This is a genomic window from Micromonospora sp. NPDC050495, from assembly GCF_040655175.1.
In the GTDB taxonomy this organism is placed as follows: Bacteria; Actinomycetota; Actinomycetes; order Mycobacteriales; family Micromonosporaceae; genus Micromonospora.
This window is the reverse complement of sequence record NZ_JBFAJK010000002.1, coordinates 57,672-172,592: the sequence shown is the minus strand read 5'-3', so window position 1 is coordinate 172,592 and position 114,921 is coordinate 57,672. Positions and strand designations below refer to the sequence as shown.

101 protein-coding genes and 2 pseudogenes (2 of these 103 running past the window's edge) are annotated in these 114,921 nt (G+C 71.7%); 52 read left to right on the top strand and 51 right to left on the bottom strand.

The genetic code is table 11. From position 1 onward, the window contains the following. The 4 genes from AB0I11_RS04035 to AB0I11_RS04020 form a co-directional block, all read left to right on the top strand. Positions 1-496: the 3' portion of a hypothetical protein gene (locus AB0I11_RS04035; protein WP_357313506.1), read on the top strand. The gene continues 116 nt to the left of window position 1, outside the view; only the last 496 of its 612 coding nucleotides appear in the window; its start codon lies beyond the left edge, outside the window; its stop codon occupies positions 494-496. Between the two features lie 298 nt (positions 497-794). Further along, positions 795-4,163, top strand: a complete 3,369-nt coding sequence (locus AB0I11_RS04030; protein WP_357312575.1) for a GH92 family glycosyl hydrolase — start codon at positions 795-797, stop codon at positions 4,161-4,163. A gap of 76 nt (positions 4,164-4,239) precedes the next feature. Next, the gene (locus tag AB0I11_RS04025; protein WP_357312570.1) at positions 4,240-5,532 is read left to right on the top strand and encodes a fructose-bisphosphatase class II; all 1,293 of its coding nucleotides are present in this window, start codon (positions 4,240-4,242) and stop codon (positions 5,530-5,532) included. 63 nt (positions 5,533-5,595) lie between these two features. Then, positions 5,596-6,990, top strand: a complete 1,395-nt coding sequence (locus tag AB0I11_RS04020; protein ID WP_357312566.1) for a hypothetical protein — start codon at positions 5,596-5,598, stop codon at positions 6,988-6,990. Here AB0I11_RS04020 and AB0I11_RS04015 read toward each other — a convergent pair. Then, positions 6,970-8,022 (bottom strand): BadF/BadG/BcrA/BcrD ATPase family protein, encoded by a 1,053-nt coding sequence (locus AB0I11_RS04015; RefSeq protein ID WP_357312563.1) that lies wholly within the window; start codon positions 8,020-8,022, stop codon positions 6,970-6,972. The genes AB0I11_RS04020 and AB0I11_RS04015 overlap by 21 nt on opposite strands. Positions 8,023-8,157: 135 nt before the next feature. Between AB0I11_RS04015 and AB0I11_RS04010 the strand changes: the two genes are divergently transcribed. Then, on the top strand, positions 8,158-8,709 hold the full coding sequence (locus tag AB0I11_RS04010; RefSeq protein WP_357312558.1) for an NUDIX hydrolase: 552 nt from the start codon (positions 8,158-8,160) through the stop codon (positions 8,707-8,709). 86 nt (positions 8,710-8,795) lie between these two features. Next, positions 8,796-9,644: an LLM class flavin-dependent oxidoreductase gene (locus AB0I11_RS04005; RefSeq protein WP_357312554.1), complete on the top strand. Its 849-nt coding sequence runs from the start codon at positions 8,796-8,798 to the stop codon at positions 9,642-9,644. A gap of 12 nt (positions 9,645-9,656) precedes the next feature. Here the strand turns inward: AB0I11_RS04005 and AB0I11_RS04000 are convergent, their stop codons facing one another. The 6 genes from AB0I11_RS04000 to AB0I11_RS03975 all read right to left on the bottom strand — a co-directional run bounded on the left by AB0I11_RS04000 (position 9,657) and on the right by AB0I11_RS03975 (position 16,385). Further along, entirely contained in the window at positions 9,657-10,775 is a 1,119-nt protein-coding gene (locus tag AB0I11_RS04000) for a DegT/DnrJ/EryC1/StrS family aminotransferase (protein WP_357312551.1), read from the bottom strand. After that, entirely contained in the window at positions 10,772-11,716 is a 945-nt protein-coding gene (locus tag AB0I11_RS03995) for a GDP-mannose 4,6-dehydratase (RefSeq protein ID WP_357312547.1), read from the bottom strand. Before AB0I11_RS03995 ends, AB0I11_RS04000 begins: the two co-directional genes overlap by 4 nt. 137 nt (positions 11,717-11,853) lie before the next feature. Continuing rightward, complete coding sequence (locus AB0I11_RS03990) at positions 11,854-13,191, bottom strand: multicopper oxidase domain-containing protein (protein WP_357312542.1); 1,338 nt, start codon at positions 13,189-13,191, stop codon at positions 11,854-11,856. A 4-nt stretch (positions 13,192-13,195) separates the two neighbouring features. Beyond that, the gene (locus AB0I11_RS03985; protein ID WP_357312537.1) at positions 13,196-14,548 is read right to left on the bottom strand and encodes a hypothetical protein; all 1,353 of its coding nucleotides are present in this window, start codon (positions 14,546-14,548) and stop codon (positions 13,196-13,198) included. Next, positions 14,545-15,654, bottom strand: coding sequence for a hypothetical protein (locus AB0I11_RS03980; RefSeq protein ID WP_357312534.1), 1,110 nt, complete (start codon positions 15,652-15,654; stop codon positions 14,545-14,547). Before AB0I11_RS03980 ends, AB0I11_RS03985 begins: the two co-directional genes overlap by 4 nt. After that, the gene (locus tag AB0I11_RS03975; protein ID WP_357313478.1) at positions 15,651-16,385 is read right to left on the bottom strand and encodes a MarR family transcriptional regulator; all 735 of its coding nucleotides are present in this window, start codon (positions 16,383-16,385) and stop codon (positions 15,651-15,653) included. Before AB0I11_RS03975 ends, AB0I11_RS03980 begins: the two co-directional genes overlap by 4 nt. Positions 16,386-16,443: 58 nt before the next feature. Here AB0I11_RS03975 and AB0I11_RS03970 point away from each other — a divergent pair, with 58 nt between their 5' ends. The 4 genes from AB0I11_RS03970 (at position 16,444) to cysK (ending at position 19,566) form a co-directional block, all read left to right on the top strand. Next, entirely contained in the window at positions 16,444-17,244 is an 801-nt protein-coding gene (locus tag AB0I11_RS03970; protein WP_357312531.1) for a DUF2249 domain-containing protein, read from the top strand. 147 nt (positions 17,245-17,391) lie between these two features. After that, entirely contained in the window at positions 17,392-17,844 is a 453-nt protein-coding gene (locus AB0I11_RS03965; protein ID WP_357312527.1) for a hemerythrin domain-containing protein, read from the top strand. Positions 17,845-18,159: 315 nt separating this feature from the next. Beyond that, on the top strand, positions 18,160-18,621 hold the full coding sequence (gene epsC / locus AB0I11_RS03960) for a serine O-acetyltransferase EpsC (RefSeq protein ID WP_357313473.1): 462 nt from the start codon (positions 18,160-18,162) through the stop codon (positions 18,619-18,621). A 15-nt stretch (positions 18,622-18,636) separates the two neighbouring features. Continuing rightward, on the top strand, positions 18,637-19,566 hold the full coding sequence (gene cysK, locus AB0I11_RS03955; protein WP_357312520.1) for a cysteine synthase A: 930 nt from the start codon (positions 18,637-18,639) through the stop codon (positions 19,564-19,566). A gap of 62 nt (positions 19,567-19,628) precedes the next feature. On the opposite strand, the gene AB0I11_RS03950 is transcribed toward cysK, so the two are convergent. Continuing rightward, the gene (locus tag AB0I11_RS03950) at positions 19,629-20,090 is read right to left on the bottom strand and encodes a hypothetical protein (RefSeq protein WP_357312516.1); all 462 of its coding nucleotides are present in this window, start codon (positions 20,088-20,090) and stop codon (positions 19,629-19,631) included. A 280-nt stretch (positions 20,091-20,370) separates the two neighbouring features. Here AB0I11_RS03950 and AB0I11_RS03945 point away from each other — a divergent pair, with 280 nt between their 5' ends. Continuing rightward, positions 20,371-21,735 carry a UDP-glucose/GDP-mannose dehydrogenase family protein gene (locus AB0I11_RS03945; protein ID WP_357312512.1) on the top strand — a complete coding sequence of 455 codons (1,365 nt, stop codon included), beginning with the start codon at positions 20,371-20,373 and terminating at the stop codon, positions 21,733-21,735. Here the strand turns inward: AB0I11_RS03945 and AB0I11_RS03940 are convergent. From AB0I11_RS03940 to narH, 5 genes are all read right to left on the bottom strand, one after another. Further along, complete coding sequence (locus AB0I11_RS03940) at positions 21,714-22,865, bottom strand: TIGR04053 family radical SAM/SPASM domain-containing protein (protein WP_357313469.1); 1,152 nt, start codon at positions 22,863-22,865, stop codon at positions 21,714-21,716. The genes AB0I11_RS03945 and AB0I11_RS03940 overlap by 22 nt on opposite strands. Positions 22,866-22,989: 124 nt before the next feature. Continuing rightward, positions 22,990-23,319 carry a carboxymuconolactone decarboxylase family protein gene (locus AB0I11_RS03935; protein ID WP_357312509.1) on the bottom strand — a complete coding sequence of 110 codons (330 nt, stop codon included), beginning with the start codon at positions 23,317-23,319 and terminating at the stop codon, positions 22,990-22,992. 75 nt (positions 23,320-23,394) lie between these two features. Next, positions 23,395-24,132 carry a respiratory nitrate reductase subunit gamma gene (gene narI, locus AB0I11_RS03930; RefSeq protein WP_357312506.1) on the bottom strand — a complete coding sequence of 246 codons (738 nt, stop codon included), beginning with the start codon at positions 24,130-24,132 and terminating at the stop codon, positions 23,395-23,397. After that, positions 24,129-24,794, bottom strand: a complete 666-nt coding sequence (narJ, locus tag AB0I11_RS03925) for a nitrate reductase molybdenum cofactor assembly chaperone (RefSeq protein WP_357312501.1) — start codon at positions 24,792-24,794, stop codon at positions 24,129-24,131. Before narJ ends, narI begins: the two co-directional genes overlap by 4 nt. Further along, on the bottom strand, positions 24,791-26,410 hold the full coding sequence (gene narH, locus AB0I11_RS03920; RefSeq protein WP_357312495.1) for a nitrate reductase subunit beta: 1,620 nt from the start codon (positions 26,408-26,410) through the stop codon (positions 24,791-24,793). The genes narJ and narH overlap by 4 nt, the downstream gene beginning before the upstream one ends. 101 nt (positions 26,411-26,511) lie before the next feature. On the opposite strand from narH, the gene AB0I11_RS03915 reads away from it, so the two are divergent. Beyond that, on the top strand, positions 26,512-26,673 hold the full coding sequence (locus AB0I11_RS03915) for a helix-turn-helix domain-containing protein (RefSeq protein WP_357312491.1): 162 nt from the start codon (positions 26,512-26,514) through the stop codon (positions 26,671-26,673). A gap of 6 nt (positions 26,674-26,679) precedes the next feature. After that, positions 26,680-27,621: an RNA-guided endonuclease TnpB family protein gene (locus AB0I11_RS03910; protein WP_357312488.1), complete on the top strand. Its 942-nt coding sequence runs from the start codon at positions 26,680-26,682 to the stop codon at positions 27,619-27,621. A 119-nt stretch (positions 27,622-27,740) separates the two neighbouring features. Here AB0I11_RS03910 and AB0I11_RS03905 read toward each other — a convergent pair whose 3' ends face one another. Next, a complete protein-coding gene (locus AB0I11_RS03905; protein WP_357313466.1) occupies positions 27,741-31,376 on the bottom strand; it encodes a nitrate reductase subunit alpha in 3,636 nt (1,211 codons plus the stop codon). A gap of 389 nt (positions 31,377-31,765) precedes the next feature. On the opposite strand from AB0I11_RS03905, the gene AB0I11_RS03900 reads away from it, so the two are divergent. The 5 genes and pseudogenes from AB0I11_RS03900 to AB0I11_RS03880 all read left to right on the top strand — a co-directional run. Continuing rightward, positions 31,766-32,062, top strand: coding sequence for a FeoA family protein (locus AB0I11_RS03900; protein WP_357312485.1), 297 nt, complete (start codon positions 31,766-31,768; stop codon positions 32,060-32,062). Next, positions 32,059-34,008 (top strand): ferrous iron transporter B, encoded by a 1,950-nt coding sequence (locus AB0I11_RS03895; RefSeq protein ID WP_357312478.1) that lies wholly within the window; start codon positions 32,059-32,061, stop codon positions 34,006-34,008. Before AB0I11_RS03900 ends, AB0I11_RS03895 begins: the two co-directional genes overlap by 4 nt. Before the next feature lie 61 nt (positions 34,009-34,069). Next, the gene (locus AB0I11_RS03890) at positions 34,070-34,660 is read left to right on the top strand and encodes a NifU family protein (RefSeq protein ID WP_357312473.1); all 591 of its coding nucleotides are present in this window, start codon (positions 34,070-34,072) and stop codon (positions 34,658-34,660) included. Between the two features lie 149 nt (positions 34,661-34,809). Beyond that, a complete protein-coding gene (locus tag AB0I11_RS03885) occupies positions 34,810-36,039 on the top strand; it encodes an MFS transporter (RefSeq protein WP_357312468.1) in 1,230 nt (409 codons plus the stop codon). Between the two features lie 203 nt (positions 36,040-36,242). Continuing rightward, positions 36,243-36,946: pseudogene (locus AB0I11_RS03880) on the top strand (DegT/DnrJ/EryC1/StrS family aminotransferase); the annotation flags it as partial. Here AB0I11_RS03880 and AB0I11_RS03875 read toward each other — a convergent pair. Together AB0I11_RS03875 and AB0I11_RS03870 are read right to left on the bottom strand one after the other, a co-directional pair. Further along, positions 36,910-37,458 carry a hypothetical protein gene (locus tag AB0I11_RS03875; protein WP_357312465.1) on the bottom strand — a complete coding sequence of 183 codons (549 nt, stop codon included), beginning with the start codon at positions 37,456-37,458 and terminating at the stop codon, positions 36,910-36,912. The pseudogene AB0I11_RS03880 and the gene AB0I11_RS03875 sit on opposite strands and share 37 nt — an antisense overlap. Next, complete coding sequence (locus tag AB0I11_RS03870) at positions 37,452-38,414, bottom strand: hypothetical protein (RefSeq protein WP_357312462.1); 963 nt, start codon at positions 38,412-38,414, stop codon at positions 37,452-37,454. Before AB0I11_RS03870 ends, AB0I11_RS03875 begins: the two co-directional genes overlap by 7 nt. Positions 38,415-38,817: 403 nt before the next feature. Here AB0I11_RS03870 and rfbB point away from each other — a divergent pair. Next, a pseudogene (gene rfbB, locus AB0I11_RS03865) lies at positions 38,818-39,814 on the top strand (dTDP-glucose 4,6-dehydratase). Positions 39,815-39,935: 121 nt separating this feature from the next. On the opposite strand, the gene AB0I11_RS03860 reads toward rfbB, so the two are convergent. Together AB0I11_RS03860 and AB0I11_RS03855 are read right to left on the bottom strand one after the other, a co-directional pair. Then, positions 39,936-40,574, bottom strand: coding sequence for a hypothetical protein (locus tag AB0I11_RS03860; protein WP_357312459.1), 639 nt, complete (start codon positions 40,572-40,574; stop codon positions 39,936-39,938). Between the two features lie 18 nt (positions 40,575-40,592). Next, positions 40,593-41,318 (bottom strand): hypothetical protein, encoded by a 726-nt coding sequence (locus AB0I11_RS03855; RefSeq protein WP_357312455.1) that lies wholly within the window; start codon positions 41,316-41,318, stop codon positions 40,593-40,595. Positions 41,319-41,403: 85 nt separating this feature from the next. On the opposite strand from AB0I11_RS03855, the gene AB0I11_RS03850 reads away from it, so the two are divergent. Next, on the top strand, positions 41,404-44,286 hold the full coding sequence (locus AB0I11_RS03850) for a BTAD domain-containing putative transcriptional regulator (RefSeq protein WP_357312451.1): 2,883 nt from the start codon (positions 41,404-41,406) through the stop codon (positions 44,284-44,286). A 44-nt stretch (positions 44,287-44,330) separates the two neighbouring features. Here AB0I11_RS03850 and AB0I11_RS03845 read toward each other — a convergent pair whose 3' ends face one another. Together AB0I11_RS03845 and fdxA are read right to left on the bottom strand one after the other, a co-directional pair. Continuing rightward, the gene (locus tag AB0I11_RS03845) at positions 44,331-45,059 is read right to left on the bottom strand and encodes a DsbA family protein (protein ID WP_357312446.1); all 729 of its coding nucleotides are present in this window, start codon (positions 45,057-45,059) and stop codon (positions 44,331-44,333) included. A gap of 34 nt (positions 45,060-45,093) precedes the next feature. After that, the gene (fdxA, locus tag AB0I11_RS03840) at positions 45,094-45,456 is read right to left on the bottom strand and encodes a ferredoxin (protein WP_357312440.1); all 363 of its coding nucleotides are present in this window, start codon (positions 45,454-45,456) and stop codon (positions 45,094-45,096) included. A 362-nt stretch (positions 45,457-45,818) separates the two neighbouring features. Here fdxA and AB0I11_RS03835 point away from each other — a divergent pair, with 362 nt between their 5' ends. The 4 genes from AB0I11_RS03835 (at position 45,819) to AB0I11_RS03820 (ending at position 49,107) form a co-directional block, all read left to right on the top strand. Continuing rightward, the gene (locus tag AB0I11_RS03835) at positions 45,819-46,883 is read left to right on the top strand and encodes a nitroreductase family protein (RefSeq protein ID WP_357312437.1); all 1,065 of its coding nucleotides are present in this window, start codon (positions 45,819-45,821) and stop codon (positions 46,881-46,883) included. A gap of 4 nt (positions 46,884-46,887) precedes the next feature. Beyond that, entirely contained in the window at positions 46,888-48,021 is a 1,134-nt protein-coding gene (locus AB0I11_RS03830) for an ATP-binding cassette domain-containing protein (protein ID WP_357312432.1), read from the top strand. Positions 48,022-48,218: 197 nt separating this feature from the next. Next, positions 48,219-48,692, top strand: coding sequence for a universal stress protein (locus tag AB0I11_RS03825; protein ID WP_357312426.1), 474 nt, complete (start codon positions 48,219-48,221; stop codon positions 48,690-48,692). A 22-nt stretch (positions 48,693-48,714) separates the two neighbouring features. Further along, the gene (locus AB0I11_RS03820) at positions 48,715-49,107 is read left to right on the top strand and encodes a PLD nuclease N-terminal domain-containing protein (protein WP_357312420.1); all 393 of its coding nucleotides are present in this window, start codon (positions 48,715-48,717) and stop codon (positions 49,105-49,107) included. Positions 49,108-49,269: 162 nt separating this feature from the next. Here the strand turns inward: AB0I11_RS03820 and gap are convergent, their stop codons facing one another. From gap to AB0I11_RS03805, 3 genes are all read right to left on the bottom strand, one after another. Beyond that, positions 49,270-50,283, bottom strand: coding sequence for a type I glyceraldehyde-3-phosphate dehydrogenase (gap, locus tag AB0I11_RS03815; RefSeq protein WP_357312417.1), 1,014 nt, complete (start codon positions 50,281-50,283; stop codon positions 49,270-49,272). Between the two features lie 373 nt (positions 50,284-50,656). Continuing rightward, complete coding sequence (locus tag AB0I11_RS03810) at positions 50,657-51,328, bottom strand: SRPBCC family protein (RefSeq protein ID WP_357312413.1); 672 nt, start codon at positions 51,326-51,328, stop codon at positions 50,657-50,659. Positions 51,329-51,428: 100 nt separating this feature from the next. Continuing rightward, the gene (locus AB0I11_RS03805) at positions 51,429-52,043 is read right to left on the bottom strand and encodes a TetR family transcriptional regulator (protein ID WP_357312411.1); all 615 of its coding nucleotides are present in this window, start codon (positions 52,041-52,043) and stop codon (positions 51,429-51,431) included. A 112-nt stretch (positions 52,044-52,155) separates the two neighbouring features. Between AB0I11_RS03805 and AB0I11_RS03800 the strand changes: the two genes are divergently transcribed. Together AB0I11_RS03800 and AB0I11_RS03795 are read left to right on the top strand one after the other, a co-directional pair. Beyond that, a complete protein-coding gene (locus AB0I11_RS03800; RefSeq protein ID WP_357312408.1) occupies positions 52,156-53,043 on the top strand; it encodes an NAD(P)H-binding protein in 888 nt (295 codons plus the stop codon). A gap of 297 nt (positions 53,044-53,340) precedes the next feature. Next, a complete protein-coding gene (locus AB0I11_RS03795; RefSeq protein ID WP_357312403.1) occupies positions 53,341-55,953 on the top strand; it encodes a phospholipase D-like domain-containing protein in 2,613 nt (870 codons plus the stop codon). A 70-nt stretch (positions 55,954-56,023) separates the two neighbouring features. Here the strand turns inward: AB0I11_RS03795 and AB0I11_RS03790 are convergent, their stop codons facing one another. Next, positions 56,024-57,169, bottom strand: coding sequence for a phospholipase D-like domain-containing protein (locus AB0I11_RS03790; RefSeq protein WP_357312399.1), 1,146 nt, complete (start codon positions 57,167-57,169; stop codon positions 56,024-56,026). A gap of 130 nt (positions 57,170-57,299) precedes the next feature. Continuing rightward, positions 57,300-60,395, bottom strand: a complete 3,096-nt coding sequence (locus AB0I11_RS03785; RefSeq protein WP_357312395.1) for a BTAD domain-containing putative transcriptional regulator — start codon at positions 60,393-60,395, stop codon at positions 57,300-57,302. Between the two features lie 235 nt (positions 60,396-60,630). Here AB0I11_RS03785 and AB0I11_RS03780 point away from each other — a divergent pair, with 235 nt between their 5' ends. The 3 genes from AB0I11_RS03780 (at position 60,631) to AB0I11_RS03770 (ending at position 64,273) form a co-directional block, all read left to right on the top strand. After that, entirely contained in the window at positions 60,631-62,007 is a 1,377-nt protein-coding gene (locus tag AB0I11_RS03780; protein ID WP_357312390.1) for a DNRLRE domain-containing protein, read from the top strand. Between the two features lie 378 nt (positions 62,008-62,385). Next, entirely contained in the window at positions 62,386-63,507 is a 1,122-nt protein-coding gene (locus AB0I11_RS03775; RefSeq protein ID WP_357312384.1) for a histidine kinase, read from the top strand. Between the two features lie 85 nt (positions 63,508-63,592). Then, positions 63,593-64,273, top strand: coding sequence for a response regulator transcription factor (locus AB0I11_RS03770; RefSeq protein ID WP_357312379.1), 681 nt, complete (start codon positions 63,593-63,595; stop codon positions 64,271-64,273). A gap of 56 nt (positions 64,274-64,329) precedes the next feature. On the opposite strand, the gene AB0I11_RS03765 is transcribed toward AB0I11_RS03770, so the two are convergent. Beyond that, positions 64,330-70,398, bottom strand: coding sequence for an RHS repeat-associated core domain-containing protein (locus AB0I11_RS03765; RefSeq protein ID WP_357312373.1), 6,069 nt, complete (start codon positions 70,396-70,398; stop codon positions 64,330-64,332). Between the two features lie 451 nt (positions 70,399-70,849). Between AB0I11_RS03765 and AB0I11_RS03760 the strand changes: the two genes are divergently transcribed. Further along, a complete protein-coding gene (locus AB0I11_RS03760; protein WP_357312368.1) occupies positions 70,850-74,491 on the top strand; it encodes an RICIN domain-containing protein in 3,642 nt (1,213 codons plus the stop codon). Between the two features lie 331 nt (positions 74,492-74,822). Here AB0I11_RS03760 and AB0I11_RS03755 read toward each other — a convergent pair whose 3' ends face one another. Beyond that, entirely contained in the window at positions 74,823-75,269 is a 447-nt protein-coding gene (locus AB0I11_RS03755; protein ID WP_357312363.1) for a DUF1772 domain-containing protein, read from the bottom strand. A gap of 90 nt (positions 75,270-75,359) precedes the next feature. Between AB0I11_RS03755 and AB0I11_RS03750 the strand changes: the two genes are divergently transcribed. Further along, complete coding sequence (locus AB0I11_RS03750) at positions 75,360-75,938, top strand: TetR/AcrR family transcriptional regulator (RefSeq protein ID WP_357312360.1); 579 nt, start codon at positions 75,360-75,362, stop codon at positions 75,936-75,938. A gap of 22 nt (positions 75,939-75,960) precedes the next feature. Here AB0I11_RS03750 and AB0I11_RS03745 read toward each other — a convergent pair whose 3' ends face one another. Further along, positions 75,961-76,722 (bottom strand): DUF4396 domain-containing protein, encoded by a 762-nt coding sequence (locus AB0I11_RS03745; RefSeq protein ID WP_357312357.1) that lies wholly within the window; start codon positions 76,720-76,722, stop codon positions 75,961-75,963. A 282-nt stretch (positions 76,723-77,004) separates the two neighbouring features. Here AB0I11_RS03745 and AB0I11_RS03740 point away from each other — a divergent pair, with 282 nt between their 5' ends. Further along, positions 77,005-77,550, top strand: a complete 546-nt coding sequence (locus AB0I11_RS03740; protein WP_357312354.1) for an HAD domain-containing protein — start codon at positions 77,005-77,007, stop codon at positions 77,548-77,550. Between the two features lie 10 nt (positions 77,551-77,560). Here the strand turns inward: AB0I11_RS03740 and AB0I11_RS03735 are convergent, their stop codons facing one another. Further along, a complete protein-coding gene (locus AB0I11_RS03735; RefSeq protein WP_357312346.1) occupies positions 77,561-78,640 on the bottom strand; it encodes a GlxA family transcriptional regulator in 1,080 nt (359 codons plus the stop codon). 220 nt (positions 78,641-78,860) lie between these two features. Between AB0I11_RS03735 and AB0I11_RS03730 the strand changes: the two genes are divergently transcribed. Both AB0I11_RS03730 and AB0I11_RS03725 read left to right on the top strand, forming a co-directional pair. Beyond that, a complete protein-coding gene (locus tag AB0I11_RS03730) occupies positions 78,861-79,499 on the top strand; it encodes an HD domain-containing protein (RefSeq protein WP_357312341.1) in 639 nt (212 codons plus the stop codon). Positions 79,500-79,550: 51 nt separating this feature from the next. After that, entirely contained in the window at positions 79,551-80,489 is a 939-nt protein-coding gene (locus tag AB0I11_RS03725) for an NADP-dependent oxidoreductase (protein WP_357312338.1), read from the top strand. A 101-nt stretch (positions 80,490-80,590) separates the two neighbouring features. Here the strand turns inward: AB0I11_RS03725 and AB0I11_RS03720 are convergent, their stop codons facing one another. Beyond that, positions 80,591-80,824, bottom strand: a complete 234-nt coding sequence (locus AB0I11_RS03720) for a hypothetical protein (RefSeq protein WP_357312333.1) — start codon at positions 80,822-80,824, stop codon at positions 80,591-80,593. A gap of 24 nt (positions 80,825-80,848) precedes the next feature. Here AB0I11_RS03720 and AB0I11_RS03715 point away from each other — a divergent pair, with 24 nt between their 5' ends. From AB0I11_RS03715 to AB0I11_RS03690, 6 genes are all read left to right on the top strand, one after another. Continuing rightward, on the top strand, positions 80,849-81,871 hold the full coding sequence (locus AB0I11_RS03715; protein WP_357312331.1) for a beta-propeller fold lactonase family protein: 1,023 nt from the start codon (positions 80,849-80,851) through the stop codon (positions 81,869-81,871). Between the two features lie 581 nt (positions 81,872-82,452). Next, positions 82,453-83,766: a glycine betaine/L-proline ABC transporter ATP-binding protein gene (locus AB0I11_RS03710; RefSeq protein ID WP_357312327.1), complete on the top strand. Its 1,314-nt coding sequence runs from the start codon at positions 82,453-82,455 to the stop codon at positions 83,764-83,766. After that, positions 83,763-84,656: an ABC transporter permease subunit gene (locus AB0I11_RS03705; protein WP_357312324.1), complete on the top strand. Its 894-nt coding sequence runs from the start codon at positions 83,763-83,765 to the stop codon at positions 84,654-84,656. Before AB0I11_RS03710 ends, AB0I11_RS03705 begins: the two co-directional genes overlap by 4 nt. 77 nt (positions 84,657-84,733) lie before the next feature. Then, entirely contained in the window at positions 84,734-85,618 is an 885-nt protein-coding gene (locus AB0I11_RS03700; protein ID WP_357312320.1) for a glycine betaine ABC transporter substrate-binding protein, read from the top strand. 150 nt (positions 85,619-85,768) lie between these two features. After that, positions 85,769-86,323, top strand: a complete 555-nt coding sequence (locus tag AB0I11_RS03695) for a hypothetical protein (RefSeq protein WP_357312315.1) — start codon at positions 85,769-85,771, stop codon at positions 86,321-86,323. Between the two features lie 136 nt (positions 86,324-86,459). Beyond that, positions 86,460-87,014, top strand: a complete 555-nt coding sequence (locus AB0I11_RS03690) for a DUF3592 domain-containing protein (RefSeq protein ID WP_357313463.1) — start codon at positions 86,460-86,462, stop codon at positions 87,012-87,014. A gap of 219 nt (positions 87,015-87,233) precedes the next feature. Here the strand turns inward: AB0I11_RS03690 and AB0I11_RS03685 are convergent, their stop codons facing one another. The 7 genes from AB0I11_RS03685 to AB0I11_RS03655 all read right to left on the bottom strand — a co-directional run bounded on the left by AB0I11_RS03685 (position 87,234) and on the right by AB0I11_RS03655 (position 92,478). Next, entirely contained in the window at positions 87,234-88,499 is a 1,266-nt protein-coding gene (locus AB0I11_RS03685) for an MFS transporter (protein ID WP_357312312.1), read from the bottom strand. Then, positions 88,499-89,914, bottom strand: coding sequence for an FAD-dependent oxidoreductase (locus AB0I11_RS03680; protein ID WP_357312309.1), 1,416 nt, complete (start codon positions 89,912-89,914; stop codon positions 88,499-88,501). The genes AB0I11_RS03685 and AB0I11_RS03680 overlap by 1 nt, the downstream gene beginning before the upstream one ends. A 75-nt stretch (positions 89,915-89,989) precedes the next feature. Continuing rightward, the gene (locus tag AB0I11_RS03675) at positions 89,990-90,487 is read right to left on the bottom strand and encodes an N-acetyltransferase family protein (protein WP_357312304.1); all 498 of its coding nucleotides are present in this window, start codon (positions 90,485-90,487) and stop codon (positions 89,990-89,992) included. Next, positions 90,487-90,816, bottom strand: a complete 330-nt coding sequence (locus tag AB0I11_RS03670; protein ID WP_357313460.1) for a metalloregulator ArsR/SmtB family transcription factor — start codon at positions 90,814-90,816, stop codon at positions 90,487-90,489. The genes AB0I11_RS03675 and AB0I11_RS03670 overlap by 1 nt, the downstream gene beginning before the upstream one ends. Positions 90,817-90,824: 8 nt before the next feature. Then, positions 90,825-92,042, bottom strand: coding sequence for a M28 family peptidase (locus tag AB0I11_RS03665; protein WP_357312300.1), 1,218 nt, complete (start codon positions 92,040-92,042; stop codon positions 90,825-90,827). A gap of 23 nt (positions 92,043-92,065) precedes the next feature. Beyond that, the gene (locus AB0I11_RS03660; protein ID WP_357312296.1) at positions 92,066-92,314 is read right to left on the bottom strand and encodes a hypothetical protein; all 249 of its coding nucleotides are present in this window, start codon (positions 92,312-92,314) and stop codon (positions 92,066-92,068) included. A gap of 14 nt (positions 92,315-92,328) precedes the next feature. Next, the gene (locus AB0I11_RS03655; protein WP_357312292.1) at positions 92,329-92,478 is read right to left on the bottom strand and encodes a hypothetical protein; all 150 of its coding nucleotides are present in this window, start codon (positions 92,476-92,478) and stop codon (positions 92,329-92,331) included. Between the two features lie 88 nt (positions 92,479-92,566). Between AB0I11_RS03655 and AB0I11_RS03650 the strand changes: the two genes are divergently transcribed. Continuing rightward, positions 92,567-92,950: a metalloregulator ArsR/SmtB family transcription factor gene (locus AB0I11_RS03650; protein ID WP_357312288.1), complete on the top strand. Its 384-nt coding sequence runs from the start codon at positions 92,567-92,569 to the stop codon at positions 92,948-92,950. Positions 92,951-92,963: 13 nt separating this feature from the next. On the opposite strand, the gene AB0I11_RS03645 is transcribed toward AB0I11_RS03650, so the two are convergent. Next, a complete protein-coding gene (locus tag AB0I11_RS03645; protein WP_357312282.1) occupies positions 92,964-94,109 on the bottom strand; it encodes an NAD(P)/FAD-dependent oxidoreductase in 1,146 nt (381 codons plus the stop codon). Positions 94,110-94,171: 62 nt separating this feature from the next. Here AB0I11_RS03645 and AB0I11_RS03640 point away from each other — a divergent pair, with 62 nt between their 5' ends. The 4 genes from AB0I11_RS03640 (at position 94,172) to AB0I11_RS03625 (ending at position 96,625) form a co-directional block, all read left to right on the top strand. Continuing rightward, the gene (locus tag AB0I11_RS03640; RefSeq protein WP_357312278.1) at positions 94,172-94,504 is read left to right on the top strand and encodes a metalloregulator ArsR/SmtB family transcription factor; all 333 of its coding nucleotides are present in this window, start codon (positions 94,172-94,174) and stop codon (positions 94,502-94,504) included. A gap of 150 nt (positions 94,505-94,654) precedes the next feature. Next, complete coding sequence (locus tag AB0I11_RS03635) at positions 94,655-95,341, top strand: helix-turn-helix domain-containing protein (RefSeq protein WP_357312271.1); 687 nt, start codon at positions 94,655-94,657, stop codon at positions 95,339-95,341. 100 nt (positions 95,342-95,441) lie between these two features. Continuing rightward, a complete protein-coding gene (locus AB0I11_RS03630) occupies positions 95,442-96,221 on the top strand; it encodes an MIP/aquaporin family protein (RefSeq protein WP_357312265.1) in 780 nt (259 codons plus the stop codon). After that, on the top strand, positions 96,218-96,625 hold the full coding sequence (locus tag AB0I11_RS03625) for an arsenate reductase ArsC (RefSeq protein WP_357312259.1): 408 nt from the start codon (positions 96,218-96,220) through the stop codon (positions 96,623-96,625). Before AB0I11_RS03630 ends, AB0I11_RS03625 begins: the two co-directional genes overlap by 4 nt. A 106-nt stretch (positions 96,626-96,731) precedes the next feature. On the opposite strand, the gene AB0I11_RS03620 is transcribed toward AB0I11_RS03625, so the two are convergent. Continuing rightward, positions 96,732-97,769: an ArsO family NAD(P)H-dependent flavin-containing monooxygenase gene (locus AB0I11_RS03620; protein WP_357312254.1), complete on the bottom strand. Its 1,038-nt coding sequence runs from the start codon at positions 97,767-97,769 to the stop codon at positions 96,732-96,734. A gap of 11 nt (positions 97,770-97,780) precedes the next feature. Here AB0I11_RS03620 and AB0I11_RS03615 point away from each other — a divergent pair, with 11 nt between their 5' ends. The 4 genes from AB0I11_RS03615 (at position 97,781) to AB0I11_RS03600 (ending at position 99,736) form a co-directional block, all read left to right on the top strand. Next, a complete protein-coding gene (locus AB0I11_RS03615; protein ID WP_357312246.1) occupies positions 97,781-97,906 on the top strand; it encodes a hypothetical protein in 126 nt (41 codons plus the stop codon). Positions 97,907-97,950: 44 nt separating this feature from the next. Next, the gene (locus tag AB0I11_RS03610) at positions 97,951-98,682 is read left to right on the top strand and encodes a sulfite exporter TauE/SafE family protein (RefSeq protein WP_357312243.1); all 732 of its coding nucleotides are present in this window, start codon (positions 97,951-97,953) and stop codon (positions 98,680-98,682) included. Positions 98,683-98,933: 251 nt separating this feature from the next. Continuing rightward, on the top strand, positions 98,934-99,290 hold the full coding sequence (locus AB0I11_RS03605; protein WP_357312239.1) for a hypothetical protein: 357 nt from the start codon (positions 98,934-98,936) through the stop codon (positions 99,288-99,290). Next, positions 99,287-99,736, top strand: coding sequence for a MerR family transcriptional regulator (locus tag AB0I11_RS03600; RefSeq protein ID WP_357312234.1), 450 nt, complete (start codon positions 99,287-99,289; stop codon positions 99,734-99,736). Before AB0I11_RS03605 ends, AB0I11_RS03600 begins: the two co-directional genes overlap by 4 nt. A gap of 303 nt (positions 99,737-100,039) precedes the next feature. On the opposite strand, the gene AB0I11_RS03595 is transcribed toward AB0I11_RS03600, so the two are convergent. From AB0I11_RS03595 to AB0I11_RS03580, 4 genes are all read right to left on the bottom strand, one after another. Beyond that, the gene (locus tag AB0I11_RS03595; protein ID WP_357312230.1) at positions 100,040-101,275 is read right to left on the bottom strand and encodes a mandelate racemase/muconate lactonizing enzyme family protein; all 1,236 of its coding nucleotides are present in this window, start codon (positions 101,273-101,275) and stop codon (positions 100,040-100,042) included. 1 nt (position 101,276) lies between these two features. After that, positions 101,277-102,104, bottom strand: coding sequence for a carbohydrate ABC transporter permease (locus tag AB0I11_RS03590; RefSeq protein WP_357312225.1), 828 nt, complete (start codon positions 102,102-102,104; stop codon positions 101,277-101,279). Continuing rightward, positions 102,104-102,907, bottom strand: a complete 804-nt coding sequence (locus AB0I11_RS03585; protein WP_357312221.1) for a sugar ABC transporter permease — start codon at positions 102,905-102,907, stop codon at positions 102,104-102,106. Before AB0I11_RS03585 ends, AB0I11_RS03590 begins: the two co-directional genes overlap by 1 nt. 178 nt (positions 102,908-103,085) lie before the next feature. Beyond that, positions 103,086-104,354, bottom strand: coding sequence for an extracellular solute-binding protein (locus tag AB0I11_RS03580; RefSeq protein ID WP_357312218.1), 1,269 nt, complete (start codon positions 104,352-104,354; stop codon positions 103,086-103,088). Between the two features lie 145 nt (positions 104,355-104,499). On the opposite strand from AB0I11_RS03580, the gene AB0I11_RS03575 reads away from it, so the two are divergent. After that, a complete protein-coding gene (locus AB0I11_RS03575) occupies positions 104,500-105,273 on the top strand; it encodes a FadR/GntR family transcriptional regulator (protein WP_357312212.1) in 774 nt (257 codons plus the stop codon). 8 nt (positions 105,274-105,281) lie between these two features. Here the strand turns inward: AB0I11_RS03575 and AB0I11_RS03570 are convergent, their stop codons facing one another. The 8 genes from AB0I11_RS03570 to AB0I11_RS03535 all read right to left on the bottom strand — a co-directional run bounded on the left by AB0I11_RS03570 (position 105,282) and on the right by AB0I11_RS03535 (position 113,367). Beyond that, positions 105,282-106,037, bottom strand: a complete 756-nt coding sequence (locus tag AB0I11_RS03570) for an SDR family oxidoreductase (protein ID WP_357312209.1) — start codon at positions 106,035-106,037, stop codon at positions 105,282-105,284. After that, positions 106,037-106,888 (bottom strand): fumarylacetoacetate hydrolase family protein, encoded by an 852-nt coding sequence (locus AB0I11_RS03565; protein WP_357312204.1) that lies wholly within the window; start codon positions 106,886-106,888, stop codon positions 106,037-106,039. Before AB0I11_RS03565 ends, AB0I11_RS03570 begins: the two co-directional genes overlap by 1 nt. A gap of 20 nt (positions 106,889-106,908) precedes the next feature. After that, positions 106,909-107,319, bottom strand: coding sequence for an L-rhamnose mutarotase (locus AB0I11_RS03560; RefSeq protein ID WP_357312199.1), 411 nt, complete (start codon positions 107,317-107,319; stop codon positions 106,909-106,911). Between the two features lie 84 nt (positions 107,320-107,403). After that, complete coding sequence (locus AB0I11_RS03555) at positions 107,404-108,261, bottom strand: amidohydrolase family protein (RefSeq protein WP_357312194.1); 858 nt, start codon at positions 108,259-108,261, stop codon at positions 107,404-107,406. A gap of 50 nt (positions 108,262-108,311) precedes the next feature. Beyond that, positions 108,312-109,358 (bottom strand): ABC transporter permease, encoded by a 1,047-nt coding sequence (locus AB0I11_RS03550; RefSeq protein ID WP_357312188.1) that lies wholly within the window; start codon positions 109,356-109,358, stop codon positions 108,312-108,314. Beyond that, complete coding sequence (locus AB0I11_RS03545) at positions 109,351-110,919, bottom strand: sugar ABC transporter ATP-binding protein (protein ID WP_357312184.1); 1,569 nt, start codon at positions 110,917-110,919, stop codon at positions 109,351-109,353. Before AB0I11_RS03545 ends, AB0I11_RS03550 begins: the two co-directional genes overlap by 8 nt. A 27-nt stretch (positions 110,920-110,946) precedes the next feature. Then, positions 110,947-112,011, bottom strand: coding sequence for a sugar ABC transporter substrate-binding protein (locus tag AB0I11_RS03540; RefSeq protein WP_357312178.1), 1,065 nt, complete (start codon positions 112,009-112,011; stop codon positions 110,947-110,949). A 36-nt stretch (positions 112,012-112,047) separates the two neighbouring features. After that, positions 112,048-113,367, bottom strand: coding sequence for an enolase C-terminal domain-like protein (locus AB0I11_RS03535; RefSeq protein ID WP_357312175.1), 1,320 nt, complete (start codon positions 113,365-113,367; stop codon positions 112,048-112,050). 281 nt (positions 113,368-113,648) lie between these two features. On the opposite strand from AB0I11_RS03535, the gene AB0I11_RS03530 reads away from it, so the two are divergent. Then, positions 113,649-114,335, top strand: coding sequence for a FadR/GntR family transcriptional regulator (locus AB0I11_RS03530; protein WP_357312170.1), 687 nt, complete (start codon positions 113,649-113,651; stop codon positions 114,333-114,335). Between the two features lie 49 nt (positions 114,336-114,384). Continuing rightward, positions 114,385-114,921: the 5' portion of an alcohol dehydrogenase catalytic domain-containing protein gene (locus AB0I11_RS03525; RefSeq protein WP_357312167.1), read on the top strand. 492 nt of this gene lie beyond the right edge of the window; 537 of the gene's 1,029 nt are visible here — the first part of the coding sequence; the start codon lies at positions 114,385-114,387; the stop codon falls past the right edge of the window.

Sequence of the window (114,921 nt, the reverse complement as noted above, 5' to 3'; positions counted from 1 at the left end):
GCAGCAGTCCAGCACCGGCGGGTACCCGACCGGGCAGCCGGTTTCCGCGTTGTACCGCGCGGTCGCGCCCGGCGACTCGGACCTGAGCTCGCAGACCGACAACGCGTGTCACCACACCACGCCGCCGTGCGGCGCACCGGTGGCGCTGTGGCTGGTGCACGTCAAGGTCCTCCCGGCCCCGAGCGGCACCGGGCAGACCGTCACCGTCACGCAGATCGACAACGCGCGCACCGTCGCCCTGCGCATCGGCGACACCCTCAAGGTGAGCCTGCCGAGCATGTACCGGCCACCCACCGTCGCACCGAGCGGCCCCCTGGTCCGCAGCGACCTCACCGGCGGCTACCCGACCGGCCAACCTCTGCTCGTCCGCTACGTCGCCGTCGCGGCCGGCCAGGCCGACGTGTCGACGATCAGCGACGGGGACTGCCTTCACCTGCCGACACCGTGCCCGTCGCCGCAGGTGAAGTGGGTCGTCCACGTGACGGTCACGGCCTGACCCCGCTCGTCGCACCGGGCCCGGCCGAGGGTAGCCAACCTGTCACCGGGCGAGGGCTGCGTGGTGCGGAGGTGGCGCGACCGTGCGCGGCGCCGCGTCCGCTCGCTACCTGAAAATGCCACGGCCGTTTCTGATACGAGATTTTCGATAAAAGCCCACTGCCACTCGGGGCCAAGATTCCGCATTGATGTTGATTCGTATTCATCGGCGGCAACGGGTCAGCGGGGCACGAATCTTGCGGGTACGGTCTCGTCATTCGCCGCTCCGTGGCGGCCGTGGCGGGGGAAAGGCGCGCGCTATGAGATGGCTGAGAACAGGCTTGCTCGCCGCGACACTGGTCGCTGCCACCGCCGTCATCTATTCGCCTTCCGAGCGGGCCCACGCCGCGGTTTCGCTGGTCTCCGATCCGGCGGCGCTGGTCAATCCCCTGATCGGCACGCGATCATCGGCGGGGAAGGACGCCGGCAACACCTCGCCCGGACCGAGCCTGCCGTTCGGCATGCTGCAATGGGCGCCGGACACCGCGCCACGGGCGCCCGGCGGAGGCTACGACCACGCCGCGACCGCCACCTCCGGTTTCAGCGTCAACCGGATGAGCGGGGCGGGTTGTTTCGCCTACAGCAATCTGCCCTTTCTGCCCGTCACCGGCGCACTTCCCACCGACAAGGACAACGCCACGGTCGGCTTCTCGCACACCGGTGAGTCGGCGTCGGCGGGCTATTACTCGGTGAACCTGGCGAACAATGTCCGCACCGAGCTGACCACGTCGGTCCGCTCGGCGCTCGGCCGGTTCACCTTCCCGGCCGGCCCGGCCGCCTCCTTGCTGGTCAAGGCCAGCGCGGGGGCCGCCGCGTCGAGCGCCAGCGTGACGGTCGCCAGCTCGACGGAGATCACCGGATCGGTGGCCGACGGCAGGTTCTGCACGAAGGACAACCACTACACGGTGTACTTCGCGGTGAGTTTCGACCGGGCGTTCACCAGCAGCCAGAAGTGGGCGCCGAGGCCGTTCGTCACCGGTGACGGTGGAATCGCGCTGACGTTCCCGACCGGCTCCGTCGTCCAGGCGAAGGTGGGCATCTCCTACGTCAGCGTGGCGAACGCACGAGCGAACCGTGACACCCTCAGCGGTTGGGATTTCGCCGCGTGCCAGACGGCGGCGCGGAGCGCCTGGAACCAACTGCTGGGCCGGGTGCGGATCGGCGGCGGCACCACCGACGAGCAGAAGACCTTCTACACCGCGTTGTACCACTCGCTGCTGCACCCGAACGTGTTCAGCGACGCGAACCGGCAGTACCGGGGCTTCGACGGGCAGGTCCGCACGCTGCCGACCGGCCAGGACGACCAGTACGCCAACTTCTCCGGCTGGGACGTGTACCGGTCCCAGGTGCAACTCGTCGCGTTGCTGGCGCCGAAGCGGGCCAGCGATCTGGTGCGGTCGATGTTGAACGACTACGACCAGAGCGGGCGGCTGCCGAAGTGGTCCGTGGCCAACGACGAGTCGTACATGATGGTCGGTGACCCGGCCGTGCCGGCCATCGCCTCCATGTACGCCTTCGGGGCGCGCGACTTCGACACCGCCAAGGCGCTCGCCGCGATGATCGCGCAGTCCGAGCGGCCCGGCAACGCCCGGCCCGGCACCGTCTACCTGGACGACCCCGGCTACCTGCCGGACGACGGAGGGTACGGCTGCTGCAACCACAACGCCACCACCGCGACGTCCCTGGAGTACCACAGCGCCGACTTCGCCCTCGCGGCCTTCGCCAAGCAGGTGGGTGACACCGCGACGCACGCCCGGTTCGCGTCCCGGGCGCAGGGCTGGCGGTCCCTGCTGAGCCCCGCCAGCGGCTTCGTCCAGCCCCGCCGCCAGTCGGGCGAGTGGCGGCCCGGCTTCGACCCCACGGACATCTCCTACGACGACTGGGCCGAGGGCAACTCCTGGCGGTACACGCTCATGGTGCCGTTCAACGTGCGGGGCCTGTCCGCCGCCAAGGGCGGCAGCGCGGCGCTGAACCAGTACCTGGACACCCACTTCGTCACGCTGAACGACACCCTCGGCTCCGGGGCCTGGATGGGCAACGAGCCAAGCTTCGGCGCGCCCTGGTTGTACGCCTACACCGGTCAGCCCCACAAGACCCAGCAGGTGGTCCGGCGAGTCCAGACTCAGCTGTTCCGCAACTCCCCCGACGGCCTGCCCGGCAACGACGACCTCGGCTCGATGTCGTCGTGGTACGTGTGGGCGGCCCTCGGCATGTACCCGGCCGTGCCCGGCACCGCCGATCTCGTCCTGGGCAGCCCGCTGTTTCCGCAGGCCGTGCTGACGCTGCCCGGGGGTGCGACGTTGACGGTCAACGCACCCGCCGCGCAGGCATCGGCCCCGTTCGTCCAGTCGATGCAGTACAACGGGGCCACCTGGAACAGGGCCTACCTGCCGACGACGGCACTGACCGCCGGGGGCACCCTCGACGTCGCCCTCGGCACCACCGCGAACCCGACCTGGGCGGCGGACGCCGCCGCCGCGCCGCCCTCCTACGACACCAATGCGGTGGCCGCGGCGGACAACGCCGGCAGCAGCGCCGACGGCGCCCCGGGCGGAAGCAACTACGACCAGTGGACGTCGAGCTACTCCGCCGAGGCGCTCGCCGCCGCGGGCGTCGTACCGGGAAGCCGGCTGGTCCGGGACGGCGTCAGCTACACCTGGCCGAACGTCAAACCCGGCCAGCCGGACAACGTCATCGCCCAGGGCCAACGGCTCACGCTGCACAGCCCGCCCGGGGCCACCACGATCGGGGTGCTCGGCAGCGCCGAGGGGCACGTCGACGGCGCCGCCGGCACCGCGACGATCCACTTCGCGGACGGCACGAACCAACAGGTGCTCCTCGGTTTCAGCGACTGGACCCTCGCCGCGGGCCAGGGAAGCGTCCGACCCGGCACCACCGTCGCGGCCACCATGCCGTACCGCAACCAGGCCCTGGCCGGCGGCAAGGAGCCCATCACCACCTACCTCTACGCGGCGTCGTTCGCCGTCAACCCGGCGAAGACCGTCGTCGGGATGACGCTGCCGGCCACGGCTCCGGGGCGGCTGCACGTGTTCGACGTCGGCTTCGGCGGCCACCGGAACAACGCGGGCATCAGCGACGACGCGTACCCGGGCGGCGCCGACGTCGACGGCGCGACCTACAGCTACTCCCGTCAGGCCCTCGCCGCCGCCGGGCTGAGTGCCGGCGCCACCGTCACCCGCAACGGGGTGACCTACGTCTGGCCCAACCTCGCCGCCGGAAAACGCGACAACTACCGCGCGGACGGTCAGCGGCTGGCCGTGACACCGGTGGCCGGAGCCACGAAGATCGGCTTTCTCGGCGCCGCCACCGGCTGGCCCGACGGTACGGCCGGCCAGGCGACCATCACCTACACCGACGGGACCTCGCAACAGGTCACCCTCGGCTTCAGTGACTGGACCCTCGGCGGTGGCACCCGCACCGTCGGCCACGGCAACACCGTGGCGGCCCAGACCTCCTACCGCAACAGCGCCCGCTACGGCCGGCAGACCCTCACCACGTACGTCTTCGCCAGCACCTTTCCGCTCAGCGCGGGCAAGACGGTGGCCGCGGTGACGTTGCCCAGCAACACCCTGGGACAGCAGCACGTCTTCGCGGTCGGCACCGGCTGAGCCGGTGTCGGGCCTCGCCCGGCGGACGTCGGATCACACGCCTGCTCCACCCGGTTCGTCCTGACAGCGCCGGGCGATGATCCGGTCGGTCTATCGCCAGACTGTTCTGGCCGTGTCACCGTGGGTCAACGACAGGACAGCGACGGCTTTCCCTTTCTCCGAGTCGATTGCCACGCCGCGCGCGAAGGCCGTTTCGCATCCGGACGACGAGAGGACGCCGATGGTCGAAGCCAACCAGGACCTGCATGAGGTGATCCGGCCGCTGGATGAGCGGATCGTCGAGGTGCGGGCGAGGGTGCTGCACGAGTCGGCGGAGGGCGGGTCCCCGGCTCCGGTAACCGAACGGTCCGCGCTGATCGCGGCGATGTCCGCGGCGGCGCTGGCGGCGGCCAATGCCGACACGGCCCAGGTTCCCGTCGCGCTCGGCAAGACCAGGGTCGACGGGGCGGCCACGGCGGCCGCCGAGGCCGTCTTCCGGCGATCCGCACTGCAGATCCGGGTGACCGCCGGCGAAGGGGAGCGCGACGGCAGCCCCGGTGCCAGCAGCGGGCAGACCCTGGGCCGGCAGGCGGGTGGCGACGGCGTCCTCGACGGCGTCTTCGACTACGTCGACGGCACCACGCTGGCGGTGCTGGGCGAGCCAGGTGCGCTCGCGTTGGGTGGCCTGGGCAGTGGCCTGCGGCCGGTGCCCGACCTCTCCGCGTACGCCGTACTCGCGCCGCACCTGATCCTGCCCGAGCTGGACGTGCTGACCACGCCGGAGGCGCACGCGCTGCCGATCCTCCGGCGGATCGCGGACGCGGCCGGGAAGCCCCTGGACACGTTGACCGTCTTCACCCACTCGATCGCCGAGAAGCCGCTGCACCGCACGCTCGTGGACCTCATGCGGCCCGCCGTGGGTCGGGTGATCGTGCCGTCGCTGGTGACGATCGAGCCGCCGTACCTCCTCAGCCTCGCCGGTCTCGCCGAACCGCGAATCGACGCCATGATCGGCAGCATCGGACTGTCCGAGTTGGCCTTCGCCGCCCTCCTGCTCGATCTCGTCGCACCCGAGCACGGTTTCGTCTTCCGGGTCGCTTCGGTGGCAGGGCCGCGACGACACCCGGCGTCGGTGACGCTCGACCCCCTCTTCGCCTTCACCACCGAGGAGGAGCAGCAGTTCGCGGCCTACGGGTGGGGTACGGACCGGCAGTACACCAGCGCCGACCTCGTGCCGGCGGGTAGCGCCCGGCTGGCGGCGATCTTCGCCGTGACGGACGAGCCGATGCTGGGACTCACCGGAGCGAGCCAGGCGAGCGGCGGCCGTACCCAAGGGCTGCTCCTGGAGCCGGGCGGGCAGGTGACACGGATCGACATCCGTTACCGCTGACCGCCCGGACGATCAGGCCCCCTCGGCGCTCTCCCGCCGCGTCGCCATCGAAGGTAGGTACCAGTGAGCTACGACACGACCATCCTCGCCTCGCCGAATGACGTGCCGGCGCCCCCGACCACCGACCGGCTCTCGATCAGTGGCTGCACGGTCATCTGCTATCACGCCCACCGCCTGGCGTCCCCGTCGCACCTGTCGGCGGCATTTGAGCGCGGCGCCCTCCAGGCGATCGACGACGACAGGTCGTACGCGAGCAAGCTGCGACCAGGGGCGGGCCTGGAGTACTCCAACCTCATCGATGCGGGACCGATCCCGGCCGCGCTGGCCCGCATCGTGCACAGCAGCCACGCGTCGCGATTGCAACAGTCCGTGCTGTGGCTCGGCGAGGAGTACGTGGTGTCGGCCATTCCGATCCTGTTGTCCATGCCGCGTCCCGAGCGGGTCGGGGTGGAGCTGAACGCGCCGCTCACGGTGGACCGCCTGTTGGGGTTCCTGTCACTGCTCGCCGATCCGGGAGTCGCCGGGACGCTCAGGCAGCAGTCCGCGGCGGCCATCGTGGCGCAGATCGGCATCACCGCCGACGAGATCGAGCGCAGTTGGTCGGTTCCTGGGTCGTTCGCGATCCAGATCTGGAACCTCGACGGCACCCAGGGACGGGAAACCACCAGCCTGTACGAGGGCATCCGCGAGTCGGCCGAGTACGCGTGGGAGATTTCCGCGATCCTGTCCTACAGCTCCGACCACTTCAATGAGGACGGACTGTGGTTGCGTCGGAGCCGACAGCAGATCTACGGGCTGGTTCGATCCGGTTTCGGCTTCTTCGACGACCACATGGTCTTCGTCAACGCAGACTGCTGCCTGGAGATGGCCCATCTGCCGGCCTGGCTGCGGGACCGCTCCGACTTCCGGTTGCGGCAGTACGGGTACGACTCCTCCTCGATCTTCGTCTGGTGCAGTGGGGTGCTGCGGGCCGCGATCGCCGAGGACCTCAGCGAGCGTTACCGGGATGCGCTCGGCGAACTCACCACCCGTCAGGACGTCACGGCCGGCGAGCAGGTCGACATGATCCGTCTGCACATCCGGCACACCCGGCTGTTGGACCGGATCGTCAACTTCCGGGAGCAACTCGTTGAGGCCCGCAACCGGGCGCTGGACGAGCAGATCATCAGCAACCGGTCCAGCAATCGCGCCTTGAACGCGCTGACGAGGCACATGGACAAGTACGGCGCGCTGGCGGTCAGCCTGCACCGCGTACACGAGGAGCGAGAACGCTCGCGCCGGGACTCGCTCATCGCCGTGCTCGCGGTCGTCCTCGCCGTCGTCCAGATTCCCAGCTTCGTGGAACAGATAGGAGACTGGGCGGACGAGCACGCCTGGAGCCGACTGAGCGTTTCCGGCGTGCTCATCGTGGCACCGCTGGTCCTGGTGTGGCTGGCGCTAAGGCGCGCCACGCGGTGAGGCGTCCTGTTCGGAGCCCAGCAGCACCACCGGTCCGGCCCGACGCAGTCGACCGAGGTCGTCGCGGTGCCGCAGCACCAGCTCGCCGAGGCGTCGCACCGCAGGTGCCAACGCGCTGTCGTCGTGGGTGACGATCTGCGCCTCCGCCAGTTCGGCGACGAGCCGGCTCAGCAGGCGCTCCCGGAAGGCGTTGTCGGTGCTGGCCAACGAGCCGGACAGGATCAGCGTCGGCTGCGCGCCGTCGGCGCCGACGGCGCGCAGCACGGTACGGACCCCGACAAGCACCTCGCCTACGGCGCTGTCGACGAGGGCGGTCGCCACCGGATCCCCGTGCGCGGCGACGGCGAGAACGCTGCGTGCAAACGACGCCACCGTGGGCCGGGCCGGTGTTTGATGAACCTTTCGGAACAGGTCCTCGCGCAGCGAACCGGATGGCGACCTGCCGCACCAGTCCCCGGCCGACGCGGTCAGCGCCGTCGCCGGGCCGCGTCCGTCCAGCGCCCGGGCCACCGCCCGCAGCCCCTGCAGGCCGAGGTCGAACCCACCGCCCTCGTCGGTCAGCAGATAGTCCAGTCCGCTGGCCACCGCGAACCGGTCGGTGCCGTGACGGGCCAGGTACTCCGTGCCGGTCCCGACGATCACGGCCACGGTCAGCGTCGCCTCGACGCTGAAGAGCAGCGGCAGGATGTCGCCCGTGACCGCGACCGGAGCCGCGACGCCGGCCTGCCGCAGCGCGCCGTCGAGGAGGTGAGCGAACTCGTACGCCGCCTCTGTGGTCGAGGCGGCGCCGTGCGACGCCACCGCGAACGTCACGGCGTCCGGCCGGGTGTTGGCGGCCGCGAGCGCCGCGGCGACGAGGTCGCGGAGGGTCCGTGCCGCCTGCGCCGGGCCGACGCTACGCGGGTTGGTGCTGTCTCCATCGGCCCGACCGGGACCCGGGCCAGTCACCACCACCGTGGTGCGGCTGCCACCACCCTCGACGATGATCCAACAGTCCGCGTCGGCGTTTCCCGGCTGCCGGATCGCCTCCATCGCCGAATAATATCCGGATGCGCAGCCTGCTCCTGACTCAGTGTCCGGACGACGCGGCGGCACCACCGGTCGCGCCGGGTCGGAAGGGCACGGGTCAGCGGCCGTTCCGGCTCAGGATCGACGGCTGAGGTAGCCATGGACAGCGGACCGGACAGCCGTCTCCCCGTACCGTGGCAGGAGATTCGCCGCCGCACGGCCTACGAGCGCTTCGGCCGGGCCATCGTCGAGGTGGACTACCGCCTCCCCTCCGGCCGGGAGGAGACCTTCAGCATCCGCACCGAGCGAGACACCGTTGCCGTGCTCGCCCTCACTCCCACGAACGAGGTGATCCTCACCCGACAATTCCGGCCCGGACCGGGACGGTTCGTCTACGAGTTGCCCGGCGGCTATCTGGAAGATGGTGAGGATCCTTCCGACGCCGGCGCGCGCGAACTGTTGGAGGAGACTGGCTACGCGGGCCGGGTGGAAATCGTCGGGCAGTGCTACGGCGACTCGTACTGCGCGGCCCGCAAATACTGCGGGGTCGCCCGCGACTGCCGTCCGGAGCGCGCGCAGCAGTTGGACGCGGAGGAGTTCGTCGACGTCGTACTCGTGCCACCGGTCCGGTTCCGTGAGCTACTGCGGGTCGGCGAGACCATCGACGTCGACCTGGCTTATCTGGCCCTCGACGCGCTGGCCATGCTGTAGCGTTTCTTGCCGGCCACCGGTAAACGACCGGTACGCGAGGAGGACACATGCCGCCCAGTGGCAGGCCGCCGCGGGCACTCGGTGTCATGTTCGACCGTTCCCACCGGCCGACGGCACTCCCCGACTTCGTACGCACCCTCGACGCGATGCGGGTCGACGATCTGTGGCTGGTCGAGGACATCGGCTGGGCCGGCTCCGTTGCGCTCACCGCGACGGCACTGGCCGTCAGCTCCCGGTTGCGGGTCGGCATGGGCATCTGCCCCGTTCCGCTCCGCAATCCTGTCGTGCACGCCATGGAGCTCGCCGCGCTCGCCGAGCTGTACCCCGATCGCCTGGTGGCCGGGCTCGGACACGGCACGGCGGCTCGCCTGCGCCGCATCACCCGCCCGGCCCGGAGCCGGCTCACGCTGCTCGACGCCACGTTCACCGCCGTACGAGGACTGCTCGCCGGCGAACACGTCACGCTCACCACCGAGACCATCGCGCTGACCGATGCCTGCCTGGAACACGTGCCTCCGGTGCCGCCTCCGCTGTACGCCGGAGTCGTCGGGCCGCGTTCCCTCGCCCTGTCCGGGCGGATCGCCGACGGCACCATCCTCGCCGAGGGCACCACACCGGAGATCCTCGGCCGTGACCTGGCGCACGTCAGGGCCGGCGGAGCGGGTCGCCCGCACGAGATCGTCGTCTACCTTCACCTGCTCGTACACCCCGACCCGGATCATGTCGCCGCGGTGGCCGCGCCGATCGTGAGCAAGTTCGCCGACCTGCACCGGGCCGCGCCCAGCCCGGCGATGGTCGCCGCGGGGACACCGGAAGCAGCGGCACAGCGCATCGCGGCGCTGTGGGAGGCCGGCGCCGACACCGTCGTTCTCCGCCCCGTCGGCGACGACCACCTCGGCCAGGTGTGCCAGGTCCTCGACGCGCTCGGGCGCTGAGCACCCGCCGTTCTAATACCTGAGGTCGGGGCCGACGACCGGGTCGCCGGACGCGGCCGGCCGCAGCACCGCCCGCACGACCCGGTCGATCTCCTCATCGGTCAGGTCCGCGGAGGTGGGCAACCAGGCGCACGACCGGGAGACCGCTGCCGCGACCGGCCACGGCCGGGGTGCCCGGTCGCGGTACAACGCCAGCTCCGGCAGGGCCGGCCAGATGCCCCGGACATCGACACCGCTGGCCCGGCCCAACCGCACCAGCCGCTCCCGGGTGGCCGGATCAGTCGCCACGGTGTGCAGCCAGCAGGACGCCCGCACCCCCGGCCGTACCGGCCGGCCGCCGAACCCGAGTCCGTCGGCGTGGGCGGTGTACCGCTCACCGACCCGGCGGCGGGCCGCCACCAGTTCCTCCCACCGTTCCACCTGGGCCAGCCCGAGCGCGGCGGTCAGGTTCGTCATGCGCCCGTTGCGGCCGGCGACCTCGTGGACGTAAGGCCGCTGCGGGGTCATCCCGTGATGAGCCAGCAGGCGCACCCGGGCCGCAAGCTCGGCGTCGTCGGTGGCAACGCAGCCACCCTCGCCGGAGGTGACGGCCTTGTTCACATGGAAGCTGAACACCGACGCGAGGCCGAAGCTGCCCGCCGGGGCGTCACCGACCGCGGCCCCGTGCGCCTGCGCCGCGTCCTCGATCACTGGCAGGCCGAGCCGCGCCAGCGCCGCGTAGTCGCACGGATGTCCCAGCACGTCGACGGCGATCACCGCTCGGGTGTGCGCCGTGATCAGGTCCCCCGCCGCCACCGGGTCAAGTGTCCAGTCCGCTGGCGAAACGTCACACAGCACCGGCGTCGCGCCGACGGTCAGCACGGCCGCCGCCGGCGCCGCGAAGGTGAGCGCGGGCACGATCACCTCGTCCCCAGGGCCGATGCCCAGGGCCGCGAGCGTCAACTCGAGGGCGGTCGTGCCGCTGGATACCGCGACGACGTGCGACCGCCACAGCCGCTCGGCGAGGGCCGCCTCGAACCGCTCCACGTACGGCCCGGTGCCGGACACCCAGCCGGAGGCCAGCGCATCCTGGACGTACGCCTGCTCACGCGGCCCGAGGCTCGGACGGGACAGCGGAACCAGGGTGGTCACTTCCGCACGTCCAGCTGCAGCGCCTTCGCGCCGCCGGATTGGCTTTCGTCGCCGGTCGCCGCCGTCATGGCGAGCACGTCGGAAAGCGTGCGGGTCAGCGGCCGGCGCGCCTGCCAGCCGATCTCACGGTTGATGCGGGTCGGGTCGCCGACCAGTGACCTGGCGTCGATCCGGCGTTGCAGCGCCGGGTCGGGAAGGACGCTCAACTCCGTGCCGGCCAGGGCGCACAGCTGGCGCGCGAGATCGGCGATGGTGGTTCCGACACCGGTACAGATGTTGTACGTACCGCCCGGGGCGCCCAGCTGCGCGATCCGGGTGAGGGCGACCACCGCATCTCGCACGTCGACGAAGTCACGCTCCGCGTCCCAGTTGCCGATGGTGATGCTGGACAGGCCGGCGGCCCGCGCACCGAGGATCCGCCGGGACAGCGCGGGCACCACGTAGGACGAATGCTGCCCGGGTCCGATGACATTCGTCGGTCGGACGACCAGCACGGGCATTCCGTAGGCAGCCGAATAGTGCCGCGCGAGCGTCTCGGCCATGGCCTTGCTCGTCCCATACGGTGAGAGCGGCTGCACCGGTCGGGACTCGTCGACGGGGCCGTCGAGGGCCGCGCCGTCGTAGACACTGGCCGTGCTCATCACCAGCACCCGCGCGGTCGGCGCCGCCAGCCGCGTCGCCTCGAGCACGGCGGCCGTGCCAAGCACGTTGGTGGACCAGGTCTCGGACGGTCGTGCCCACGACTCGGTCACGCTGGCGACCGCGGCCAGGTGGTAGACGGTTTCCGGGCGCACCCGGGCAATGATCGAACGTAGCCCCTCGGTGTCCCGGACATCGCAGTCGACCAGGTCGATCGGTGTGACGTCGGCCCCGAGCTGGTCGAGGAGGCGGCAGAGGTGCGTGCCGATGAACCCGGAAGCTCCCGCCACGAGCACCTTCATCGACGCCCATCCCCGCTGCTCGTGCTGACCGTGCGATCGAGCATAGCGATCTACCGGGGCCGGGACGAGTCTGTCACTGTGCCGGATGGACAGAGCCGCTCGACGCCCGGTACCCGTACCGGCCCGGGCGGCGTCGCCTACCGGACGTCGAACACGCCGTGGGCGCCGCGCTCGGCGTCGACCATCGCGTGGTTGACGAAGGGGTAGTGCCCGGCAGCGGGGAACGTCAGCTCGACGAACCCCCCGGCCGCCGGGCCGAGCTGGAGCACCTGCGCGCCGCCCGGGTCGGTCGCCCGGTTCTCCCAGTGCCCCTCCCGGTAGACGGTGTCGAACTGGGCGCCGACGACGTGGAACGAGGTGTCCCGGTTGGGTCCGGCGTCGAGCAGCCAGACGCGGACCCGCTCCCCGGGGCGGGCGGTCAACGGGCGGTGGTCGTACTGGGCGGCGTAGCCGTTGAAGACCACCGCGTCGGGGCGCTCCGCCTGCATCTTGGCCAGGTCACCGGGCTGGCCGTCCGGCCCGAGGTAGAGCTCCGACTGGACGAGCACGTACTCCCGGTCCACCCGGGGCAGGTCGGGCGGGTCGATGATCACGGTGCCGTACATGCCGTTGCCGATGTGGTGCAGCATCGGCATGGTCGAGCAGTGGTACATCCAGATGCCGGCCCGGGTGGCGGTGAAGCGGTAGGTCAGCCGCTGCCCGGGGTCGATCGGGCGCATCACCTCGTCCGGGGCGACCGCGCCGGCGTGGAAGTCGATGCCGTGGTCCAGGGTGCCGTCGTTGACCAGGGTGATCTCGAACGTGTCGCCGACCCGGCCGCGCAGCACGGGCCCCGGGACGGTGCCGTCGAAGGTCCAGAGCCGCTGGCGCACGCCCGGGGCGACCTCGCGCACCACCTCCCGTACGTGCAGTTCCCGACGGTGCAATCGGCCCGGCGGGGTGGGCGGCGCGACGGCGTCCCGGGCGGTGAAGGCCGGCCCGGGGTCGGCCATCACGTCGAGGCTCGGCTGCGGCGCCGCCGACCCGGACGGGGCGTGCGGCGCGGCCGCGCCGGTCGGGACGATCCGCAGGGCCATGCCCGCCTGCCGGTGTCCCGGCAGCGAGCACCAGCCCTCGGTCGGGTCACCGATGATGCCGGCGTCGAGGCGGGCCGACCCGCCCTGGCCCAGCAGGGCCGTGCGGGCGCCGTTCTCCAGGACCAGGTCGTGCCGGCGGTGGTCCCGGTTGCGGAACTCGACCACCAGGCGGTCGCCCGGCGGCACCTCGATCCGGGCCGGGTGGAAACGCATGCCCTCGGCCACCACCTCGACGGTGGTGGTGCGCCCGGTCGGGGTGACCGCCGTGGCGGCGCCGGTCGCGGACGGGCCGGCCGTCATCCGCTGCGCGGCCACGCCGACCAGCACGGCGACCAGGACGAGGGCGAGGCCGGTGGCCACGCCGCCGAGCGGGCGGGCCGGGGTGGGCGCGGTGGTCACGGGGTCATCTCCGGGCGGTGAGCAGGACCCGGGCGGCCGGTACCAGGAACTGCACCAGCGCGGCGAGGATCAGCAGGGACGTGGTGATGCGGACGTACGGCGGGCTGGGCAGCACGAAGACCACCAGCGCGGCGTTGGTCATGGCCACCCGCTGCGGACCGTGCCGGTCCAGCAGCGCGGCACGGGCCCGGACGGCAGCCGGTCCACCGCCGAGGACCACCGGCAGCAGGTACGTCAGCGCGCCGACCAGCACCTGCCCGACGAAGCCCACCAGCAGCGGGACCAGCACCCGGCCGAAGCGGTCGGCGGCGGCGCCGGGCTCGGCGGCGGCCAGCAGGGTGACCGCGTCGACGGCCAGGGCGACCAGAAGCCAGCCGGCCGCCGCGGTCAGCGACCAGGTGGCGAAGGCGTACGGCGGGCGCGCCCGCGCGACGGCCAGCGCGGGCCGCAACGCCACCAGGACGCCGAGCACGAACAGGCCCAGTCCGACCGCGGCGACGGCTCGCCACCAGGCGAGCAGCCCCAGGCCGAGCAGGACCAGCCCGACCGAGGCCAGCGGAAGGGCGACGGCGGCGAGCCGGGCCGCCCCGTCGGCCATCCGGGTGCGCAGCATGGTCGGCCAGAGGGTGAGCAACGTGCCCAGCACGGTCAGGGTGACCCAGCCGAGCAGGTTGACGTGCGCGTGGAACAGCAGCAGCCGGGGCCGGTGGGCGTCGCCGGCCACGAGCATGCCGGCGCCCACCGGTACCCCCGCGAGCAGCGCCAGGCTGGCGGCCAGGTAGTAGTGGACGGTCACCCGGAACCGGGCCGGCAGGGCGCGGCGCAGCCGCCGTGCGAGCCACGCCAGGTGGGCGGCCACCGCGGCGAAGACGAGGGCCGCGCCACCGACCCCGATCCAGGGCCGGTCGGCCGTCCCGCCGACGAGGACGGCGCACACCCCTAGGTTCAGCCCGGCCAGGCGTACCGCCTCCGACCGGCGCCGCTGTGGCACCGGGGCGCGCAGCACCGCGGCGGTGAAGTGCGCGGACCAGACGAGGATGGCGTTGGTGACCGCGCCGAGCAGCAGCAGGTGGATGGCCAGCCAGCGCCAGGACGGCAGGAACGGATGGACGAGGCCCAGCACGACGAGCCCGCCCAGGTAGGCGACGGGCAGCAGGCCGGCCCGGCGGTGCCAGCCGGCCCGGCCGGTGCTCCCCGCCGGCCCGGTGCCCGCCGCCGGCCCGATGGGCGGGGGCGACGGGACGGCGGTGGTGGATGCGGTCGGGCCGGCGGCGGCGGCCGTGGGACCGGCCGCCGGGGTGTGATCGGCCGTCGGCGCGGGGTCGACCCGCGCAGCGGCGGCTCGGGGGCGGCTCATCCGCGCACCGCCGGCACGGGCGCGGCGGTGGGCCGCCGCCGGACGCCGGTCAGGATGGCGGCCGACGCGCAGCCCAGGAAGGTGAGCACGGCGAGGACGTTGACCACGCCCGCCCAGCGCCAGACCGGCTCCACGGCCAGCCCGTCGCCGAGCACGAGCCGCGCCAGCAGGCTGCCGTGCAGCAGGGCGAGCGGCACGTAGAGCCAGGGCCGGTAGGGCAGCGGGCGGCGGAGCACCGCGGGCAGGATGACCGGGGCGTGCACGAAGATCATCGACATGGCGAAGCCGAGGAAGGTGGCGTGCAGGGTGGCGTCGTAGCGGGAGCCGGCGGTGACCGGGCCGGCACCGGCCCAGAGCAGGCCGGCGACCGCCAGCCAGGCGTACCCGGTGAGCAGGCCGACCGCGACGAAGCGGGGCAGGCCGCGCCCGCGCACGGTGCGCCGGGCGACGTCGTACGCCGCCAGCCAGCCGACCACGGCGAGCAGGCCCAGGCCGAACAGGTGCGCCCCGGCGTCCGGCCAGAGGGCGGTGGCGGTGACTCCGGCGGTGAGCGCGCCGAGCGCGGCCAGGAACCAGCGGACCCCGTGCGGCGGCAGCGCGAGGTGGGCCAGTTCGAGGCGCTCGCCGGCGATGGTGGCGACCACGAAGGTGGCCAGCCACGGCACGATCTCCGGCACGGCGGCGCCGGCCAGCCAGAGCAGGGTGGCGGCGTACCAGGCGAACGCGCCCAGCCCCTGCGCCAACAGGGACGGGCCGGGCTGCCGGCGCCAGAGCCGCCGGTAGACCAGCAGGAGCAGCACGGCGGCGAGCATCAGCAGCAGCCGGGCGGCCAGGCTCGGGCCGGTGAGCAGCAGGGCCACCCCACCGGCGCCCGAGCACGCCGGGGCGGACAGGGCCCACCGGGTGCCCAGCGCCACCGCCCGTTCCAGGGCGATCAGCGTGCCGACGAAGCCGAGCACCATCAGCGGGCCGTGCACCTGCGCCAGCGACGCCCGCGGGGTGGGCAGCGGCAGGCCGAGCAGCAGCAGCGCGGCGTACAGGCCGCTGAGCAGGGCGAGGCCGCCGGCCGCGAGGAGCGGGAGCCGCGGACCCGTCCGGACGGTCATCGGGGTGTCGGCGCGGCGGCGGGCCGGTGACGGCGCCGGGCCGGCCCGGGCTCCGGCACGGCCAGGCGCACCACGCAGGCGTCGGGCGCCCCGAACGGCTCGACCACGGCGCCGGCCGGCGGCGCCCCGGCGTGCTCCAGGGCACCCCGGACCACGCCGACGTGCAGATTGCAGATCGCGTCGGGGTTGCGCTTGACCAGTTCCAGGAAGGGACAGGTGTGCAGGTGGATCTCGGTCCGGCCGTCGCCGGTGTGGTGCAGCCGAGGGCTGAAGCCCAGGCCGCGCAGCACCTCGAAGAGCGTGTCGAGCGGGTCCGCGCCGGGCGGGGTGGCGGCGGCCAGGTGGCGGCCCCAGTCCTGGCCGGCCCGGGTGGCCTCGGCGCGGACGTCCCCGCCGGTGCGCCGGGACAGGTGGTCCAGCAGAGCGGCGGCCAGGGCCCGGTACGGCGCCGGCGCGGGGGCCTCGTTCCCGGCGGCGAGCCGGTAGCGCCACGCCGGCCGGCCGGGTTGCCCTCCGCTGGCCCGGGCCTTGACCAGCAGACCGGCGCCGACCAGCCGGTCGAGGTGGGCGCGGGCGGTGGACGGGTGCAGCCCGGTCCGCTCCCCCACCTCGGCGATGGTCACGCCGCCCTCGGCCGCCCGGACGATGCCCAGGATCGAGACCCGGCTCTCGGTGCCCAGTGCGCGGTGCCGGTGTGAGTCGATCGTCTCCCCGACCGGCCCTGTTCTCAGGGTTTCCACGGTAGATAACGTTACAACGTCGTCCGACGTCAAAACCACGGGAGTCACCATGTCCCACGAACGCTCCACCGCCGACCGCGCCGCCGCCCGGGCGGTGGTCGGCCACCACGGCCAGCTCGCCGCGGCGCTCGACCGGTACGTCCAGGACCTGCTGACGGCGGCGGTCCAGGGCGACACCGGCCGGGCCGACCAGGTCCGCGACGACCTGACCGGCTGGCTGCGCGACGAGCTGCTGCCGCACGCGCACGCCGAGGAGACCGCCCTCTACCCGGTGGCCGCGGCCCGGCCGGAGGCGACCCTGCTGATCCGTGGCATGCAGGCCGAACACCAGGCCATCACCGACCTCGTGGTCGCGCTCGAGGCGGCCGAGGAGCCGGTCCGGGCCGCCGCCACCGCGCAGGCCCTCGCCGGTGTCCTCGCCGTCCACCTGATCAAGGAGAACGAGCTGGTGGTACCGCTGCTGGTGGACGCGGCGGACGTGTCGCTGGCGGCGCTGCTGGACGGCATGCACGACCTGCTCGGCTCCGCCGAACCGTCGGCCGGCGGGTGCGGCGGGACCTGCGGGTGCGGCGGGGACCGGGGGGCGGCGGACGCCCCGGCCCCGACCTTGACCATCGACCCCCGGCTCGACGTCCGGACGCTGCCGCACGACCGGCGGCACGCCACCGTGCTCGCGGCGCTGGACGCGCTGCCGGACGGCGGGGCGCTGGTCCTGGTCGCGCCGCACGCGCCCCGGCCGTTGCTGGCCGAGATCGAGTCGCGCTACCGGGGTGGCATGGCCACCGAGTGGCTCCAGGACGGACCGGAGACCTGGCAGATCCGGCTGTCCCGCCAGCCGGCCGCCGTCTGAGCCGACTGCCGCCGCCGGGACGGCCGGGTCAGGGCCCGCCGTCCCGGCGCGCCGGGCCGTTCGGCCCTGTCCGCCGCGATTACCGGCGGGCAGCCTGGACAGGGACCGGGACGGCGTACGGCCACCCGGAGGGGGAGGCGATGTTCGGTGTGCAACTACTGCGGATGCCGGGACTTTCCCCTGATCGGCCAGCTCTCGACCGAGCACGAGTCGATCTCCGACGCGGCCGGCCGGTTGCGGTCCGCCATCCACCGCGCTGACCCGGACGCCCTGCGCGCGCTCGACGACCTGCTGGCCCTGCTCACCCCGCACACCACCGTCGAGGAGGGCGGCCTCTTCGCCGAGCTGCGCGCCGAGGGCAGCCTCGCCGAGGCGGTGGCCCGGCTCTGCGCCGAGCACCGCGACATCCACGGTGTCCTCGGCGCGGTCGACCGCGCCGCGCCGGACTGGCCGACGGTGCTCGCCGCCCTCGACCGGTTGCACCGGCACATCGACAACGAGGAGCACGGCCTCTTCCCCGCCGCGGTGATCGCCCTGCCGATCCCGGCCTGGGACCGGATCACCCCGACCGCCACCCCGGCCACCGGGCGCGCCCGGTGAGCTGCCGTCCCCGCGCCGGCCGGGCCACCTCGGCCGTCGGCCGGCGCCGGTTGGCGGGTCGCCGCTTCGCCGTGCCGATGGCCGGCGCCCACGTCCGGCGGGACTTCGACGAACGGTGTCGCCCGGCCTGAGCCGGCCTCCCCCTCCCGGTCCACGGCAGCGACCGGTCCCGGGACGCCGGCACGCCGGTCCTGTCCTGCGGGCCGGTCGCTCCCGCGCCGGCCCCCTCTCCCGGGGAAACGACACCCATGCTCGACGACATCCGCGCGGCGATCCGCCGCGACCCCGCCCTGCACGGCATCCGGATCGTGGGCCCTGCTCTACCCCGGCCTGTGGGCACTGTGGAGCCACCGGCTCGGCCACCGCCTGCACCGCTGCGGGCTGCCCCTGCTGCCCCGGGCGCTCAGCCAGCTCACCCGGCTGCTGACCGGGATCGAGATCCACCCCGGCGCGGTGATCGGGCGCCGCCTCTTCATCGACCACGGCGCCGCCGTGGTGATCGGGGAGACCACCCGCATCGGTGACGACGTGACCGTCTACCACCGGGTGACGCTCGGCGGCCGCGGCTGGTGGTGCGACGGCAAGGGCAGCCGCCGGCACCCCACGATCGGCGACCGGGTGGTGCTCGGCGTCGGCGCCTCGGTGCTCGGCCCGGTACGGATCGGCGACGACGCCCGGATCGGCGCGCACTGCCTGGTCCTGCACGACGTGCCACCCGGCGCCCGGCTGCGCGCACCGGCCGCCGTCCCCCTGACGATGGTCGGACCCCGGCCCTGAGCGAGGAGCGACAGAATGATCCACCAGGACGTGACCGCGCTGATCGGGCGTACCCCGCTGGTGCGCCTGGACCGGGTGGCCGCGGGGCTGCCGGCCACCCTGCTCGGCAAGCTGGAGTCGGCGAACCCGGGCGGCAGCGTCAAGGACCGGCTGGCCCTCGCGCTGATCGAGGCGGCCGAGGAGAGCGGCGAGCTGGGACCCGGCGGCGCGATCGTCGAGGCGACCAGCGGCAACACCGGCGTCGGGCTGGCCATGGTGGCCGCCGCCCGCGGGTACCGGGTCACCCTCACCATGCCGGAGAGCATGAGCGTGGAGCGGCGGGCGCTGCTGGCCGCGTACGGCGCGCGGATCGTGCTCACCCCGGCCGCCGAGGGCATGGCGGGCGCGGTCCGCCGCGCCTGGCAGCTCGCCGACGCCGAGCGCGCCTACCTGCCCCGGCAGTTCGACAACCCGGCCAACCCGGAGATCCACCGGCGCACCACCGCCGAGGAGATCTGGACCGACACCGGGGGCGCGGTGGACGTCCTGGTGGCCGGGGTCGGCACCGGCGGCACGCTGACCGGCGTCGGCCAGGTGCTCCGGTCGAAGAACCCCGACCTGCGGGTGGTGGCGGTGGAGCCGGCCGAGTCACCGGTCCTGTCCGGAGGCCCGCCGGGGCCGCACGGGATCCAGGGCATCGGCGCGGGTTTCGTCCCCGAGGTGCTCGACCCGACCGTCCACGACGAGGTGTTCCGGGTCGACACCGAACAGGCCCGGGCCGCGGCCCGCCGGCTCGCCCGCACCGAGGGACTGCTGGCCGGGGTGTCCAGCGGCGCCGCCGTACACGCCGCCCTCGCGGTGGCCGCCCGACCCGAGCACGCCGGGGCGACGATCGTGGTGGTGCTGCCGGACACCGGCGAGCGGTACCTGAGCACGCCGCTGTTCGCCCCGCCGGGCGAGGACTGAGCGCCGTCCGGCGCGCGGCCACCGGTCCGGTCAGAACCGCCACCGGCCGCGCGCCGGACCGGTCACAGCCGCAGGCCGAGCAGGAGCAGGGCCGCCCCGATCAGCAGCACCAGGCCACCGAGCCCGATGACCAGGGCGGTCACCTGCCACGCCTGGTACGCCCCGAGCAACGCGCCGCGCAGGGTCTCCCCCATGAACGCGGTCTGCCGCAGCCGGTCGAGCCGTTCGTCGCCGCGGCCGGCGCCCAGGCACTCCTGGGCGATCTCCGCGTAGGTGCGGCCGCCGGTGGCCTGGGCGACATGTCCGGCGATCAGGTCGGAGTAGGCGCGCGCCTGCGGGCCGGTGCGTACCGGGGCACCGGCGAACGGGGTGAGCGCGCCGGACAGACCGGTGGCGGGGAAGGCGATCCGCTGTCGGGTCAGCTCCCGGACGACGCCGCGCCGGCCGAGGACACCCTGGGCGATCATGACCGGGCCGGCTGCCAGCAGCAGCACACCCGCCACGGTGAGCACAAATGTGGTCATGCGCTCACCCTGCCCGGTGAGTTCACCCGTTCGGGAGGGCAGCAGGTCCCGAACCGGAGCGGGACTCAGGTCCCGCCTCGGCAGGTTCCGCGACGCCGGCCCCGGTCGGGGACCGCCGCCGTGGTAGGGCCGGGGTCCGGGATGCAACTACTGCGGATTTACGGCGTATCCGGCGCGGCCGACCGGCGCCCCACCCGATACGGACCCCACCCTCCACCTCGGAGGGGTAAGCTCCCGCGCCTGGCCGAGAAACGCCGCGCTGCAAGGGAGCCACTCAGGGATGAGAGTCTGCGTCGTCGGAACGGGCTATGTCGGCTTGACCACGGGCGCCAGTCTGGCGTTCCTCGGACACGAGGTGACGTGCCTGGACATCGATGAGGCGAAGGTGGAACTGCTGAGCGCCGGCAGGTCACCCATCTACGAGCCCTTCCTCGACGACCTGCTCGCCGAGGCGGCGCCGAACCTGCGGTTCACCTCCCACTACGACGAGGCGATCTCGGCTGCGGATGTCGTCTTCGTCGCCGTACAGACACCGCAGCGGCGCGACGGCGGGTCGGACCTGCGCTTCCTGCGCTCGGCGGCAGAGAGCATCGGCGAGCACCTCGGCGATGGGTTCACGGTGGTGGTCAACAAGTCGACGGTGCCGATCGGTAGTGGCAACTGGGTGGATCTGATCCTGCGTGAATCGTTCGAACGGGCGCACGGGCGGCGGGTCGACGGCGAGTTCTCCGTGGCCTCCAACCCGGAATTCCTGCGCGAGGGATCGGCCATCCACGACACGCTTTATCCGGACCGGATCGTCATCGGTTCGGACAACGAGCGCGGCCTCGAGGTGCTCAACCGGCTCTACCGGCCGATCCTCGACCAGTCGTTCACCGCGCCCGCCTTCGCGCCACGCCCGGCGGAGACGGGTGCGGTGCCGCTGGTCTCGACCGACCTGGCGTCGGCCGAGCTGATCAAATACGCGGCGAACGCCTTCCTCGCCCTGAAGATCAGCTATGTCAATGAGATCGGGCAGCTCGCCGAACGGGTCGGCGCGGACATCCTTGAGGTGGCCCGTGGTGCTGGCTTGGATGCTCGGATCGGCCGGCAGTTCCTGCAGCCGGGCGTCGGTTGGGGTGGTTCCTGCTTCGCCAAGGACACCGCGGCCCTGATCTCCACCGCAGCCGAGTACAACCAGGACATGCCCATCGTCAGGGCGGCCCGCAAGGTCAACCAGCGCCAGCGCGACGCCGTGGTCGAACGCCTGCAGGCCGAGTTGCGCATCCTCAAGGGCCGCAAGGTGGGCCTGCTCGGTCTGGCGTTCAAGCCGCAGACCGACGACCTGCGTGATGCTCCCGCGATCGACATCGCCCGGCAGCTCGTGGAGCGGGGGGCCCGAGTGAAGCTGCACGACCCGGTCGCCGCCGAGCGGTTCCGCCGCCAGCAGCCGGACCTTGCCGAGTTCCTGTGCGAGTCGGTTGAGGAGGTCTTCGACGATAGCGACGCCGTGGTGCTCGTGACCGAGTGGAACCACTACCGGGAGCTGGATTGGGCCAAGCTGTTCGGGCTCACGCGCTCCCCGTACCTGCTCGACGGCCGGCACGCGCTCGACCGCAAGCGGCTGACCGCCCTCGGCTACCGCTATCTCACGCTCGCCGGATAAGAGCCGGGCCGGTAGCCGCAGGACGGGTCCTCGGCCCAGACGTCGCCGGTCACCGCGTACGCCCGGGCCCGCGACCCGCCGCAGACGGTGCGGTACTCGCACGCGCCGCAGCGGCCGGCGAGCCGGCCCGGGTCCCGCAGGCCGGTGAACAACTCCGAGTCGCGGTAGATCTCCACCAGCGACCGTCGCCGCACGTTGCCGGCGGGCAGCGGCAGGAAGCCGCTGGGGTGCACGTCGCCCCGGTGCGAGACGAAGGCGAAGCCGTTGCCGGCGCTGACCCGCAGCGGCGGCCGGCGGACCCGGCCGGGGCGCCCCAGCAGGCCGAGCGCCACCGACCGCTCGCGCAGGTCCCGGTAGAGCGGACCGAGGCCCAGCGCGGCCACGGGGTCGGCGCCGCGCGCGGCCAGCGCGTCGCGTTGCAGGCAGACCCGCCGGAAGTGGTGCGCCTCGGTGGTCTTGACCGGGACGGTCTCGCCGAGGTCGTAGAGCAGATGCAGGACGTCCTCGGTCTGCGCCGCGTCGAGGCTCGCCAGGGACCGTCCACGGCCGGTCGGGACCAGGAAGAAGACACTCCACAGCAGCACGCCACGGTCGCGGACCTGAGCGGCGATGGCGGGCAGGTCGCGCACCGTGTCCCGGGTGACGGTCGTGTTGATCTGGACCTTCAGCCCCAGCTCGGTGGCGTCCCGCCAGGCCCGCGCGGTGAGGTCCCAGACGCCGGGTACGCCACGGAAGCCGTCGTGCGCGGCGGCGGTGGCGGCGTCCACGCTCAACGAGATCGCCCGCGCGCCGGCCGCCCGGATCCCGCCGAGGGCGGCGCGGGTGAGGCTGGGGGTCCCGGAGGGCGACACCGACACGGGCAGGCCCAATTCGGTGCCCCGGCGAACCAGCGTCTCCAGGTCCGGTCGCTGGAACGGGTCACCGCCGGTGATCACGAAGAGCGGCGCCGGCCGGCCGAACGCGGCGACCTGCGCCATCAGGGCCACCGCCTCGCCGGTGTCCAGCTCGGCCCGGTCCCGCAGCGGCTGGGCCGAGGCCCGGCAGTGCAGGCAGGCCAGCGGGCAGGCCCGGGTGGCCTCCCAGATGACGATGAACGGGGCATCCCCCGCGTCCCGCCTCGGCACCCGCACCGAGGTGCCCGCCGGCCGGTGCGGGCCGTCCTGCTGTCGTGTCCTGGTCAGCGCTGTCATGGCACCGAGGCTGGCCGGTGACAACGGCCGCGACCAGGGACGCTGGTCCCGAGGCGGGGGCCGGTCAGCGGTCCGCCGGGGCGGCGACGACCTCCTCGATCCAACCGAGCGCGGCGATGGTGGTGGGGAAGCCGCAGGTGGTGATGGCAGCGAGGGCGACCGCGCGAACCTCGTCCACGGTCGCCCCGTGGTGCAGCGCCTTGCGCACGTTGGAGCGCACCGCGCCCTGCGCCTCGGCGCCGACGGCCAGCGCCAGCTTGATCAGCCGGTCGGTGCGCTCGTCGAACGGGTTGGTCTCGCGCACCGTTCGCGCCAGCGTCCCCTGCGCCTCGGCGATCTCCGGGAAGCGCTCCAGAAACCGCAGGTAGACGTTCGGCAGGTGGTCCTGGTCCATCTTTCCTCCGCTGCTGGCCCGACCCTGGCAGCCTAGCCAGGGCGCCGCGGCGACGGCGCCCTGGTCGCGGAATCGTCAGCGCCCGAGGCGGACCGGGGCGTCCCGCACCGCGGCCGGGGCGGGCGGCGGGGTGGGCGGGGCGCCGCGCCGCACGCGGTAGACCACGTACGGCCGCCAGAGGTAGGCCAGCGGCGCCGACCAGACGTGCACCAGCCGGGTGAACGGCCAGAGCGCCAGCAGCAGGAAGCCGCCGATCGCGTGCAGCTGGTAGACCAGCGGAGCGCCGCTCATCAGGGCGGGATCGGGCTGGAACCAGAAGATGCCCCGGAACCAGACGGCGATCGTCTCCCGGTAGTCGTAGCCCGCGCCGAGCAGGTTCGTGCCGACGGTCGCGGTCATGCCGAGCGCCGCCATGGCGGCCAGCGCGGCGTAGAGCACCCGGTCCATGGCGGTGGTGACCCGGCGGACCCGGCCGTTGACCAGGCGCCGGGCGATCAGCAGCAGCAGCCCGGCCACCAGCATCGCGCCGGTCACCGTGCCGCCCCAGACCGCGGTGAGGTGGTAGACGTGCTCGCTGACGCCGACCTTCGCGGTCACCGAGGCGGGCACCAGCAGCCCCATGGCGTGCCCGCCGATGACCCCGAAGGCGCCCAGGTGGAACAGCGGCGAGCCGAGCCGCAGCAGCCGGTTCTCCAGCAACTGGCTGGTCCGGGTGGTCCAGCCGAACTGGTCGTGCCGCCAGCGCCACACGTGCCCGGCGACGAAGACCGCGAGGCACAGGTACGGCAGGACGATCCAGACGAGCGTGGTCATCGTGGTGCCTCCGAAGGGGAGCAGGCGGGGTAGGGGGCGAGGGCGTGCAGGTCCGGGCCGAGGCCGAGAGAATCCAGGCCGACCGTCTCCACCGGCGGGCCGTCGACGGCGAGCGCCGCGACCGCCGCCCGGTCGGCGTCGGTGAGTTCCGGCAGCACCGCGCAGACGGCCTCCAGCAGCAGCCGGTACGGGCTGCCGGACTCGGCCAGCGCGGAGCGCAGCAGTTCGACGCCCTTGCGGTGCTGGCGCAGCGGCGCCTCCCCGTCACCGGGGCCGACGGCCGCGGCGAACTCCAGCACCACCGGCAGCAGGTCGGGCAGTTCGCCGCCGGCCAGGCGCAGCCCGTGCGCCCGGTACCGCTGCTTGAGCATCAGCAGCGCCATCCCCCGCTTGCGGGTGTCGCCGTGCAGGTAGTAGGTGAGGTAGAGGCCGGAGCGGCGGCGCAGGTCGAAGGTCCGCACGTAGTGCCGCTGCGCCTCGATCGGGCTGACGGTCAGCAACCAGTCGAGGAACTCCCCGAGCTGTCCCCGTACCGTCTCGTCGGTGACCCGGGCGGCGGCCGCGCGCAGCTCGCCGGCCGCGCCCAGCAGTTCGTCGTCCGGGTAGGTGAGCAGCAGCGCGGCCAGTTCGAAGATCCGGGCCCGGTCCGTGGCGGCGGTCATGACCGCCCCCGCAGCGGGTTGATGGTCAGGCCGCGCCGGCCGTCGGCGCGCCGGGAGAGCAGCCCGGGCCGGCCGGGCCGTACCTCGTCGCCGTCGACCAGGTGGAAGCTCTGCACGGTGGCCTCGGTGGTCATCCCCGGACCGCCGGCGCAGTCGAGCGAGCAGTCGGGGTGGGCGGCGGCCTGGGCCTCCAGGGCGGCGGCGTCCTTGGTGTGCGCGGCGGGGATCACGTAGCGCTCGTCGTACTTGGCGACGGCGAGCAGCCGGTACATGGCCTCCACCTGCTCGGCGGTCATGCCGATGCCGTCGAGCAGGTCCGTGGCGACGGTGCCGTCGAGGGTGCGGGCGCGCATGTAGGAGCGCATGGCGGCCAGCTTCATCAGCACCCCGGCGACCGCGTCGACGTCCCCGGCGGTGAACAGCTCGGCCAGGTACTCGACGGGGATGCGCAGCTCCCGGATGGTGTGGAAGACGTCGTCCGCGTCGACGTCGTCGCGGCCGGCGGCGCCGACCGCGTCGAGCACCGGCGACAGCGGGGGGATGTACCAGACCATGGGCAGCGTCCGGTACTCCGGGTGCAGCGGCAGCGCCACCCGGTACTCGCTGATCAGCCGCCACACCGGGGACCGCTGCGCGGCGTCCAGCCACTCCTGCGGCAGCCCGGCCTCCCGGGCGGCCCGCCGCACGGCCGGGTCGGCCGGGTCGAGGAACACCGCGCGCTGGGCGTCGAGCAGGTCGCGCTCGTCGGCGACGGAGGCGGCGGCGAGCACGGCGTCCTCGTCGTAGAGGACGATGCCCAGGTAGCGCAGCCGGCCCACGCACGTCTCCGAGCAGATGGTCGGCTGGCCGGCCTCGATGCGCGGGAAGCAGAAGGTGCACTTCTCGGCCTTGCCGGTGGCGTGGTTGACGTACACCTTCTTGTACGGGCAGGCGGAGACGCACATCCGCCAGCCCCGGCAGCGGTCCTGGTCGACGAGCACGATGCCGTCCTCCGCGCGCTTGTACATCGCGCCGGAGGGGCAGGCCGACACGCACGCCGGGTTGAGGCAGTGCTCGCAGATCCGCGGCAGGTGGAACATGAAGGTCTTCTCGAACTCGAACTTCACCTTCGCGGCCGCCTCGCCGGGCATCCGGGCGAGGTTCGGGTCGCCGCCGGCGTGCTCGTGCGCCCCGCCCAGGCTGTCCTCCCAGTTGGCGCCCCAGGTGACGGCCATCGGTTCGCCGGTGAGCGCGGAGCGGGGCCGCTTGACCGGGGTGTCCGTGAGCCCGGCGGGTGCGTTGACCAGGATGTCCTTGTCGAAGGTGGCCGGCTCGTAGTAGTCGTCGATCGAGGGCAGGTCCGGGTTGGCGAAGAGCCGGCCGAGCCGCTTGAGCCGGCCCCCGGAGCGCAGCCGCAGCCGGCCCTTGCCGTCGAGCTGCCAGCCGCCGTGCCAGCGGTCCTGGTCCTCGTAGTGCTTCGGGTAGCCGATGCCCGGCTTGGTCTCGACGTTGTTGAACCAGACGTACTCGGTGCCCTCCCGGTTGGTCCAGGTCTGCTTGCAGGTCACCGAGCAGGTGTGGCAGCCGATGCACTTGTCCAGGTTCATCACCATGGCCACCTGCGCACGGATCCTCATTAGACTCGCGGCATGGATGCCCCTGCCGTCAGGCCGGGGAGGACACGCCGCTCCCTCCCCTCAGGGATTGATTCACTTACGGGACTGGCAAAATAGGACGCATGGCTGCGGCGGTGAAGAGGGCGTACAAGTACCGCTTCTATCCGTCCAGAGAGCAGGCGGAGCAGTTGAATCGGACATTCGGCTGCGTGCGTCTGGTCTACAACCGGGCCCTCGAGGCCCGTACCCGTGCGTGGGCTGTTGACCGCCAGCGCACCAACTAGGTGCAGATGTCGGCGTGGCTGACCGAGTGGAAAAGCGAAGAGTTGACGTTCCTCAACGAGGTCTCGTCGGTTCCCCTTCAGCAGACGCTGCGCCACCTGCAGGCCGCATTTGTGGCGTTTTGGGACAAGCGGGCCGGCTATCCCCGCTTCAAGTCCAAGCGCAAGTCGCGGGCGTCGGCGGAGTACACCCGATCGGCATTCCGCTGGCGGGACGGTCAAATCACTCTCGCGAAGATGGACGCGCCGCTGGACATTGTGTGGTCCCGGCCACTGCCCGAAGGAGCGAGGCCGTCCACAGTAACGGTGTCCCGGGATGCGGCTGGCCGCTGGTTCGCATCCCTCCTGGTCGAGGACTCCACCATCGGACCGCTTCCGCCCGCTGACGCTAAGGTCGGCATCGACGTGGGTATCACCGCCTTGATCGCCCTGTCGACCGGGGAGAAAATCATTAACCCCTGTCACGAGCGCGCCGACCGGCGAAAGCTCGCGAAGACGCAGCGGAACCTGCTCCGCAAACACAGAAACTCCAACAATTGGGCCAAGGTCCGGCTCAAGGTCGCCCGTATTCATGCGCGTATCGCCGATCGGCGGCGGGACCATCTGCACAAGCTGTCCACTCGACTCGTCCGTGAGAACCAAACGGTCGTGATCGAAGACATTGCCGTGCGAAACATGCTGCGCAACCATCATCTGGCACGCGCGATCTCCGACGCAGCGTGGTCGAATCTGCGTGCCATGCTGGAGTACAAGGCCGCCTGGTATGGACGGACGGTCATCACCGTTGACCGGTGGTTTCCATCGTCCAAGACCTGTTCGGCGTGCGGCTGGCTCAACACAACTATGCCGCTGTCGGTCCGGTCGTGGATGTGCCCCAGTTGTGGTGCCATTCATGACCGGGACGTTAACGCCGCCCGCAATATCCTCGCCGCCGGGCTGGCGGAGAGGTGAAACGCCTGTGGAGGGACGGTAAGACCCAACCCGCCAATGCGGTAAGGGCACGGCTCGATGAAGCAGGAACACACTCGGGTGACCGAGGGAATCCCCGCCCTTGAGGGCGGCGGAGGATGTCAACAGTACTCCACCTCCTGCGTGCGGCGGCGGATCACGGTGATCTCGTCGCGCTGGCTGCCGATCGGGCCGTAGTAGTTGAAGGCGTAGGTGAGCTGGGCGTGCCCGCCGGCCAGGTGGGTGGGCTTGATCAGCAGCCGGGTCAGCGAGTTGTGGTAGCCGCCCCGCCGGCCGCTCCGCTCCGCCTTCGGCACGTTCACGGTGCGTTCCGGCGAGTGGTACTGGAACACCGTGCCCTCGGGCATCCGGTGGCTGACCACTGCGCGGGCCACCACGACACCGTTGCGGTTGTGCGCCTCGATCCAGTCGTTGTCGCGTACGCCGATGTTGGCGGCGTCCTCGACGCTCAGCCAGATCACCGGGCCGCCCCGGGACAGCGCCAGCATCAACTCGTTGTCGTGGTACATCGAGTGCACCGACCACTTGGCGTGCGGGGTGAGGAACCGTACGGTCACGCCACCGTCGACCAGCTCGCCCGGCCTGCCGAAGTGCCGCGCCATGTTCAGCGGTGGCCGGAAGGCCGGCAGCTGCTCCCCCAGCTCCGCCACCCAGTCGTGTTCGACGAAGAAGTGCTGCCGGCCGGTCAGGGTGTGCCAGGGCTTGTGCCGTTCCACGTTGAGGGTGAACGGCGAGTAGCGGCGGCCGCCCTTCTCCGAGCCGGACCATTCCGGGCTGGTGAAGACCGGCTGCGGCGCCCGCTGGGTGTCCGGGTAGGTGATCCGGTCCTGCTCGTGGCCGGCGACCAGGTCCGCGAACGGCTGCCCGGTCCGCTGCTCCAGGGCGGCGAAGCCGGCCGCGGCCACCCGGCCGTTGGTGGTGCCGGACAGCGCCAGGATCGCCTCGCACATCCGGTCGGCGGTGGCCAGCGACGGTCGCCCGGCGTACGGCCCGTCGGTGACGACCCCGTTCTGGTGCCGCAGGTACTCCAGCTCCGGGGTGACGTCGACGGTGAGCGCCTTCGTGGTGGTGCCGAGCGTGTCGAGCAGCGGCCCGACGGCGCGCATCTTCGCGCCGATCCGCGGGTAGTCCCGCTCGATCTCGACGAGCTTCGGCATGGTCGACCCGGGCACCGGCGGGCACTCGCCGGCCTTCCAGTCCCGTACCCGGCCGCCCGGCGTGGCCAGCTCGTCCGGGGTGTCGTGCTGCAGCGGCACGGCCAGCACGTCGCGGCGCACCCCCAGGTGGGTGACGGCCAGCTCGCCGACCTTGTCGGCCAGGGCGAGGAAGGTGTCGTAGTCGGTGTGCGCGTCGTTGGGCGGGTCGACCGCCGGGCTGAACGCGTGCACGAACGGGTGCATGTCGGTGGTGGAGATGTCGTGCTTCTCGTACCAGGTGGCGGCGGGCAGGACCACGTCGGAGTGCAGGCCGGTGTTGGTCATCCGGAAGTCGAGCGCGGTGAGCAGGTCGAGCTTGCCGATCGGCGCCTCGTCCCGCCAGACGACGTCGCGCGGCCGCTGGCCCGGCTCGCATTCCGTGGCGGTGGCCGACGCGTCCACCCCGAGCAGGTGGCGCATGAAGTACTCGTTGCCCTTGCCGGAGGAGCCGAGCAGGTTGGCCCGCCACAGGGTCAGGCAGCGGGGGAAGTTCGCCGGGTCGTCGGGGTCCTCGGCCACGCTGCGCAGCCGACCAGCCGTCAGCTCGGCGACGATGTGCTCCTGCACGCTGACCCCGGCCGCCGCCGCCTCGTCGGTCAGCTCCAAGGGGTTGCGGTTGAACGCCGGGTGGCCCGGGCTCCAGCCCATCCGCTGCGCGGCGGCCACCGTGTCGGCGAAGCTCATGCCGGCGAACCGGCCGGTGCCCAGCGGTGAGGACAGCTCGTCGGCCGGCACCCGCTCGTAGCGCCACTGGTCGGTGTGCAGGTACCAGAACGGGGTGCTGGCCTGGTGCCGCATCGGCCGCTGCCAGTCGAACGCGAAGGACAGGTGCTGCTGGCCGGTGACCGGGCGAGCCTTCTCCTGCCCGACGTAGTGCGCCCAGCCACCGCCGTTGACGCCCTGGCAGCCGGTCAGCGTCACCAGCGAGATGAACGCCCGGTAGGTCATGTCGGAGTGGAACCACTGGTTGGCGCCGGCACCGAGGACGATCAGGGAGCGGCCCCGGCTGCGCTCGGCGTTGCGGGCGAACTCCCGGCCGATCCGGGCCGCCAGGGCGGCCGGTACGCCGGTGATGCGCTCCTGCCAGGCCGGGGTGTTCGGGGCGTCCGCGTCGTCGTACCCGGTGGGCCACTCGCCCGGCAGGTCGCCGCGGCGCACCCCGTACTGGGCCAGCACCAGGTCGTAGACGGAGGTGACCAGGTGCTCGCCGACGCGCCGCACCGGCACGCCGCGGCGCATCGTGCTGCCGCCCTCGGTGTCGCCGACGTCGAAGCGGGCCAGGTCGACCGGCACCGCCTCGTCGGCGAGTTCGAGCAGCCCCAGCGCCGGCACGACGTCGCCGAGGTCGAGGTTCCAGCGGCCGGCGCCGGCCTCGCCGTACCGGAAGCCCAGCGACCCGTTCGGCGCGACCAGTTCGCCGGTGCGCTCGTCGACCAGGACCGTCTTGTGCGCGCCGTCCGCCTCGCCCAGGTCGGCGGCGGTCAGGAAGCGGTCCGCGGTCCAGGCGCCGTCGGTGGTCGGCCGGAGGGTGACCAGGAACGGCAGGTCGGTGTAGCGGCGTACGTAGTCGACGAAGTAGGGCACCGTACGGTCCCGGAAGAACTCGGTGAGCACGACGTGGCCCATCGCCATCGCCAGCGCGCCGTCGGTGCCCGGGTGGGGGGCGAGCCAGTCGTCGGCGAACTTCACGTTGTCGGCGTAGTCGGGGCTGACCGCGACGACCTTGGTGCCCCGGTAGCGGGCCTCGGCCAGGAAGTGGGCGTCCGGGGTGCGGGTCACCGGGATGTTCGAGCCCCACATCATCAGGTACGTGGCGTTCCACCAGTCGCCGGCCTCGGGCACGTCGGTCTGGTCACCCCAGATCTGCGGCGAGGCGACCGGCAGGTCGGCGTACCAGTCGTAGAAGCTGAGCAGGGTGCCGCCGAGCAGCGCGTGGTAGCGGGTGCCCGCGGCGAACGAGGCCATCGACATCGCCGGGATGGGCGAGAACCCGACGACGCGGTCCGGGCCGTACGTCCTGGTGGTGTAGACGTGCGCGGCGGCGACCATCGTGATCACCTCGTCCCAGCCAGCGCGCACGAAACCGCCGCGGCCCCGCTGGCTCTTGTAGGCGCGCGCCTTGAGCGGGGTCTCCACGATGTCGGCCCAGGCCAGCACCGGGTCGCCCAGGCGGCGCAACCCGTCGCGGAACATCTCCGCCAGCACGCCGCGGACGTAGGGATGGCGCACCCGCGACGGCGAGTACTCGTACCAGGAGAAGGACGCGCCGCGGGGGCAGCCCCGGGGCTCGTAGTCCGGCGAGTCGGGCCCGGTGCTCGGGTAGTCGGTGGCCTGGTGCTCCCAGGTGATCAGGCCGTCGGTGACGAAGACGTTCCACGAGCAGGATCCGGTGCAGTTGACGCCGTGGGTGGAGCGGACCACCCGGTCGTAGCGCCACCGGTCCCGGTAGAAGCGGTCCCAGTCGTTGTCGTCGACCTGGTGCAGCGTACGGCCGTGGTCGCCGACCGTCTCCCGGGTCAGGAAACGGCGGGCGGCCAGCAGCGGCGCCGTACCCGGCACGTGGTCCGTCGTGGGGATCGGGGCGGGGTCGGGCGAGCGGCGCGATGGCACGGTGGTTGCTCCTCAGCGGCGGGCGACGGCGGCGGCCCGGTGTCGCGGTGACCCGGGCGGGTCACGCCGACCAGCCTGCGCGATCAAGAACCGGTGATCGGGAGGCGCGGGTCCCGAAAGCCCGGGACCAAGGTCCGCAGCTGGACAGAAGGGCGGAGCGGCGCGTTTCGGACACGGCGGGATTCCGCGACGCCCGCGTCCCGTGTCCGGTCCGGGACCATGGTCCACCCCGGACGGGCCTGAGGTCCCGGTTTACGGCCGGCCGGTGAGGTTAGCCTCGCCTCAGGGTCGGCCGGTCGGCCGGCCAGCGGGGAGGATCGATGAACGGGAGCGCGGCGAGTAGCCGGCCGACCGGGCCGCGGGGCCTCGACGGCGTGGAGGTGCCCCTGGCCGACCTGCGTCCCGGGGCGGAGGCGATGGTGGTCGGGGTGGCCTCGGCCGTCTCCCCCGCCGTTGCCCGGCGTCTCGCCGATCTGGGCTTCACCCCGGGCACCCGGGTCCGGGTGGAGCGGCGGGCGCCGCTGCGGGATCCGGTCCTGTACCGCCTGCGGGACTACGCCGTCTGCCTGCGCCGGGCGCAGGCCGCCTGCGTACGGGTGGTCGGGGTGGGCGGGTGACCGGGCGCTGCCACGGCGGCGGTGTCGCCGCGCCCGCGCCGCCCGACACGGTCCGGGTCGCCCTGCTGGGCAGCCCGAACGCCGGCAAGACGAGCGTGTTCAACGCGCTGACCGGGCTCACCGCGAAGACCGGCAACTATCCGGGCGTGACCGTCGCCCGGTACGTCGGCACCTGCCGGCACGGCGACGCCCGCTACACCGTCGAGGACCTGCCCGGCCTGTACAGCCTGGTGCCGATCAGCCCGGACGAGCAGGTGGCGGTGGACGTCCTGGACGGGCGGCGGGACGGCACCGACCGCCCGGACGCGCTGCTGACGGTCGTCGACGCCACCACCCTGCGCCGCTCGCTGGGGCTGCTGGCGCAGGTCCTCGCCCGGGGACTGCCGACCTGCGTGGTGCTCACCTTCACCGACGAGTTGGCCCGCGGGCAGGGGCACCTGGACGTGGCGGCGTTCGCCGCGGCGCTCGGCGTGCCGGTGGTGCCGGTGCTGGGCCATCGCGGGCGGGGCGTGCCGGCGCTGCGCGACCGCCTCGCCGGCTGGCGGGAGTGGTCGGTCCCGGTGGTGCCGCCGCCGGTCGAGCCGGCCGAGCGGGACGCCTGGGTCGACTCGGTGCTCGACTTCGCCGGCTACCGGGCGCCGCAGCCGCACCGGGCCACCCGGCGGATCGACGCGGTGCTGCTGCACCCGTTCTGGGGCACGCTCGTCTTTCTCGCCGTGATGACGCTGTTCTTCCAGACCGTCTTCACCCTCGCCGCGCCGCTGCAGGACGCCGTGGAGTCCTTCTTCGCGCTGCTCGGCCGGCTGGTGGACCGGCACGTGGACACTCCGTGGCTGGCCGGGTTCCTCGGTGACGCGCTGATCGGCGGGGTCGGCGGGGTGCTGGTCTTCGTGCCCCAGATCGCCCTGCTCTTCCTCCTGCTCGCCCTCCTCGAAGGGGTGGGCTACCTGCCCCGGGCCGCGTTCCTGATGGACCGGGTGATGGCCCGGGTAGGGCTGGAGGGGCGGGCCTTCGTCGCGCTGCTCTCCTCGTTCGCCTGCGCCATCCCCGGGATCATGGCGACCCGCACCCTGCCGTCGGCCCGCGACCGGCTGGCCACCATGCTCGCCGCGCCGCTGATGACCTGCTCGGCCCGGCTGCCGGTGTACGTGCTGCTGATCAGCCTGCTGGTCGACCCGTCGGCACGGTGGGGGCCGTTCGGCGCGCAGGGCCTGGTCATGTTCGGCATGTACCTGCTCGGCGCGGTGTCGGCGATGCTCGCCGCCGGGTTCGTCCAGCGCGTCGTGCACCGGCGGGGCACGGCGATGCCGTTCTACCTGGAGCTGCCGCCCTACCGGCTGCCGTCGGCCCGGTCCGTGCTGGTGGCGATGTGGGACGCCGCGAAGTCGTTCGTCCGCAAGTGCGCCACCATCATCCTGGTCACCACGGCGGCGCTGTGGCTGCTGCTCAACCTCCCGCAGCACTCCGGCGCGGAGCTGCGGGCCGCCGGGGTGGACACCGGCAGTCCGGCCGCGGTGTCGGCGTACGTGGTGGACCACAGCTACGCCGCCGGCCTGGGCCGGCTGGTGGAGCCTGCCTTCGCCCCGCTGGGCTTCGACTGGCGGGTCAGCGTCGGGGTGCTGTCGGCCCAGTCGGCCCGGGAGACGTTCGTCGCCACCCTCGGCCAGGTGGCCGCCGCCGAGGACCCCGAGCACCCGACGCGGGCGCTACGGCACCTCACCTACCCGGACGGTCCGCACGCCGGCCAGCCGGTCCTCACCCCGCCCACCGTGGTGGCGCTGCTGGTCTGGTTCGCGTACGCCCTGCAGTGCATGGCCACGGTCGGCGCGATCCGCCGCGAGACCGGCAGCTGGAAGTGGCCCCTCGCCGCGTTCGGCTGTCTCACCGGCCTCGCCTGGGTGCTGGCCCTCCTGGCCCGGACCCTCACCACCGTGTTCCTGTCCTGATCGAGCGAGTCATCGGCACGGCGCCGCGGTGCCTGATCGCGGCGCGGAACGGAGGGCCGGCATGAGCGTCGTACCCCTGCACCCCCAGGCGGACCCGGCCCGGCCGGAGCGGGTCCGGTGGATCGTGCCCACCGGCGCCGTGCCGGTGACCGGCGCGGTGGCCGCGGCACCGGCGGCGCTGGCCGGGTTGCTGGCCGACGGTGTGCTCACCGCCGTGCTGGTGGAGGCCGGCGCGGTGGTGACCGATCTCGCTCCGGGCCGCCGCTGGGCCGCCGACGGCGCGCGGGTCCGCACGGCGCTGCACGCGGCCCTCGCCGAACCCGCCGGCTGGGTCACCCGCTCCGGCCCGGCCCCGGACGACGACGCGACGCTCCGGGAGTCGGTCCGGCGGCTGCTGGACGGGCCGGTCGGTGACGTGGCCCGGTCCCACGGCGGGCGCATCGACCTGGTCGACGTCCACGACGGGCAGGTGCGGGTCCGGCTGGCCGGCGCCTGCCAGGGCTGCCCGGCGGCCCGGCACACCCTGCGGCACCGGCTGGAGGCCGAGCTGCGCCGCCACCACCCGCGGCTGCGCGGCGTGGTCGACCTCGCGCCCGCGCCCTGGACGGGACGACACCGCGACACCGTTCAGCGCCGGCTCGACCACGACTAGCTGAGAACATCCGGCCCCAGGTCCCGCCCGGGCTGGGACTTCCGACCCTGACCGGCCCGGTTCAGGGGCCGCAGGATCGACGAGACAGCAGGCGGCCCCTGCTCCTGCGGTTCCTGGGCCGACGGCGCCCGCCACGAGGGAGATGAGCGATGACAATGACCCGTGACAGACAGCAGGTGGCGGGCCGACCGGCGGCGCAGCCCGTCCGGAGCACCGCGGCTCCGCTCCAGCTCGCCGTCGCCACGCTCGGCTTCCTGGTCAACTTCTGGGCGTGGGCGCTGCTCGGGCCGCTCGGTCCCGGCATCAAGGAGCGGCTGGGGTTGAGCTTCACGGCCCAGTCCCTGCTGGTGGCCGTCCCGGTGGTGGTGGGGTCGCTCGGCCGCGTGCCGGTCGGCGCGCTCACCGACCGGTACGGGGCACGGCTGGTGTTCCCGCTGGTCACCCTGGCCACCATCGTTCCGGTGCTGACGCTGACCACGGTCTCCTCGTACGCCGCCCTGATCGTGACCGGCTTCTTCCTCGGCATCGGCGGCACCGCCTTCGCCGTGGGCGTCCCGCACGTCTCCGCGTGGTATCCGCCGGCCCGGCGGGGCTTCGCCATCGGGCTGTTCGGCGTCGGGATGGGCGGCACGGCGATCGCGAACTTCACCACCGTCCGGCTGGCCGACGCCTACGGTGAGCGGGCGCCGTTCCTGCTCGTCGCCGCCATCCTCGCCGGGTACGCGGTCCTGGCGTTCCTGCTGCTGCGGGACGCCCCGGGCCGGGTCCGACCGATCGGCTCGGCCTGGCAGCGGCTGGCCGGCGTCGGCCGGCTCACCGTCACCTGGCAGCTGTGCTTCCTGTACGCGGTCGGCTTCGGCGGCTTCGTGGCCTTCAGCGTCTACCTCCCCGCCTACCTGCGCACCACGTACGAGCTGAGCCCCGCCGACGGGGCGCTGCGAACCGCCGGGTTCGTGGTGCTGGCGGTGGCCGCCCGGCCCGTCGGGGGCTGGCTGTCCGACCGGCTGCACCCGGTGCCGGTGCTGGTCTGGTGCTTCGCCCTGGTGGCCACCCTGGCCGTGGTGCAGGCCTTCGAGCCGCCGCTGATGCCGGTGGGCACCGTGGCCCTCCTCGGCATGGCGGCCCTGCTCGGCGCCGCCAGCGGAGCCGTCTTCGCCCTGGTCGGCAAGGTGGCCCCCGCCGCGCAGGTGGGCGCGGTCACCGGGCTGGTCGGCGCGGCCGGCGGCCTCGGCGGGTTCGTGCCGCCGCTGGTCATGGGCTGGGTGTACGGCGTGCAGGGTTCGTACGCGATCGGGCTCATGCTGTTGTCGGACGTGGCCCTGGCCGCCGCGGTCTTCACCGCCGTCAAGATGAGCGGACTCGCCCACCGCCCGCAATAGCCGGGCGTGCGTGGCCACCGCACGTCGGCGTGCACCGCGACCGTCGCGTCCACCCCGCGGACGCCGCATCACCGGGACCGCACCCCGGGTGCTGCCATACCCACGCTTGTCGACCCGTGCTCCATGACGGCTTGAACCGGGTTCGAAACGCTGGTCCGCGACCGCACGGCGGCAGCGGGCCAGACGTGATGAAGGGGGCTGCGATGAGCGCCGACTCGACAGGTGCCGACCAGGTCAGCGGGGAGAAGGCTCAGATCCTTGCCCTGGTCAGGAAGTGCCACCACGAAGGGGTCCGGCATGGCTTCGTCCCCGGGGTGACGCCCATCCTCTCCTCGGGTGCGACGTTCGACGAGGACGACCGGGCGGCCCTGGTCGAGGCGGCACTGGAGATGCGGGTGGCCGCGGGGTCAGCGCCCGCCGGTTCGAGCGGGAGTTCGCCGCGCTGTTCGGCCTCCGCAAAGCGCACCTGACCAATTCGGGTTCCTCGGCGAACCTCCTGGCGTTGACCGCGCTCACCACGCGTGAGCACGGCGAGCGCCGGCTACGGCCGGGAGACGAGGTGGTCACCGTCGCAGCGGGCTTCCCCACCACCGTCAACCCGATCCTGCAGAACGGTCTGGTGCCGGTCTTCATCGACGTCGAACTCGGTACCTACAACACCACGCCGGAGCGGATCGCGGCGGCCATCGGGCCGCGCACGAAGGCGATCATGGTGGCCCACGCGCTGGGCAATCCGTTCGCCGTCGCCGAGGTCGCCGACCTGGCGAAGGAACGTGGCCTCTTCCTGATCGAGGACAACTGCGACGCGGTGGGATCGACGTACCAGGGCCAGCTGACCGGGACGTTCGGCGACATGGCGACCGTGAGCTTCTATCCCGCGCACCACCTGACGATGGGCGAGGGGGGATCGAGGTCGATCGCGTAGACCGTACCGCCGTAGAGGGCGGAGACCTCCCATACGCCGTTGCCGATCAGGTGCGGTCCGGTCGGGGTGGCCTGCAACCAGCGACGGCCCGGCTGGAATCCCTCGGTCACGAACGACCAACGCCGCCAGGCTCCGCGGTGATGCAGCATCCGGGGGGTGTAGAAAACCCGGCACGGATCGCCGGTGGTGCCACCGGACTCCCAGATCCGGCCCCGCAACGGCCGGCGCACGTCGGCGGGCACCAGGTCATCCGGGTCAAGGCCGCGCAGGACCTCCAGCGGGAACGGGCCGAACACGGCGTCCCGGTAGCGGGTGATGTCGCGGGGGTCGAAGTCGAACTCCGTCGCCCGGGCCAGCCAGTAGCGGCTGCCGGTGGCCGGGTCGAAGTGTCGGCGCACCACCCGGCGCGTCCACGCGTCCAGGTCCGTACCGAGCCAGCGTTCGATGTGCCGGTCCGAAGCGGGCGGGGCGGTGACCGGGGCGGCGGTCAGCACGGCGCCGTCCCGGTCGGCGCGATGCCGTGGTCGTACACGGCTGACAGCGCCTCCGGAAGGTCATCGGGCAGCTCGACCCGTACGGTCGGAAAAGGCGCCCGGTCGACCCGGTCGAAGCGGGACGGGCCCAGTGCCAGCCCGAGGCGCACCCCTTCGGCCGCCATGGCGCTCATCAGGTTCCCGTTGCTGACCGGATGGGTGAAGTTGTCGAGAAACAACTGGCGCACCTCCTTCGCGGTACGCAGCGCCTGGTCGCTCGTACCCGTGCAGATGGGGATGGCGGGGTCGCGCAGCGGCATGCCCGCGATGTACGGCTCGAGGAAGTCGCGCAACGGTTGTTGCAGCGGCGAGTGGAAGGCCACCGGGTGGTCGGGCAGCACGGTGACCATCTCGCCCGGCGCCTCGGCCGCCAGTTCCTCCAGCGCCGCCCGGTAACCGGCGAGGATCAGCAGCCGCAGGTCGCTGCCGCGGACCTGGCCGAGGTCCGCGGCGATGTGGACGCCGGGCCGGGCCGGCCCTTCCAGGAGCGCCTCGTCGAACTCCCGCGGAAAGAACACCGTGGCGATGGCCTCGGCCGGCGCGCCCGGTGCGGGCGGGGGCGCGTTCCGGACCCGGTCCAGCAGGGCGAAGAGCGCCGCCCGGTCCAGCGCGCCGGCCAGGCAGCAGCCGATCAGGCTGCCGAGGCTGATCCCGCCCACCACGGACGGGCTCACCCCGCTCTCCGCCAGCAGGTCCGCCACCGCGAACACGAACGCCGCCTGCCGGATGGCGCCGACGCCGGTACGGAACTCCCGCTCGGGCGGGCTGGGCGCGTCGAGGATCCACTCCGGCGACAGCCCGGTCCACTCCCCCACCTGCGCATACCACCGGCGGACCGAGGAGTGCCGTTCGTACATCTCCCGGCCCATGCCGGGCCGCTCGTTCAGTCCGCCACCGAGAAAATAGGCGAGTGCCACGACCGGACCTCCCGTCGAGCGTCGGCGTCACCGAGGTAAAGGCAGCTCGGGAGGCCGAGACTTCCCGCGGACGCTCGACGGTCGGTCGAGGTTCAGCCGAGCAGGCCGGCCACCGCCCGACCTACCCTTGAGCACGCACCCCTAGCCTGGCGCCTCGCCCGTCACCGAGGTGCCGCCGAGGAGGGAGGCCGTTGTGCCGGAGGACGACCTTGGGGTCCTGGAGTCGGTAATGGAGCGGGCCGTCTGGCTCCTCGACGAGCTCGTGGGCGAGGGCAGGAGACCGCTCACGTTCCAGCTGCCGGATCCGGCCGAACCCGCCGGGCCGTCCCGTTCCGGCATGCCCGGTAGGCCTCCAGGCGACAACGAGCCGGACCCGACCCCAGGTCGGTAGCGTCCCCGGACCGTGAGAATTCTTGTGACCGGCGGCGCCGGCTTCATCGGTTCGCAATACGTACGCATGCTCCTCACCGGGACCGGGCCGGTGCCCGATCCGGTTGGCGTGACCTTTCTGGACAAGCTGACGTACTCGGGTAACGAGAGCAACCTGGCCCCGGTCCGGGACGATCCCCGACTACGCTTCGTGCACGGCGACATCTGCGACTCCGCCCTGGTCGAGAAGGTGCTGCCCGGCCACGACGTGGTGGTCCACTTCGCCGCGGAATCCCACGTGGACCGGCCCATCGACGGCTCCGGCCCGTTCGTGGTCACCAACGTGCTGGGCACCCAGACCCTGCTGGACGCGGCGCTGCGCCACGGCGTACGACGGGTTCCTGCACATCTCCACCGACGAGGTGTACGGGTCGATCGAGGTGGGGTCGTGGACGGAGGACTGGCCGCTGGCACCCCGATCACCGTACTCGGCCACGAAGGCCGCCTCGGACCTGCTGGCGCTGGCCTACCATCGCACCCACGGGCTCGACGTGGTGGTCACCCGTTGCTCCAACAACTACGGTCCGTACCAGTTCCCGGAGAAGGTGATCCCGCGCTTCGTGACCGGGCTGCTCGCCGGCGGCTCGGTGCCCCTGTACGGCGATGGCGGCAACGTCCGTGACTGGCTGCACGTGTATGACCACTGCGTGGGCGTCGCGCTGGCCGTGGCGAAGGGGCGGGCCGGCGAGATCTACCACATCGGCGGCGGCACGGAGCTGACCAACCGGGAGCTGACCGGCCGGCTGCTGGCGGCCTGCGGGGCCGGCTGGGACCGGGTGGTGTCGGTGGCCGACCGCAAGGGCCGTGACCGCCGCTACTCCCTCTGCGTGTACAAGGCCCGGGACGAACTGGGCTACGCCCCGAGCATCGATCTCGACCAGGGCCTCACCGACACGGTGGCCTGGTATCGGGCGAACGAATCGTGGTGGCGGCCGCTGGCCGTCGGCACGCGCACCGGTGCAGCTCAGTAGCCGCCGTACAGCCACCGCGGCGCCGCGCCGCCGGTGGCCCGCCCGACGCGGACCGGGCCACCGGCGCCTCGGGCCTTGGCGGGTGGGCGCCCGGCCGGTGGTGGTGCCGGCCGGGCGGCGGTCAACCGGCCGTCACCTGGTCGGGGGCGACAAGGCCCAGCGCCGCGCCGAGCCCCCGGGCCACCGCCCGCGAGTCGGCGAGCCGGGAGCCGCGGATGAGCAGCGCGGTGGAAACCGGCCAGGCGCTGTTCTGCTCCCGCATCAGTTCGGCGGTCGCCAGGCCGGCCGGCTCACTGGCACCGAGGATTCGGTCGGCGCTCGGGTCGTCGAGGACGTACACCCAGATCCGAAAGGCGCTCGGGGTGTCGGTCACCCCGGGACCCGCCAGGGCCGCCCGCCCGGCCCGCTGGGGCAGGCGCGGGGCCGGGCATCCGAACTGCACCGCGCGCGCCGGATCGACCACGGCCCGACCGTACGCCCCGGCCCAGTCCGGCTCGGCGCGTACCAGGGCGAGGCCGGCCAGCAGATCGGTCCGGACATCCGGGGCACCGGCCCGGCCAGCGTTCTCGACACACATCCGCAACGTCGAACGGGTCGTCACCAGCAGCCCGCTCGTGGTGTCGACATGGGCGTGGTCGTGGTGGTCGTGTTCCCGGTCGGGGCCGGGCACGGCCATCGCCACCACCGCCGCCACGGCCGCTGAGGCGAGGCAGGCCGTCAGGATGGTCAGCACCCGGTTGCGGGCAGACGCGTGGCCCACGGGGTCCCTCCTCCCCGCTCAGGCCAGCACATTTGCGACCGACTGGAAGTCGGCCGGGCTGGGATACCAGTAGGGCCAGTTGCCGCAGCTGTAGCCGACGACCGTGCTGTGCATCAGGCTCGGCGGGTTGCAGACGCCGTTGTCGTCGGCCAGGCCGAACACGTGGCCGAACTCGTGATTGATGAAGCCCCGCCCGACGGTGTCCAGCCGCCCGCCGGAGCTGAACACCAGATAGACGTACGCCCACCGGCTGTCGTAGTGGCCGTGGGCCGCGTCCCATACCGGGTTGTCGTGCACCACGCAGTTGTAGTAGCCGGTCGGGCCGCCGCAGGTGCCGCTCCAGTCCCAGCCGTAATGCACCTCGATCTCGATCGTGGCGCGCGTCGAGGTCGGATACGAGGTGCAGTTGGCGCTGGTCGGCCAGAGGTCGATCCGCCAGCCGCCGACGCCGTCCCAGACGCGCCCGCTACCCATCTCCGTGAGTGTCTGGTTGACGAACGCCCGGCCGGCGCTGTTGCTGACCTTGGAGGTGTCATGCGACTCGATGCAGAACTGCTCGTCGTTCGCGCCAGCGGACGATCCGCTGGTGGCGTAGTGGATGTTGTGCAGGTGACGGCTGGGGGACGGGTTGGGGTGCGAGGCCGAGGCGGGCTCGGCTGGCACCAGCAGCGCGGCGAGGAGCACGGCGACCCAGGTCACCGGCACCCACACCGGCAGCCGCGTCCCGCGATTCGGTTCGGACACGGCACTCTCCTTTCGCGTGGGGGGCGCCGAGCTTTTCAGCCATCGATCTATTCCTGGTATATGCCGATCGGTATCGTTCGATGACATGGAGGCGGGCCTGAGGTTCGGGCTGCTCGGCCCGGTGCAGATCGGCGTCGACGGCGAGCCGGTGCCGCTCGGGCCGCCACGGCAGCGCGCGGTGCTCGCCGCGCTGCTGCTGCACATCAACCGGGTCACCCCGGTGGAGTCCATCATCGACCTGGTCTGGGGCGACGACCCGCCCCGCACCGCCCGCAAGAATGTCCAGCTGCACGTGTGGCGGCTGCGGCAGCTACTCACCGACCGGATACAGTCGGCTCCACCGGGCTATCGGATCACCGCCGCGCCGGCCGAACTGGACCTGTCACGTTTCGAGGCCGAACTGTCCGCCGGGCGCGCCGCGGCGCACGCCGGTGACCTCGACCGAGCCGCCACGTTGTACCAGGCCGCGCTCAAGTTGTGGCGCGGTGCCCCACTGGCCGACATCGCAAATCTCGGTGGCTTGGCCACCAGCGCCGCTCGGCTGGAACGACGGCGGCTCCTGGCGTACGAGGAGTACCTCGACCTCGAGCTGAACCTGGGCCGGCACCAGGAGATCGCCCCGATCCTCGACGACCTGGTCACCCGGTATCCCCTGCACGAACGCTTCGCTGAACAACAGGTCGCGACCTTGCACCGGCTGGGTCGCCGCGGCGAGGCGATCGCGGCGTACCAGCGCTGCCGGCAGGCCCTGGCCGACGGGCTCAACGTGGCGCCGGGGCCGGTCCTGAGCCGGCTCGCCGAACTGGCCCGGCAGCCCCCTTCGGCTGGGGCGGCGGCACCGGGAACGCTGTGCGTACCGCGGCAGTTGCCGCACCCCGGCCCGCGCCTGGTCGGGCGCCAGCGGTCACTGGCCGCGGTTCGGCAGGCGCTCACCGCCGCGCCGGACGGCCGACCCTCGATCTGCGTCGTCACGGGGCCGGCAGGTGTTGGCAAGTCGGCGCTCGCCACCTGGGCCGCACACCAGGTCGCCGGGAATTTTCCCGACGGGCAGCTCTACGCCGACCTGCGCGGCGCCACGGCCGGGCCGCCGCCGCTGGCCCCCCGCGAGGTGCTGGCGCGGTTTCTGCGAGCGCTCAGCGGTCCCGAGGTGGCCGTCGCCGCCGATCCGGACGAGGCGGCGGCCATGCTTTGCTCGCTGCTGGCCGATCGACGGTTGCTGGTGGTGCTCGACAACGCCCGCGACGCCGCGCAGATCCGCCCGCTGCTGCCCGCCGGACGACACTGCGCGGTCCTCGTGACGTCCCGCCGGCACCTCACCGAACTGGACGCCGTGCGGCACCTCGAACTCGGCGTGCTCGACGACCGCGACGCCGTGGAGTTGCTGCGCCAACTCGCCGGCGCCGCGCGGATCGATCGCCAGCCCGCCACCGCGATCCGGCTGGCCCGCCGGCTGGGCGGCCTGCCGCTGGCACTGCGGATCGCCGGTGCGCGGCTGGCTGCCCGGCCGCACTGGAGCCTGGCGATGCTGGACGACCGGCTGGGCGACCGGCGCCGCCGGCTGCCGGAGCTGCGGCTGGGTGACATCGCCGTACGGACGAGCTTCCTGGTCAGCTACCAGCACCTCACCCACCCGCTGGCGCCCCGGCTGTTCCGGCTCGTCGGCGCCGTTGACATGCCGGAACTCACCCCCGCGACAGCGGCGGCCCTGCTCGACGTCGAACCAGCCCATGCCGGCGAGGCGCTGGACGAGCTCATCGACGCGCGCCTGATCGAGGAGACCGCCGAACACCGGTACGTCCTGCACGACCTGATCCGGCTCTTCGCCCGGGAACTGGCCACCGAGGAGACCGAGGCGGGCCGGACGGCTGCCGTGACCCGGGTGCTCGAGCAGCACCTGACGGCCGTCCGCCACGCCGTCGGGCTGCTCCGGCCGGGCACGCGGGCCGCGACCGCCGACGAGCCGGCCCGCTTCGCCGGCCCCGACGACGCCCTGGCCTGGCTGCACGCCGAACGGCCCAACCTGGTCGCGGCCGTGCGTCAGGCCGCCGCCGCGCCGGCCACCGCCCGGTACGCCGTCGAACTGGCCGACAGCCTCTTCCTCTTCTTCGAGATGTGCGGCCACGTCGAGGACTGGATGACCGTGGACCAGGCCGGCCTCGCCGCCGCCGAACGGCTCGGCGACGACATCGCCCGGGCCCGACTGCTGCACGACCTGGCGGTGGCCCGCTTCCACCTGCACGACACGGGCGAGGCGCACCGGCTGCTGCGGGACAGCCTGGCGGTCAGCCGCGCCGCCGGGGACGACGACGGGCAGTCCCGGGCACTGAACCAGCTCGGTGTCCTACACGGGACGGCCGGCAGGTACGACGAAGCGGTGGCCAGCTTCGAGCACGCCCTGCGACTGCGCCGACGCCTCGGCAACCTGCGCTCCTGCGCGGCGACCATGGGCAACATCGGGATGGTCCACCGGCTGGCCGGACGGCACGAGGAGTCGATCCGATGCTGTCGCTCGGCCGCCCGCCTCGCCCGCCGCAGCGCGGCTCCGGAGATCGAGGCAAACGCCTTGGGCAACATCGGCGAAGTGCAGTGCCGGCTCGGCCGCTACCGCGCGGCGTTGGACTACCTGCGGGCGAGCCTGGCCGTTGCCGGAGTGCCGGTCAACGAACGTAACCGGGGCAGCATGATGGGCACCCTCGCCGACGCCTGCCTGGGTGACGGGCAGGCCGGCCCGGCGATCAGGTACGCCGAGCTGGCTGTCGAGGCGATGCGCCGCGCGGACTTCCGGCAGGGTGAGGCGACCGCGCTGCGCCGCCTCGGCACGATGCTCTGCGACCACGGCGACACCGAGCGGGGCGTTCAGCAGCTCCGACTGTCGCTGGCGCTCTTCACGGATCTCGGCGCCGGCGAGGCGGATGACGTTCGGGCGCAACTACGTCTGCGGACCGGGGGCTGGTGTTCTGACGAGTAGTTGCCGATGTCACGAGCCGATGTCCGGGCGGGAGAACTCGATCATCAGGTGGTGATGCAAGACCTTTCGCTCGGCCGCGTCGCGCGGGGTGCTCGCGGGTCCATGAGTAGTTCGGCCAGGTATGCCAGCCCTCGGGTGCCCCGCAGCGCGGTGCCCTCGGGATCCACCACAACGGGTACGACGGGCCCGGCGGCGTCCAGCCAGTCGGTGCGCCATCGCCGCGAGCGGCGCCAGCCGGTCGTGGTCAGTGGTATTCCGTTGGGGGCCGTCGTCGCGCCGAGGATCCGGGTGGTGTGCAACGGCGCGGGGTTGCCGAACCCGGGCGGGGGCAACTCCGGCGAGCTGAGGTAGGGCCCGATGGGGTAGGGCGGATAGGTGAGGCTGGCGACGAGGGCGCGCACGTCGTAGGCGTTACTGAGGTGCTGGCCACGCACCCAGATGGCGTCGAACAGCAGACGACGCAGGTCGTGCTCGACACCGTCGGTGACCGCCTCGGCGTATGCGGAGACGGCTGCTAGCGTGTTGCTGACCAGGGTGAGGGCCGCCTCGGGCGGGTGCTCGCCGGGCAGGGCGAGCAGTTGGCTCTCGACCAACTCGCGTTTCCACCCGTCCGGGTCGGCGGCGACCGGGGTACCGGTCATCGACAGCCTGGGGTTGTGCTCGACCGCCCGCCAGGCGACCTCCGCGCGGCGCTGTCGCAGCAGCGCGTCGACGCGTTGGCTGGCCAGGTAGGAGTAGGGACAGTTGAAGTCGCCGTAGACGATCAGACGCATCGGTGCCTCCCGGGGGACCGGGTCGTGGCGGTGGCTACGTGCCCTCGCCGGTCAGGGTTGTCGGGCGGGGATGTCCGGCGACCAGTGGAGTGTCCACTGCCAGCCGGCCCAGTTTGGCGGCCCCGCCCGGAGATCCGAGCGGGGCGTCGGCTCCCGGCAGCGGCTCAGCGAAGAACCGGGCGTTGTCGTCGGTGAACACCGACCACCGCTCGGGAAGGTCGTCTTCGTAGAAGATCGCCTCGACGGGGCAGACCGGTTCGCAGGCGCCGCAGTCGACGCATTCGTCCGGGTGGATGTATAGCGCCCGGTCGCCTTCGTAGATGCAGTCAACCGGGCATTCCTCCACGCAGGCCCGGTCAAGCACGTCGATGCACGGCTCGGCGATCACGTAGGTCATGGCGCCTCCTGGAGTTTTTACTATCAGCATCGTATAAAACGATGGGGGTGCAGGGCGAGGTGATGTACAGCGCACTTGGCCATTTGCTGCCCGGCACCCGTTCCGCGACGAGCAGTCAGGCGGCGGCACCGACCACGCACCCGTCGATTTCGGCGACGACCGGCAGCGTCGCCAGGTCACGGCTGACGGCCGGCGGGGCGGGTCGGACGGCCCGCCCCGCCGGGCCTTCCGCATCTACCCGCCGGTCCGCCGGTGCCGTGCAATGAGGGCATGGCTGATGGGATGAGCCTTCGTCTCCTCGCCGGCACCGGCCGGGAACGCCCCTGGACAACCGCGGTCACCTCCCGCCTGGAGGCCTGACCATGAGAGCCCGTGCGGTACCGACGTCGCCGCTCTCCGCCGAGGCCGTCGCCGACTGTATCGGCGCCGCCACGCGGGCGCCGTCGATCCACAACACCCAGCCCTGGCGGTTCCGGGTGGGCCGGCGGGACATCGAGGTCTCGGTGGACCGTGACCGGCAGCTGGCCGTCCTCGACCCCACCGGCCGGCAGATGTTCATGAGTGTCGGCGCCGCGGTGTTCAACCTCCGCCTCGCCCTGCTCACCCACGGCAGGGTTCCGGTGCAACGGCTGCTGCCCGACCCGACGCGCCCCGATCTCGTGGCCCGCATCCAGACCTGCCCCACGACCGTACCGACCGCCACGGCCGCCGTCCTGGCGGCGGAGATCGACCGGCGACACACCAACCGGCTCCCGTTCCGTCCCACCGCCATCCCGCGGCCGGTCCTCGACGACCTGATCGGCGCCGCCGCCGCGGAGGGCGCCCGCCTCGCCCTGGCCGAACCGGTCGTCCGCGACGCCATCCTCGCCCTGACCTGGACGGCCGACGAGCGGCTGTTGAAGCAGGCGGCGTACCGGGACGAGCTGGCAACGTGGACCGGTGGCCGCGGGTTGCGGCGGGACGGCGTGCCGGCGTACGCGTACGGCCCGCGGGACCTCGCCCAACGCCTGCCGCTACGCCAGTTCGGCCGTTGCCGCGGCGCGGCCGCCTTCGAGCGGCCGACCCTCGTCGTGCTGCTGACCTGCGGCGACACGCCGTACCACTGGGTGCGCGCCGGGCAGGCGTTGCAGCGGGTCCTGCTCACCGCCACGGCGCGTGGGCTCGCCGCCTCGCCGGTGAACCAGGCCCTGGAGATCCCCGACCTGCGGCGGCTGGTCATCGACCAGGAGGCGGGTTGCTACGCCCAGGCGATCCTGCGGCTCGGGTACGGCGAGCCGGTCCGACCCACCCCACGCCGCGAGGTGCACGACGTCCTGGCGGCGGAGACACCCCGGCCGCCGGGCGATCCCGCCACCGGCGGGCGTCCACGGGAAGACCAGGAACCGAGAGCGGAAGGGGAGGATTGCCATGGCGAGGGTAGGCCTTGACAACGTGACGAAGGTGTTCCCGGGCGGGACCCGGGTGCTCGAGGGCGTGGACCTGACCGTGCCCGAGGGCGAGTTCCTCGTGCTGGTGGGACCGTCCGGCTGCGGCAAGTCCACCCTGCTGCGCGTCATCGCGGGCCTGGAGGAGGCCACCTCCGGGACGGTCTCGTTCGACGACGAGGTCGTCGACGACCTCTCCCCGAAGCAACGCGACGTCGCGATGGTGTTCCAGAACTACGCCCTGTACCCCCACCTGTCGGTGCGGGACAACCTCGCGTTCGGTATGCGTCTGCGGCACGTCCCCGCCCCCGTCCGCGAGCAGCGGGTCCGCGACGTGGCGCAGCTGCTGAGCATCGACGAGCTGCTCGACCGCAAGCCCAAGGCGCTCTCCGGCGGGCAGCGGCAGCGGGTGGCCGCCGGTCGCGCCATCGTCCGCAATCCCCGCGTCCTGCTCATGGACGAGCCGCTGTCCAACCTGGACGCGCTGCTGCGCGTCACGATGCGCGCCGAGCTTCGGCGCCTGCACGCCGAGCACCGCACCACCACCATCTACGTCACCCACGACCAGGTCGAGGCGATGACGCTCGGCGACCGCATCGCGGTGCTCGAAGGCGGCCGGGTGCAGCAGGTCGGCACGCCACACGACCTGTACCACCGGCCGGTCAACGCGTTCGTCGCCGGGTTCATCGGCTCGCCGAGCATGAACCTCGCCGTGGTGCCGGTGCACGCGGGTGCCCCGCCGACCATGGGGGTGGGCGGGCAGCTCTGGCCCGTGCCGGGCCTGGGGGAAGCGGGCCTCGCCGCGCTCGCCGGGGGCCCGGTTCTGCTCGGCCTGCGGCCGGACGCGTTCACCTGGCCGGCTCCGGACGGTGCGCCGGCACTGGACGTCACCGTGACCGCCGTCGAGTTCCTCGGCAACGCCACGCTCGTGCTCTTCGAGCCGCCCGGCCGGGTGTGGCACCCGGCGGACGACACCGATCCGACGGTCGACCACTGGACCGCCCGGCTGGACGGCGACGTCCCGGTCCAGGTCGGCGGCCGCCTGACGGTGGGGGTCGACGTCGACTCCGGGTACCTCTTCGCGCCGGACACCGGCCTGGCGCTGCCGTACGAGGAGGCGATGGTCGCGGTGCCGGCCTAACCGCCGGCACCGGTCACGCCCGGCGTCCGGCACCCGGCGCTGGTCGCCCGGCCGGCGCGCGCCTCGGTGCCGCGAGCGGTGACGGCCTGACCCGATCGACAGGTCGAATGGCCTGCCGCGGCGGGTCCTCCGCGGCTACCCGCACCGCCGACGACGGGTGTGCGATGAGGTCAAAGGACATGGAGGGAGTGCGGGAGATGACCGACAACTATCTGATCGTCGTCGGCGTGGACGGCTCCGATGGCGGGCGGCGCGCCCTCGACTGGGCGACCCGCGAAGCGGCGAGTCGCGGTGGCACAGTGCAGGCGGTGATCGCCTGGCGGTGGGACGGGGCCGAGTCCGGCCCGGTGACCGCTGCCAACCCCGCCGACGAGAAGCAGCACGCCCGCGCCGTCCTCGACCGCGAGATCCAGGCACTCGCGGCCCGTCGAGGCTCGGTGTCACCGGTCGCGGCCGAGGTCGTGGAGGGCAGGGCCGCCGACGTGCTGACACATGCCGCTCGCGGCGCGGACCTGCTCGTTCTCGGCAGCCACGGTCACAGCCGGTTCCGGCACACCGTGCTCGGATCGGTGAGCGAGGAATGCGTACGCAAGGCGGGCTGCCCGGTCGTGGTCATTCCCGTACCCGTGCCGGCGCCGCCCGTCCTGGCGGAGTTGGCCGTGCCGAGCTGACCGCCACGTTCGGCCACCCCTGGTGCGCGGCCGTTGTCGCGGTACCGGGTGGCGCCACCAGGAGGCCGACACGGCGTTCTTCATTCAGGAGTACGGCGCGCTCGGCCGGTTGCGGCAGGTGCTCGACCGGCTCACCACGGCCTGCGCGGGCGCTCTCCACCCGGCCGGCACCTCCCACGAACAGGAGCGAACGATGGGCAAGAAATGGAGTGAGCTGCCCCGCTGGCAGCGCAGGGCGACGGCGGTGCTCGCACCGGTCGAGGTGGTGCTGACGGTCGTGGCCGCGATCGACCTGGCCCGGCGTACGGAGCAACAGGTGCGCGGCCCCAAGGCGGTCTGGTGGCCCGTGCTGTTCGTGCAGCCGGTCGGGCCGGTGGCCTACCTCGGCTGGGGGCGGCGCCGGCCCGGCAAGTGACCGGCACGGCTTCGAGACGAAGCCCATGCCCGAATGGCGCGGTCGGCGCGGATGGCCGGTGCGCTGGACCGCGTGCGAAGGCGGCGACGCGGGTCGGCCGGTCGCAGCGGGCGCCGGGACGACGGTCCCGGCGCCCGCTGCGGCGAAACGTCCGTCCTCAGCTCACTCCGCCCGGGCGAACCGCTCGGTGAGATCGACGAGCCGGTTGAGGTAGCCCCACTCGTTGTCGTACCAGCCGAAGACCTTGACGAACGTGCCGGCGGCCTGCGTCAGGCTCGCGTCGAACACGCACGAGGACGGATCGCCGACGATGTCGCGGGACACCAGGGGCGCCTCGGTGTAGCGCAGGATCCCCCGCATCGGCCCGGCCGCGGCGCCGGCCATCGCGGCGTTGATCTCGTCCCGCGTGGCGGCGCGGATCAGCTCGCAGGTGAGGTCACTGATCGAGCCGTCCTCGACGGGAACGCGCAGCGCGACGCCGTCGAGCCGCCCGGCCAGCTCGGGCAGCACCAGGCCGACGGCCTTCGCGGCTCCGGTGCTGGTCGGGATGATGTTCACGGCCGCGGCGCGGGCCCGGCGCGGGTCCTTGTGCGGCGCGTCGAGCACCAGTTGGTCGTTGGTGTACGCGTGCACGGTGGTCAGGTAGCCGCGCTCCAGCCCGAACGTCTCGTGCAGCACCTTCACCATCGGCGCCACGCAGTTGGTGGTGCACGAGGCGGCGGAGAGGATCCGGTGCGCGACCGGGTCGTACTGATCGGCGTTGACGCCGGGCACCAGCGTCGCGTCGGCGCCCTTGCCCGGAGCGGAGATCAGCACCCGCTTCGCCCCCGCCTTGAGGTGCAGCGCGGCGTCGTCGCGGGCGCGCAGCTTGCCGGTCGACTCGATGACCAGGTCGACGCCGAGGTCACCCCACGGGAGGTCCTCCGGGCTGCGCTGCCGGAAGGTCGGGATGGTCGCACCGGCCACGGTCAGCGCGGCGTCGCCGACGCCGACCTCGTGCGCGAGCCGGCCGAACGTGGAGTCGTGCACCAGCAGGTGGGCCAGCATGCCGGTGTCCCACAGGTCGTTGATCGCCACCACCTCGTAACCGGCGCCGAACATGCCCTTGTCGAGCAGGCAGCGCAGGTAGTTGCGACCGATCCGGCCGAACCCGTTGATCGCGATGCGGTAGGTCATGGTGGTCCCTCCTCGTGGTGGAAAGGTCCGTCACCGGCCGAGGCGTCGTGCGTCCTGTGCACGGGCCGACCGCTAAGCCGTGTCCCGGCCGGCGGCGGGCCTCCACCATCCAGCCTCGCGGCTGGTGCGCTTCCGAGGCAGAGTCCGCGGGCACTCGGGCCAGGGACCTATGGCCCGGCTCCAGCACAACGGGCAGGTCGGCCCGTCTTCCGGGGACCGGAACCGCACGCCGAGCCGTCCGACCGGCGGCAGCCCGCATGACCACCGGCCGCCGGCTGTCAGCAGACGTCCGCCGGGCGGACGTCTGCTGAGCACCGCCCCGTCGTCCGACCGGCACACGCGTCGGTCCCGGCACCCAGAAACCGTCCGGCGGTCAGCCGGGCACGCCGGCCGACTCGCCGGGGGTGGGTTGCTGTGCGGCCAACTTCTCGGCGCGCGCCTTGATGCCGAGCAGCATCCTGCGCTCCATGACCCAACTGCCGGGCTCCATCACCGTGCGGTCGAACGCGGTCCGCAGCAGCGACGGCTTCGCCGTGACGATACGGTTGCGGCTGACCAGCCGGGTGCCGCCGTCGCGCTCCGGCGTCAGCCGGAAGCTCCACAGCCAGCGGTGGTCGTCGGAAAGGAACGCCAGGGCGCGCTCCGGCTCCAGGAGGGCGCAGCGCAGCACCGGGCCGCCGACGCCGACCGGCAGACCGTCGCCGACCTTCAGGTCCTGGAACTGCGGCAGGATCGTGTCGGCGCTGTGCATGTCGAGGCCGAGCAGGTTCTCGATCCAGTCGTAGGTGTACGCACCGCCGCGGCCGCTGCCCATCTGCACCAGCCACGGCCAGACCGCGGCGGGCGGTGCGGCGACGGTCACCGCGCGGGTGGTTTCCAGGTCCGGCCCTTCGATCAGCTCGTCACCGGGCATCTCACCGACGATCTCCATGTTGGTGGCGCCCCAGAAGCGGATCCAGCGTCGCACCGGCACCGGGTAGGCGGCCGCCGCGACCGCGGCGATCAGTGCCGCGCCGCCGACGACCCGCGCTGCGTGCCTGTTCATCACGGCCTCCGTCCGTCGTCGTTCCAGCCGATCGTCACGCCGCCCGCCCAGGGACGGCAGGGCCGGAGGTCGCCCGGCGCGGGGCCGGAGGACCCGACAGCTAGGGGTTGCCCGCCGCGTGGCGCAGTGGGGCGAACGCCTGGTCGGCGTCGGCGACCGCCTCGGGGTGCACGTCGCGTGCGGTCCGCCCGTCGGCGATCTTCTGCCAGTTGGTCCGGGCCAGTACGCGGTGCACCGCGATCACCTGGGCGGCTTGCAGCCGGCCCCGGACACCCGGGTCGAGGGCGGCGGCCAGTGCCTCCTCATCCTCGAGCATGTACTGCAGGAGCCGTCCCGCCAGGCTCGGCGTCATGAACACCAGCCGATGAAACGCCACCACCTCGGGATGATCGTTGAGGCCGGTGACCGGCTCGAAGCGGTCGAGACCGTCCCGGAAGTGCTGGTGCAGCGCCGCGATCGGCGCGACACCGGGGCGCCGGTCGCGGACCACCCGGGCGGCCTCACCGTTGTGGTCCGCGAAGCGGTGCAGGATCAGGTCTTCCTTGCTGGCGAAGTAGCGGAACAGCGTCGGTTTCGACACCTCAGCCGTCGCCGCGATGTCGGACACCGATACCTGGTCGAACCCGCGCGCCAGGAACAGCGAGATCGCCGCGTCAGCGATCGCGTCCCGGGTTCGTACCTTCTTGCGGGCCCGCAGCCCGACCGGCTCGCTCACCTTGCCACGGTAACATCCGTTACCGGGTTGCTTATTTAACTCGGTAACGGTTCAATGGGGGCATGGACCAGACCGACCCTCGCTGCGCCCCACCGACGACCGGGCGGCTGCTATGACACCCACCGGAGAGCCGCCCGTGCTCGTCACCGGGGCGACCGGACGCATCGGCCGGGCGGTGGTCGACCTGCTGACCAACGCGGGCGTGCCGGTCCGTGCCCTCGTGCGCCGCGCCGACTCGGCTGCGACGCTGCCCACCGACGTCGAGATCGTCACGGGCGATCTCACCGTGCCCGAATCTCTCGACGCCGCGCTGCACGCCGTCGGTACGGTATTTCTGGTCTGGACCGCCCCGCCGCAGACCGCGGCGGCCGTCGTCGACCGGCTGGCCGCCCACACACAGCGGGTCGTCTACCTGTCCGCACCGCACCGGACCCCGCACCCGTTCTTCCAGCAACCGAACCCGATGGCGGCGCTGCACGCCGAGATCGAGCGGCTCATCGCGGCCACCGGAGTGGACTCGACGATCATCCGGCCCGGGATGTTCGCGTCGAACGCCCTGCTCTGGTGGGCCGCCGCGATCCGTGGCGACGGCGTGGTCCGGTGGCCGTACGGCGCGGCCGAGACAGCACCGGTCGACGATCGTGACGTGGCCGCGGTCGTCGCGCGGACCCTGCACGAGAGCGGACACGCCGGCGGCGACTACGTCCTGACCGGCCCCGAGTCCCTCACCCAGGCCGAACAGGTACGCATCATCGGCGACGCCCTGGGCCGCCGGTTGACGTTCGAGGAGATGCCGCCCGACGAGTTCCGACGCGCGACCCCGGAAGCCTCCCGCCCGGCCGTGGACATGCTCCTGGCCGCCTGGAATGCCGCGACGGGACGCCCGGCACACGTCACCTCGACGGTGTCCGACCTTCTCGGAAGGCCGGCGCGAACCTTCCGCCAGTGGGCCACCGACCACACCATCTCGTTCACCGGGAACCGCCACCCGACGAGCTGACGGGTCGGCCACAGACCGCAGACGCCTGTCCCACTCCCTGCCGACAGGCCGGGGCGGCACCACACCGCACATGTTTCGCACACGCCGAGCCGCAGCCCGTCGTACCGCCGGTCGCCGAACGCAGCGGCGTGACCAGCGAAAAGACCTGGACCGACCGCCGCCCGCCCGGTGCCGTGGCGGCTATCGCGGGTGGTCGTCGCTGGCGGGCGGGGAGGCGCCTGCCGCACACTCGCCCGCAGCACCGGCGGCCGCAGGGCGCGGTTCCGCCTCCCCTCATCCCGCCGAAGGGAGCACGCCATGCGCCGGCTCATCCTGGCATTCGCACTGGTGATCCTCGTGGCGACGCCGGCCGCGGCGGCCACCGTGACCGTCACCAGCGACTCGGTGAAGGTCCTGTTCCTGCGTCCGAACCTGGACCCGGTGCCCGACGTCGACTACGCCGCTCCTGATTCCGACCGGGCCGGGCGGTTGGCCCGCTACCAGACCACCGGCCTGCGCGACGAGATCGACACGCTGATCCAGGCCAGTGAGCCGGGGTCCACGCTGTACGGATCGGTGTACACCTTCAGCGACCGGGCCATCGCCGGCCACCTGCTGGCCGCGCACGATCGGGGAGTGAAGGTACGCCTGCTCATCGAGATGTGCACCGGTGGCGACCCGGCCGCGTGCCACCAGTCCGCCGAGGTCGACCAGCTGGTCGCCGGCCTGCCGGCGTGGGCGGCCGGCGCCACCGGCTCGTGGGTCAAGCGTTGCTTCGCCTCCTGCGCGGGCGGCGGCGTGGGCGTCAACCACAACAAGTTCTGGGTGTTCAGCGCCCTCGCCGACGAACGCACGGACGTCACCGTCGTGGCGTCCAACAACCCGACCCTCCCGCAGCAGCAGATGTTCCAGAACCTCGTGGTCGTCTCCGGAAACGCCGCGCTCGCCACCGCCTACCGCCGCTACGTGGACCGGAAGCTCGCGGTGACCGGCACCGGCAAGAGCTACGAGACCGGCCACTCCGACGCCGGGCCGTTCCGGCTCTGGTTCTCTCCCCGGAACTCCCCCAGCACCGCCGAGGACAACGAGATCGCCGCTTCGTTCAACCCGCAGAGCGCCCGCCACGACATCTTCGCCGCCGCCATCGACGACGTGCAGTGCTCCGCCAACGCCACGGACGACGTGATCCGCCTCGCCATGTGGGGATTCCAGCAGACCCGCGCGGAGGTCGTCGACGCGCTCGGCGACAAGGTCGCCGCCGGCTGCACCGTCGAGGTGGCCACCGGCGAACACGAGGACGCCGTGGACGACGTCACCGCGCGCGGTATCGGCGTCTACGCGATGGATCCGGGCGGTTGCCGCCAGTCGTTCTTCGATGTCGGCACCACCGTCAACACCGAGTGCCCCGAGGGCAGCATCCACTCCAAGTATCTGCTCGTGCAGGGCGTCTCCCGCAAGGACAACACACCGCACCGGTACGTCTACACCGGCTCGCACAACCTCACCAACGGCGCACTGAAGAAGAACGACGAGACGCTGATGCGCATCGACGACGCCACCGTCTACGACGGCTACGTCGCCGACTTCGCCGCCATCCGCCGAGCCGCCGTGACGATCGCCCCGTCGCGCTACCCGGAGGCCACCTACGCCACCGCCAACCAGCTCGCTACCGGCGACCAGCACCAGCCCGCCGTCGCCGCCCACCGGGACGCCGCCGGTCGCCACGTCAGCGTCGTCGCCTTCAGCTCCGGCTCGGTGGCGGGCACCGGCAACGAGATCCGGCTCGGCCGCTTCGTCGACGGGGTACGCCAGTCCGAGGTCGTCGTGCGCACCGGCGGCGCCACCAACTGGAACTACCGCACCCCGGACGTCGGCCTCGCGGCCAACGGCGACGCGGTCGTCGTCTGGGCGGACGACGGCAACGGCAACGGCGGTTACGAGATCCGCTCCCGCCGCGTCCACCCGGACGGCACGGTGTCGCCGGTCGTCGCCGTCAACGCCCGGGCCGACGGGGACCAGAGCAGCCCGTCGATCGCCGTGCTGCCCGACGGCCGGTTCGGCGTCGCCTGGCAGGACCGGACCACCGCGGGCGTCAGTTCGATCCGGTACGCGTCGTTCAGCGCCACCGACACCCGGCTGTCGCCGCTCAGCGACGGGTTCGACGTGCCGGTCCAGGCCACGGCCGGGGGCACCTACCGCAAGCCGGACCTCGCGATCAACGCCGCCGGGGACGCCGCGGTCGCCTGGGAGGACGACGCCGACGGCAACGGCGGCTACAGCATCCGCGCCCGGACCGGGGAGTTCCCCGCGGCGTTCGGCACGCTCGTCGCCGTCCACACCGGCGCGCTCTCCGACGGCCAACAGCTCGATCCGGCGGTCGCCGTCGGCGAGTCCGGCACCTGGTATGCCGCCTGGACCGACAGCTACCCGGGCCGTACCGGTTACGACGGCAACCCGCAGTCGCTGATCTACCTTCGTGGCTTCACCGGCGCAACCGCAGCGTTCGCCGCCCGTACCGTCAGTGGGCCGATCTACCGGTGGGCGCACACCGCGTCCGGCGGGTACGGCCTCACCACCCAGACGGCCTACCAGTCGGACCGCGTCGGCCGCCAGGCACACCCCGACCTCGCCGTTGACGGCTCCGGCAACGCGGTCGTCACCTGGCAGGAGAGCGGCCAGTCGGCCGGGCTCAGCAGCGCCAGCAGCGGCACCGAGGTCTGGGCCCGCGGCGTCGGACCCACCGGTACGACGGAGAACCTGTTCCCTGACTATCGGCTCAGCGTGTTCACCGCCAACCGCCAGGAGGCGCCCGCCGTCGGTGTCGACCAGGCCGGCTACCTGAGCGTCTGCTACGTCGACGACTGGGACGGCAACGGCGGCACCCAACTGAAGATCCGCTACGGCCTGCGCAACTGCGCGCAGACCTGTTGAGCCGGCGCACCGCCGCCGGCCTGCCCGTCAAGGGCAGGCCGGCGGGCTGATCGTGCAGACCATGGGGCGGCTAGCTGACCGGCACGGCCGCGGCCCGCAGCGCCCAGAAATTCGACCGGTACTGATCGTGGATGGTCGTCGACTGGACCCGCACCAGCGCCTCGTCGTTCTCGCGCAGCGCCGCGTTGGAGTAGTTGTGGCTACCGGTCATCACCCACTTGGTGTCCTTCAGGCCGGCGTAGGTCCCCTCGATCAGCAGGTACTTGGAATGCACGATGTAGGTGCCGTTGATCCGGTACAGCCTGATCCGGTCATGGCCGGAGAGGATGGTGGGCACGTCGGCGTCGGAGTCGGTGTACACGACCTCTACCCAGCATTTCTGGTCGGCCAGCTCGCGCAGCTTGCGCGCGATCGGGTTGCGGCTGAAGTACCACATGCCGATCCGGATGATCGTGCGGCCGGTCTCGGTACCCGTCGAGCTGTTGCCCGTGCAGGTCACGTTCTCATTGAGCATGTTGTAGATCGTGTCGGTGTCCTGGGTGGTACCGGCGCGGGGGAAGAAGTAGGACTTGACGGTGCCGCTGGACTCGGTCCGGTAGTAGTTGCTGGTCTTGCGCTGGTCCGCCAGGTCACGGTGGTAGGTGAGGTAGGCGTTGTAGACGGCGGTGTTGCCCACCAGGGTCACCGCGTTGTTCCAGTAGCGCTCGGCGTTGTCGACGGTCAGGTTCGCCGAGCTCTGCACCAGCACGTTCGCCGCGCCGAGGGTGTCGGAGAACAGGAAGAACTTGTTGTGCATGATCGGCGTGCCGAGGTTGCCGATGCAGGCCCCACCGGTGGTGCAGATCGTCACCCAGGATCCGTTGGCCCGGTTCGTTCCGAGCTTGCCGACCAGGCCGGTCACCGCGGGATAGGCGCGGGACTGTCCGTCGAGCACGATCTGCACGCGCACTCCGCGGTCGTACGCCGCGGCCAGCTGGTCCGCGGTGCGGGCCAGCGAGAAGTGGTACATGGCGACCCGGATCGTGGACCCGGCGGCAGCGCCCTCGATGAGCCGCTGGAGATGGTCGACGATGGCGTACTGCTGACCGACGACGGTGGGATTGTTGAATACCGCGCCGGATGTCACTGCCGCCGAGGCGGGGGCGGCCGGGGTCAGGATCGCCACAGCGGCAAGGCCGCCGGCGACGACCAGCCCGGCGATTCGACGTAGGAGCATGGGGTTCCCTTCGGTGCTGTTCGGCGGGCACCCGGGTCCGGGCGACCGGCGCGTCCAGGATGGCGAACCTCCGCATATGTTCCGTATGCGCGGATGGGGTGACGGCGAGGCCGCACGGATACCGGCGCGGTCATCCGTCGCGCAGCCCCTCCCGCAGCCGCGCCGCCTCCGCCCGCTGCCGATCCGCCACGTCGCGACGGCCGAGCGCGTCGAGCGCGTCGCCCAGCGTCTCGAGCCCGTGCGCCAGCCAGTACGGCGAGCCGATGTCTCGCCAGATCCGGACCGCGGCCGTGGCGCGGCCGGCGGCGGCCCGCGGCCGGCCGACCGCGAGCTGCGCCTCCGCCAGCGTCCGGAGGGTCGCGGCCTCACCCCAGCGGTTCGCGAACTGGCGGTGCCGGTGCAGGCACCGGGCGAGGATCCACCGCGACTCGACGTGTCGGCCCTGGCGGAACCGCGCCTCGCCCAGCCAGCAGGCGGCATGTGCCGCGGATGCCCGGTCACCCAGTCGCTCGCTGATCGCCAGCGCGTGCCCGAAGTAGGCGGCGGCCGCGTGGTAACGGTGGCCGGCGCGCTGCACCTGCCCGAGGCTGCGCAGCGCCTGCGCCACGCCGGGCAGGTACTCGATCCTGCGGCTGACGCGGAGACACTCGTTGAAGCAGTCGGTGGCCTCGGCCAGCCGTCCCTGTTCGAGGTTCACCACGCCGATGCCGCTCGTGGCGTACACCGATCCGTGTTCGTTCCCGGCCGCCTCGGCCAGCTCGCGGGCCCGGACGAACTCCCGCCGGGCGCTGGCGTACTGCCCCCGCAACCGGTGCAGGTAGCCGAGACCGGCCGCGACCGCGGCGTCGTGGGCGGTCTCGGGCGCGGCGGCGACCCCGCCGGAGACCAGACGGGCCGCCCGGAAGTGCGCGACCGCCTCGGCGTACCGGTCCTGGATCGTGTCCAGCTCGCCGAGCCCCCGGTGCAGCCGGGCCGCGGTCCGCCGGTCGTCGGCCCGGTTGGCGGCGCTCAGCGCTCGCTGCTGCACCTGACGCCAGAGCTCGAAGTGGCCCCCGACCTGGAGCAGTGCCGTCATGGCAGCCGCCAGTTCGCCGGCCAGCGCGGTGGCGCCGGCGGCCAGCGCGCTGTCCACGACCGCGGCGAGGAACCGGTGCTCCCGCTCGAACCAGGGCGCGGGCTCGTCGGTCAGCCGTCGCAGGTCGGCCTGGGGCAGGCTCCAGCGGGCCACCCGACGCTGCGGCGAGCCGAGGAAATCCGCGCCGAGCCGGGTGTCGGCCTGCTCGGTGAGTGCCACCGCGGTGCCGACCAGCCGGCGCACCGCCGCGGCACGGACCCGCGGCTGATCCGTCACGGCGACCTGGTCGGCGGCGAACAACCGGATCAGGTCGTGCATCCGGTACGTGCCGGGAAGCCCGCCCGGTCCCGGTGCCGCCACCGGCTCCACAAGCCGCGCCGTGACCAGCGCCTCCAGCACCCGCTCCCCCTCGGTGAGCGGCACCCCGAGCAACGCGGCCAACGCCCACGCGGAGAAGTCCCGAGCGGGCAGCAGTCCCAGCCGCCGGAAGGCGCGAAGCCCGGTCGGATCGAGACTCTTGTAGGTCAGCTCGATGCTGGACCGCACCGCGATGTCGCCCACGGCGAGCTCGTCGAGACGCCGCCGGGCGGCCGCCAGCCGGTCAGCCAGATGCGCGACCGGCCAGTCCGGCCGGGCGGCCAGCCGTGCGCCCGCCACCTGGAGTGCGAGTGGGAGGTGACCGCACAGCTCCGCCAGCCGACGAGCCGCGTCGGCGTCGGCCGCCACCCGGTCGGGGCCAGCGAACTGCCGCAGTACGGCCACCGACGCGTCCGGCGGGAGAGTCGCCAGCCGGATCCGGTCCGCCACCGCCATCTCCGGCAGCCCTCGCCGGCTGGTCACCACCGCTGCGCAGCCACGCCCGCCCGGTAGGAGGGAACGCACCTGGGCCGGCGACACCGCGTTGTCGAGAACCACCACCACCCGCCGCCGGGCCACTGTCGAGCGGAACAGGGCCGCCGCCTCCGCCTCCTCGTCGGGTACCCGGGCCGCCGGCACACCGAGCGCCCGCAGGAACCGGCCGAGCACGTCGACGGGACGCAACGGTTCCAGGCCGGGCGTCGCCCCCTGGAGGTCCACGTACAGCTGCCCGTCGGGAAAGCCCGGGGCCGCCGCCGCAGCGGCCACCGCCAGCGCCGACTTGCCCACCCCGGCCACCCCGTCGATGGTGACGACGACGGGCCCACGGTCGACGACCTCGGCGAGCAGCCGGCGCAGTTGCGCCAGTTCGCGGTCCCGGCCGTGCAGTTCGCCGCGCGCCCCGGGAAGCTGTCGCGGCCGGGACACGGCGGGCGCGCGGCCCCGGGCACCGCCGGCCGGCGTGGCCCGGAGCGGCCGCTCGTCGTATCCGGTGTGCCCCTGTGCTTCCGACCGCAGGATCCGCTGGTGCAGGACCCGAAGGTCCGGTGCCGGCTCCACGCCCAGCTCGGTGGCGAGCACCTTCCGCAGTTCGGCGTACGCGGCCAGGGCGGCACCGGGCTCACCGGCCTGGTGCAGGGCGGTGATCAGCCGCATCCACAGGCGCTCGCGGACGGGGTTCTCGGCCACCAGAGCCCGCAGTTCGGGCACCGTCTCCTCGGGTCGGCCCAGGTCGAGCTGAATCCTGGCCCACTTCTCGGCCACCCGGAGCCGGGCCTCGTCGAGCGCCCGCACGTTCGCCTCGATCGCCGGGCCGTAGGTCATGCCGTCGAGGGTGCGTCCCCGCCACAGCCGCAACGCCCGACCGAGCTGCTCGGCCGCGACCGGCAGCCGGCCGTCGCGTAACGCCTGGTCACCCGCGTCGGTCAGGGTGGCCAGCCGGTGCACGTCCAACTCGCCCGGTTCGATCCGCAACCGGTAGCCGCCGGCACGCTCGGTACGCAGCCGGGATTCCGATTCGCCCGGCAGGTGCAGGGCACGACGCAGGCCGGCGAGGTACAGCCGTACGTTCGGCACCGCCGCCGACGGCGGGTGCCACCAGATCGACTCCACCAGTTGCGCGGTGCTGAGCGGCCGGTGCGGGTTGAGCAGTAGTGCCGCCAGGACCACCCGTTGCTTGGGAGTGCCCAGCTCGAGCGCCGCGCCGTCCCGGCACACGCGCGGCCGCCCGAGCACCTCGAAGGTCAGGCCCGATCCGCCTCCCGACCGCTCGAAAGCAGAACCCGTCCCCGCCACCCTCGCGCTCCCCCCATTCGCCGACAAGCGTGAACCTAGGTCCGTCGGCGGCGGGGTGCGTCAAACCGCCGATTGAGATTGCGGCTACCGCACCGGTAGCAGCGAGTGCGCGGGTGTGCGCTTTCTGTGCGCTCCCACCGCCAGACTGCGGGCGCCGGATCCGACGGCTTCCACACCGCGGGAGACACTCATGTTCACCTCAAGCACACCGAGCCGACGGTGGTGCCGAGCCGCCGTGCTCAGCGCCGCGACCCTGCTCTCCGTGGCCGTACCCGGTGCGGTCGCCGCCTCCGGGACGTCCACGCCGGCCGGCGCGGGCGCCCCCGCCGGCACCACCGAGGTCCGCATCCCGGTCGCCGCGGACACCTACGTCGTTCAGGAGATGCCGACCATCGGCTACGGCTCCGCGACGAAGCTGGCCGCGTCCAACTGGTCCACTCCCTGGCATTCCGAGATCTACCTGCGGTTCCCGCTGCCCGCCACACCCGCTGGTCGACGGGTGGTGAGCGCCCGGTTGGAGCTGGCCTTCCAGAAGCTCACCGAACAGCCGGCCGCGCTGCGGCTGCACCCGGTGGCCAGCACCAGTTGGTCGGAGTCGATCACCTACGCCAACCGTCCGGCCATGGGTCCGGCGATGACGACCGTCGACCTGACCGGGCAGGGCACCACCTCGGTGTCGTTCGACGTGACCGACGTGGTCGGCCAGGCCGCCGGCGCCCGATCGTTCGCCGTGACCAATCCGAGCGCCGAGTCAGCCGCCGTCGTGAACTCCCGCGAGCGCGGCACCGACGTGCCGACCATCGTCATCTCCTACGTCACGACCACCCTCTGCGGTACGTCGTACGCGCGGGAGAACGGCGAGAGCTGGCCCGAGGGCCTGGCCCGGGAGGAGGCTCTGTTCGGCCCGCTCGGTGCCGTCCGGTTCTTCCACGGTGGTCCGCCGCCGGCCTGGCCCGGCCCGCTGGACGTCGGCAGCCGCGCGCTGGTGGTCTCGTTCAAGGGCAACGCGCGCGACTATCTGGCCGGCCGCTACGACGACCAGATGCGTCAGTGGTTCGCCGGCGCCCCGCGAGACCGGGACGTCTACTGGGTGTACTACCACGAGCCGGAGGACAACATCCGCGACGGCGAGTTCACCGCGGCCGATTACCGGGCCGCGTGGCGGCGATTGAGCGCGCTCGCCGACGAGGCGGGCAACCCGCGGCTGTTCGCCACCCAGGTGCTGATGCAGTGGACGGTGGTCCCGGCCTCCGGCCGCGACTGGCGCGACTACTACCCCGGTGACGGCGTGCTCGACGTTCTGGCCTGGGACATCTACAACTACGACGCGGCCAAGGGGCGGTACCTGGCCCCGGCCACTCTGGTCGACCCGGCCGTCGCGGTGAACACCACGGTGGGCCTGCCGATCGCCGTGGCCGAGTTGGGCAGTCACATCGCGACCGGCGACGACGGCACCGCACGGGCGGTCTGGGTACGGGCGATCAACCAGTACCTCGGCCAGCGGGGCTCGCGGTGGAACCTCTGGTTCGATCTCTCCTGGCCGACCGGGGACTACCGGTTGCGGGATCCTGCCGGAGTCTCCGCGTGGCGGGACTTCTGCCAGGGCGCCTGACCTCGGACTGCCGCGCCACCCGAGCGCCGTCCGGGTGGCGCGGTGGCGCGGCTGCCGTTCCGGCCGCCCCCGTGAGCCCGGCCCTCCGGGCGGTGCCGGGGGCGCGCCACGCGGCGGACGTACAACCGGCGTGGTAGGCACGTTCACCGCCGGGATGATGACCGCGACGACCGTAGGGGCTACGGTGCGCTGATGCGGCACGGCCAGGGCGGACCGTCGGGTGGGCCGCCGAGCGGCGGACCGGCGCGGCCAAGCTCGGCCCCCCGTCGCCGGTGGCGGCCCCGTCCGGCGGGGCCGGACGGCCTCGGGCGCCTGCGCGGGCTGGACAACCGGCATCCGTGGCTGCTGGACGGCGCGCTCGCGGCGGCGGTCGGCGTCGTGAGCCTCGGTATCGGCGTCGGCGACGCCACCGGCCTGTACCGGGACTTCGACGCCCTCGGGTGGGTGCTGACCGGCCTGGCTACCCTGACCCTGGTGGCCCGGCGGCGGGCTCCGACGACCGTGCTGCTGCTCTTCTGCGCGATCTGGACGGCACACATCACGCTGGGCTATCACCCGGTGGTGAACAGCGCGGGTTCGCTATTGGCGCTCTACACGGTCGCGGCGGCCCGGCCGATCGGTCCGACCGTCGCCGCGGCGTCGGTGCCGGCGCTGGTCTGGCTCTACGGTGGCGTACTGGACCGGCAGGGCTCGCTCGTCGCCGCGGCCACCCAGGCCCTGCTGTGGCCGGCGGTCGTGTCCTACCTGGGTAGCGCCGCCCGCCGCCTGCACGAGCGTGGCGAGCAGCTCACGACGCTGACCGAGGAGCTACGCCGAGACCGGCAGGAGCTGGCCCGCCGGGCGGTCAGCGACGAACGGCTCCGCATCGCCCGGGACCTGCACGACGTGGTCGCCCACCACCTGTCGGTGGTCTCGATCCAGGCGGGACTGGCCTGGTACGTCCTGGAGACCGATCCGCCGACCGCACGCTCGGCGCTGCGCACCGCGCGGGACACCGTCGGCGAGGCGCTCACCGAGATGCGCGCCATGCTCGGGGTTCTGCGGCCGGGCCTACCCGATCCCGCCGAGCTGGACGCGCCACCCGCGCCGGGGCTGGCGCGGGTCGATGACCTGCTGTGCCGGATCCGGGCCACCGGTGTACCGGTCCGCACCGTGGTGACCGGTCTCCCCCGGGCCCTGCCACCCGGGCCGGATCTGTGCGCCTACCGGTTCCTTCAGGAAGCCCTGACCAACGTGCTGAAGCACGCCGGCAGCGCGGCCACGGTCACGCTCGACTACCAGCCCGACCGGTTCACCGCCGCCGTGGCCGACGGCGGGCCGGCGCACCCGGTCCGAGGACTGCCGCAGCCGAGAACCGGTGGCGGGCGCGGCCTGACCGGAATGGCCGAACGCGCCCGACAGTACGGCGGCACGGTCACGGTGGAGGGCGGCGACGACGGCTTCACCGTGACGCTCACCCTACCGGCGTCGCCACCGGAGCAGCCGAGGCCTGTTCTCTGACCCCACGCACCCGTTCCCGGGTGGTGGCGGGCCGGCAGGCCGGGCGGGACGGCCGCCGGTTGCGCGGAACATCCACAATGGTGAGATGACGCGCGTGCTCGTGGTGGACGACCATGTCCTCATCCGCAGCGGGCTCGCGGCCATGCTGCGGGCGACACCGGGGATCGACGTGGTGGGCGAGGCCGACAGCGGCGAGCAGGCCGTGGAGTTGGCCGCCATCGCGCGACCCGACGTCGTCCTGATGGACGTCCGCATGCCCGGCATCGACGGGATCGCCGCCACGGAGCGGATCGTCGCGACGGGGGACCCGGCGCCGAAGGTCATCATCCTGACGACCTTCGACCTCGACGAATACGTCTACGGCGCGTTACGGGCCGGGGCGTCCGGCTTCCTGCTGAAGGACACCCCACCGGAGCAGTTGCTCCAGGCCGTGGGCACGGTCGCGGCCGGGATAGCGCTGTTCGCGCCCAGCGTCCTCAAACGTCTTGTCGAGTCGTACGCGACCCGGCCGCGCTCCGGGGCCGGGGCGGCACCCGTCACGCCGGCGGACCTGCACGCCCTGACCACCCGGGAACGGGAGGTGCTGCGCCTGGTCGGGCAGGGCATGTCGAACCTGGAGCTCGCCGAACACCTCGTCATCTCCGAGGCCACGGTGAAGACCCACCTGAACCGGATCATGGCGAAGCTCCACCTGGCCAGCCGGGCGCAGGCCGTCGTGCTCGCCTACGAGAGCGGGCTCGTGACACCCCGACACCGGCCCGCCTGACCGGCCGGTCCACCGACGTTCGCCGGAGTTCCTGGCGAACGTCGGTGGACGGCGCACTACACGGAGCCCAGGACACCCCACCCGACGCCGTGAATCTCCAGCATCTTGCCGTAACCCTGCAGGAACCTGCCTCCGGCGATCGTCGCCCGACCACCCAGGTTGCGTACCGGATGGGAGATGAACCGGTTGGCCCGGACGGTGACTCCGCCGTAGTAGGCGACCTTCGAGCCGTACTGCCCCAGCGTGCTGCCGGCCCCGCCGAGGACCAACGACGCGACCCCCATGGCGCACGTCTGATCTCGCTTCTGATCGCAGGAGCTGGCCGTGCCCATGGCCGCCATCGCGAATCCGGCGTATCCGATCAAGGCGCAGACGGTACAGGCGAAGAGGCCCACCACCCCCGCCGCCACGGTGGCCCACTGGAACCACTTGCTGTTGGTCACCGAGTGGACTTTCTCCCTGACCTTCTGCCACCACGGCTTCTTCTTCGCCGGTTCCGGCCGCGGTTGCTGCTGTTCGGCGACCATCTTGGCCATCATCATCGCGGACGCGGCCATCTGGGCCAGGCGGGTGCCGATCTGACTGAGCCGGTCCAGCTCGCCGGCGAGACTTCGCAGGCGCTTGGCGGTCTTACGGGACGGGTTCTTCACCCAGACCCGGATCAATCTGTTGATCTTGACGACGCGTTTCACCACCTCCTTGATGTACCGGACGATGTACTTGGTGACGTAGTAGGTGTACGGGTGCCACGGTGCCGTGAGCCAGAGGAAGATGAGGAAGACCCACACCGTGACGAGCACCCGGATCGCCTCCACCACCTTGCGGATGATCGTGTGGTAGACCGTCTTCCAGGTGGTGACGGTACGGGTGACGTAGTACGTGCCATCGGGATCGGTGAAGGTGACCGGGCTGTTGTTCGCGTAGGCGAACCCGTTCATCTGCTGCGGATCCTCGTAGTCGATGTCCGGGTCCACCGAGATGAACCGACCGGTCGTCGGGTCGTAGTCCCGGGCGCCCAGGTGGGTCAGCCCGGTCGTCGTGTCGTTGTCACCGCCGACGAAGCCGCGGTTGCCGGCCACCGGCGCGACCTGTGGGCCACGCGTGTTGCCGTACGGGTCGTGCCGCTGGCGGCGCACCTCCTGGGTGCCCTCCTCTACGGCGATCTCCGCGGTGCCGTGCTGGTCGGAGACCAGCCAGGTGAGCCGGCCGTCGCGGCCGTTCCGCATGGCGATCGTCTGCCCGTTGTGGCTGTAGTAGCGGGTGCCCACCCGGCCACCGCCGGAGTCGACGGTCACCTCGGTGTCCCCGAGGTGGAGCGTCGCGGAACCGTCGGGATGGCGGCTGATCAACCGGTTGCCGTCGGCGTCGTAGCGGTAGCTCGTGGTCGCGCCCTTCTCCGTGACCGCGCTGACGTTGCCCTCGGCGTCCCACTCGAAGGTCTGCCCCACCCCCGCCCGGGTCCGGTTGACCAGGTCGCCCGACGCGTCGTAGTCGTAGCTGTTGGTGGTGGTGCCGCCGCCGCTCGTGGTGGTGGTGACGCCGCGCACCGCGTGCGGCTGGGCGGTCCCCGGTGCGTTGTACGAATAGCTGCTGGTGGTGGTGGACCCGCCGGCCGTGACCCGGGTCTCCCTGGTGCGGTTGCCGGTCACGTCGAAGGCCCAGGTGTGCCAGTAGGACGCCGGGCCGCCGAGCCCGGTGGCCGTGGGCGCGACGCCGCAGTCGCCGTTGCCGGGCGTCCACGCCTGGGTGAGCCGGCGCAGGTAGTCGTAGTCGAAGCACTGCGTGTCGGTGGTGGATCCGGTGGCCGGGTCGGGCGCGTCGCTGATGCGGCGGATGTTGCCCGCGTCGTCGTACCGGTAGCTGACGTCGGAGACCAGCGCCGCACCGGCCTCCCGCCGGGTCGCGGCCCCGCTGAGCCGCCGGCTGCCGACCTCGTAGCTGAAGTCCCGGTACACCTTCCTGCCGCCGGCCGACAGGGTGAGCTGGTTCTGCTCGCCGTACTCGGTGTAGCCGGTGGCCGTCACGTAGCTCGTGACGCCGGTCAGCGTCGTCGCCATGCCCAGGGAGTCGACGCCGTAGGTCAGCGTCTCCTGCGGCAGTCCGCCCACGGCCGGCGACGTGGTGCTGCTCACCTCGCCGTCGATCGCGTACGACTCGGCGGAGGTGTACGTGCCGGCCAGCTTCCCCTCCGCGGCGGGGATGGTGGTCGCCTGCTCCGTGGGGCGGCCGGCGGCGTCGTACTTGGTGAACGCCCTCGTGTACGGCTGACCGTCGACGTAACGGGTAGCGGTGGCCGGCAGGCCCGGCACCGCCGTGCCGTCCGGCAGCCGGTCGTACGTCCATTCGGCGAGCGTCGGTCCCGTCGCCGAATCCTGACGCATCGCGATCTTGCGGCCCAGGGCGTCGTACTCGTAGGCGAGGGTGACGCCGCGGGCGTCCGTCGTGGTGAGCAGTTCGTCGCTGTCTCCGTAGGTGTAGCGGATGGTGCCCTGGTCGGGGTCGTCAACGCGCGACTTGCGCCCACGGGCGTCGTAGGCGAACCGCCAGGCGTTGCCGGCCGGGTCGGTGACCGAGGCCAGCTCGCCGCGCGGCGTGTAGGCGTAGCTGGTCGAGTCGTACGGCCCGGACGCGGTGCCGCCCCGGTACTGCCGAAGCTCGGTCAGCCGGCCCTGACCGTCCAGGACACGGGTGGTCGGCGTGTCACCCGCCGGCGGGATGACGTCCTGCCGGTCGAGATGATGGACGTAACTGGTCCGCCACTTCTCCACGCCGAGCGACTTGACGATCTCGTTGGTGACCCGGCCGGCGTCGTCGTAGGTGGTCAACGTCTGCGCCGGCAGCAGATCCTCCTGCGGGAGCAGCAGGTCGGTGCCCGGTGGCGCGTCGTTGTGGTAGGGACCGTTCTCCTTGACCTTCCGCCCCTGCGAGTCGTACACGATGTCGGTGACCACCCGACCTCCGGCCGGTGACGGGTCCTGGGTCTGCCGGACCCGCATCTTGCCGTCCAGCAACTGGTACTCGGTGCGGTAGCCGCCGTTGGCCTCCAGGGTGGCGGTGGTCAGCACGTTGGGCCCGTCGTTGCGCACCAGGTACTGGTACTGGCGGGTGGGGCTCTGACTCTTGTCCCGGCCGGCCTCCCAGGTCTTCACCACCCGGCCCAGCGGGTCGTGTTCGGTGGCGGTACGGGCGCCGCTGGCCGTGGTGGTGCCCGTCGTGGCCCCCCGCGCGGGTTCGATGTCGCTGATCGCCTGCTGACCCAGTTGGTTGCTCACCGTGGCCCTCGTGGTCGGGCCGTTCGTGGCCGGGGTGTAGCCGAACTTCTGCACCCGGTCGTGGACGTCGCGGATCTCGGTGGGCCGGCCGTGCACGTCGTAGCTGCCGCGCATCGCGGTCCGGAACGTCGGCGCACCGTCCGACCAGCCGGTGAACTCCTCCCGGCGGGTGATGTCCCCACGGGTGGGCGCTCCGCCCAGCGTGTCACTGCCGTCGTAGTAGAACCGCTGGTCGTCGAGCACGTCCTGGGCTCCGGCGGGCTGCCGCCCGCAGTCACCCACGGTGACCCGCTTCTCGGCGGGCGCGTCGAGGATCCACGCCGACGCGTTGCGCGCGTAGCTGTAGGTCGTGCAGGTGTCGTCCTTCGGGTCGGCCAGATCGCCCTGGTCGTACTCCTGCGTCAGGGTCCCGTCGGCGTCGTAGCTGTGCACCGTGGCGGTCTGCCGCCACTGCCCGCTCTCGGTCTCACCCTGGCTCATCTTCTTCTGCTGGACCTGGTAGGCGCGGGTGGTGCCCCAGGACCGGGCCCGGGTGGCCGTCGCCGTCGAGATCCACGGGTCGGTGATCGTGCGGGACAGGATCCCGCCGCCGGTGCCGGCGTAGATGATCGTCTCGCGCGGCATGCCGGCGAACTGGTCGGTGTCCGGCCATGAGGCGTTGGTGGAGTCCACCACCGCCACGTCCTTGGTCACGCCCGAGACGGCGGTCCGGTCACCGTCCATGCCCCGGAAGTACAGCATCTCCGTCATCGATCGCGACTGGTCGACGCGGCCCTTGCGGATCCGTACCCGGCCGTAGCCGCGCCACTGGCTCCACGTCTTGCGGTCCTCGGGAACCAGTCCGTCCTCCTCGTCGTGCCGCCACGCCGCTGGCCCGACGTACTCCACCTCGGACACCTCGGGCTCGAAGCCGTTGGTGCGGTCGGACTCGGTCACCTGCGTCACCACGTACTTGTTGAACCAGTCGGTCCGCTCGCTGAGCCCGTCCGGCGTCCACCGCAGCGGGTAGCAGCGCAGGCCGTTGGTGTCCGGCGCCGGCAGCCTGGTGCCGTAGTTGCACTCCTGCGGCGAGTAGTTCACCCGGATCTCGTCGCCGCTCTCGCTGCGGATCGCCTTCATCCGCCACCAGTTCATCGCCGGGATGTGATCGGTGCCGTCCACCCGGTTGGGCAACTGCTGGCCCTCGAAGGTCACCGGCGGCAACGCTGCCGAGCCGTTCACCAGGCCGGTCTGCCGCACCGCGTTCAGCCACAGCCGGGCCTTCGTGCCGTCTCCCGGGTCGGGGAACAGCGGGGTGAAGTCCCAGCGGTCGACGTCACGCGGGGCGCTGCCGCCCCACACCTGGGTTGTCACCGAGGCCAGCCGCTTCTGGGTCCAGAAGGTCGGTGCGTACCTGTCCTTGCAGCTCGTGGTGGACGAGCAGGACTGGTCCCAGGGCACGTCGGGCCAGTTGGCGGGGTGCGCCGTGTCGCAGGTCGTGCCCGGTATGCAGCGGTCCGCCACCGTGAACAGCACCCGACCCACGTACGGAGTGGTGTTGACCGCCCCGGCCCGCTGCCCGTACTCGATGCGGTCCAGCCAGCCGCCGCGCACGTAGCTGGACACCTTGCTGGCGGTGAGGTTGCGCGCGTAGTTGTTCTTCTCCTGCTGGTAGAAGAAGCTCATCGTGTTGCCGTGCGGGTCGACGACATAGTCCAGGTTCCACCGCCACCCCTGCGCGCAGTAGGAGGTGTCGAACGCCGTCTGATGGCACGGTTCGCCGGGGTGGTTGCCGAAGATCGGCATGGTCCACACCGACCGGGTCTGCGGGTTTCCGGACGCCCACACCGGCAGCTTGTTGAGCCCGAAGTAGTACTGCACGCCCTGCCGGTTGGTGAACCGCCAGTACTCCCCCGTCTTGGTGCCGTTGCCCAGGTTGACGTCGTACAGGCGCTCCACCTTGGAGCCGTCGTCGACGCGCGGGTGCCACGTCTTCGTGGCGTCGTCGAGCACCAGCTCGCCGCCCGCGCCGTTCAGCGAGAAGAACAGGTTGTCGTTGCCCCAGCACAGGTCGCCGGTCTTCGTGGTGTTGTTCGGCTTATGGCCGTTGACCGCCTTCATGTCCGAGGCGCACGGCGTGTACCGACGCTCCACGTAGCCGCCCGGGGACAGGTCCATCCCCTCGCCGACCCAGGACGGCTGGTTGTTCGTCCCCGACGTCCGCCCGTCGACGTTGCCGGAGTTGTAGGTGAGGGCGAGCTCCGGGGCCGGTCCGTTGAGGGCGGGCGGGACGGCCATGGAGTAGGTCCAGGTGAAGTCACCGGACGGCCCACCGGCCTGCCAGGTGGCCGAGGGCGACATCGACGAGGCACCGAAGTCGCCGGCGCCGCCCGACGGTGCCGCCAGCACCGCGAACAGTCCCGACCCCGCGGCGGACGCGGCGTCCGCGCCCGGCACCCGCACCGGCACGTCCCCGCTCAACCGGCCCGAGCCGTTGTTGGCCGTGGCCACCGGCACGCCACGGCAGTCCGGCCGGTCCGGCGTACTGGTCGCGCACTCGGGCAGGGACACCAGCCGCAACCGGGTCGCCCAGTCTCCCCCGAAGGTGTCCCGGAACGCCGTGTAGTCGACCTCCAGCGACACCCGACCGGCCCGGGGCACACCGTCCGCCCGCTCGACCCGCAACAGGAGCGCGTCGCCGCGGCGTCCCCACAGGTCCACCCGGACCCGGCCGGGCGCCGCGTCGGCGGTTCCCGCCGACTTCGGCTGCCCGCCCGGCGCGGCGGCCGCCGCCGCGCCGACCGCCACCGGTAGCGCGCCCGCCTTCGCCCGGCCGGCCGGCCGGCCGGTCGGCGACGAAAGGGGCACATCCACCGTCGCGGTGCCGGCGCCAGGCCACGCCGTGGCGGTCGGGGCCCGTCGGACCGCCTTCTGTTCGGCGGGATCCGGCGCTACCGGGCGGGTGCCCGCGCGTACGGCCGGCACGGACCTGTCCCGTGCCGGCGTCGGCCGCACCGCCGCCGCTGCCGCGGTGGCCGGCAGCACGGCCGCTAATGAGTCAATGAGGACGAATACCAGTACGAACGCGATGGCCCGGGACCATCCGGGCCGTCTTGGATAGGACACAGGCACCATCGGCGACGCCTCCCCGCGCGCGGCATACGGCCACTCTTGGCCGACCGCAGCATCGCAATGCGTGTGCACACGATCCGCACAAGCGGCGCACACGGCCGACCGAGCCGGCCGTCGCCGGCCCCGGCGGGGTGCCGACCCGACCCTACGATGCTCGCGACCAACCCGGTTTCAGGTGAATGAGGTGGTGGACGTGGCGTCATCCACGGCGGCGGTGCTCCTGGCGACTCTGCTGGTCGGCGCGGCTCCCGCGCTCGCCACGCCGTCCGGGCCGGGACCGTCGGACGCGCGCGCCGTCGCCGGGGCGGGTGGCGCGTCCGGCGCCGCGACGGCCACCGAAGCCTCCACCGCGACCGCCGCGACCGCGCTGGCCCGGCGGACCGGGCGACGCATCGAGATCACCGGCGAACGCACCGAGACGACGCAGGTGTTCGCCAATCCGTCCGGTACGCGGACCATGGAGCAGCACGTGGTACCCGTGCGGACCCGCCGCGACGGCCGTTGGGTGCCGATAGACACCCGGCTGGTCCGCGCCGCCGACGGCTCGGTGGCGCCCGGCGCCACCGTCACCGACCTGCGCCTGTCGGGCGGTGGCCGGGCTCCGCTGGTGACCGCCACGCAGGACGGCCGACAGGTGTCGTTGTCCTGGCCGCACGCGCTGCCCGTGCCGGTCCTCGACGGCGACACCGCCACGTATCCGGCGGTGCTGCCCGGGGTGGACCTGCGCGTCACGGTGCACCCGGTGGGCTTCTCCGAGGTGCTCGTGGTGCACGACGCCACGGCCGCGCGCAATCCGGCGCTGCGCCGGATCCGCTTCACCACCGGCACCCGAGGGCTGACCCTGCGAACCGAACCGGACGGTGGGAGCAGCGCGGTGGACCCGCAGGGGCGGGCGGTGTTCACCTCCGGTACGCCGATGATGTGGGACACTCCCCCCGCCGCCCCGGCCGCCGGCGGCGTCTCCGGCGCCGCCCTCCGGGAGCCCCGCCGCTGGGCGATGCGTACCGAACTGGGCCGCGGCGAACTGGCGGTGCTGCCCGACCCGGCCCGGCTCGCGAGCCCCGATCTCCACTACCCGCTGTACCTCGACCCGTCCTTCAGCGCCACCCAGTACCAGTGGACGCTCGTCAACAAGGCCAGTCCCGGCACGTCCTACTGGACCGACGACTTCTACCGCAAGGACGTCCGCGTCGGCAAGGTGTACGGCAGCAGTGACGGACCATGGCGCAGCTTCTTCGAGATGAACGTCGCGCGGCTGGCCCGGGCCACCATCTCGCGGGCCTGGTTCTCGATAACCATGACCCACACCGGGAGTTGCGCGGCGACCAGCGTCGAGCTGTGGCACACCAGGACGATCGACCCCGCCGTGGCCCTGACCTGGACCAACAGCGGGACCGCCTGGCTGGACGGCAAGGCGCTGGACACCCGGAGCGGCAAGGCCAACAACTCGGCGTGCGGCCAGCCACCGCTGCTGATGGAGTTCGGTCTCGGCAACGGCAGCGTCAAGACCCTGGTCCAGCAGACGGTGGGCGGGACGGCCCCGCAGGAGGCGCTCGGTTTCGGGTTGCGTATTCCCAGCGCCAGCGAGGGCGACCAGAACTACTGGAAGCGGTTCGACAAGGCGACGGCCCGGCTCATCGTGGAGTACAACAACGCCCCGTCGGCACCCACCGGCGTCACCACCGTCCCGCCGAGCCCGTGCGGCACCGCCGCCGCCCCGACGCCGCTGAACACCACCACCCCGTCCCTCACCGGTGTCGGGTACGACCCCAACGGCGACAACGTCTCCAACGCCCTGGAGATCCTCTCCGGCGACACGGTGCTGACCGCCGTCGGCTCCGGCACGGTCGCGTCCGGCACCGCCGTTCCCTGGCCGCCGGTCCCGGCCGGGGTGCTGCCGGGCGACCAGCCGGACACCGTGTTCAGCTACCGGGCCCGCAGCTCGGACAGCAGCCTGCTGGCCGGAGCGTACTCGGCACGCTGCTATTTCACGGTGGACACCGCGCGACCAGGTGCGCCGACGACATCGTCGACCGACTTTCCAGCGGGCAGTGTGGGCCGCTCCGTCGGCGAGCTCGGCTCGGTGACCTTCACCAGGAATGCCGCCGACGCCGACGTCACCGGTTTCCGGTACGGATTCAGCCCCGACAGCACCACCATGTGGGTGGCCGTCGGGGCGGACGGCAGCGCGACCGTGCCGGTCACGCTGTGGCCGTCGATCGCGGGTGACACCGGGGATGTCCGCCGCACCTTGTACGCGCGTGCCGTCGACCGGGCCGGGAACTCCAGTGGCCTGACGGCCGGATGGAACCTGGTCGCCCGCGGCCGGGCCGTCAGCGCGCCGCCGGTGGACGGCGACACCAACGGCGACCGGCGTGCCGATGTCACCGCCGTCGTCGACCAGGGGTACGGCCGCACCACCGTGTGGAACGTGCTGAACGCGTCGCCGGGCGGTCGGCCCACCGGTTACCTCGGTTGGGACACCGACACCAACGGCGGGTTCCCGGTCGACCGGATCCAGAGCGCCAACGGTGACGTCAACGGGGACGGCCGCACCGACACGGCGGTCCTCCGCGAGGACCCCGACGGCTACCTCCGGCTGTTCCTGCTGCTGTCCGACGGCACCCGGTTCACCGCGGCCAGCCAGCCGGCCTGGTCGGGCACCGGGTTCCACGTCAGCCACCTCAAGATGGTGGCCGGCGACTTCGACGGGGACGGCGACGCCGACCTCGCCATGCTGCAAGGGCTGGCCGGCGACCAGAGCCGGCTGTGGGTTCAGTACTCGGCCCGCGGCGCGTTCGGCGCGCCGGTCCTGGTCTGGGACAGCGGCCCCGGGAACCTGCCCTTCGCCCAGGCCACCCCGGTGGCCGGTGACTTCACCGGGGACGGCTACGCCGACATCGCCGAGATCTACGACGCGGGCGGCAGCCGTACCAGGGTGTTGCTGCACGCCTCGACGCAGGCGGCCTTCGCCGCGCCCACCCAGATCTGGGACAGCGGCGCGGGCGTCTTCGCCGCGGGCCGCGCCCGCTTCGCGGCCGGCGATGTCGACGGCGCCGGGGGCGACGAGATCGTCGCGCTCTACGACGACGGTGCGGCCACGGCACGGTTGTTCACCATCGGCAACCGCGGCGGCGTCTGGTCCAGCGCGGTGTGGTGGAGCAGCGGGGCCGGCGCGTTCGACACCACGCGCACGACGCTCGTCGTCGGTGACTACACCGGCGACGGGTACGCCGACGTCGGGGTCCTGTACGACCTCGGCGGCGGGGTACGGCGGATCTACACCCTCGCCTCCACCGGTTCCGGTTTCGCCGACCAGCAGACGTGGTGGGAGGGCCACATCGGCAACGCCCAGCCCGAGGTGTACGTCGAGGGTGGCCGCAGGTACCGGCTGCGACCGGTGCACAGCGGCAAGTGCGTCGACGTGCCGGGCGGCCGCACGGCCGACAGCACCGCTCTCGACCAGTACGACTGCGTCGCCACCGCCACCTGGGAACAGTTCCGCCTCACCCGGGTGGGCGCGGCACCGTACTTCCGGATCGGCACCGACGCCGGCAAGTGCGTGGACATCGAGAAGTGGGGCATCCTCGACAACGCGCGGGCTCTCCAGTACACCTGCGACGGTGGCGGGCTGCCGCAACCGAACCAGCAGTTCAGCCTGACTCGCGTCGCCGGCAGCGGCCTGGACACCGTGGTCACCATCCGGAACCTGCACAGCGACAGGTGCCTGACCATCAGCGGCGCGAGCACCGCCAACAACGCCGCCCTCGTGCAAGCCGCCTGCGCCGCCACGCCCCCTGCCCACCAGCAGTTCTACCTCACCGTGGAGCCCTGATCGTCCGGGGCTCTGCGCGGTGGGGGCGTCGTCGAGCGAGGTCGGTCGAGGCACGCGTCCTGCCTGCCGTCGCCGCGTGAACGCGAGGTCGGTTGGGTCAGTGCCCGACCCGGGGCGGGACTTCCGGTTGCCGTAGCTGATCGACCCTCAGGCGTTCCATTGTGCGCGCGCGGCTACGACGGTCACGCGCATCGCGGTAATGGAAGAGTCGCGGCGCCCCATGATCCTTTCCCGGTAAATTCGTGCCTGGCGCCGTGACCAAGAAGCGACATGCTGGTCTCCTTGTGGGTCGTCGTCGAGTTGGGTCGAGCCGGGTGGCAGGGCGGTCGCCTCAGGCCAGGGCGGTGACCAGCAGGGTGAAGGCGGCGAGGATGACGGCGAGGCGGCCGTAGTGGTAGCGCAGCCACCGGTTCAGCTGCTGCTTCCAGTCGGCGGGCCGGGTCTCCGGCGTCCAGGTCCGGTTGCGGTTGTTGATCGGGACCAGTAGCAGCACCGACATGAGCACGCTGACGACCAGCAGCCCTGCGGCGGTGACAACGAGCGCGGCGCCGTCGTGCTGCCGGCCGGCCACCGCCCAGATCGCGATGAGCACGAGCGAGCCGATGTACCAGAACGGCATCAGGGTGCCGAGCATCCGGCCGCCGTGTGCGTGGCCGAGCTGGCCACTGTCCTCGGGGAGGGCGTCCAGGATCCGGTTCATGATGAAGGCGACGGAGAACTCCACCCCCACCATCAGGCCGACGACCACGGTGGTGACGACTTCCAGTGCGTTGAGCATGACGACTCCCCATCGATATAGCATTGCTAGCGGGCGAGGCAAAGCTAGCACTGCGGCCGCTTGAATGTCTAGCGATGCTAGGATCGGCCCATGTCGGTAACGGAACGCAAGCAGCGGGAACGGGCCGTGCGGGAGCGCCTCATCGTGGCGACCGCCCGGAAGCTCGCCGAGCAGCAGGGCTGGGACGCGGTCACCACCCGCCGGCTCGCCGAGTGCATCGAGTACAGCCAGCCCGTCCTCTACAGCCACTTCCGCGGCAAACGGGAGATCATCGGCGCGGTCGCCCTGGAAGGCGCCACTGAGATGGCCGCGGTGATGCGGGCCGCGACCGCCGAGGCGGGCAGCCCGCGAGCCCGGGTCGCCGCCCTGGCCCGCGCCTACCTCGACTTCGCCGCCGGCAACCCGGCGGTCTACGACGCGCTGTTCCAGCTCGACGGCGGCCTGGCGTATGCGCAGGAGGACACCCCGGCGCCGCTCAAGGATGCCTTCGCCGCGCTGATGGAGAGCCTGGGCGTGGTTGCCGGGGACGGCGTCGACAAGGGACTGTTCACCGAGGTGTTCTGGTCGTCGCTGCACGGCCTCGCGACGCTGACCCGCGCCGGCCGACTGCTGCCCGAATTCGCCGAGGCGAGAGTGGAGCTGCTGGTGGACCGGCTCGCCGTCCTCTGATCCCGGCCCCCTTCTGACGCTCCTACTGCGGCGTGCCCAGCAACTCCGATTTGATGCCGCGGCGGATCAGCCACATGGTTGGCGGCCACGCGGCGAAGAAGCCGATGATCAACCCGACCTGGATAACGAGCCAGAACACCGGACTACCCGGCCGCAGGGCTTCATGGAAAACCAGAAAATGCATTATCGCCAGCCAACCCAACAGGGCAATCTCGAAGACGGACACGGTCAGCAGGTCTGCCCTGAAAAATCTCCGCATCGCGGCCCACACTCTTCGACTGTTCCCAGGAGCCTCGGCAAAGTACCGAAATGCGATGCCTATGGCAACTGCGCCTACATAGTCGCCGACGACCTCGGGCCACACCGTGCTGCCGAATATCTCGAGGCCAACGCCGTAGGTGACAGGCGTGGCAATGATGACACCCAGGGTGCAGTGCGTCGCACAATGATAGGTCTGGATTATCGTAGGCGCGTGCCGCGACGCCCTCGGTGCGTTGCCGTGCCGGTCCAGCCACCGAGAAGACTGCGGCCTGCCCCACCTTCGGTAGCTCAGGACAGCAGCCGGGCCAAGGTAGAGGGCGGTTGCCGGCCAGACTAACTCCATGACCTTGACCGGCTGACGATATCCAAGAACAAATTGGTCACCAACGACAATGGCGGTGCTGATCAACCCCACAAAGAGCGAAGCCCACGCAAGCACAACAAGCCATGCCGGTTGCACAATAATCTCCGTTCGCTCCACCGCACCCAGTGCGATGGCGGCGGATGCGACGAACTCCGCCACCAGGCGCCGACATCGATACCGTCTCGATCATGAACACATCGGGCGCTGCGACATCGCTCAGCCCGCCCTGGGTCTGAACAATGCACCCGATGACGAGCAATGCTTCCCCGGGTCACCGGCCAGCAATGAGAATGCCCAATACCTCTCCTCGTCGGGTGAGACCAAGCGGCCCACGGTCGCGCCGGGGGAAGCGCGAAGCCTCAGTCGAGCAGGGCCCGACAGTGTGTTCAAAGAGTCACCACCCGTGCGGTAACGCGGGCCCGCGATCGCTAGGGTGCGACGGTGACCGCTGGTGCCGAGCGTCCCTTGCTCTTCCTCGACGTGGATGGACCACTTATCCCGATTGGTGGGGTGCCGCCGACGGGCTCCGACGGGCGTGCGGTCAGTGCCGAAGCCACAAACGCATGGGACGAGACGTCCAACCCGCTCCTGTCGAGGCTCAATCCCATGCACGGCGACCGGCTCGGCACGCTGGGGTGCGAGTTGGTCTGGGCCACCACTTGGATGGCCGATGCGAACGAGGAGGTAGCTCCGCGGATCGGCCTGCCGGAGCTACCGGTCGTCGACTGGCCGGAGGGCGACGAGGAGCCCTCGACCCGGCGGCTGCACTGGAAGACCAGGGCCCTGGTCGCCTGGGCGGCCGGACGATCCTTCGTGTGGATCGACGACGAGATCAGCGAGGCTGACCGGGCCTGGGTTGCCGCCAACCATCCCGGACGGGCACTTCTCCACCGCGTTGACCCACGCGTAGGCCTTTCCGATCCAGACTTCGTCGCCATCGAGCGATGGCTCGCCACGTGGTGCTACCAGCGCGGACAGGCCACGTGATGGCGGCGTACTAACCAGCGCCGGTGCGGCGCGTCGTGCTGAACCGGCGCTGGTAGGCGGCGGGGCTGATCGACAGCTTCCGGGCGAAGACCCGGCGCAAGCTCTCGTAGCTGGGGAACCCGGCGAGGGTCGCGGCCTGCGTCGCGCTGTGCCCCTGGTCGAGCAGCGCCCTGGCCATGTCGAACCGGATGTTCTCGACGTAGCGGGCCGGTGTCGTGGACAGTTCGTCGTGGAAGAGCCGGGTGAGGTGCCGGGTGCTCACGTTGAGGTGTTTGGCGAGTTCACCGAGCGAGTGGTCCCCGCGCGGGTTCGCCGTCACCAGGTCGGTGATCGTGCGGAGAGCCGGCGACCGGGGCGGCGGCCCCTGCAGCGGTGCCGAGAACTGGGACTGGCCGCCCGCACGCTGCATGTACACCACGAGGGCGCGGGCGACGTCGCGCGCCACGTCCGGCCCGTGATCCTCCTCCTCGACGAGGGCGAGCGCCAGATCGATCCCGGCCGTGACCCCTGCCGACGTGTACGTCGTGCCGTCCCGGACGTAGATCGCGTCGGGCTCGACGCGGGACGTCGGATACCGGGCGGCCAACTCGTGCGTGACCTTCCAGTGCGTGGTCGCGCGCTTGCCGTCGAGGAGGCCGGCGGCGGCGAGGACGAAGGCCCCGGTGCAGATCGACGCGACCCGACCGGCCGCCGTCGCCGGTGTCCGTACGGCGTCCGCCAGGTCGGCGGGGACCTGGGCGCGCGGAAACCGGTCGGACCCGGCCACCAGCAACGTGTCGACGGCCGGCGCCCGCGAGAGGGCGCCGTCGGCCGCCACCCGGACGCCGAGATTCGTCGTGACGTCCGCACCGGTCGGCGAGAGCAACACGATGCGGTAGTCGGCGCCGAACCGGTTCGCCTCCTTGAACACCTCCGCGGGACCGGCGACGTCCAGCAACGTCACCCCGTCGTAGACGAGGATTCCGACCCGGTGGGTGCCGGCGGTCACCGCCGCGGCCCTTTCGGAGCCGGATCCGCGTCGGGGCAGCCGGAAGCCGGCGGCACCGACCGCCGGCGGGCCGGCGCAGCGGGAGGCTCGGACACCGCTCATTGGTAGCACGCCGCCGGAGGCGGCGGCGGGCACTTCGTGGTCAAGATCGCTCACGGTACGACGTTCCGGCGACCGAGCGCTCCCTGATCTTGGGCCGATCGCGCCCTGTCCGGATATGAGGGATTCCTGGCTCGACGAAGGCGGCGCCGTACGACGATCGGTGGGCAGCATGGAGACCGGAGACAGCGAACGCGAACAGTTCCGGGGAAGGTCAGAGATCATGCCAGAGGTCATCGCGGGGTTGGAGATTCCGGAGACGGCGGCCGTCGCCGAGGCGACCAGGCGCATCCAGGAGACGACCAGCCCGCTCATCTACCACCATTCCCGGCGGGTCTTCCTCTTCGGCCTGATCCACGCACAGCGGCTCGGCGTGAAACCGGACCCGGAGTTGCTCTACCTGGCGGCCATGTTCCACGACACCGGTCTCCTGACGCCCTTCTCCGACGTCGAGCAGCGCTTCGAAGTCGACGGGGCCGACCACGCGCGCACGTTCCTCCTGGACCGGGGTTTCCCGGCGGCCGCCGTGGAGACCGTCTGGACGGCGATCGCGCTGCACACCACGCCGGGCATCCCCGACCGGATGGCCCCGGAGATCGCGACCACGTACCTCGGTGTCCTGACCGACGTGCTCGGCCTCGGCCTGGCCGAACTGGACCGCGATCAGCTGGACGAGATCCTCGGCGCCCACCCGCGAGGCGACTTCAAGAACGAGTTTCTGCGGACCTACGTCGAAGGGCTAAAGAACCGGCCCGAGACCACGAACGGCACCGTGAACGCCGACGTGCTCGAACACTTCATCCCCGGCTTCCGCCGGGTGACGACGGTCGAACGCATGCTCGGTTCGCCCTGGCCGAGCTGACCGGACCCACGACCACCCCGAACCGACGAACGCCCTGGAGAGGATTCGAGCATGCGAGCGATCACCGTACGCGACCGTGAGGCGGGTACCGGCGGACTCACCCTGACCGACATGCCCTACCCGCACGCCGCCGAGAACGACGTCATCGTGCGCGTACACGCCGCCGGCTTCACCCCCGGCGAGCTCGACTGGCCGGCGACCTGGACCGATCGCGCCGGTCGCGACCGGACGCCCAGCATCCCCGGGCACGAGCTGTCCGGAGTGGTCGTCGAACTCGGCTACGGGACCACCGGCCTCACCGTCGGCCAGCGGGTGTTCGGACTGACCGACTGGGCCCGCGACGGATCCCTGGCCGAATACACCGCGGTGGAGGCCCGCAATCTCGCTCCCCTCGCGGCCGACATCGACCACACCGTGGCCGCCGCGTTGCCCATCTCCGGACTGACCGCGTGGCAGGGACTGTTCGACCACGGCCACCTCACGACCGGCCAGACCGTCCTCATCCACGGCGCCGCGGGCGGTGTCGGCTCGCTCGCCGTCCAGCTCGCGCGGGAGGCGGGCGCCCGCGTGATCGGCACCGGCCGGGCCGGCGACCGGGACGTCGCGCTCGACCTCGGCGCGCACACCTTCCTCGACCTGGACGCCGACGAGCTGCGGCACGCCGGCGAGGTGGACCTGGTGCTCGACGTCATCGGCGGCGACATCCTCGCGCGAACGACCGAACTGGTACGGCCGGGCGGCACCGTCGTCACCATCGCCGCGCCGCCCACCGTGCAGCCGACGGGCGGGCGAGCCGTCTTCTTCGTCGTCGAGCCTGATCGCGTCCGGCTGGCCGACCTCGCCCAGCGGGTACGGACCGGACGGCTCAAGCCCATCGTCGGCGCGGTGCGCCCGCTGTCGGAGGCGACGTCCGCGTTCACCCGCGACCGCCGCACGCCCGGCAAGACGATCATCCAGGCCGCGGACGAGCAGGGTACGCCGCAGTCGTGATCAGCACGGGCACCGGCGGCCCGCGCACCGGCCCGGCGATCGCGGCGGCTGGACCGGGGCCGACCTGGTCGGACCCCTCGTTCCCCGATTCTCCCTAAACATCATCCTTTCGGGCAATACACCTCATCGGCCCGATACAGGCCCTTAGCCTCGAAAAGGAGCAGGATTCGTGTTTCCCATCTTTTCGAACAGAAGGGCCCATCATGAGACGGAGAATGACCGTTGCCGCGGTTCTCCTCGCCGGTCTGGCCGGTGTCGGAACGCTCCCAGCGCTTGCTCTCGCCGACGGCGGAGGCCCGGAATACCGGCACGACGATGGTGGTGGTCCGGGCCACCAGGAGGACGGTGACGACGCGGCCGTGTTTGTGCAGACGAACAAGGCCGAGGGCAACACGATCAAGGTCTACGAACGTGACGAGGACGGTCGGCTCGCCCCGGCGGGCGAGTACGAGACGGGTGGCCTGGGCGGGTTCACGGTGGGCGCGCCGGGCGACGCGCTGGCCTCGCAGGGGTCGCTGAGATACCACGACGGGCTGCTGTTCGCGGTGAACGCCGGCGACAACACGGTGACGGTCTTCCGGGTCGACGGCACCAAGCTCCACCGGCTGCAGGTGATCTGGTCGCACGGCCTGTCGCCGGTCAGCGTCGACGTACGCGACGACTTGGTCTACGTCCTCAACGCCGGCGGTGCCGGCTCGGTGCAGGGATTCCACCTGCACAAGGGACGCTTGTCGCCGATCGAGGGCGCACACCGGTCGCTCGGACTGCACAACGGCAACCCGCCCGGTTTCATGACCGCCCCCGCCCAGGTCGAGATCGACCCCGACGGCGACTTCGTGCTGGTCAGCACCAAGGGCGCCAACGTCATGTTCAGCTATGAGATCGGCCGCGACGGCGAACTGTCCCGACACCCGGTGATCAGCGACGCGGGCAACACCCCGTTCGGGTTCACCTTCGACACCGAGGACACGCTGCTGGTCACCGAGGCCGGCAGCAACGAGGTAAGCCGATTCGAGCTGGAGGACGACGGCCTGCTCGACCAGATCGGACCGTCGGTGCCCAACGGCCAGCAGGCGCCGTGCTGGATCCAGCGTGTCGGCGACTACTTCTTCGTCGCCAACGCCGGAAGCTCCACCATCAGCTCCTACAAGGTCGACGAGGACGGGAACCTGATTCTCGTCAGCGCCGTCGCCGCCGACACCGGCGGTGGCTCGATCGACATGACCGCCAGCGACGGCTTCCTCTACGTCCAGAACGCCGCCGCCGGCAACGTGCAGGGCTACCACGTCGGCCCGGACGGCTCCCTCGAACTCGTCACCGAGGTGACCGGGCTGCCGCAGTTCGAGAACGGCATCGGGATGGAAGGCATCGCCGCCTCCTGACCCACGTCCACCGCTGGTCCCGGTCGGTGACACGGCCGGGACCAGCGCTTGTGTCTGATACCGCTACCGAGTTCCCTCGGCACCGCCCCCCCGGCTCACGGAAGTGACGGACGACGTATTCGACGCCGGCCGGCTGGCGCCTTTCGGGAGTCGGCCGTCCCCGGTTGCGTCGGCCGTCCCGATTGCGGAACCGCGCCGCCGACGGGCGGGAGAGCCGGCGAATATGACAGTCCCATGACGGTAAATCACAAACTCATGACATTTCTCAATCAGCATTGTCATATTCGGGCGCGAACGGCGGCAGCGGACCTGAGCGCCGCCGGCGCCCGCGTCGGACCGCACGAAAACCCCCATATGACGACAAACCAACCAGGGTACCTGGGTACCGGCGCGTCCGCAGTGCGTACGGACGACCGAATTTGACCCCGGCATCGCGTCGCGCCTTGTGGTCATATCCACAATCTCCGTAGTCCCGGCTGGCATTTCCCGGATGACGTCGGTAGGTTTCCGTGCCAGCCCTTGTGGCCACCTGAATTTGACCGATGTCGATATCGACGGACGAGACGCGAAGATTGCCACCGATGGCGCGATCCGCCAGCGGTTGTCATCGGAGAGGGGCGACCGTGCCCGCACTCACAGTGAAGTCGCTCTACAAAATCTTCGGCAGTCGGGCTGACGAGGCGATGAGGCGGCTCGCCAGCGGTGCCCCGCGAGCCGAGGCGACGGCGGGCCTGTCGGCCACGGCCGCCGTGATCGACGCGAACTTCGAGGTGCGCGCCGGCGAGGTCTTCGTCGTGATGGGCCTCTCCGGCTCCGGCAAGTCCACCCTCATCCGGATGCTCAACGGCCTGGAGCGCCCCACCCGGGGCAGCGTGCAGGTCGACGGGGTGGAACTCACCACGCTCAAGCCCGCCGCGCTGCGCAAGCTGCGGCGGGAGAAGATCAGCATGGTCTTCCAGCACTTCGCGCTCATGCCACACCGGACGGTGCTGGAAAATGCCGGGTACGCCCTCGAGGTCGCCGGCCTGCCCAAGGCCGAACGGCGCGCGCGTGCCCTCGACGCCCTGCGCATGGTGGGCCTGGAGGAGTGGGCGGACAAGCTTCCCCACGACCTCTCCGGCGGCATGCGACAGCGGGTCGGGCTGGCCCGCGCCCTCGCGGCCGACACCGACATCGTGCTGATGGACGAGGCGTTCTCGGCGCTGGACCCGCTCATCCGCCGGGAGATCCAGGACCAGCTCCTGGAACTTCAGGGCGAGCTCGGCAAGACCATCATCTTCATCACCCACGACCTGAACGAGGCCATGCGGCTCGGCGACCGGATCGCGATGATGCGGGACGGCCGGATCGTCCAGATCGGCACCGCCGAGGAGATCCTCACCGACCCGGCCAACGACTACGTGGCGCAGTTCGTCGCCGACGTCGACCGGACCCGGATCCTGACCGCCTCGTCGGTGATGGAGAAGCCGCACCACGTGTTGGACGTCAACGCCGGTCCCCGGGTGGCCGCCCGCGCCCTGCGGGAGAGCCAGACCTCGGTGGTCTACGTGACCGGGCCGATGAAGCAGTTCCTCGGCACGGTCACCGAGGACGAGGTGCTGCGGGCACTGCGCGAGGGCCGGACCAGCCTCGACGGGTACGTCTCGACCGAGCAGGCACGCACGGTCACCGCCGACACGGCGGTCGCCGACCTGTTCGCCGACTGCGCGGAGAGTCAGCACCCGCTGGCCGTCCTGGACGACCGGGGCCGGCTGGTCGGGGTGATCCCCCGGATCACCCTGCTCAGCGCCCTGGCCAGCGCCACCCCGAACGACGTGTCCGCGACGGACGAGCCGGCTGACCAGCCGGCGCCGGCCGACGTCGAGCTGGTCAGCACGAAGGGAGAATCGGCATGACTGACACCTCGTCGCCACTCGACGCCGGGTTGCCCCGGGTGCCGCTGGGCACCTGGGTGGAGTCCGCCGTGGACTGGGCCACCGGGGCCCTCGACCCGGTCTTCGACGGGATCGCGGCCGTGGTCCAAGCCCTGGTCCAACCGCTCGACGACCTGCTCAACGGCGTACCGGCGGTGGTGGTCGTCCTGGTCCTGGCCGCGCTCGGCTGGTGGCTGCGCGGCTGGAAGTTCGGCCTCGGCAGCGCGGTCGGCCTCGGCCTGGTGGCCGGGATGCCGTACTGGGAGGAGACCATGAGCACCCTCGCGCAGGTGCTCGTGGCCAGCGTGCTCGCGCTGCTGCTGGCGATCCCGCTGGGCATCCTCGTCGCCGAGAACCGGCGGGCGTCCGCCCTGGCCCGGCCGGTACTGGACCTCATGCAGACCATGCCGGCTTTCGTCTACCTGATCCCGGCGATCTTCTTCTTCGGCATCGGCACCGTGCCCGGCGTGCTGGCCACGCTGGTGTTCAGCATGCCGCCCGGGGTACGCCTCACCGAACTCGGCCTGCGCCAGGTCGACAAGGAGATCGTCCAGGCGGCCGAGTCGTTCGGCGCGCCACCGTGGATGGTGCTGCTCCGGACCAAGCTGCCGCTGGCGCTGCCGACCATCATGACCGGGGTCAACCAGGTCATCATGCTGGCCCTGTCCATGGTGGTCATCGCCGGCATGGTCGGCGCCGGCGGTCTCGGCGACGTGATCATGTACGCGCTCTCCCAGGTCGAGGTGGGCAGCGGGTTCGAGGGCGGGATCGCCGTCGTGGTTCTCGCCGTGGTGCTCGACCGGCTCACCGACTCCGTGGGCGAACGGTTCCCCTCCGCGCGGGCGCAGCGCCTCGCGCGGCAGGCCGCCTGACCGTCGCCCTCCGCGCCGGCATTCCTGTTCCCGCGTACGCGGGCCTGCCGGCGGCTCCGAAAAAGGAAGGAAACCGCATGTTCACCACCATGAAGCGCGTCCTGGTGCTCGCGCTGACCGCCACCCTGGCGCTCGGCGCGGCCGCCTGCGGCGCGGAGTCGGACGACGCCTCCGGCGACAGCAAGAAGATCACCATTGGCTACATGGCCTGGGACGAGGCCATCGCCGCGTCCCACCTGTGGCAGCACATTCTCGAGGAGAAGGGCTACCAGGTCCAGCTCAAGAACCTGGAGGCCGGCCTGGTCTACGGCGGCATGGCCAACGGCGACATCGACCTCTTCCTGGACGGTTGGCTGCCCCAGACCCACGCCTCCTACCTGGAGAAGTACGGCGACAAGCTGGAGAAGCTCGGCGTCTGGTACGACGACGCCAGCCTGAGCATCGCCGTGCCGAAGTACGTCGAGGGCGTCGACTCGCTCGAGGACCTGGCCGCCAGGGCCGGCGACTTCGGCGGGCAGATCATCGGCATCGAGCCGGGCGCCGGCCTCACCAAGGCCACCCAGGAAAAGGTGCTGCCCGGCTACGGCCTGGACGGCGCCATGAAGCTGAAGACCTCCTCCACCCCGGCCATGCTGGCCGCGCTCGACGGGGCGATCGCCGACAAGAAGCCGATCGTGGTCACCCTCTGGCACCCCCACTGGGCGTACGCCAAGTACGAGCTGAAGGACCTGGCCGATCCGAAGGGCACTCTCGGCGCCGCCGAGCAGATCAACACCCTCGCCCGGCAGGGCTTCGGCAAGGACTTCCCCGAGGTGACGAAGATGCTGCAGCAGTTCAAGATGAACGGCGAGCAGCTCGCGTCCCTGGAGGACCTGATGTTCAACACGCACAAGGGTGACGAGAAGAAGGCCGTCGAGGAGTGGCTGAAGGCCAACGCCGACTATCTGAAGACGCTCGCCTGAGCCAACCCAACGACCCGGGGACTCGCCGCTGCCGGCGGGTCCCCGGTCGCGTCCGTACACCGCCGCGGGCGGTCCTGCCAACCCTGCGAGCTCATGCGGGCGGCGCACCGGCCCGCGCTGACCTGGCCGACGACTCGTACCCTCATGACCATGAAAATGCGACCGCCGCTGCCGGTGGCGATACTCGGCGCGTCGATTGCGATGCTGCTGGCGGTGGTCGGGTGCGTCGCGGCCGGATTCGTGCTCGTCGGCGACGATCCGGCGGAGACGCGCACGTGCCAGGAGTCCGTGCATGCCGCAGAGGCAAAGGTCCGCACCGTCCGCTGGGACCCTCCGGAGGACTTGCCGGGCCTCGGCGATTACCCGGAAATCCACTGGCAGCTGCGGGCCTCCGGCAACCCGTGTTCCAGGATGCCCGGCCCCACCGACTGGGCGTACCAGGGTGTCGTCAAGCTGCGCCCGGAGGACGCGCGGACCCTGGCGAAGCGGTACGACTTCGTGCCGTACGAATCTGTCGATCTGGAGGCACTTCCCCACGACAGCAGCCCCGCGGACGTGTGGCCCGCCCTGACGCCGTTCCTGCCCAGCAGGCCGCGGTGGCTGCACAGCAGGTCGTACAACGAAACAGACCCATCGACACGGTGGCGGGTCGCGTTCCTCGACGTCGAGCACCAGGCACTCGTTTTCATGCTCAACGATCACTAGGGCCGCGGCGATGACCTGCTGGCCGGTCGCGGGCCGCCTCTGGGGGTTGAGGTACGCCGGGGGCGGGACTCCTTCATATTGACGATCGCCTGACGACGGCCGGGTTGCGTCTTCGCCGGATGATGATCGCGTGATCATGCTGCGGCGCTCGTCGGCCTGGGTGGCCCTCGGCCGCGTGTTGCTGGTGGTGGCGGGCGGCGCGCTGCTGTGGCTGCCGTTCCATACCCAGTACGCGCTCGACGACTGGAAGACCGAACTGCGAGGCACCGGTGTACCGGCGCGAGCGGTTGTCTACGACCAGGTGACGAAGTCCGGCGGCAACCGGACCAGTCCGTCGACCACCATGTATTTCCGGTACGAGCTGGCCGGCCGGACGCACGAGCAGGAGGTCGGCTGCGTCGAGGTGTGCCGATCGATCGGCGAGGAGGTGTCGATCTGGGTGAACCCCGCCGATCCGAGCGATTTCGTCACCGACTTCGACCAGCTCAGCGGGCACCGGGGCCGCATTCAGGGCGGGCTGGGCGTCGCCGGGTTCGCGACCCTGGTCGTGGCGGTTCCCCTGCTGCTGTCCCACATCCCGTTCCGGCGCCGGCTTCCGCCGCGTAAGCCGCGGCGCCGGTCTGGTGCGCCCGGCCACGGAAGCGCCGCGTTCACGATCCGCACCAAGCACAAGCGGAGCGGTCGAACCTGAGCAGTCCACGGATGGGCTCTGCGGGCTCGCCGACCAAGGCGTGTTTCGTCAGTCAGGCCGGCGGCACCGGGGGCACGGAGTTCTGCGCGGTGGCTTCGTAGCGCACGGCGAGTTCGCCGAAGCGGGTGGCGACCGCTGAGTCGGCGCCGGCCTCGGGCACGGGGTCTGCCCGCTCGCCATGTGCAGGTGCTTGAGCCTGGTCCGGCCCTCACACGGCCCTTAGACGCGGTCGGGCGGACCGGTTGCGGTGCTCGTCCTCGTCGCTCCTGCCCTTCCCACGGCCCACATGCCGACGGCGGCGAGAAGACACGCAGTGGTCACCGCGACCAGCAGGACGTGGTACCCGCCATGCGACAAGAGCGCGGCGGCGAGCAGGGGCGCGGCGGCTTTGGCCGCGGTAACCGGTGCGGTGAGGCGTCCGGCGATGGTGGCGTAGGCGGTGGTGCCGTAGCGATCGGCGAGGAGTGCGGGGGTGGCGAGGCTGGCGATGCCGAAGCCGAGCCCGAATCCGGTGACGGCGACCACGGCACCCACCCTGCTGCCCGCGGTGAGGGGCATGGCGAGGACGGCGGCGGCCTGGATGGCGAACACCGCGGCGACGATGGTGGTGACCGGGAGCCGGCGGCGGGCGCCGGTGAGAACGAGCCTGCCGGTGACGGACAGGACGCCGAGCAGGCCGGCTGCGGTGGCGGCGAAGGTGGCCGGGTGGCCGCGGCTGATGAGGTAACCGACGAGATGAACGCCGATGGTGCTGGTGGCGGCGCCGTGGGCGATGAGGGCGGCGGCGAGGATCCAGAATTGGGGGTCTCGCGTCGCGGCGCGCACCGCGCCGCGACGCGAGGTCTGGTCCGGTCGCGTCGCGGGGATGGGTGCTCGGACACGCGGCGGTTTACGGATGGTGAGTGCGTGCAGCGGCACGGTCACGACGCCGTGGATGGCGGCGAGCGTGAGCAGCGCGCCGCGCCAGCCGAACTGCGCGACCAGCAGGCCGGTGAGCGGCATGAAGATGGTGCTGGCGAACCCGGCGACGACGGTGACCGCGAGCAGCGCGGTGGGCCGTCGGTCAGGGGTGAACCAGGAGACGATGACGGCGAAGGCGGGTTCGTAGAGGACCATCGCGCCGGTTATCCCGATGCCGATCATGACGGCGTACAACTGCCAGATGGCCTGGATTTGAGACCAGGCGATCAGGAGTGCGGTGGCGGCGATCGACCCGGTGGTCATGAGGGCGCGTCCGCCGTGCCGGTCGAGCCACCGGCCGACGGGGATGGCCATCAGCGCGCCGGCGAGGACGCTGGCGGTCAGCGCCCCGGTGACCGCCGTGGTGGAGGCGTCGAGGCTGGCGGCCATCGGGCTGAGCAGGACGGCGTAGGCGTAGTAGAGGGTGCCGTAGCCGACGGTCGAGGTGATGGCAAGGGCAGCGACGATGCGCCATCCGTGGCGCCCGCCGACCGTCGTGTCGGCGGGCGCCATCGTGGTGGTCATCAGCTGGCGCAGCAGCCGCCGGTCTGGCCGCTGGTCGGGGTGTCGAGGCTGATGAGGTTCAGCGGCGTGGACAGCAGGCCACCGGAGATGCCGGTGGCGAGCCCCTTGCCGGCCGGCTGGGCTGCCGGGGTGGGGCCGCAGCAGCTGTCGGTGCCGGTGGAGTCGGCGGGGTTGCTGTTGCAGACACCGGTTTCGGGCAGGTCGAGCTGGACGTCCCGGGCCGCCTGCCAGTCGCCGGCGAGGGCGGCGATGACGGAGCGGACCTGCTCGTAGCCGGTGGCCATGAGGAAGGTCGGCGCGCGGCCGTAGCTCTTCATGCCGACGGCGTAGTAGCCGGCCTCGGGGTGGGCGAGTTCGTCGACGCCGTGCGGGGGCACCGTGCCGCAGGAGTGCTCGTTCGGGTCGATCAGCGGGGCGAGCGCGCGCGTGGCGCCCATGACGGGGTCGAGGTCGAGGCGCAGCTCGGCGGCGATGGAGTGGTCGGGGCGGAAGCCGGTGGCGGCGACGATCCGGTCCACCACGACCTGCTCGTCACCGCCGTCGGCGTGCCGCACGACCACCGCGACGCGGCCCGCTGCCGGGGTGAGTGCGTGCACGGAGAAGCCGGTGAGCAGCCGGATCCGGCCGGCGTCGACGTGTTCGCGCAGCCGGGAGCCGAGCGCGCCGCGGGCGGGCAGGGCGTCGGCGTCGCCGCCGCCGTAGGTGCGGGCGGGGCTGGCCGAGCGGATCGCCCAGGTCACCTCCGTGCCCGGCTCCGCGGCCGCCAGCTCGGCCAGGGAGAGCAGCGTGTTGGCCGCGGAATGGCCGGCGCCGACGACGAGGGTGTGCCGGCCGGCGAAGCGGTCCCGGTCGGCGCCGAGCACGTCGGGCAGGGCGTGCTCCAGGAACGCGGTCACGTTCTCCTCGCCCCGCGCGGGCAGGCCGGAGGCGCCGAGGACGTTGGGCGTGCCCCAGGTGCCGGAGGCGTCGATGACGGCGCGGGCCAGCAGTTCGTCCCCGTCGGTGAGGCGGATCAGGAACGGTGTCTGGTCGCGGCCGGCGGTGCGCAGCCGGTCCAGGCCGAGCCGGCTGATGGCCGCCACCCGCGCGCCGTAGCGCAGGTGGGGCTTGAGCTGCGGCAGCTCCGCGAAGGGCTGGAGGTAGTCGGTGACCAGTTCCGCGCCGGTGGGCAGGGCGTCCTCGGCCGGGGCGACCCAGCCGGCGTCGTCGAGCAGGCGGCGGGCGGCCGGGTCGACGTTGTACCGCCACGGGGAGAACACCCGCACGTGCCCCCACTGCCGCACCGCCGCGCCGGCGTGGTCATCGGCCTCCAGGACAAGGAAGGGCAGGCCACGCTCGTGCAGGTGGGCGGCGGCGGCCAGACCCACCGGGCCCGCGCCGATCACCACGACGGGCAGCTCGTTCGGGACTGTCATCGGAGAACTCCTCTATGTTGAAAATTGTCGAATCAAGAACGTGCGGTTGGGTTGGGGCGGCGGAGCCGATGAGGTTCAGGTGATGACGGGGCTGCGCCGCTCGATCAGGACGACATCGCGCCACCGGCCGTGATGCCGGCCGACCCGCTCGCGGGTGCCGATGACGCGAAAACCGGCCCGCTGGTGCAGAGCGAGGCTGGCGATGTTCTCCGGAAAGACTCCGGACTGGATGGTCCAGATGCCGGCGGCCTCGGTGGCGGCGATCAGCGCGTCCAGCAGCAGCCGAGCCACGCCACGCCCCTGGGCGGCGGGGTCGACGTAGATCGAGTGCTCGACCACGCCGGCGTAGACCGCCCGGCTCGATGTCGGCGACACCGCCACCCATCCGACAACTGCGTGGTCCGCGTCGACGGCCACCAGGCGGTGCTCAGTCAGCTTGGCCTGGTCAAATGCAGTCCAGGTCGGTGCGGTGGTCTCGAAGCTGGCGTTGCCGCCGTCGAGGCCGGCCTGGTAGATGGCGAGGACACGATCGGCGTCGTCCGAGGTCATCGGGCGGACGGTGATGTCGGCCATCAGCAGGCTCCGATCAGGTTGGGGGCCGGGCGGCCCATGACGACGTCGGCAGCCGACGGGAAGCAGCCGACGCAGGCGTCGTTGATCCGGTAGTGGCGGGCGGTGCCGACCGGCTCGACGAGCACGAACCGCACCTCGGTGAGGATCTTCAGGTGTTGGGAGACGGTGGACTGGGCGAGCCCGACGGCGGCGACGATCTCGCCCACGCTCATCGGGCGGGCATGCCGGGCCAGGTACTCCACGATCTGCACCCGGGTCGGGTCCGCCAGGGCCCGGAACCACGAGGCGTACGTCTGCGCGGTCGCCCGGTCGAGGAGGTCGCCCACCAGCACTCCTTCTATCGTTGATCGCCGATTGGCGATGAAAGTGTAGCGGGTGCGGTGGCGGCGAGGTGGGCGGTGGCGACAACGAGTCGGGCGATCGCGGCCAGGGTGGCGGGGTCGACCTTGTCGGGGGTGTCGGCGGGGCTGTGATAGCCGCCCATCCCGGCACCGATCCCGACCGCGGCGAACCCGGCGCCGCCGTAGCGGCGGTTGTCCGAGGCCACCGGACCAGCCGTCAGGGATACGCCGGTGTGCCGGCCGGCCTGGTCGAGCAGCGCCAGGAGGCGGTGCGCGGGGCCGCCGGCCTCGACCGCCGCCGCCCCGTCCAGGCGACCGGCGCCGTCCACGTTGATGACCAGTGGTGCGGCGCCTTCGGCGCGGAGTTGCGTGGCGTGGTGGGCGGAGCCGAGCGCGCCGATCTCCTCGCCGTCGAGCAGTGCGACGGACAACCCGACACCCGTGGGGAGTCCTGCGGCGAGGACGCGGGCGGTTTCGAGGACCGCAGCGACGCCGGTGGCGTTGTCCGAGGCTGCGGGCAGGCGCAGCCCGGGATGGTCGCCGACGCCGTCGTAGTGGGCGGTCAACAGCAGGTCGACGCCGCCGGCACGGGGCTGCCGGACTCGGGCGTGGATGTTGGTGCCGGTGACGTCGTCGCGGCGAAGCGGCGTCGCCCCGTCCAGCCAGCCGTCGCCGGCGGTCGCGGCGGCGAGGACGGCGTGGTGGGTGTCGGGGTCGAGAGTCAGTGCCGGCAGCGGCCCGGGATCCGGGCCGGCGAGCATGGTGAACTGCCAGCCCTCGGCATCGACCGGGCGGCGGATCAACAGCCCGGCCGCGCCCTGGGTGTCGCGGTAGGCGTCGAACAGGCTCATCTCGGCGGGCACCACAAGCCACCGCCTGGCCGGGTCGTCCGTGCCGGCGACACCGAGCGCACCGCGGCGCGGGTGGGTGGTGTCGGCGGAGGCGGGGTGGATCGCGACCTGCCGGCCGAACACCAGCTCCTGGGAGCCGGTCCCGTCAGCCCAGGTGACCCTGGGCGCCTCGTACACCTGCGGCACCGCGCGAACCGGGAAGTCCTCGGTACGCACCTCCGCGCCCAGGGCGGTGAGCTGGTCGACAAGCCAGGCGCGGGCCGCCGCCCCGCCGGCCGAGCCGACGCGCCGACCCGCCAGGGGGCCCGAGGCGAGGATCGCGATGGTGGCGGCCATCCGGTCGGCGCTGACCTGATCGAGCAAGTCCGTGAGAGCAGTGCGGGTGGTCATGAGCAGCAGCCCTGCCCGGCGGCGACGGCATCGGCCTTCGCCTGGGTGCCGCAGCAGGAGTCGGCCGCCTGGGCGGCCTGGCGGGTACCGCAGCACGGGTCGCCGGCGGCGGTGGCGCCGGCCGGCGGGAGGATGCCACCGACGGCCTGGGCGGGGCTGCCGCAGCAGGCGCCGGAGCCGGTGACCTGCAGCGCGGCGGCGGGGTCGCCGGTGAAACCGCCGGTGGTCGGGGTGTTCTCGGTCATGTCGCGTCCTCTCCTCAGCGAGGGCTGATCAGCGGGTAGACGATGGTGCGGGCGCGGTCGTAGCGGCGGCCGGCCCGCTCGGCCGCGGTGGACACCCGGGCGCAGGAGTCGCAGAACCGGACACCAGCCAGCGGTGTTGACCGGCGGCGCAGAGAGCCGAACATGGTGAGCCTCATTTCCACGGGACGCTTGTCTTGACATCCGTCTAAGCAGAGACTTGCACGCTGATTAGAGAGATGTCAACCTAGAGGCATGTCGAAGCAACAGGCGTCGCTTCCCGTCGTCGATCTCAACGCCGACGCGCCGTGCTGCCCACCGCTGGCGCAGCGCCGAGTCCCGGCCGAGACGGCCGCGGTGCTCGCGCCCGCGTTCAAGGCCCTCGGCGACCCGGTACGGCTGCAGCTGATGTCCATGATCGCCTCCGCCGAGGGCGGGGAAGCCTGCGTGTGCGACCTGACCCCCGCGTTCGACCTGACCGGGCCAACGATCTCGCACCACCTCAGGACCCTGCGCGAAGCGGGCCTGGTGGACGCCGACCGGCGGGGCACCTGGGTCTACTACCGGGCCCGGCCGCAGATCCTGCGCCAGCTCGCCGCCCTGCTGTCGATCGAGGCGGCACCCGCGCACCGAGCCTGACCCCGCTCCCCCATCACCGCCGCCCGCCGCCTGCGGCTCGACCCCTCCGCAGCAGCGAGGCCGACCGCGGGTGACCGGGGTACGCGTGACGCTTCTCGTGGAGAACGCGGGTACGGCGTGCGGCGAGCGCGGCCACGACGTGCCCGGCGTCGCGTCCCACGCCGCGCAGGGTGTTCGAGGCGAAGGATCGCTGGAACTCCAGCCCCAGGTAGACCAGGCCGGGATGGGTGGCGGAGATCCCGCCGACCTGCTGCGGCAGGCCGCGGTCGAGGGTGGTCAGGGGTGCGAGGTAGTCGAGGTCCGGCCGGTAGCCGGTGGCGAAGATGACCGCGTCGACGGCTTCGTGCGTACCGTCGCTCCAGACGACGCCGTCGGGCCTGAAGCGGATGAACATGTCTCGCCGGGCAAGTTCGCCTGAGGTGATGGCGTCGCGATAGCGGCCGGCATCGAGCACGGTGGCATGCCGGACGAGCCGGGTGATCACCGCGCGCGGCAGGCGGTCGACGCCGGTGACACTCAGCCAGTGATGCAGGTCCCGGCCCCGGATGCGCTGCGGCAGGAACCGGACCGGTTCCCGGGTCGCCAGGGTCACCCGGGCATGCGCGGCGAGTTCGTAGGCGACCTGAACAGCGGAGTTGCCGGCTCCCACGATCACGACCCGCTTGCCGGCATACGCGTCGGCGCGGCGGTAGTCGGCGACGTGCCGCAGGTCCCCGCCGTACTCGCCCTGCCCGGGCAGGGTCGGCCGGTACGGGTTGCCGAAGGATCCGGTGGCGGCGACGACCCCGATCCCGGCCAACTCGTCGCCGCTGTCAGTACGGACGAGATATCCGCCGCCGGGGCGGGGGTGCACGGCGACGGCCCGGCTGCGGGTGCGAACCTCGACGTCGAGGGCGGCGGCGTAGCGGCGGAGGTAGGCGACCACCTCGTCGCGGTGGGGGTAGCGGTCCGGGTCGCCGTCGAAGGGCACGCCGGGCAGGGCGCTGTAGCGGGCGGGCGAGAAGAGCGTGAGGCTGTCGTAGTAGTCAGGCCACGAACCGACCGGTTCGGCGCCGGCGTGCAGAACGACGGGTCGCAGACCGGCGTCCCGGGCGGCGCGGGCAGCGGCGAGGCCGGACTGCCCGCCGCCAATGATGATCAGGGGATCAGCTTCAGTCACGCCACGATTATATCGTCGTTTTGTTGAATGACAATATGACTACGGCGAGGAAAGGTGTGACCATGAGCCAGACCGCCGCCGACCAGCCGACCGGGCCACAGAGCGCCGTCCCGGGCCTCGCGCCGCAGACGCAGGAGTTCCTCAAGGCCCTCGGCAGTCCCACCCGGCAGCGGATCATGATGCTGTTCGCCCGCGGCGCCGAGATGTCCGTGGGTGAGGTGGCCGAGCGGGTCGGCGTCAGCCAGGCCACGGCGTCGCAGCAGTTGACCCTGCTGCGACGCGGCGGCGTGGTCACCTCGCGCCGGGACGGCAAGACGGTGTTCTACCGGGCCGACCGCGACGGCGCCCTCGCCGCCCTGGCCGACCTGCAGTCCTACCTGGCGACCTGCTGCTGACCAACTCGCAACGGTGGCAGCACTTCGCGCGAGCCCGCGGGCGCGGGAGCACGGCGAGGTGGAGGTGCAGCTGCCGGGAATCGCCGCGCCGACGCGGCCACCGGCAGCATCGGCTTGACGATCGAGCATTACTCAGCAACAGTTGAGTCAATGGACGCTGAGCTTACTTCCCTGGTTGAGCGGGCGCGGATCCACGCCGCGCTCGGCGATCCGGCGCGCCTGGCGATCGTGGACGCGCTCACCGTGGGCGACGCCTCCCCCGGGGAGATCGCCCACACCCTCGACCTGCCGACCAACCTGGTCGCCCACCACGTCAAGGTCCTCACCGACGCCGGCCTGGTCACCAAGGGCCGCTCTGAGGGAGATCGGCGCCGCACCTACCTGCGGCTGCTCCCGGAGGCGCTTGCCGCCCTCGCCACCCCCCGCCTGACCGGCGTCGGGCGGGTGGTGTTCGTGTGCACCCACAACTCGGCCCGCTCCCAGCTGGCCGCCGCGCTGTGGAAGCGGCGCACCAACAGCGCTGTCGCCTCCGCCGGCACCAAGCCGGCGCCACGGGTGCATCCCCGCGCGGTGGCCGTGGCTCACCGCCACCACCTCGACCTCGACCCGACCGGCACCGCCCACGTCACCGACGTCGTCCGCGCCGATGACCTGGTCGTCGCCGTGTGCGACAACGCCCACGAGGAACTGACCGGCGCGGCCCGGCCCCGCCTGCACTGGTCGGTGCCCGACCCGGTCCGCGTGGACACCGACGAGGCGTTCGAAGCCGCCTACGCCGACCTCGCCGACCGGGTCGACCGGCTCGCCCCCGCCGTCCTGCCCGGAGGTCCCCGATGACCGACACCAACGCCCACCCCCACCAGGAGACCACCCTCGACCAGCAGCTCAACCCGCACACCGCCGCGACCCGCCTCAGATCATGGGAGAGAACGAACTGATGACCATCGCACTTCGGCGGCGCCTGCTGGCCGAGTTCCTCGGCACCGCCCTGCTGGTCACCGCCGTGGTCGGCTCCGGCATCATGGCCACCACCCTCTCCCCCGGCGATGTCGGACTCCAACTGCTGGAGAACTCCACCGCCACCGCCTTCGCCCTCGGCGCGCTGATCCTGATCTTCGGATCGGTCTCTGGCGCCCACTTCAACCCTGTCGTGTCGGTTGCTGACTGGTTCCTCGGCCGACGTGCCGGCACCGGCCTCACCGGCCGCGACCTGGGCGGCTACCTCGTGGCACAGGTGTTGGGCGGGATCGCCGGGTCGGTGCTGGCGAACCTGATGTTCGACCTGGCCGCCGTCGACTTCTCCGGCAAGGACCGCGCCGCGGGCCACCTGTGGCTGGGTGAAGTTGTGGCCACGGCCGGGCTGATCCTGCTGATCTTCGCTCTCGCCCGCTCCGGCCGGGCCCCCGTCGCACCAGCCGCGGTCGGCGCGTACATCGGCGCGGCGTACTGGTTCACCTCGTCGACCTCGTTCGCCAACCCGGCGGTCACCATCGGCCGCGCGTTCACCGACACCTTCGCCGGCATCGCGCCCGCATCCGTGCCCGGGTTCGTCCTGGCCCAGATCGTCGGCCTCGCCGTCGGTGTCGGCCTGCTCGCCGCCCTCTATCCCGACGCGGGCGCCGCCGCCGACCAGGTCGTCGTCCCCACCGACGAGGACCTCAACGACGTGCCGGTCAACCCGCCCCGCAACTCGTACCGCATGGAAGGCACCTCATGAGCGACAAGCCCAGCGTCCTGTTCGTCTGCGTCCACAACGCCGGCCGTTCCCAGATGGCCGCCGGCTGGCTGCGCCACCTCGCCGGCGACACCGTCGAGGTCCGCTCCGCCGGCAGCGCACCCGCCGACCAGATCAACCCCGCCGCCGTCGAGGCCATGCGCGAGGTGGGCATCGACATCACCGACCAGACCCCGAAGCTCCTGGAGTACGAGACGGCGGAGTCCTCCGACGTCATTGTCACCATGGGCTGCGGCGACGCCTGCCCCGCCTTCCCCGGCAAGCGCTACGAGGACTGGCAGCTCGAAGACCCCGCCGGCAAGGGCGTCGACGCCGTCCGCCCGATCCGCGACGAGATCCGCGCCCGGGTGGAAAAGCTGCTCGCCGAGCTACGCCCGACCGCCTGACACCGCCCTCGTTGCCGCCCGCCGGGCCACCCACCCGGCGGGCGGCTCATCGCTGAGCAGGAGCCCTTTCATCCGGAGGTCCGGCCGGGCCGGCCGGACCCCCGGCCTACGGCTGTCCGCGCAGGCGGGAGACGATGTCGGCGACCGTCGCTTTCGCGGTACGGCCAGCACCCACCAGCGTGGCTGACGCCGGCCCCGTCCAATCGCCGTAGCCGAGCAGGTAGAGGCGCGCCTCGTCCACCGACCGGGTGCCCTCGGCGGCCACCTCCCCATGCCGCCATCCGGGCAGCAGTGCCGCGAGGTGAGTGAGGTTGGGCCGGAAACCCGTACACCAGATGACGACGTGGCAGGGCTGCTCGGCGCCGTCCGCCCACCGCACGCCGCGCTCGGTGAGCCGCACGAACATCGGACGGGGCCGCAGGACCCCACGATCCCGCGCGTCGCGGACGCTGGGCACCATCACGATGTCCCCAAGGTCGCTGACACCGCCACCGGCACCACCGGCGGCCTTGCGGGTGGCCACACCGAACAGCACCCGACCGTCGACGTCGTCCGGCATGAACCGCGCCGGACGCAGGGTGACCCAGGTGGCCGCGGCGACCCGGGACACCTCGGCCAGGATCTGCGCCGCCGAGTTACCTCCCCCGACGACCACGACCCGCTGCCCCCGGAACTCCTCCGGAGAGGTGTAGTCCACCGTGTGCAGCTGCCGACCGGCGAACTCCCCGCGGCCCGGGACGTCGGGCACGTACGGGCACTCCCACGTCCCGGTGGCGGAGATGACGTACCGGGCCGACCAGCTCCCGGCATCGGTCTCCACCGCCAGGCGCTCCCCGGCCGGCCGCACCTCGCGTACCCGGACCGGCCGGCGCACCCGCAGGTCGTACCGCTGCTCGTAGGCCCGTAGATAGTCCACGACGTGCCCGGCGGTCGGGAAGTCCTCGCCCTCCTGCCGCGGCATCCCCCACCCCGGCAGCGGGCTGTACTCCGCCGGCGAGAACAACCGCAACGAGTCCCAGCCGTGCCGCCACGCGCCACCCGGCCGCGGCTGGGCATCGAGGATGACGTGGTCCAGGCCGGCGCGGCGCAGGTAATAGCCCGCCGCCAGGGCCCGCCTGCCTGGTCGGGCGAGCCGTGCGGGCACGCCACGACCCGGTGTTTTCGTGGGGAACCTTCGCCGTCAACGTCGTCGGCTTCTTGGCCAATGTCGCCGCCAGCACCGCCGCCGGAGCCGGCGCGGCCTTCCTCGGCGTCATACTCGCCGAAGCGATCTGGCAGTGACACGACCGAATGCCGGATGCCGAACGAGTCTGAGGGAAAACGGCATGACTTCCGACCTGGCACCAACCCTCGGCGTGGCATCAGCGGCCGCGTTCTGCCTGGCGTGGCTGTCCGCCGTGGCGGGCTTCGGAGGCGGGGTGCTGCTTCTACCCGTGTTCACCGCGTTGTTCGGCCTCCGCGCGGCCGTACCCGTGCTCACTCTCACCCAACTGTCCAGCAACGGCAGCCGCGTCTGGCTGAATCGGCACGACCTCCGATGGCCGATCATCGGGCGCTTCGCTCTCGGCGCGGTCCCGTCGGCGCTCGCCGGCGGCCTGCTGCTCGCCGCCGCACCGCTGGCTCCGCTCAAGCGCCTCCTGGGCGTGTTCCTCCTCGTTGTGGTCGCCTGGCGGCGGCTCAACCCTCACCCACGCACACCTTCACCCCGCGCGTTCGTCGGCGTCGGAGCCGCCTCCGGCCTGGGCTCCGCCCTCCTCGGCTCCGTCGGCCCGCTCACCGCGCCGTTCTTCCTCGCCTACGGCCTGGTCCGCAACGCCTACATCGGCACCGAAGCAGCCTGCGCCATGACCATGCACCTCACCAAACTCGTCGCCTACGGAGCCGGCTCCCTCCTCAACCCCAACGTTGTGCTCCTCGGCGCAGCGCTCACCCCCGCCACCCTCGCCGGAGCGTGGGCCGGCAAGCGAACCGTCAACCGGATCAGCGACCGCCTCTTCGTCGGACTCGTCGAGGCCGGCCTGGTCGTCGCCGGCCTGCTGTTCCTCCTCGGCTGGTGAACCCCTGTCCGAGCCAACCAGATGCTGACCGGAACTCGGCGTCTTCACCGGCCGGTGCCAGCGGGAACAGCGCTTGACCCCTGCTCACAAGGGGCCTCCGGCTGCCACGAGTGCGCGCTGCTCGACGATGTTCACGGTGCCGGCCGCGGCAGCTCTGTAACGCCGACGCCAGCTACGGCGGGTACAGCGAGTCCGTCGCGAGCAGCATCGGGCTTGCATTTTGTACCTGGGTACAGGCTTACCGTCGAGGCATGAGTGACAACCACATCACCACCGATGATGCCTGGGTGCCGGATTCCTGCACGCTGCCGACGGCCGAACGGCCACTGCGTGTCGCCGAGTTTGATCAGTTCTTCGCCGAGGCTGTGCGAGGTGCCGACCGGGTGTCCGCGCAACATCTACGGTTGCGGCTCGACGGCGCGGCGCAGGTGGAGGAGACGGCGCGGGATCTGACCGCGCGGGAATCGTCCTGCTGCTCGTTCTTCGCCTTCCACCTGTCCCGGTCGGGCCCCGGCTCGCTGGCGTTGGACGTTCGCGTACCGGCCGGACACGTCGATGTGCTCGACGCCCTCGCCGCCCGAGCGGCCTCCGGACGGTGCGACAGATGACCGGATCCGGCCTGCGCAGCGGCGAACTGGCCGACGCGGCGGGGGTCAATCCGCAGACCCTGCGCTACTACGAGCGCCGCGGCCTGCTCGCCGCCCCGCAGCGGTCGCCGGGCGGGCACCGGCTCTACCCGGCGGAGACGGTCACCCTGCTGCGGGTGATCAAGGCCGCGCAACGGCTCGGCTTCACCCTCAACGAGGTCGCCGACCTGCTCGACGCCAGCCGACACCGGCACGACCGGCGACCGGACACAGGCCTGCCAGCCCGGGCCAGAGACAAGCTCGCTGAGGTCGAACAGAAGTTGGCCGACCTGGCCGTCATCCGCGACACCCTGCGGGCCGCCATCAGGGCCGGCTGCGACGACCTGGTCGCCTGCGCCGGCACCGCCTGCTGCCCCCTGCCGTTCGCGGAACTCGCCGAAGGAAACGACCGTGCCGACCATCGCTGACCGGCTGCGCCGCCTGCTGCGTACTGCCGGCGCTCCTGGCCGCCGAGGTCCCCGGTGGTGCCGGTGGTCGTGTCCCCCTTCGTCGCCTGATGCAGCCCCTGGTCGTGCGTGAGCGACGACGACCGAGCCGCGAACCGGTCCCGGCGCGGTCAGCGATGATGTTCCGCCCGAGCAGGGTCGGCCATGTTGCGGGGGCGGGGTCGGCGCGGTAACCGGTAGAGCGCGCAGGGACATACCGACTACGTCGATCGCGGTCGGTGCCGCGACGACTGCGACAGCGATCCTTGGGGGGTGGTGGGCAGGTCAGTTTCGGGTGGTCTGCGGCAGCTCGGTGTTCGCCGGGGCCGCGCCGACGTCCACGGAGTGCGGCTGAGGCTGGCGTACCGCAGGGCCGCCCCCGGTAACCGAGAGCAATCGCCGGCCGGCCTGCTCCGGCCGTACGTGCGGGCCGCCGGGCGCCGGCCCGTTTGCCTGGTACGCCGAGGCGACGGCACCTTCGTCGACCCGGATACCCAGACCGGGCGCGTCGCCCAGGACGAAGGCGCCGTCCTCCACGTGCAGGTCCACCGCGATGCCGACCGGCGGTTGGAGGTCCTGCAATTCGCTGGCCATGTGGTTGGGCACCGAGGTCGCGGCGTGCAGGAGTGCGACAGGGGTGTTGCCGATCGGGCTGACCGGCAGGTCGTAGGCGTGGGCCAGCGCCGCCACCCGCAGGAAATGGCTGACTCCCCACACGGCGGCCGTCTGGACGATGTCCACGCCTCCGGCGGCGATGAGCGGACGGAACTGCTCGAGCCCGGTCAGGTTCTCGCCGGTGGCGACCGCCGCGCGGACACCACGGCTGACGGCGGCGAGGCCTTCGGCGTCCCAGCGCCGGACGGGTTCCTCGATCCAGGTCAGGTCCAGGGTGCGTTCGAGCTCACCGACATGGCGGACCGCCTGCTTGCGGTTCCAGCACTCGTTCGCGTCCAGCATCAGGCCCGGCCGCATCCCCCGCGCCGCCTCGGTCAACACCTCGCGCACGAGCGTCAGCCGGTGCCGGTCCCGCTCGATGTCCAGGCCGCCCTTGAGCTTCGCCGCCCGCAGCCCTCGTTCGGCGTAGCTCTCGTAGGTGGCGACGAGCTCACCGTCGGTGAGGCCGATGTCCAGGCCGGAGGCGTAGGCGGGGACCCGGCGGTCACGGCCGCCGAGCAGCCGCCACAGGGGCTCGCCGGCGGCCTGCGCCTTGATGTCCCACAGCGCGGTGTCGAACGCTCCGATGGTGCCGAACACCGCGCCGGCGTGGCCGGCTTTGAAGGTCTGTCGCAGCATGCGGTCGTAGAGGGCGGTGACTGATCGCGGATCCTCGCCGTCGATCGCGGCGAAGATGGCCTCGGCCTCCAGATGCGGCCCCAGGCCGACGCCGGTGATCCCTTCGTCGGTGTCGACGAGGATGACAGGAACCGGCGAGATGCCGTCGGGGTAGACACCGTTGGCGTCGCCGACAGCACGGCCCCATCGCTGAACCGTCGTGAGGGTCCGGTATCCGGTGATGCGCATGTCAGCCCTTCGTCGCACCGGCGGTTATCCCGTCGGCAATCTGGCGTTGCAGGAACAGGTAGGTCACCAGCACAGGTACCGCGGCGATCAGCACGCCGGCGGCGAAGGTGGGAATGTTGTCGGAGTACTGGCCGCGCAGCGACGTGACGCCCACCATGAGGGTGCGATGGTCGGCGGACGGCATCAGGAGCAGGGAGATGAGCACGTCGTTCCAGCAGAACAGCGCGTTGAGGATGCCGACCGACAGCAGCGCCGGAGCGCCCATCGGCAGCATGATCCGCCGGTACACGCCGTACAGGCTGTTCCCGTCGATCCGCGCCGCGTCCATGATCTCGGCCGGCACGGCGCGGTAGTAGCTGGTCATCAGGAAGACGGTGAAGGGCAGGAACTGCGCGACGTAGGCGAGGATCAGGCCCGGGTAGGTGTCGATCAGACGGCCGTCGGCCATGATCCTGGCGAGCGGCACCATGATCACCTGGAACGGGATGAACAGCGCCGCGAGGCAGACCAGGAACAGCGCCGATGAGCCCCGGAACCGCAGCTGGCTCAGTGCGAAGCCGGCCATTGACCCGATGAGCAGCAGCAGCGCCACGGCGAAGGTCACCACGATGACCGAGTTGAGAAGGTATCGGGCCATGCCGGCGGTGTTCCAGGCGGCGGTGAGGTTGTCCCAGTGCAGCGTGCGCGTCGGGGAGAACCGATCCAGGATGTACTCGCGGCGGGTCTTCATCGCGACGTTGGTGGTGAACAGCAGCGGGTAGACCGTCGCCAGGGCGAGGGCCGCCATCGGCAGCGCGACAAGCCACCTGCCGAGCCGGATGCGGGACATCAGTCCTCCCTTCCCGCGCGGCGCAGCAGGCTGATCTGCAGCAGGCCGACCACCAGCATGATCACGAACAGCGCCGTGGAGGCGGCTGAGGCGAGTGCCGGGCGGTTCATCCGTCCCTGCTGGACCCAGATGTAGTACTCGGGCAGGTAGGTCGACCCTTCCGGGCCTCCACTGGTCATCACGTAGAGCAGGCCGAACATGGAGGTGAGCATCCCGATCATGGTGGTGACGACGACGAACTGGATGGTGCGGGACAGGCCGGGGATGATGACGTACCAGATGGTCTGCGGGAGGGAGGCGCCGTCGACGCGGGCAGCATCCAGCAGCGCGGAGTCCAGGGTCGCGAACCCGGCCAGGAACACCACCAGCGCCATCCCGAACGTCGCCCAGACGTGCACGCCGACGACCGCGAAGATGGCCACGTCGGGATTGCCGAGCCAGTCGACCGGGCCGATGCCGAGGCCGCCGAGAACGGCGTTGAGCGGGCCGTCGAAGGCCAGCAGCAGGTTGAAGATCGCGCCGACGATCACCGGCGAGAGCACCGCCGGGAAGAAGTAGACGCTGCGGAAGACCCGGTGACCAGGTACGCGCAGGTAGATGAACGTCGCCAGCAGCCCTGGGATCGCGACCGCGACCGGCAGCAGCAGGACCAGCAGTCCCACGTTGCGCAGGGCGGTCTGAAACAGCGGGTCGTCAAGCAGTTCGCGGTAGTTGTCCAGGCCGACCGCGGTGCCGTTGCGGTCACCGTCACCGGTGAACGAGAAGTTGAGGCCGAGCAGCAGCGGCCACAGCCGCAGCACCACGATGATCAGGACAGCGGGCGCGACCAGGACGTAGGGGGCGAGGCGTTCGGAGCGCCGGCCGTCCCGGACCCGACGGGAGCGGGTCGCCCGGACCGCTACCGGCTGACCGGGCCGCGTCCCGCCGGTCCGCCCCGATTCGACAGGGCGGACCGACGAGGAACCAGGCGGTGGCACGAGCTCAGCCCACCTGGTCGGACTTGGCCAGCTGGTCCACCGCCTTGTCGACCGTGACCGAGCCGCTGAGCAACTGCTGGGACAGCCGCCCCATCAGGTCCAGGGTTTTGGACGACAGGGCCACGTGCAGCGCCGGCTTGCCATCCTTGATCTCCGACACGATCGTCCCGACCGCGGGACCCGCGCCGGACACGTCGATCGTGGTGTCCGAGGCGATCGCCCCCGCGTCGGCGTAGAACGCCTTCAGCGCGTCGCTCGACGTCAGCGACCGCACCAGGTCGGCGGCGACCTTCGGGTCCTTGGTCCACTTCGCGACCGCGTAACCGATGCCGCCGTCGTACGCCAGGCCCGGGGTGGTCCCGGCCGTGACGACCGGCGCCTTCATCACGCCGACGTTGCCGGCGTCGAGGAATTCGGCGAAGTCCTTCCAGTGCCCGATGTCCGACATCAGTCCGATGACATGCGAGGCCTTGCCCGACTGGAACAACGCGAACGCGTCGTTGAACATCGCGGTGGAGTTGGGCCCGGCGTTGTTCAAGCCCTTGTCGTTGACCTCTTTCCAGAGCGCGAAGACCTGCTTGACGTTCGGCGAGGTCCAGTTGCGCTTGCCGGCGATCCAGTCGTCGTACTCCTGAGGGGTGAGGATGCCGGAGCCGAGGCCGGACAGGAAGAACTGGATGCCGTAGCCCTCCTTGTTGCCCTCCGCGAAGCATTTGACGCCGGTCGCCTTGGTGATGGTCTGGCAGTTGGCGATGAACTCGCTCCAGGTGGTGGCGGGGCGATCCGGGTCGAGCCCCGCCTTCTTGTAGAGCGACTTGTTGTAGTAGATGGGGTGGCCCTGGAGGGTCACCGGGGCGGCGTAGGTCTTGCCGTCCTTGGTGAAGGCATCCCAGCCCGCGAGGCGTTGCTTGTCCTCACCGACGTACTGGTCCAGCGGTAGGAGCGCGTCCACCCGGTCGCGGATCTGCCCGCCGCCATTGAAGAGCATGACGTCCGGTCCCTTGCCGGCCTGGATGGCGGCGCCCAGCAAGGTGTAGTACTGATCGAAGGGCTGCGCGACGAACTCGACCGTCACGTTGCGGTGCTTCTTGGCGAAGTCGGCCTTCGCCTTCTGGATGTATGAGGCCGCGGACGCGTCGCCCGACTTCCAGTCCCAGACGACCAGCTTGCCGTCCGATCCGCCGGACGAGGAGTCCGAGTCAGAGGCGCTTCCGCAGCCGGCCAAGGCCAGCCCGACGACCAGGACCGCCGACCACAGTGCTCGCTGCTTCATTGCTGCTCACTCTCCCGAGGTGGCCGGCGGGCCGGCAGTGGTGGAGGATTGGGCAGGAACATAACTCGTATGACGTATGATGTCAACGGAACGGCATATAGTACGTGGGCGGGTCCGTGCCCGCTCACGGGTCGCGGAGGGTGATATGACGGCATCAGCGCAGTCGGACGAGGGCGTCTCGACACCACCCCCGGCCTGGACTCGGCGACCGGCCAACCTCGCTGCGGCGGTCACGGCGGAACTGGTGGAACGGATCGTCCGCGGCCTCCACCCGTCGGGTTCGCCGCTACCGCCTGAGCCGGTGCTCTGCGAAACCTTCTCGGTCAGCCGCACCGTCGTCCGCGAGGCGGTGAAGATCCTCCAGGAGAAGGGGCTGGTGCAGGTCCGCCAGGGCGCCGGCACCATGGTCACCCCACCGGCGATGTGGAACATGCTCGACGAGCTCATCCTGGGCGCCACCATCGCCGGGGACGAGAGCCTTGCCGTCCTCGACGACCTGGTCGTGACCCGCCGCCTGTTGGAGTCCGACATGGCCAACGTCGCCGCCCGACTCGCCGACGATGCGGCCATCGACCAACTACGCATCCTGGTCGACCAGATGGACGAGCTGGTAGACGACCACGTCGCCTACCATCAGCACGACCGCGCCTTCCACGACACCGTCATGCAGGCATCGGGAAACCGCATCGCCCGGGCCGTCGTACGCGCCCTGGAGAGCCAGGTGGTCAACACCGCCCGCTACATGGGTCGCACCGAGCGCGCCCTGTGCGTGGCGTCCAACGCCGGCCACCGCCGCGTCTACGAGCGGATCGCGGCGCACGATCCGGACGGCGCGGCGGAGGCGATGTTCACCCACATCACCGAGGCATGGGTGGTGCGCCGCAGTGGACCGGGCGACCCGACTCGTCTGCGTCGCTAGGCGGCTGGTCACGACGGGGCCGGGCGCAGCCGCAGGTGCGTGACGCCGCCGTCCACGTCGAGCGCGGTGCCGGTCGTCGAGACCGCCAGCGGTCCGGCGAGATAGGCGATCGCAGCCGCGACCTCCGCCGGGTCGACCATGCGTCCGGTCGCCTGACGGCTGTCGAGCGCCGCCTTCTCGGCCACCGGGTCAGCGAACTTCTGAAGCATCCGGTCCACGAAGCCGGTGTGGACGGTGCCGGGGCACACGCAGTTGACCCGGATGCCCTCGCGGACGTGGTCGGTGGCCATGGCGAAGGTCAGCGCCAGCACCGCGCCCTTGCTGGCGCTGTAGAGCGCCCGCTGGGGCAGACCGTTGAGCGCGGCGATCGAGCAGACATTGACGACGGCGGCATGCGCGGACGCGCGGAGCATCGGCAGTGCCTCGGCGGTCGCTCGCGCCATTCCCACGACATTCACGTCGAGTACCCGGTGCCACTCTTCGTCACCGTTGTCCTCCACGGTGCCCACCGCGCTGACGCCCGCATTGTTGACGAGGACATCGAGGCCCCCATGGGTCTCCTGAATCCTCGCCATCGCCGCGCGTACGGACGCGCGGTCGGTGACATCACAGCCGATGCCCATCACTCCGGCCGGCGGTTCGCCAGGTGTGCGGTCCAGTGCCACCACCCGGGCACCCCGCGTGGCGAGCAGCTCGGCCGTCGCGCGGCCGATGCCAGCCGCTCCCCCGGTAACGGCGGCGACCAGGCCGCTGAACTCACCCATCACGCCTGCCTGAACGGCTGCCGAGCCGTGCCCAGGCCGGTGATCCCGAGTTCGACCACATCGCCTGCACGCAGGTAGGGCTGGTCGGGCAGACCCATCGCGACGCCTGCGGGCGTGCCGGTGTTGATCAGGTCGCCGGGTTCGAGGACCATGTACTGGCTGAGGTACCAGACCAGATGGTCGACGGGAAAGACCATGTCGGCAGTTGTGCCGTCCTGGCGCTTCACGCCGTTCACCGACAGGCTCAGCCGCAGATCCTGCGGATCGCCCACCTCGTCGGCGGTGACGAACTCGGGGCCCACCGGGTTGAAGGTCTCGCAGCTCTTGCCCTTGTCCCATTGGCCGCCGCGTTCGAGCTGAAACTCGCGCTCCGACACGTCGTGCGAGATCAGATAACCCGCGACGTACGCGAGGGCGTCGTCGGGTGTGTCGAGGTAGCGTGCCGTGCGGCCGATGAGGACGCCGAGTTCCACCTCCCAGTCGGTCTTGGTCGACCCGCGTGGAATCAGCACGGTGTCGAACGGGCCGACGACCGTGGCGGGGTCCTTCAGGAAGACGACTGGTTCGGTCGGGATCGCGGCGCCGGTCTCGGCGGCGTGGTCGCGGTAGTTGAGCCCGATACAGACGATCTTGCCAGGCCGGGAGATCGGCGCGCCGACACGGAGGTCCGCCGCGCCGTGGAGGGGTTGGAGCGAGCCGGCGGCCACGGCGTCGGCGGTCCGCTCGAGGCCACCTGAGGCGAGGAAGGCCGGGCCGATGTCGTCGGTGATCGGCCGCAGGTCCAAGGGAGTGCCGTCGAGGACGATGGTCGGGACTTCTCTGCTCGCCGGTCCGAGGCGTGCGAGCCGCATGGCATCTCCTTCAGGGGGCGTCAGGGGTGGGCCGGAGGGGCGCCGACGGTCGACGGTTGGCTCGGTCCGGTGCCAGGTGTCACGTTCGGCCCGGTGGGCGGTGTGGGCTCGGTGAGGTGCCACACCTGCTGCATCGGAGCCCACCACTGTCCGGAGTGAGGTTCGGCCAGTGACTGCTGGCAGGGATCGGTCAGTTTCCACCATTGCTGGGTGTGCGGGTCGGCCGCGATGCGGGCCTGATCGGCGTCATGGTCGTGACCGACGTACTCGTAGTATCCGAACAGCAGATCGCCGTGCAGGAAGATCGTGTAGTTGCGGATGTTGGCGGCCAGCAGCACCTGTTCGACCTCTGGCCATACCGCGGCGTGCAGCCGCAGGTAGGTGTCCCGATGTTCGGGGCGCAGCCGGATGACGGAGCCGTAGCGCTGCATACCATGGCCTTCCGGGTTGGTCTGTCGACACGTGCTCAAGGGCGCACTCCGCGGCTCACCGGGCGGCGGCGGGAAGTGGTTGGGTCACGATTGCGGCGGTGGGGGTGGCAGCCGATAGGTGCGGCGCGCGGTCTGGTGCCAGATCGCACGTCGCTCGATCTCGCTACAACCGGTGAGCAGCTCGGCGACCAGGTCGATCCAGCGCTGGTAGGTGGTGGCGAGGAGACAGACCGGCCAGTCGGAGCCGAACATCATCCGCTCGGGACCGAAGACCTCCAGGGCGTGCGCGACGGCGGGCTCGACGTCTCGGCGGGTCCAGGTGCGCCAGTCCGCCTCGGTGACCAGGCCGGAAAGCTTGGCCGTCACATTCGGCAGCCGGGCCATGGCCCGCAGGTCGCGGGCCCAGTCGTGCAGGTCCCCGTCGGCCAGTGGTGGTTTGCCGAGATGGTCCAGCACGAAGGACACCTGTGGCAGGTCGGCGGCGAGGCGGGTCGCTGCCGCAAGCTGGTGATGGCGGATCACCAGGTCGAACACGATTCCCGCGTCGGCGGTCGCGGCGATGGCTCGCCGGACGGCGGCTCTGTCGAGGAAGGCTGGGTCGGTTTCGCCCTGGACCAGGTGTCGGACGCCGACGAGTTTGCCGGTTGTCATCTTCTGGATGGCCTGGGGAGCGTCGTCCGCGGTGATGTCGAGCCAGCCGACGACACCGACGATGAGGTCACTGGCGGCGGCCGTGTCCAGCAGGTCGGCCGTCTCGGCCACGGAGTGGACCGCCTGTACCACCACCATCTGGGTGACGCCGGTTGCGCGGGTAGCCGCGGCGAGGTCGGCCGGGCCGAAATCGGCGTCGATGGCGCTCATCGCATGCGGGTCTATCCAGGGCTGCGGGTGGCGGCTCCGGTCCCACAGGTGGTGGTGGGCATCGACGATGTCGGTTTCCACGTCGCCTCCCTCGTCATCGGGATTCTGGCTTGGTGCGCGCACCGGGCCGGCTACTCATGGGCCTTGCCACCGGTTATGCGGGAAACGACCAGCGCGACCAGGATGATGGCGCCGTTGAGGGCGCCGATCCACTGCGCGGGCACGCCGGCGAGGGTCAGCACGTTTTGGATCATGAACAGCAGCAGGATGCCGGTGAAGGCGCCGAACATGGTGCCTTTGCCACCGTTGAGGCTGACGCCGCCGATGACCGCCGCGGCGAAGACGGTGAAGATGGCGCCGTTACCTTGGGATGCCGCGACGGAGGCGAGGCGGCCGGAGAGCAGGAGACCGCCCAGCGCGGCCAGGACGCTGGCGATGACCAGCGCGGCCCACAGCACGCGGTCGGTGCGGATACCGGCGGCCTTCGCGGCGTCGACGTTGCCGCCGATCGCGTACAGCGACCGACCGAAGCTGGTGTAGCCGAGCAGAACGATCCCGGCGGCGAAGAGGGCGAGGCAGATCCAGATGGACGCGGGAACGCCGAGCCAGACGGCAGTACCGAGATACATCATCGACTCGGGCAGGTTGAAGAAGGTCTGGCCGCCGGAGATCCCGGTGAGCAGGCCGCGTAGGACGATGAGCATGCCCAGGGTGACGATGAACCCGTGCAGTCCGAACCGGACGATCAGCGCGGCGTTGGCGATCCCGATGAGCGCGCCCACCAGCAGGGTGATCGGGATCGACCAGGCGCCGGACAACAGCCCGGTCCCATGGCCGGCTCCGACCGCGACGGTCATCCATGCTGCGACGCCTGGAGCCAGGCCGAATGTCGACTCCAGCGACAGGTCCATCTTGCCGGCCACCAGCACGATCGTCTGAGCCAGCACCAGCAGCGCGATCTCCGACATGGTCTGCGCGATGTTGATGAGGTTGTCCGGTTGCAGGAAGACCGAGTTGATGATCTGGCCGACGATCGCGATGAGCACGATCGCGGGGACCAGGGCGAGGTCTCGCAGCCGCGCTATGGCGAGCTTGCCGACCCGTCGACCGGGTGGTGGCCCGGCCGCGACGGCCCCGCCGGCAGCGGCCGCATTCGCGCTCGTCATGGTTTCAGGCATCGACGGTCAGTCCTTCCATGGCGGCTACGAGGTCGTGGTCACGCCAGCCCGTGGGCATCTCCGCGACGATGCGACCCTGGAACATCACCAGGACGCGGTCGCAGATCCGTAGGTCGTCGAGTTCGTCGGAGGCGACCAGGACACCGGTGCCGGCATCAGCCACCTCGTCGACCTTGTTGAGGAGGAACTCCTTGGAGCGCACGTCGACACCCGCCGTCGGCGTGACGAGCACCAGTACGCGAGGGTCGTTGGCCAGGGCACGAGCCATCACGACCTTCTGCTGGTTGCCGCCGGAGAGCCCGGACACCTGCAGGTCCGGGCCAGGGGTTTTGATGGCCAGATCGTCGACCAGGCGGCTGGCGATCGCGTCCCGGCGGTGGGCACTCAGGAAGCCGGCCCTGCCGAGCCTTTCCGGGATGGTCATGGTGGCGTTGTCTGCGATCGACATGCCGGGCACCAGGCCCTGATGGTGCCGGTCCTGCGGCACAAATCCGACGCCCGCTGCCAGGGCGGCGTTGACGTCACCGGGGCGGGGTCGGTGACCGCCGACGGTGACCGTGCCCGTGTCGGGGGTGCGAAGTCCGACGATGGATTCGGCGACCGCTGTCCTGCCACTGCCACCGGCGCCGGCCAGGCCGACGATCTCGCCCGACCGGACCCGGAACGACACGTCCTCGTAGCGGCCGGTTATCCGCAGGTCGGAAACCTCGAGGACCACCTCGACAGGTCCGGCCGGCGCGGTCCGGGTGGGTGCCGCCCGCAGCGCCGCGGCTTCGCCGGTCATCGCGGCAACCAGGTCGTTGCGGGGCAGGCCGGCGACCGGAGCGGTGATGATGTGCCGCGCGTCGCGGAAGACCGTCACCATGTCGCAGATCTCGTAGATCTCCTGCAGGTGATGGCTGATGAACAGGAACGTGACGCCCTGCTGCTGCAGGTCCCGGATGTGGTCGAACAGGCGGGCGATAGCGGCCGCGTCGAGTTGGGCGGTGGGCTCGTCCAGAACGATGAACCGGGCGCCGAACGACAACGCCCGGGCGATCTCCACGAACTGTCGCTGCTCGACGCTGAGGTCACCGGCTCTGCTGTCGACATCGACGTCAACGGACCACAGGGCCAGCAGGTCCCGGGCGCGCTGCCGCAGGGCACGCCAGTTGATCAACCCAGTGCGGCCGCGGTCGTACCGGTTCAGCAGGAGGTTCTCCGCCACGGTCAGCTCGGGAATGATGGTGGACTTCTGGTAGACGCAGGCGACCCGCTGCCGCCACGCGTCGCGGTCAGACAGCCGCGGTGCGTCCGCCCCGGCGAACCGGATCTGACCCGTGTCCGCTGCCTGCAGACCGGTCAGGATCGACACAAGGGTCGACTTTCCAGCCCCGTTTCGGCCCACCAGCGCGTGGGTCTCGCCGCTGAGCACGCTGATCCGCGCCTGGTCGAGCGCCACCGTCGAGCCGTACCGCTTGCTGATGTCGATCGCCTCCGCCACGGGCGGGCCCGACCGGGCCCGCCCGTCGCCATCCCGGGCCGGTGACGAGCGTTGGGAAGGCTGCCCGTTACCGTTCATGTGCGGATATCTCCTTCGGAGCCGAAGTCAGCCGATGTTGTTGCCCCAGAGGGATTTGTCGTCGGGCTTGAGGCTGGCCACGCCGCCGTACGTGCCGCCGTCGAGCGTGACCAGCGGCGCCGAGAGCTGGTCCTCCAGCAGGCCCGGGCGGACTTGGACGATCTTGCTGTCGTGGTCGGTGGGGCCGGCCTGGAAGGTTTTGCCGTCGATGGCCGCCTTGAGGTAGTACAGGGCGTACTTGGCGTACAGGTCCGCGGGCTGGGAGACGGTGGCGTCGATGTTCCCGGCGGTGATGTCCTGCAACTCCTTGGGAATGCCGTCATTGGAGACCACGAAGATGTGCTTGGGGTCATCCGGCGGGGTGAGCCGGTTGCGCTGCTTGAGCAGTTGCAGTGTCCCGGCCAGGGCGAAGCTGGACTGCATGTAGACGCCCTTGATGTCAGGGTGCTCGGTCAGCCGGATCTGCAGCTTCTGGGAGGCGAGCGCCCCGTCCCAGTTGGTGGCCTCGCCGAAGACGGTGATGCCGGGGTAGTTCTGCTTCATGCACTCGTTGAACGCCTCGGTGCGGTCCCGGCCGTTGATGGAGGCCAGGTCACCCTGCAACATGACCACCATGCCGGTGCCCTTGAGCTTGGTACCGAGGAAGTGGCACGCCTTCTCACCGTAGGCTCGGTTGTCCGCCCGCACGACCATGAACACGTCTCCCTGGTCAGGGCGGGTGTCGACGGTGACGACCGGGATCTTCTTACTGGCGAGGCTCTGCAGGGTGGGCGCGATCGCGGCCGTGTCCTGGGGTGCCATGGCGATGCCCTTGACCCCCTGGCTGATCAACGTCTGGACATTGGAGGCCAGCTTCGCCACGTCGTTCTGGGAGTTGGTCGTCTTCAGCTCCAGGCCCAGTTCCTGACCGGACTGCGGTACGTACTTGATGTAGGAGTTCCAGAAGTCGGTGTCCGAACGCGGGTAGTCGACGCCGACGATTGCGGCGCCACCGCCGCCCCCGGTGGATGAGTTGTCGCCGCCGCACGCGGTCAGCAGCAGCGCCGCGGACATGACGAGGGCGGCGGCTGCGGCGGTCCTTCTCGGTTTCATCGCGGCTCCTGTTCGGACGGCGCTCAAAAGAGGGATTCAGAGGTGCTCGGTCGGTGTTCCCGCGAGGTTCCAGCGCGGGCCGTTCGGGTAGTGGTACGCGGTGACCGACTGGGAATGCATCTGGGCGCTCATGCCCGGCGCCTGCGGCGCGAGGTAACGGCCCTTTCGAACGGTCACCGGGTTGACGAAGTGCTGGTGCAGGTGGTCGACATACTCGATGAACCGGTCGTCGGTGCTGCCACTGACGGCGACATAGTCGAACATCGCCAGATGCTGAACCATCTCGCACAGGCCCACCCCACCGGCGTGCGGGCAGACGGGCACGCCGTACTTGGCCGCCAGCAGCAGGATCGCGATGTTCTCGTTGACGCCGGCCACTCGCGTCGCGTCCAGTTGCAGCACATCGATCGCCTGCGCCTGCAGCAACTGCTTGAACATGACCTGGTTGTGGCAGTGCTCGCCGGTGGCCACCTTGATCGGCGCCACCGCCCGCCGGATGGTGGCGTGGCCCAGGATGTCGTCGGGTGAGGTCGGTTCCTCGATCCAGTACGGCTCGTACGGCGCGAGGGATCTCAGCCAGTCGATCGCCTGCTCGACCCCCCACGCCTGATTGGCGTCCACGGCGATCCGCACCCCCGCGCCCACGGCGTCACGGGCCAGTCCCATCCGCCGGACGTCGGCGGCGTTGTCCGCTCCGACCTTCAGCTTGATCAGCTGGAACCCGTCGGCCACCGCTTCCTTGGCCAGCCGCACCAGCTTCTCGTCGGTGTAGCCGAGCCAGCCCGGGGTGGTGGTGTAGGCCGGATAGCCCTCGGCGATCAACTGCTGCTGCCGCTCGGCTCGACCGGGCTGGGCACGATGCAGGATGTCCAGCGCCTCGTCCGGGGTGAGCGCGTCGCGCAGGTACCTGAAGTCGATCATGCTCACCAACTGCGCCGGCGGCATCTCGGCCAGCAACCGCCACAGCGGTTTGCCCTCCCGGCGCGCGTACAGATCCCAGGCCGCGTTCACAATCGCCCCGGCGGCCATGTGGATGACACCCTTGTGCGGGCCGAGCCAGCGCATCTGGCTGTCCCCGGTCATCCTGGCCGAGAAGCCCCGCAGGTCGCCGAGGACATCGTCGACCGGCAGTCCGACCACCAGCGGCGCCAGCGCCTGGACGGCGGCCTGCTGGACGTCGTTGCCCCGCCCGACCGTGAAGGCCAGCGCGAACCCCTGTGCGCCGGCGCTGGTGCGGAGGGTCACGTACGTCGCCGAGTAGTCCGGCTCCGGGTTCATCGCGTCGGACCCGTCCAGCTCCTGGGAGGTGGGAAACCGGACGTCGACCGCCTCGATCGCGCTGATCACCTCGGTCACCGCACCCCACCCCGTCCATTCGCTGAGCCTGCCGGCGGCGGTCTCGTGATCCGCCGGTAACACGCATGCCGTGGGATGTCTTTATAAGCCCGTCCCATGGGCCGCGTCTATACGCCGACCGAAACATGGGGATCTATGGGTAATTCCACCGGCTCTGCCCGATACCCGTGACGCGTGGCGACGTCCCATCGGTTCCCAGACATGGGATCACCCTGCTAGGTTTGCCCCCGCCACCACCCGCTGTCCGCTGGGCGAGCGGAACCCGACCGAGGGGTCCCGACATGTCGCTGACCGAGAAGGCGATGACGCGCCTGCGTGAGCTGATCCAGTCCGGCGAGCTGCCGCCCGGCACCCGGCTCCCACCCGAGCAGCAGCTGGCCACGGAGCTCGGGGTAGGACGCAACATCATGCGGGAGGCGGTACGGGTCCTGGTTGCCGCCCGCGTGCTGGAGGTGCGCCGGGGCAACGGCACCTTCGTCACCAGCCTCGAGCCGCGGCTGCTGCTGGAGAGCATCGGCGGTGCGGTCGAGCTGTTGCAGGGTGACTCGATGCTCGAGCTGACCGAGGTGCGGCGGCTGTTCGAACCCGCCGCCACCGGCCTGGCCGCCACGCGCATCACGCCCCAGCAGCTCGCCGTGGTCCAGGCACACCTGGAGGCGATGCGTGCGGCCGCCGACGACGTGGAACTGCTCAACCAGCATGACGCCGCGTTCCACCGTGCGGTCGTCGCCGCCACCGGCAACGAGACGCTGTCCACGGTCCTGGAGGGCATCTCCAGCCGGACGGTGCGGGCCCGCGTCTGGCGCGGACTCGTCGACGCCGACGCGGCCGGCCAGACGCTGCGTGAGCACGAGGCGATCTACCTGGCGCTCGCCGCCGGTGACGCGATCCAGGCACAGGCAGCCGCCCTGATGCACGTCATCACGACGGAAAGCTGGCTGCGCCGCCACCTGGCCGAAGAGCGGTAAGGGCGTGACCGCGGCCGCCGCGGCCACCGGACAACAGGGAAGGACTAGCATGCGTTCAGCTCTGTACGCGGGCAACTCGACGATGGTGGTCGAGGACCGCCCCGCCATCCCTCCCGGCACCGGTCAGGTGCAGATCGACGTCGCCTACACCGGCATCTGCGGTACCGACCTGCACATCCTGCACGGCACGATGGACCACCGGGTACAGATCCCCCAGCCGATCGGACATGAGATGTCCGGCCGCGTCGCCGCCCTCGGCCCGGGAGTCGACGGCCTCAGTGTCGGCATGCCGGTCACCGTCATGCCACTGCGGTGGTGCGGCTCGTGCCCCGCCTGCCTCGCCGGGCATCAGCACATCTGTCACCGGCTCGAGTTCGTCGGCATCGACTCCCCGGGCGCCATGCAGCAGCAGTGGACCGTGCCGGCCGAGCTGGTCATCCCCCTACCCGAGGACCTTTCCCTGCTCCACGCGGCGTTGGTCGAACCCACCGCGGTCGCGGTGCACGACGTACGCCGCGCCGACCTGCGTCGCGGCGACAAGGCGCTGGTGGTCGGCGGCGGCCCGGTCGGCATCCTGATCGCCCGG

Bases quoted from the DNA above. Each gene is read 5' to 3' on its own strand.
- AB0I11_RS03580 (WP_357312218.1), bottom strand. From the start codon at position 104,354: ATGAAGCAGCGAGCACTGTGGTCGGCGGTCCTGGTCGTCGGGCTGGCC.
- AB0I11_RS04030 (WP_357312575.1), top strand. From the start codon at position 795: ATGAGATGGCTGAGAACAGGCTTGCTCGCCGCGACACTGGTCGCTGCC.
- AB0I11_RS03725 (WP_357312338.1), top strand. From the start codon at position 79,551: ATGCGAGCGATCACCGTACGCGACCGTGAGGCGGGTACCGGCGGACTC.
- AB0I11_RS03695 (WP_357312315.1), top strand. From the start codon at position 85,769: ATGAAAATGCGACCGCCGCTGCCGGTGGCGATACTCGGCGCGTCGATT.
- AB0I11_RS03845 (WP_357312446.1), bottom strand. From the start codon at position 45,059: ATGCGTCTGATCGTCTACGGCGACTTCAACTGTCCCTACTCCTACCTG.
- fdxA (WP_357312440.1), bottom strand. From the start codon at position 45,456: ATGACCTACGTGATCGCCGAGCCGTGCATCGACGTGCTTGACCGGGCC.
- AB0I11_RS03750 (WP_357312360.1), top strand. From the start codon at position 75,360: ATGTCGGTAACGGAACGCAAGCAGCGGGAACGGGCCGTGCGGGAGCGC.
- AB0I11_RS03770 (WP_357312379.1), top strand. From the start codon at position 63,593: ATGACGCGCGTGCTCGTGGTGGACGACCATGTCCTCATCCGCAGCGGG.
- AB0I11_RS03890 (WP_357312473.1), top strand. From the start codon at position 34,070: ATGAGCGTCGTACCCCTGCACCCCCAGGCGGACCCGGCCCGGCCGGAG.
- AB0I11_RS03795 (WP_357312403.1), top strand. From the start codon at position 53,341: ATGCGCCGGCTCATCCTGGCATTCGCACTGGTGATCCTCGTGGCGACG.
- AB0I11_RS03700 (WP_357312320.1), top strand. From the start codon at position 84,734: ATGTTCACCACCATGAAGCGCGTCCTGGTGCTCGCGCTGACCGCCACC.
- AB0I11_RS03810 (WP_357312413.1), bottom strand. From the start codon at position 51,328: ATGAACAGGCACGCAGCGCGGGTCGTCGGCGGCGCGGCACTGATCGCC.
- AB0I11_RS03545 (WP_357312184.1), bottom strand. From the start codon at position 110,919: ATGAACGGTAACGGGCAGCCTTCCCAACGCTCGTCACCGGCCCGGGAT.
- AB0I11_RS03980 (WP_357312534.1), bottom strand. From the start codon at position 15,654: ATGACCGTCCGGACGGGTCCGCGGCTCCCGCTCCTCGCGGCCGGCGGC.
- AB0I11_RS03675 (WP_357312304.1), bottom strand. From the start codon at position 90,487: ATGGCCGACATCACCGTCCGCCCGATGACCTCGGACGACGCCGATCGT.
- AB0I11_RS03945 (WP_357312512.1), top strand. From the start codon at position 20,371: ATGAGAGTCTGCGTCGTCGGAACGGGCTATGTCGGCTTGACCACGGGC.
- AB0I11_RS03640 (WP_357312278.1), top strand. From the start codon at position 94,172: ATGAGCCAGACCGCCGCCGACCAGCCGACCGGGCCACAGAGCGCCGTC.
- AB0I11_RS03935 (WP_357312509.1), bottom strand. From the start codon at position 23,319: ATGGACCAGGACCACCTGCCGAACGTCTACCTGCGGTTTCTGGAGCGC.
- AB0I11_RS03690 (WP_357313463.1), top strand. From the start codon at position 86,460: ATGCTGCGGCGCTCGTCGGCCTGGGTGGCCCTCGGCCGCGTGTTGCTG.
- AB0I11_RS03995 (WP_357312547.1), bottom strand. From the start codon at position 11,716: ATGAAGGTGCTCGTGGCGGGAGCTTCCGGGTTCATCGGCACGCACCTC.
- AB0I11_RS03680 (WP_357312309.1), bottom strand. From the start codon at position 89,914: ATGACAGTCCCGAACGAGCTGCCCGTCGTGGTGATCGGCGCGGGCCCG.
- AB0I11_RS03660 (WP_357312296.1), bottom strand. From the start codon at position 92,314: ATGACCGAGAACACCCCGACCACCGGCGGTTTCACCGGCGACCCCGCC.
- AB0I11_RS03850 (WP_357312451.1), top strand. From the start codon at position 41,404: ATGGAGGCGGGCCTGAGGTTCGGGCTGCTCGGCCCGGTGCAGATCGGC.
- AB0I11_RS03705 (WP_357312324.1), top strand. From the start codon at position 83,763: ATGACTGACACCTCGTCGCCACTCGACGCCGGGTTGCCCCGGGTGCCG.
- AB0I11_RS04025 (WP_357312570.1), top strand. From the start codon at position 4,240: ATGATCCGGTCGGTCTATCGCCAGACTGTTCTGGCCGTGTCACCGTGG.
- AB0I11_RS03800 (WP_357312408.1), top strand. From the start codon at position 52,156: ATGACACCCACCGGAGAGCCGCCCGTGCTCGTCACCGGGGCGACCGGA.
- AB0I11_RS03970 (WP_357312531.1), top strand. From the start codon at position 16,444: ATGTCCCACGAACGCTCCACCGCCGACCGCGCCGCCGCCCGGGCGGTG.
- AB0I11_RS03710 (WP_357312327.1), top strand. From the start codon at position 82,453: ATGGCGCGATCCGCCAGCGGTTGTCATCGGAGAGGGGCGACCGTGCCC.
- narH (WP_357312495.1), bottom strand. From the start codon at position 26,410: ATGAGGATCCGTGCGCAGGTGGCCATGGTGATGAACCTGGACAAGTGC.
- AB0I11_RS04010 (WP_357312558.1), top strand. From the start codon at position 8,158: ATGGACAGCGGACCGGACAGCCGTCTCCCCGTACCGTGGCAGGAGATT.
- AB0I11_RS03595 (WP_357312230.1), bottom strand. From the start codon at position 101,275: ATGCGCATCACCGGATACCGGACCCTCACGACGGTTCAGCGATGGGGC.
- AB0I11_RS03655 (WP_357312292.1), bottom strand. From the start codon at position 92,478: ATGTTCGGCTCTCTGCGCCGCCGGTCAACACCGCTGGCTGGTGTCCGG.
- AB0I11_RS03730 (WP_357312341.1), top strand. From the start codon at position 78,861: ATGCCAGAGGTCATCGCGGGGTTGGAGATTCCGGAGACGGCGGCCGTC.
- AB0I11_RS03635 (WP_357312271.1), top strand. From the start codon at position 94,655: ATGGACGCTGAGCTTACTTCCCTGGTTGAGCGGGCGCGGATCCACGCC.
- AB0I11_RS03790 (WP_357312399.1), bottom strand. From the start codon at position 57,169: ATGCTCCTACGTCGAATCGCCGGGCTGGTCGTCGCCGGCGGCCTTGCC.
- AB0I11_RS03910 (WP_357312488.1), top strand. From the start codon at position 26,680: ATGTCGGCGTGGCTGACCGAGTGGAAAAGCGAAGAGTTGACGTTCCTC.
- AB0I11_RS04015 (WP_357312563.1), bottom strand. From the start codon at position 8,022: ATGGAGGCGATCCGGCAGCCGGGAAACGCCGACGCGGACTGTTGGATC.
- AB0I11_RS03625 (WP_357312259.1), top strand. From the start codon at position 96,218: ATGAGCGACAAGCCCAGCGTCCTGTTCGTCTGCGTCCACAACGCCGGC.
- AB0I11_RS03610 (WP_357312243.1), top strand. From the start codon at position 97,951: ATGACTTCCGACCTGGCACCAACCCTCGGCGTGGCATCAGCGGCCGCG.
- AB0I11_RS03565 (WP_357312204.1), bottom strand. From the start codon at position 106,888: ATGCGGCTCGCACGCCTCGGACCGGCGAGCAGAGAAGTCCCGACCATC.
- AB0I11_RS03530 (WP_357312170.1), top strand. From the start codon at position 113,649: ATGTCGCTGACCGAGAAGGCGATGACGCGCCTGCGTGAGCTGATCCAG.
- AB0I11_RS03885 (WP_357312468.1), top strand. From the start codon at position 34,810: ATGACAATGACCCGTGACAGACAGCAGGTGGCGGGCCGACCGGCGGCG.
- AB0I11_RS03590 (WP_357312225.1), bottom strand. From the start codon at position 102,104: ATGTCCCGCATCCGGCTCGGCAGGTGGCTTGTCGCGCTGCCGATGGCG.
- AB0I11_RS03985 (WP_357312537.1), bottom strand. From the start codon at position 14,548: ATGAGCCGCCCCCGAGCCGCCGCTGCGCGGGTCGACCCCGCGCCGACG.
- AB0I11_RS03755 (WP_357312363.1), bottom strand. From the start codon at position 75,269: ATGCTCAACGCACTGGAAGTCGTCACCACCGTGGTCGTCGGCCTGATG.
- AB0I11_RS03650 (WP_357312288.1), top strand. From the start codon at position 92,567: ATGTCGAAGCAACAGGCGTCGCTTCCCGTCGTCGATCTCAACGCCGAC.
- AB0I11_RS03915 (WP_357312491.1), top strand. From the start codon at position 26,512: ATGGCTGCGGCGGTGAAGAGGGCGTACAAGTACCGCTTCTATCCGTCC.
- AB0I11_RS03685 (WP_357312312.1), bottom strand. From the start codon at position 88,499: ATGACCACCACGATGGCGCCCGCCGACACGACGGTCGGCGGGCGCCAC.
- AB0I11_RS03605 (WP_357312239.1), top strand. From the start codon at position 98,934: ATGAGTGACAACCACATCACCACCGATGATGCCTGGGTGCCGGATTCC.
- AB0I11_RS03735 (WP_357312346.1), bottom strand. From the start codon at position 78,640: ATGAGCGGTGTCCGAGCCTCCCGCTGCGCCGGCCCGCCGGCGGTCGGT.
- narJ (WP_357312501.1), bottom strand. From the start codon at position 24,794: ATGACCGCCGCCACGGACCGGGCCCGGATCTTCGAACTGGCCGCGCTG.
- AB0I11_RS03570 (WP_357312209.1), bottom strand. From the start codon at position 106,037: ATGGGTGAGTTCAGCGGCCTGGTCGCCGCCGTTACCGGGGGAGCGGCT.
- AB0I11_RS03600 (WP_357312234.1), top strand. From the start codon at position 99,287: ATGACCGGATCCGGCCTGCGCAGCGGCGAACTGGCCGACGCGGCGGGG.
- AB0I11_RS03550 (WP_357312188.1), bottom strand. From the start codon at position 109,358: ATGCCTGAAACCATGACGAGCGCGAATGCGGCCGCTGCCGGCGGGGCC.
- AB0I11_RS04005 (WP_357312554.1), top strand. From the start codon at position 8,796: ATGTTCGACCGTTCCCACCGGCCGACGGCACTCCCCGACTTCGTACGC.
- AB0I11_RS03540 (WP_357312178.1), bottom strand. From the start codon at position 112,011: ATGAAACCGAGAAGGACCGCCGCAGCCGCCGCCCTCGTCATGTCCGCG.
- AB0I11_RS03835 (WP_357312437.1), top strand. From the start codon at position 45,819: ATGAGAGCCCGTGCGGTACCGACGTCGCCGCTCTCCGCCGAGGCCGTC.
- AB0I11_RS03950 (WP_357312516.1), bottom strand. From the start codon at position 20,090: ATGACCACATTTGTGCTCACCGTGGCGGGTGTGCTGCTGCTGGCAGCC.
- AB0I11_RS03560 (WP_357312199.1), bottom strand. From the start codon at position 107,319: ATGCAGCGCTACGGCTCCGTCATCCGGCTGCGCCCCGAACATCGGGAC.
- AB0I11_RS03900 (WP_357312485.1), top strand. From the start codon at position 31,766: ATGAACGGGAGCGCGGCGAGTAGCCGGCCGACCGGGCCGCGGGGCCTC.
- AB0I11_RS03825 (WP_357312426.1), top strand. From the start codon at position 48,219: ATGACCGACAACTATCTGATCGTCGTCGGCGTGGACGGCTCCGATGGC.
- gap (WP_357312417.1), bottom strand. From the start codon at position 50,283: ATGACCTACCGCATCGCGATCAACGGGTTCGGCCGGATCGGTCGCAAC.
- cysK (WP_357312520.1), top strand. From the start codon at position 18,637: ATGATCCACCAGGACGTGACCGCGCTGATCGGGCGTACCCCGCTGGTG.
- AB0I11_RS03630 (WP_357312265.1), top strand. From the start codon at position 95,442: ATGACCATCGCACTTCGGCGGCGCCTGCTGGCCGAGTTCCTCGGCACC.
- AB0I11_RS03575 (WP_357312212.1), top strand. From the start codon at position 104,500: ATGACGGCATCAGCGCAGTCGGACGAGGGCGTCTCGACACCACCCCCG.
- narI (WP_357312506.1), bottom strand. From the start codon at position 24,132: ATGACCACGCTCGTCTGGATCGTCCTGCCGTACCTGTGCCTCGCGGTC.